Here is a 110038-nt window from a genome sequence, read left to right as displayed (position 1 = left end):
GTGCGTTTCGGCGGCTCAAACACAAGACGCAAGTCTTTGTCGAGCATGAAGGCGACAGTTATCGAACACGGCTGACCCATTCCATCGAAGTTGCTCAGGTCGCGCGAACCATTTCAGGGGCGTTGGGCCTGAATCCTGAACTCACCGAGGCTGTAGCCCTAGCGCACGACCTGGGTCATACACCCTTTGGTCATACGGGTGAAGACGCCCTCCACGCGCTGATGGTGCCTTACGGGGGGTTTGATCACAATGCCCAGGCCATTCGGATCGTAACGAAGCTGGAGCGGCATTATGCCGGGTTTGACGGATGCAACCTGACCTGGGAATGTCTGGAGGGTATCGCCAAGCATAACGGTCCGGTTGTTGGCGATCTGCCGTGGGCGCTGGCTGAATGCAACCAGGGCTTTGATCTTGAACTTCATACCCATGCAAGTGCCGAGGCGCAGGTGGCGGCTTTGTCTGATGACATTGCTTACAACAATCACGACCTTCTGGATGGGTTGCGCGCGGGGTTGTTTGAAGATGATGATCTGCGTCACCTTCCGATCGTGGGGGGATGCTACGCGGATGTGGATGCTAAATACCCCGGTCTTGATCCGTATCGACGACGTCATGAAGCACTGCGGCGGGTATTTGGGGTCATGGTGGCAGATGTCATCACAACGTCACGAGACTTGATTGTAGCCTCGGGCGCGCAATCGGTCGAAGAGATTCGCCATCTTGGGCATCCTGTCATCCAATTCTCGACCGGGACTTGGGCGGATCTGAAACAAATCAGGGCGTTCCTGTTCACCCGGATGTATCGCGCACCCAGCGTCATGAAGGTACGGGCCAAGGTTGCAACGGTTGTCGAAGACCTGTTCCCGATCTACCTGAACGACCCGAAACAGATGCCCGCACGTTGGCACGAGGATATTGAAGCTGCGGCGGATGAGACAGCTTTGGCCCGGATCGTATCGGACTACATCGCAGGTATGACCGACCGTTTTGCCTTGCAGGATCACGCGCGGCTGACTGGCTGACTGGGCCGCAATGACACGGGTAATGGTCCATGTTTGCGACCTTTTTTGTGGGTTGATTGGTGCCTTGCGCAGGCGGGAAGCGATGATCAGAAGCCGTACGACAGACAGCCCGCAGGGTATTTGAAATCTCTGACAGTGGATATCCGGGCGAGATTGGCAGACATTGGGCGCAAACCAAGTCCAAACATTAGGCGTCCATTGACCTTGCCGTGATGCGTGGTAAACCGCCGGGCAAGCAAAAGGACATCCGAAATGAACCTGTTTTCCGAGATCCGCGGCCTTGTACTGGACGCGCTGGCGCAGATGCAGTCCGAAGGCGCGTTGCCCGAGGGGCTGAGTTTTGACAACGTGGCGGTCGAACCGCCGCGCGATGCAGCGCATGGCGACATGGCGACAAACGCGGCGATGGTGCTGGCAAAACCGGCCAGGATGAAACCGCGTGACATTGCCGAGGTATTGGCGGGGAAGCTGGCGGCAGATGACCGGATCACCAGCGCCGATGTGGCAGGTCCGGGCTTTCTCAATTTGCGGCTGGCACCGTCGGTCTGGCAAGGCGTGCTGGCGGCTGTGCTGGAGAAGGGCACCGATTATGGCCGCTCGACTATGGGCCATGGGCAAAAGGTCAACGTTGAATATGTTTCGGCCAACCCAACCGGTCCGCTGCACGTGGGTCATACACGGGGCGCGGTTTTCGGTGACGCTCTGGCAAGCCTGCTGGCCTATTCCGGCCATGACGTGACCCGTGAGTATTACATCAACGACGGCGGCGCGCAGGTGGATGTGCTGGCGCGCTCGGCTTACGAACGCTATCGCGAGGCCAATGGTCTGAGCCCGGAGATTGCCGAAGGTCTTTATCCCGGCGACTACCTGATCCCAATTGGGGAAGCGTTGAAAGAGAAATACGGCGACAGCCTGATCGACAAGCCGGAAAGTGACTGGCTGGAAGAGGTACGTGAGTTCTCGACCGACGCGATGATGGATCTGATCCGTGCTGACTTAAAAGCGCTGGGCGTTGAGATGGATGTGTTCTTCTCGGAAAAATCGCTCTATGGCACCGGTCGGATCGAGGCCGCATTGCAATCGCTGACTGACAAGGGCCTGATTTACGAAGGCGTGCTCGAGCCGCCGAAGGGCAAAAAGCCCGAAGATTGGGAGCCACGCGAACAGACGCTGTTCAAATCGACCGAACATGGCGATGATGTGGATCGCCCTGTCAAGAAATCAGATGGCAGCTGGACCTATTTTGCCCCGGATATTGCCTATCACTATGACAAAGTGTCCCGTGGTTTTGACGCGCTGATCGACGTGTTTGGCGCGGACCATGGCGGCTATGTCAAGCGGATGAAGGCGGCTGTTTCGGCACTGTCCGACGGTGAGGTGCCGCTAGATATCAAGCTGACGCAGCTGGTGAAGCTGTGGAAGAATGGCGAGCCGTTCAAGATGTCCAAGCGTGCAGGGAACTTTGTCACTCTGCGCGATGTGGTCGATCAGGTGGGCCCGGACGTGACGCGGTTTGTTATGCTGACCCGCAAGAACGACGCGCCGTTAGATTTCGATTTTGACAAAGTGCTGGAACAAAGTCGCGAGAACCCTGTATTCTACGTTCAATACGCTCATGCCCGTGTCATGAGCGTGCTGCGCCGCGCGGCCGAGGCTGGAATTGCGGTTGATGATGCGACCCTTGCATGCGCTGACCTGAGCAAAAACGATCATGCCTCGGAACTGGTTGTTGCCAAGAAGCTGGCAGAATGGCCGCGGCTGGTCGAGATTGCGGCGCGGACCAATGAACCGCACCGGGTCGCCTTTTACCTTTATGAACTTGCAGGCGACTTTCATGCGTTGTGGAACAAGGGTAATGACGAGACGCAATTGCGTTTCATCCAGGATGGCGATGTTGCCACAAGCCAGTCAAAAATCGCTTTGGCCCGGGCCGTTTCTGTTGTGATTTCAGCGGGCTTGGGTATTCTTGGCGTTACTCCGGCGCAGGAGATGCGGTAACAAATATCGCCCGAACCGCCGGTACGAGGTAGGCAAGAAATGACCCGCGGGCCTTATTTTCAGGCGTGAAACGGGCAGTGAGGCGGACATGGCGAGTTACGATTACTCGGGGCATCAAAGCCCCGGGCAGATTCATTACCCGAATCAAGCGCATTCTGAAGATGTGTATGATTTTCCCGAAGACACGCAGGAAGATGACGCGCCGCGAGGCTCGTTTGGTCTGGGCAGGGCGGTGAATATCCTGGGGGCCGTTGCATCCTTGGCGCTGGTCGCCGGTGTCGGGGTCTGGGGCTATCAACTGATCATGCGCGATGTCAGTGGCGTGCCGGTTGTCCGCGCCGCCGAAGGGCCGATGCGTGTGCAACCGGAAAATCCGGGTGGAACACCCGCCGATCATCAGGGCTTTGCCGTGAATGCCGTCGCCGCCGAAGGCAGTGCCGCGGCACCGGCTGACCGGTTGATCCTTGCGCCGCGCCCGGTGTCCCTTACGGAAGAAGACCTGCCCGCCGGAGAACTGAAGCCGACCCCTGCGCTGCATGTGGTCGAAGAACCGATCACCACGCAGGAAGCCGCGCGCCTGCGCCAGAACGCAGTAGATGCGCTGGTTGCGGAATTGGCGGGTGCGGCAACAGAAACGCGGCAAGAATTCGAAGACGGTGTGCAACTGGCATCGCTGACCGCCCTCGACGAAGAACCCGCCATTGACCCGGCAGACTTTGCTGCGGCCTTGCCAGACCCAAGTTTCGCCGAGTTGCCGGGTGTGCGCCGATCGTTGCGCCCTGTGACGCGTCCGGCACGGTCGACCCGCAGTCAGGTCGCACCCAGCGAGAATTCCGAAGACGCCATTAATGCAGCAGTGAAAGCTGCGGTTGGGGTGGATGTTGATCCGGATACACTGGCCAAGGGGACCCGGCTGGCGCAGCTTGGGGCTTATGACAGCACGCAAGTGGCACAGGCCGAGTGGGACCGTTTGAATGGTCAGTTTGGTGAGTATTTGTCGGGAAAACAGCGCGTTATTCAGAAAACCTCAAGCGGTGGGCGGACCTTCTACCGCCTGCGTGTTCTGGGGTTTGAAGATCTGAGCGACTCGCGCCAGTTCTGCGCCGCTCTGGTCGCGCAAGGCGCTGACTGTATCCCGGTGGCCGTGAGGTGAAGTTCGGAGCAGCGATCACAGATGCTGAAGGACTGCGCCTGACGCAGGAGGAAAGAGACCTGTTTCGCCATATGAACCCGTTTGGGTTCATCTTGTTCGCCCGCAATATTGAAAGCGCCGATCAGGTGCGCGCCTTGTGTGATGATTTCCGAGAGGCTGTTGGGCGCAACTGCCCCATTACCATTGATCAGGAAGGTGGGCGCGTACAGCGTTTGCGCGCACCCTTGGCCCGCGAATGGCTGCCCCCGCTGGATCATGTGACCAGAGCGGGTGATCAAGCGGAACGCGTCATGTACCTCAGGTACCGCCTGATTGCGGATGAGCTGTTTGGTCTGGGCATCGACAGCAATTGTGCCCCTATGGTCGATGTGGCGCGGCCCAAGACCCACGCGTTTCTGAAAAACCGCTGTTATGCCTTTGATCCTGAGCAGATTTCCAGGATCGGCAGGGCCGTGGCGCAGGGCCTATTGGACGGGGGCGTTCTTCCGGTACTCAAGCACATTCCCGGCCATGGCCGTGCAACTCTGGACAGTCACCATGACCTGCCGCACGTTGATTTGCCGCTGGAAGAGTTGGAATACAGCGATTTCGCGCCGTTCCGTGCCTTGAACAACCTGCCGATGGGGATGACCGCGCATCTGGTCTTTGATCAGATAGATCCCCGGCCGGCCACCATTTCCGCGGCCATGATGGGTCTGATCCGAGACAATATCGGCTTTGGCGGGCTGATTATGACCGACGATATCTCGATGAAGGCGCTCAGCGGGTCGTTGACGGACCTCACCCGCCAATCTTTGCAGGCGGGCTGCGATGTAGTCCTGCATTGCAATGGCAGTTTTTCTGAACGTGCCGCTGTAATGGAAACTGCCGGAGAAATGTCGGATGTGGCACAAGCCCGCGCAGAACGGGCGCTGGCGATGCGCAAACGCCCGCGGGAACTTGACATCCAAGCCGCCGAAGCGGAACTATCTGCCCTAATGGGCGGGCAGGTATATGAACGATAATCTTTTTAGCGAAGACCCTGTCTCGGTCGCGGATCGTCTTGCGGCCGAAGCGCTGATTGTTGATGTCGACGGGTTCGAAGGCCCGTTGGACGTTCTGCTAACCCTATCACGCACGCAAAAAGTGGACCTGCGCAAGATCTCGGTTCTTGCGCTGGCGCAGCAATATCTGGCCTTTGTTGAAAAGGCGCGTGCGCTGCGCATTGAACTGGCCGCCGATTATCTGGTCATGGCGGCGTGGCTCGCCTTTCTCAAGTCCCGTCTGTTGCTTCCGCCAGATCCGGATGACGATGGGCCATCGGGTGAAGAACTGGCCGCGCATCTGGCGTTTCAACTTGAACGCCTGCAGGCAATGCGCGACGTCGCTGCGCGGCTGATGGCCCGCGACCAACTGGGTCGTGATTTTTTCAAGCGCGGGCAGGGCGAGGACGTAACCCGCATCCGCACCGTAACCTATTCCGCCACGCTGCTGGATCTGATGCAGGGATATGCCCGTATTCGCACCCGTGACGAGTTCCGCCCCTTTGTGATGGACCGCGACTCGGTGTTCACGATGGAGCAGGCACTGGAGCGGATGCGCCCGCTGATCGGTTTTGCGGGGACGTGGACCGATATGGAAACCTATCTGCCCGATGGTTGGGATACTGACCCGGTACGCCGCAGGTCGGCGACGGCTGCGACCTTTGCGGCCTCGCTGGAACTGGTGAAAGAAGGACATATGGAGATCAAGCAGAGCGAGACATTCGCGCCGATCCATTTGCGCAAGAGGACCCAGACACGTGACTGACGCCCCAGAAGAAACCGGCACCCTGTTCGAGGCGCCACCATTGGCGGAACAGGAGCGTATGGTCGAGGCCGTTTTGTTTGCCAGCGCCGATCCGGTGACGATTGCCGACCTTGAGGCGCGGATGCCGCATGGAAGCGACGCCGCACAAGCCGTTGAGTTGCTTCAGAGACGTTACGAAGGGCGCGGCGTGCGTGTGGTGCGCGTTGGAGAGGCATGGGCGATCCGTACGGCCCCTGATCTGGGCTTTCTGATGCAAAAGGAAACGGTTGAAACTCGTAAACTCAGCCGAGCCGCGATCGAGACATTGGCCATCGTTGCCTATCACCAACCCTGCACCCGCGCCGAGATTGAGGAAATTCGCGGCGTGTCAGTCTCTCGCGGGACGATTGATCAATTGCTAGAGATGGAGTGGATCAGGCTGGGCCGTCGTCGCATGACACCGGGTCGTCCGGTGACATTTGTGGTGACGTCCGAATTTCTGGATCATTTTGGTCTGGAGAACGCCCGCGACCTGCCGGGTCTCAAAGAATTGAGGGCTGCGGGTTTGTTGGAAAACCGGCCTCCACCGGGGGCTATCCCTCTGGGCGAGGGGAGCGAGGACGAAGTGGACGAGGACCAGTCGGAACTGTTTGAGGAATAATTACCCGGACAGGTCACTACGGGTCAGGCGCCGAACCTGCGACAGGCAACGCGGGTTATCCGGCACGTGCACCGTTGCAAGAAATTCTGAGGACTAGCCGGCCGCTTTGAAGTGCTTGGACAGCTTCAGGCCTTGGCCCTGATAGTTCGATGCAATCCCGGCACCATATAGCTGCGTGGGCATTTCAGCCATTTTCTCATAGACAAGGCGCCCGACCACCTGTCCGTGCTCCAGCACGAAAGGCGCTTCGTGGCATCGCACCTCAAGCACGCCTCGCGACCCGGCCCCCCCGGCGGCTGCATGGCCAAAGCCGGGATCGAAGAATCCGGCATAATGCACCCGGAATTCACCAACCATGGCCAGATAAGGTGCCATTTCGGCGGCATACATCGGCGGGATGTGGACCGCCTCGCGGCTGACAAGGATATAGAATGCGCCGGGGTCAAGTATGATGCGGCCGTCCTTGGTGCGCACTTCCTCCCAATAGTCCTGGGGGTCGTATTCGCCAATTCGGTCCAGATCGATTACCCCGGTATGGGGCTTGGCGCGATAACCGACCAGATCGGTATCGGGCAGTTGCAGATCGACCGAAAAGCCAAGACCGTCCTGAATCACAGCAGGGCCGTCTACCAACGGCGATTCGGCGTGCAGGGCGGTCAGTTCGGCGTCAGACAAGACAGCCTGACCCTGACGGAAACGAATCTGGTTCAGACGCATACCGGGCCGGACCAGAACCGAAAACGAACGTGGACAGATCTCGGCATACAGCGGGCCCTTATAGCCCGCAGGAACGCGATCGAATTCTGTGCCACCATCGGTGATGGTACGGGTCAGAAGGTCAAGCCGCCCGGTCGAGCTTTTGGCATTGGCGACGGCGGTTACGCCACTGGGTAGGGCAAGTGATTCAATCAGGGGCACCAGATAGACGCAGCCCTTTTCCAGAACAGCGCCGTCCGAGATGTCGATGCGGTGCATTTCGAACTCGGCCAACCGATCCGTAACGGTCCGTCCTTCGCCCGCGAGGAACGAGGCGCGCACCCGGTAGGCCACTGTTCCCAAACGCAAATCAAGGCTGGCTGGCTGAATTTGCGCTGGCAGGACATCGGGGTTGGCGGCAATCTCTCCGCGCGCGATCATTGCTTCGATTTGCTGGTTCGCGCAAACACCTGTCATCTCGATCCCCTCATGTGCCAGAGCGGGATCTGGCCTTTGTGCCATAAACGTCGGTGTGATTTGGTCGGGCTAGCAGGACTCGAACCTGCGACCTTCCGTCCCCCAGACGGACGCGCTACCAGGCTGCGCCATAGCCCGACGTTGGGCCGTTCATAAAGATTTTCCCGGCAGGGGCAAGAGGAAAACACTGCCTTTTTTCCTAACCCGTCGCCTGTGTTTCAACACGATCCAGCCAGCGGCGCAGGTCTTTTGCAATTGGTGCAATCCGGCGCAGTAGTTCGTCGTCAAACTCGGCGCGCTTCCACGCCAGCGACGCGATCCCACCCATCAGGGGCGCAGTGTTCAGGTCTGGCTCTGGCTCTTGTTCTGACACAGACGCGGGAAGTGCGTCAGCCTGCACGCCTTCGTTCACCGGCTGCTCGGCCGGTTCGTCCAGATCCATAAGGATTTGTTCGGTGGCGGCAGCGGGTTTCGGTTCGATGGGCACCACTTTGCCCTGAACGGGTTCAATCAGGGCAGGGCCCGGTTCGTTTAGAGGCGGAGACAGTGCTGCGACATGTGCGACGCCTTGCTCGCGCAGGATGCGCTGCACACCTTTGATTGTGATCCCGTCCTCGTGAAGCAGTTTCTTGATGCCGCCCAGAAGACGCATGTCATTGGGGCGGTAATACCGACGCCCGCCCGCGCGTTTGACCGGTTTGACCTGAGTGAAGCGGCTTTCCCAGAAACGCAAAACATGGGCCTGAACACCAAGCCAATCCGCTACTTCACTGATCGTGCGAAACGCGTCGCGGGATTTGCTCATATCCGCGTGACCCTGGGGTTACTTGCGATTCCCGACGGCGACGCGATCTTTCATAAGATGCGACGGGCGAAAGGTCAGTACGCGGCGGGGCTGTATCGGAACCTCTTCGCCGGTTTTGGGGTTGCGTCCGACTCGCGCGGTCTTGTCGCGAACACTGAACGTACCGAAGGACGAGATTTTCACCTGCTCGCCACGCACCAGAGCGTCGGACATGTGGTTCAGAACGCTTTCGACCAGCTGCGCACTTTCGTTGCGCGAAAGCCCAACTTCGCGAAAGACGGCCTCGCTCAGATCCATTCGAGTCAGTGTATTGTCGCCCATGTCATTTCCCCTGTTGCTGTCAAAGCATATGGGTATGGCAAATTCGCTGTCAATATCAATGAATTGCAAGCAGCTGTGTAAGCTGGATTGCGCCGGTTACCAGCGCAGAACCACCGCGCCCCAGGCCAGACCGCCGCCAATTGCTTCGGTCACGATCAAGTCGCCGGGTTTGATCTGCCCGCGTTGTTTACCAACCGACAGTGCCAATGGGATGGATGCAGCCGAGGTGTTGCCGTGATCCTGAACGGTCACAACCACGTTTTCCATCGGCAGGCCCATCTTTTTGGCCGTGCCCTGAATGATGCGAATATTGGCCTGATGAGGAACAATCCAGTCGACGTCAGCACTGCTCAGCCCCGCGCGGCTCAGGGCTGTTTCAGCCGTTTTGGTAAGCTTTTCAACGGCATGTCGGAAAACTTGATTGCCCTGCATACGCAGATGCCCGGTGGATTGGGTCGAAACACCCCCATCGACATAAAGCAGGTCCTTGTAGCGCCCGTCCGAGTTCAGATCGGTTGCGAGTATGCCGCGATCCGCAGCGGTGCCTTCGCCATCCTGCGCCTCGAGTACCAAAGCGCCGGCACCATCCCCGAACAGAACACAGGTCGAGCGGTCGGTCCAGTCCATAATCCGGGAAAAGGTTTCGGCACCAATGACCAGCACGCGTTTGGCCTGACCGGACAAGATCAACGCATTTGCGTTGCTGAGAGCGAAAACGAATCCCGCGCAGACGGCCTGTACGTCGAAAGCAAACCCCTTGGTCATACCCAGCCGGGCCTGAACCATGGTCGCGGCAGAAGGAAAGGTCAGGTCCGCGGTCGAGGTCGCCACGACGATCGCGTCAATATCATCCGATGTCAGGCCCGCATCGGCCAGGGCAGCCTCGGCAGCTTTGGTGGCCAGGTCCGACGTCGTTTCGTCATCGGCAGCAAAATGGCGGCGTTCGATCCCCGACCGGGTTCTGATCCACTCATCCGTTGTGTCCAGCGTTTTCTCAAACTCGGAATTTGGAACAATACGTTCCGGCAAATAATGCCCGACACCTACTACAACTGAACGGCCTGCCATTTTTGGGGTACTGCCTTTTTTGTTATTTATCGGTCTGCGGCGCAGCTTGCGCGGCATCTTGTGCAAGCTGGGCCGTGGATGCAACCCGCGCAGCTAATTTTTCGGCAAAGCCGGACCGTGCCAGAGTAAAGGCCAGTTTGATCGCTGCCGACACTCCGGTCGCATCTGCCCCGCCATGGGATTTAATAACAGTCCCGTTCAGACCCAGAAACACGCCACCATTCACACGCCGCGGATCAATGCGCTTTTTCAGGCGCTGTAGTGACGTAATGGCCAGGACCGAAGCCAATCGCGACAACGGAGAGTATTTGAACGCCTCACGCAGAAGATCTCCGATCAGCCTGGCTGTGCCTTCGCCCGTTTTGATCGCAACATTGCCCGTAAACCCATCTGTAACAATGACATCTGCCTTGTCGCCGGGAATGTCGCTGCCTTCGACAAAGCCAACAAACTCGAAATTCGCCTGTTCGGAGTATTCCGAAATCATGGCATGCGCTTCTTTCAGTTCGGCCCGGCCCTTATGCTCTTCGGTGCCAACGTTCAGCAACCCGATCCGGGGGCGGTTCAGGGCCATGCCGTTGCGCGCATAAGACGCGCCCATCAGGGCGAATTGCAGCAAATCCTTGGCGTCGGCGCGCACATCGGCGCCCACGTCCAGCATTACATTGAACCCCTGCGGGTTGCGCGAAGGCCACAGGATCGCGATTGCGGGGCGGTTCACGCCCGGCAATTTGCGCAGACGCATCATCGAAAGGGCCATAAGGGCACCGGTGTTCCCGCAGGACACCGCGCCATGGGCTTCACCCTGACGAACCGCTTCCAGCGCGGACCACATCGAGGTCTGCTTGCCGTTGCGCACGACCTGGCTGGGCTTGTCTTCCATCGTGACAACGTCGGGGCAATCACGAAAAACGACGCGCCCTTCAAGGACACGTCGTTTGGCAACCAGCTTGCGCAATACCTGTTCGGGCCCGTGCAGCAGGAACCCGATATTCGGGTTCTTGCCAGCCGATTTTGCCAGACCTGCAACGACGACAGCGGGACCTGCGTCCCCTCCCATTGCGTCAACCGAGATGGTGATCCGTCCGGCGTGCGTGGGCTGATCGTTCATGCCTTGGCCTGCGCTCAATCAGGCTTAGGCTGCGTCTTCGTCCAGATCGATTTCGTCGGCCTGTGCGACGACTTCGCGATCGTCATAGTGGCCGCAAGAGGCACAAACGTGGTGCGGGCGTTTCAGCTCGCCGCAGTTCGGGCATTCGTTCGGGTTTGCAGCAACCAGAGCGTCGTGTGCGCGGCGGTTGTTGCGACGCGACTTGGAAACTTTGTTCTGTTGGACGGCCATGGTCTCAACCTTTGTCTGACTGGGGGCCGCAGATTCGCTGCCGACCCGGGTTTCGTAGTTCGTTTATCGTGGTTTGACGCGCGTTTAGGCGACGGGCCCCGCAATGTCCAACCCAAAATCCGATGAGCGCGCGAAAATACTGCGATTCTCGGCATGTTCAAGCGATTTTTCTGACCGCCTGCTATGACAGGAAATCTGGCACCTGTCACTCGTCTTTTTTTAGCACATCGCGCAGTCCTGCCAATCGTGCAAAGGGTTTGGCATCGTCATCCGTCATCGCCTGTTTGCCCGGTTCTGTGTAGGCAGCTTGGCCCAGTTCCGCGCCGTCTTTACGCGGATATTGTGGCAGAGCCAGAGACAGGGCCTCGACCATGACAAGGGCCGGATCAATTTCAGGCCCCAAAGGTTCAGATTCGTCATCTTCCTGGATTTCGAACTCTGGATCATCTGGGTCTGCCCAATCCGCAAGAAAAGTCCGGTGCACTGGTATGTCGATCCTTGTCGTCACCGGTTCTAGCGTCACTACGCAAGGTTGGATGACAGTTGCACCGAGTTTCCCGTTTAGAACCCAGTCCCGTTTGCCCTGCGCCCTCAGTTCTCCCGAAAAGCTGAGTTTGCGCAGCCCCAGCAGCCCAAGGTCCTGCCTGATCTGCTCGAGCGCGGTGGTTGCGGGGCGCAGATCGAACGGTGTCGGGGCGTTCTGCGGCAGGTCAGACACCCGAAATGATGTCGTCTTGCTCATTCGTGAGCCTTTCTATGTGTTGAACCGTAGCAGCGGTTTATGTAATCGGATAGAAGCCGAAGAAGGCCAAGGCAAGAGGGTGCAGATGTTGAAGGTAGTGAACCGGTTGAAACCAGCTGCGAAATCGCTTGTGTTTGTTGCCTGTCTGGCTGCGACCGGGGCTTGTACGGCTATCTTCAAGAATCACGGCTATGTGCCACCGGCCGAAGAACTGGCGGAAATCAAAGTAGGCGTAGACACGCGGGACAGTGTGCAAGAGGCTATCGGCGCGCCGGGCGCATCCGGCGTGGTTCGGGATTCGGGCTATTACTATGTCCGCTCTCGCGTGCGTCACTACGGTCCGAAACGGCCCGAGGTGGTATCCCGCGAACTGGTTGCCATCAGTTTTGATCAGCGCGGTGTCGTCAGAAACATCGAACGCTTTGGTCTTGAAGACGGGAATGTGATTGCTCTGGAGCGCCGCGTTACCGATTCCAACGTTCAGGACAAAGGCTTCCTGCGTCAGCTGCTAGGCAATATCGGCAACTTCAACCCGGCGAACATTCCGGGCGCCAACTAATTTGCGCCTAAACCTTGCGGTGGTCACAGGGCAGTCACATGTCTTGTGCTAATGGTGTCGTACCGACGCCTGAGGGTCGGCAACCGTGGAGGGCGCGACCGTGGCAACGGCAGTTTTGTTAAGCAAGGGGCGCTATCGCGCCAGACTGGCGCAGTCGCCCGAGGATATCAGAACAGCTCAGGCATTGCGGACCTTGGCTTTTGGCACAGAGCAACCGGACTGCGACGAGTTTGATGCACGCTGTAGCCATATCCTGGTCGAGGATATGCGCTCGGCAGAACGGCTGGTCTGTTGCTTTCGGATGCTGACCATGGATAGTGGCGGCGAGATCGGGCGAAGTTATTCGGCGCAGTTCTATGACCTGACCTCGCTCGAAGGCTTCAAAGGTCGGATGGTCGAAATGGGACGATTCTGTATCCATCCTGATCACAGCGACCCCGACATCCTGCGTGTCGCCTGGGGTGCAATGACGGCCTACGTTGATCGGAACAACGTCGAGATGCTGTTTGGATGTTCCTCTTTTGCCGGTACCGAAACAGAGCAGTATCTGGATGCGTTTGCGATGCTAAAACATCGCCATCTGGGCCCGAAACGTTGGTTGCCGCGCGTGAAGGCTCCGGATGTGTTTCGTTTTGCCGCGCGTTTGCGGCGCAGACCGGATTCTAAAAAGGCAATGCTGCGGATGCCGCCTTTGTTGCGGACCTATCTGATGATGGGCGGTTGGGTCAGCGATCATGCGGTGGTGGATCGCGACATGAACACGCTGCACGTTTTCACAGGGGTGGAAATCGGTGCGATCCCCCCGGCGCGCAAACGTCTGTTGCGGGCGGTGGCCGGGTAGATTGAGTATTTTTGAAAAGGTGAAGACGGGGCGTTGACGCAATGTGTCAGCCGGTTTAGCTGGCGGACATGGCGAGAATTCCTTTGTTGCAGATGTCCGGCATTTCCCTGACTTTCGGGGGTGACCCGGTGTTTTCCGAACTGGATCTGGTGGTTCAACCCGGTGATCGTGTTGCGCTGGTGGGGCGAAACGGGTCCGGAAAGTCCACGTTGATGAAAGTGATGGCCGGTCTGGTCGAGGCGGATCGGGGCGAGATTGTCGTGCCGCCCGGGAAATCCGTTGGCTATATGGAGCAAGATCCGACGATGGAAGGCTTTGCCACGTTGGGAGATTACGCATCCTGCGGGTTGGAGCCGGGAGAACTTTACAAAGTTGAACGGGCCGGTGAAGGGTTGAAGTTCGATCCTTCACGCGCGGTTGAGACCGCTTCGGGCGGAGAGCGGCGGCGGGCGGCACTGGCCAAGCTGATGGCCGAAGCACCGGATCTGATGTTGCTGGACGAGCCGACCAACCATCTGGATATCGAAGCCATCGCGTGGCTGGAACGCGAACTTGGCGCGAGCCGAGCGGCCTTTGTGCTGATCTCGCATGACCGAGCCTTTTTGAGGGCTCTGACGCGGGCAACGCTTTGGATTGACCGGGGGGCTGTTCGGCGACAGGAGCAGGGTTTTGAGGCCTTTGAGGCCTGGCGGGACAAGGTCTGGGAGGAAGAGGACCAGCAACGCCACAAGCTGAATCGCCTGATCAAATCTGAAGCGAAATGGGCGGTTGAGGGCATTAGCGCCCGACGCAAACGCAACCAAGGCCGGGTGCGGGCCTTGCAGGCGTTGAGAACTGAAAAGGCGGGGCAGATCAAACGTCAGGGTTCGGCTGCAATGGCGCTGGAGGCAGGGCCAAAATCGGGCCGCAAGGTCATTGAGGCCAAGGCGCTGGCCAAAGGATTTGGCGACAAGCAGATCGTTCGGAACTTTGATCTGCTGGTACAGCGCGGTGACCGGGTGGCCTTTGTCGGGCCGAACGGTGTTGGAAAAACAACGTTGCTGAAGATGCTGCTGGGGCAGGTGGAGCCGGACGCGGGCTCGGTATCTCAGGGGACGAACCTTGAAATCGCGGTATTCGATCAGAACCGCGCCCAACTAGACCCTGAGATGAGCCTGTGGGACAGTCTGACCGGCGATCCGGCTATGCGGGTGTCGGGCAAGGCCGATCAGGTGATGGTGGGCGGGCAGCCCAAACATGTTGTAGGGTATCTCAAGGAATTTCTATTTGACGAACGGCAGGCCCGAGCAGCCGTCAAGTCCCTGTCCGGTGGGGAAAAAGCCCGATTGCTTCTGGCCAAGCTGATGGCGAAACCCTCGAACCTATTGGTGCTGGACGAACCGACCAACGATCTGGATGTCGAGACGCTGGACCTGCTGCAAGAGCTTTTGGACGATTACGACGGCACCGTTCTGCTGGTTAGCCATGACCGGGATTTTCTGGACCGCGTGGCGACAACCACCATCGCGATGGAGGGTAACGGACAGGCGACAGTCTATGCTGGCGGTTGGTCGGATTACATCGCACAGCGCGGTGATGTGATCGAAAAAAGTGTAGAAAAAGCAAAGCTTTCAAAGCCAAAGGTCAAGCAGGAAGAAAAGCCGAAATCCGGCTTGTCCTTCTCGGAGAAGCACCGGCTGGAGAAACTGCCTGCCGAGATCGCGCGCCTAGAGGCCGAGATTGCCAAGCTGGAAGAGTTGATGTCCGATCCCGAGCTGTTCACGCGTGAGCCGGTGAAGTTCCAAAAAGCGACCGAGGCGTTGGTTGAGCGGCAGGAGAAACTCTCGGCCGCTGAAGAGGAATGGCTGACGCTCGAAGAGAAAGCTGAAAGCGTTTAGAGGGCCAGACGTCTTGCTGGATTACCTGCCACGGTTTCTCTGGCGGGGACATCTTTGGTGACGACGCTGCCTGCGCCGATTGTGGCGTAGTCGCCTATGGTTATGCCGGGCAACAGGATCGCTCCGCCGCCAATCCAAACCTGCCTGCCGATGTTGACGGGCAGGCCGACTTCCAGCCCTTGTGCCCGATCAGCAGGGTCCTTGGCATGATGCGCGCAGTAAATCTGAACATTGGGGCCGAACATCGTGTCGTCGCCAACCCGAACGGGGGCCGTGTCCAGAACAACGCATCCGGCATTGAAGAAAACCCGACTGCCCAGATGGATGTTCATTCCATAGGCGCAATGAAAAGGGGCTTCGAGAAAACAGTCCTCGCCGACATGGCCCAGCAGCGCGTGCAGTTCCGGGGCCATCGCGCCGCGTGTATCGGGCGGACAGGTGTTGTGAGCGTGAACAGCCCGTCGTGCTTGCGCGCGCAGATCGTCCAACTCAGGATCGAGACAGCAATACCACTGCCCGGACTGCATTTTCTGGCGCTCCGACATGGAGCTGTCTTACCGCATCCGCAGAGCGCCGTCGATGCGGATGACCTCGCCGTTCAGGTAGCCCATTTCAACGATGAAACCGGCCAGTCGCCCGTATTCCTTGGGGTCACCCAGGCGGGCCGGGTTCGGGACATCTGCGGCAAGTTGTTGTTGCACGTCTTCAGGAAGGCCCGCCAGCATCGGGGTCATAAAGATTCCCGGCGCAATGGTCATGACGCGAATCCCGGTTGAGGCCAGGTCGCGGGCCATCGGCAGGGTCATGCCAACCACGCCGCCTTTAGATGCTGCATATGCCGCCTGTCCCTTTTGGCCGTCGAATGCAGCAATAGATGCAGTGTTGATGATCACACCGCGCGCCCCGTCTGGTTCGGGTTCGTTCTTTGCCATCTCGGCCGCAGCCAGCCTTGAGACGTTAAATGTGCCGACAAGATTGATGTCGATCGTGCGCTGGAACGCGTCCAGCGGGTGTGGGCCATCCTTGCCGACCGTTTTGATTCCATAAGCGATACCGGCGCAGTTCACAGTCGCGGTAATCTTGCCCATCCTGTCAATACCGTGGCGCACGGCAGCTGCGACCGAGGATTCGTCTGTTACATCCGTCAGCGCAAAATACCCGCCGATTTCGGAGGCGACTTGAGCGCCACGGTCCGCGTCACGGTCTAGAATAGTAACTTGTGCGCCCTGCGCGGCAAAGTGACGGGCGGTGGCTTCGCCCAGACCGGATGCGCCACCGGTGACAAGAGCGGCTGTGGTGGACAGGTGCATCGGAACTCCTCCCTAGGATATGAACAACTGTTCAATAACTGCTTTGCAGGGGCTGTGTCCATATCTTTGAGCCCGAACGCCCAAAGGGGCGGCGCGGAATAGCCGCTGCCGGGTCAATACGCATCTTTAAGGCATCTTAATCCGCGCTTCACGAAAACGCGCCTGTTCGTGAACGAAGTAATCACAGCCATTGCGTGTTTTTTCGTCAGGAGGTTCCGATATGGTAAATAGTAAGAAACTAACACTGGGCGCTGTTCTGGCCGCGCCTGTCTTTGGGATTATGGTTGCCGGCAGTGCTGTTGCAGCGCCGGAAACCTGTAACTGGAAAACGGCTCGAAGTCTTGCCAATGCAGGCGACTATGCCGGGCTTTGCGATTGTGTTCAGGTGACCCCAAGCTTTCTGGACAGACTTCAGAAGAGACCGGATTTTGAGACAACGCTGAGCATTACCGGGGCGCAATGCCCGGGTCTGGCCGCTTTGCTGGCAGACTTGCCAACGTCAAGCCTGTCCGGTCTGGCCGAGAATCGGGGTGAAAGCCGCGGTTCAGAACCCGGCGGGGCAGGGTTTGCGAATGCAGCTGGTCCTGACGGCCCCGGTGGTGGAGGAGAACCTGACAACGGCGGCGAAGAACCCGGCGGTGGCGGTGGAGAACCCGGCGGCGGTGGCGGAGAACCCGGTGCTGGCGGTGGAGAGCCCGGCGGTGGCGATGGAGAACCCGGCGGTGGCGGTGGGGAACCCGGCGATGGCGGTGGAGAACCCGGTGCTGGCGGTGGAGAGCCCGGCGGTGGCAAAGGCAATGCCGGCGGCGGCAAAGGTGGCGATAGGGGTAACAATGGCAGCGGCAACGGCGGCGAGGGCAGCAGTCCGGGTCGCGGAAACAACGCCAATGACGACGAGGGCGAAAGCGACCGGCCCGGTCGCGGAAAGGGACGTCAGTAGTCTCGTCCACCCCAATATAGATACGGCCACCCAATCGGGTGGCCGTTTTCTGTTTTGCTTTCCAAGGTGAAAGGGGCGTCAGCCCAGTTGCACCAATGCGTGGCGTTTCTTGCCTGCACTCAGCTTGATCGGAGACGTCAATGCGCCCGCGTCGATCATCAAACCCGCATCCGTCAGCGGAGCGTCGTCCAGTTTGGCCCCGTTTTCGGCAATCAGGCGCTTGGCCTCTTTGCCGGATTTGGCCAGGCCTGACTTGACAATGATCTGCACGATGGACATGCCGTCGCCCAGTTCATCCGCGCTGAGGGTCAGGGTGGGCAGATCGTCTCCAACCCCACCTTTTTCGAACACTTCACGGGCCGTGGCCTCGGCCGTTGCCGCAGCTTGCGCCCCGTGCAGAAGGGCTGTCACCTCATTGGCGAGGCGGATTTTGGCCTCATTGATCTCGGACCCGGCAAGCGCACCAAGACGGTCACATTCATCCACGGGCAATTCGGTATAGAGCTTCAGGAACCGCCCGACATCCGCATCGGTGGTGTTGCGCCAGAACTGCCAGAATTCATAGGGCGAGCGCATCTCGGCGTTCAGCCAGACCGCGCCATCCTGCGATTTGCCCATCTTCTTGCCGTCGCTGGTGGTCAGCAGGGGTGAGGTCAGGCCGTAGATTTCGTGATCCAGCACCCGGCGAGTCAGGTCGATACCGTTGACGATGTTGCCCCACTGGTCGCTACCGCCCATTTGCAGAACACAGCCATAGCGGCGGTTCAGCTCCAGAAAGTCATAGGCTTGCAGGATCATGTAGTTGAACTCGAGAAACGACAGCGATTGCTCGCGATCCAGCCGGGATTTCACCGATTCAAAGCTGAGCATCCGGTTGACCGAGAAATGCCGCCCGATGTCGCGCAGGAAATCGAGGTAGTTCAGATCATCCAGCCATTCGGCATTGTTCAACATCAGCGCCTTGTTTTCGGCATCAGTGTCGTAATCGATATAGGCCGCGAACACTTTCTTGATGCCCGCGATGTTTTCGTCAATCTGTTCGGGTCCCAGCAGGGGGCGTTCATCCGCGCGGAACGAGGGGTCGCCCACCTTGGTGGTGCCGCCACCCATAAGGGTGATCGGCTGGTGGCCGGTCTTCTGGAACCAGCGCAGCATCATGATCTGGATCAGGCTGCCCACATGCAACGACTTGGCCGTTGCATCAAAGCCGATATAGGCCGGCTTGCACCCGCTGATCAGCGCGTCGTCAAGGCCCTGATAATCGGTGCAGTCGGCGAGGAAGCCGCGCTCGATCATCGTGGCGATGAAATCCGATTTGGGGTGGTAGGTCATATCGTGCCCTCGGGGTTTGTGTTGCGGGGCACTGTATAGGCGGCGCTGCGGATGAGGAAAAGCCACCTTTTCACTCTAAAACCGCGTGCCGTGATATGCGCGCGCAACTTGATAGCCGGGGTGTTGATCATGAAACGCGACGTCGGAAAAAAACCGACGCCCCTAATCAGAAGGCTTGCCAAGGCGGCATAACAAAAGCACCTTGACCAAGCTGCAACCCAGAGGTGAAGTCCAGAACCCCGGGCACGGCGGAAACATTGCCAGATCAGGAGGCAGGCGTGGGCCAAACCATCAAGAAATACGGAATGGTTCGGGCATTGGGCGCAATGTCCGGTACGTCGCTGGACGGGGTGGACGCTGCGGTGGTGGAAACCGACGGGCATTCCATCGCTGGATTCGGGAAAAGCGGCTATCGCGCCTATACCGATGCCGAACGCGAAATTCTGCGGGCGGCTTTGGGGCAATGGCACGGTCCACAGGTCGACGCGGCGGCCGAGATGGTGACCTTTGCCCATGCCGAAGCGCTGTCCGAGTTCGAAGATGTAGACCTGATTGGCTTTCACGGCCAGACTTTGGCGCATGAACCGCGCGGGCGCGGGACATTGCAGGTGGGCGATGGTCTTGGGTTGGCGCAGGCGCTGGGGCGCCCGGTGGTCTGGGACTTCCGAAGCGATGACGTGGCTATGGGGGGCGAGGGCGCTCCGTTAGCACCGTTTTTTCACTTTGCCTGCGCCAAGTGGTTTGGCGCGGACCGCCCCTTGTGCTTTTTGAACCTGGGTGGTGTTGGCAACCTGACCTATGTGGACCCAAGCTTTGATGGTCCCGAGGCGCCGGGGGCGCTGCTTGCCTTTGATACGGGGCCGGCGAACGCGCCGGTCGATGACCTCATGCAAGCCCGGCTGGGGCAGCCGATGGACCGGGATGGTGCGGTTGCGCGCAATGGCACCGTCGAAATGGGCGCGCTGGAGCTGTTTCTGGCTGAGCCTTTCTTCGCACGTATGCCGCCCAAGTCGCTAGACCGGAACGATTTCTCTGAGATGATCGACCTAGTGAAAGAACTGGGTGATGCTGACGCGGTGGCAACCCTAACCGGGATGTGCGCAGCGGGTGTGGTGCAGGGGATGGAACATTGTCCGCAGCCGCCGTCTTGCGTGCTGGTTACAGGCGGTGGACGGCGCAATCCGGTGTTGATGGAGATGCTGCGCGTATCCCTCGACTGCCCGGTCGAACCGGTCGAGGCGGTGGGGCTGGACGGCGACATGCTCGAGGCGCAGGCCTTTGCCTATCTGGCTGTGCGCGTGGCGCGGGGATTGCCAACCTCGTGCCCCGGAACAACCGGGGTGAAAGCGCTGGTGGGTGGCGGCATGGTCAGTTCAGTGAACGTTCAACCGGTGGGTTGAGGCTGCATACAGGTATCGGCTAACGTGTTATCGACACACAGGCTTGCCACTGCGACGGGCTGTGTCGAAGTGAAAATGCCCTTTGTGATACCGGTCAGCGTCAGGGCCAAGAACAGTTCCGAACAGGCCACAGGCTCCGCTGTGCAACTCTTGCAACACGACGCTTTGATCGGTGTCGCTCCATCCGTCCTGAACGGTGATCTGCGTTCCGTCCTGCAACACGAAGGTCGAGATATCGATGGCCCGACCCCGCGCATGTTCGGAAATGCGCGCATAGGGCTGGTTGTTCTGCGTCTTGCAGGCATAGTGGCCAACAACCCGCATACCCTTGAGCCCACCCCCCAGATCGGCAAAGGCGGGTTTGGCGACGTTTTCTATCCATGTTTTCAGCGTGACGGCTGTCTGACAGTCCATCAGCGAGAACTGGCTGAGTGCAATGTCCGAAATTTTGTAAATTCGGACCGGGTCGGCGATGCCGCAACCTTGCGCTTTTCCAGCCAAAGACGTGCGGGTTTCGCCCAAGATGGTCCAGTCACCACAGACCGCGCCGCGGTCGCGCATACGCTGACGACCCACTTCAAACTGGCGAAACTTGCAAGGGCGCAGGGCCGGGCGTTTCGAGGTCAGCACCGCAGGTTCGACAGTCCCGGCAGGTTCGATATGTTCGGTTGCGACTTCCTCCTGCAGATCGGGCAGTGCCAGTTCGGATGAAAGGCGGGATTCTGCACAGGCGGGCTCAGCGTTTGCAAGACAGGTACTTGCGAACAGAAGCAGAAGGACCAGAAAGATGCGTTTCACAATCACCCGATGCTCCGATACCTGCGGTTGCGTTGACAGAATGATAAATGGGTAACTTTCTGTAAACTCACCTTTTCAGAGCATCCCCAGATCAGCTTATCCCCGAGGGATATCAAACCCAGGTTCTGCCAGTTGGAACCCATCGAATTGAAATCCGGGAGAAACTGTACAGCTGACCAGCGTGTAATCACCGGTGCTGCGCGCGGCCTGCCAATGGCCGTTGGGAACAATCAGTTGCGGTGCGCCCCGAGACAAATCGGGCGACAGCACATGGTCAACCGCCGGACCCTTGTCTGTTGCACTCAAGGACAGGATCAGTGGCGCGCCCGCGTGGTAGAGCCAGATCTCGGTCGCGTCTACCCGGTGCCAGTGGCTGCTTTCCCCCGCTTGCAGCAGGAAGTAGATGCAGGTGCCGGTCGGGCGGCCCTTGTTCTCGGCACGCCAGGTTTCCGCGTACCAGCCGCCCTCGGGGTGAGGTTGCAGGTTCAGGCGGTCGATGATCTCTTGTGCTGTCATGTGGCCCCCGTGTGTTTGGCGCAATTATGCACGGCAAGGTGTGATCCGCTATGGTATTCGTGCGCACGGGGAATATGTATGCCGCATGACACTGACCATTCCATTCGATAACTCATATGCCCGCCTGCCGGACGCGTTTTTTGCACGACAGAATCCGGTGCCTGTACGCGCGCCCAAGTTGATCGCGTTCAATGATGATCTGGCACGGCTGTTGCAGGTCCATCCGGGCGACGTGCAAGAGATGGCGGAAGCCTTTGCAGGTAATCGCATCCCCGATGGTGCGGACCCCATCGCGCAGCTTTATTCCGGGCATCAGTTTGGCCAGTACAATCCGCAGCTTGGGGACGGACGCGCGGTGCTGTTGGGCGAAACTGTCGGAACGGATGGCGTGCGGCGGGATGTTCAGCTGAAAGGCTCGGGCCCGACGCCGTTTTCGCGTCGAGGCGACGGCAGGGCTTGGCTGGGTCCGGTTCTGCGCGAATACGTGGTATCCGAGGCGATGCACGCGCTGGGCATTCCGACAACACGCGCGCTGGCGGCGGTAGAGACGGGTGAAACCGTGTTCCGGGAGGGTCCGATGCCCGGTGCGGTGCTAACCCGGGTTGCAACCAGCCATCTACGGGTAGGCACCTTTCAGGTCTTTGCAGCGCGGGGGCAGTTGGACAATCTGCGGCGCCTGACAGACTACGCAATCGCGCGCCACTATCCCGGGGCCGAAGGGCCAATGGGTCTGTTGCGGGCTGTGCGGGATGCGCAGGCACGCCTGATCGCTCAGTGGATGAGCGTGGGTTTCATCCATGGGGTCATGAATACCGACAATTGCTCGATTACAGGTGAGACCATCGATTATGGCCCCTGTGCCTTCATGGATGTTTATCATCCCAATACGGTCTACAGCTCGATAGATCGGATGGGCCGTTATGCCTATGCCAACCAGCCAGATATAGCAGTGTGGAATCTGGCGCAGCTGGCAACCTCTCTGATTCAGCAGATGGACAACAAGGACGCCGCTGTTGAGCAGGCGACCGAGATCGTGCATGCCATGCCGGACCTGCTGCAACAGAACTGGTTGACCCGGTTCCGGGCAAAGATCGGGCTGACGACCGCTGAAGAAGGCGATCAGGCGCTGATCACCGATTTGCTAAAACGTATGGCCGAGGGGCAGGCTGATTTCACCAACACCTTCCGTGCGCTGGGCAAAGATACCGTGCGCGATCAGTTTGTCGATCCACAGGCCTTTGACAGTTGGGCAGAAGGCTGGCGTGCGCGTTTGGCGCATGAGGCGTCACCGCATGAAGTGATGACCGCGGCGAACCCGGCCTTTATCCCGCGCAATCACCGCGTCGAGCAGATGATTCGATCAGCGGTGGCGGGGGATTACCAGCCGTTCCATCGGCTGAACGCTGTGCTCGCGCGGCCTTACGACGATCAGGCAGAAGCGGCGGATCTCAAACGGCCCCCGACCGATAACGAAGTTGTGCACGCGACGTTTTGCGGTACGTGACTGTCAAACATCTCTGGAAATCCCTCGCTGCGGAACGTTTCGCTGGGAGGGGCGAACGGATTTGCCCGTTCCAGATCGGTGTCGGATGCGCTGAAACTGCTGTATCTCCGTCCTGCCGCACCTGGACGATATGAGGGGAAACCCGTCTGTTTCCGGCCACGCCACGTGCCGGGTTTTTAGGCGATATATTGTGCCGAGGCGACTTCCCCGGTTGCCGTTGTTGAGAAGTGAAACTGAAGGGTTGCGTCCGGCGACAGGCGTGGCACTTTGGGTCAAGCCCACTGGTCAGGTCTATATGCAGTCATCTTCCACCCTTCGCATCGCCAGCTATAACATTCAGAAATGCCTCGGGCTGGATCTCCGGCGCCAGCCGCAGCGCATTTTGCAGGTCATCGAACATATGCAGGCCAATATCGTTGTGTTGCAGGAGGCCGACAAACGTCTGCCGCCGCGGCCGGCGGCCCTGCCGCATTTCATGCTGGATGAAGCCGGTTGGCAGATCGTCGATCTGGGTGGTGCCGGCAGTCTGGGCTGGCATGGCAATGCAGTGATCTGGCGTGGCGAGGGCCTTTCGGTCCGGCGGACCGGACATCACGAATTACCCGGGCTTGAACCGCGCGGCGCGGTCCGTGTTGAATTTGATACCCATATCGGGCCGTTGCGGGTGATGGGAATGCATCTGGGGCTGTTGCCTGCATCGCGACGTCAGCAGATCTCGCATATCAGGCGGTTTGATAAAGAGCTGGAGCAGATGCCGACTGTCTGGGCGGGGGATTTCAACGAATGGTCCCGACAGCCTGTTCTGGATCACCTGGCACCGGAAATGCGTTTTCTGCCCCCCAAGCCGAGTTTTCCCGCCGCGCAGCCGCTGGGCGCGCTGGATCGGATCGCGCTGGGCGCGGGCGTCAGGGCCACTGCGCATGGTGTCCATGACGCGCGCCCGGCACATATCGCATCGGATCATCTGCCGGTTTGGGCTGATTTGGCGCGCGTGGCTTAAGTTCACCGGAAAAGAAGAAATCCCTGTGGCGCAAATCGCACAGACATACTAAGACAGACACCCGAGCAATTCTGAGGGGCATCATGTCGGAAACGATTATTGGACGTTGTGAAGCCAAGGGTCTGCGCATGACCGGTCAAAGAAGGATCATCGCGCAGGTATTGGAACAAAGCGACGACCATCCGGATGTCGAAGAACTGTACGCGCGTGCTTCTGCCATCGACACAGGCATCTCGATTGCGACGGTGTATCGTACGGTCAAACTGTTCGAAGAGGCCGGAATTCTGGAACGTCTGGAGTTCGGCGATGGGCGGGCCCGTTACGAGGATGCCGAGCGTGATCACCACGATCACCTGATCGACATGCAGTCGGGGGAGGTTATCGAATTTGTCGACCCCGAGATCGAAGCCCTGCAGGAAAAGATCGCCGCCAAGCTTGGGTACAAGCTGAAAGGGCACCGGCTGGAACTGTATGGCGTACCGCTCAAGCAGAAGTGATCCATCACAAATCACGAACGGCCCCAACACGTTAATTCATTGAACGTGTCGGGAATTGGCTTGCCAGATGCCGCTGGTTGCGGTTCATGTGCCCGCATACTGCACCCCAAGTACCCTTTTCCTACGGACGCGCGCATGAATAACGTAAACGGCATCCTTTTGCTGATCGGCTCGATGGCGGCCTTTTCGCTTGAGGATATGTTCATCAAGTTCCTGTCGGGCGCTGTGCCGACCGGTCAGATCATGGTGTGTCTGGGTGTGTTCTGCGGGCTTGTCTTTGCGGTGATGTCGGTGGTCACACGCAAACGCATCTTCGATCCTGTAGCATGGAAACTGCTGCCGATGCTGCGCGCAGGGACAGAAGGATTCGGTGCCGTAACCTTTGTCACCGCGTTGTCGCTGATTGATCTGTCCACTGTCGCCGCCGTGTTTCAGGCCATGCCGCTTGCCGTGACCATGGGCGCGGCCCTGTTTCTGGGAGAGCAGGTCGGCTGGCGCCGCTGGAGCGCCATTGGTGTCGGCTTTATCGGTGTTCTGATGATCATTCGCCCCGGATTGGAAGGGTTTCAGCCAGACTCGCTGTTTGTCGTCCTGACCGTGTTTGCGATTGCGGCGCGTGATCTGATAACGCGCAAGCTGGATGCTCGGGTGGCCTCATCCGTTGTGGCGATGCAGGCTTATATCGCAGTGGCGCTGGCAGGGCTGCTGTTGATGGTCATTTCCGGAACACCCTTTGTGCCGGTGCAAAGCGGCCAGGCAGGGCCGTATTTGGGGGCGATCGGTTTCGGCGTTTTGGGGTATTACGGCATCGTAACGGCCATGCGGGTTGGCGAGGCTTCGGCCATGATGCCATTCCGTTACACGCGTCTGGTGTTTTCGATCCTTGCCGGAATGCTGATGTTCGGTGAACGCCCTGACGCGCTGACAATGGCAGGGGCGAGCCTCATCATCGGATCTGGCCTGTATACCTTTATCCGCGAGCGACGTCTGGCGCGCAATCTGGTTCCGGCCTGATCCTGTTGGCGCAAACAGCAAACTGTTAGCCCTAAAGGTCGGTAAATATGCGTGTTAGCGATAACGGAACCGGTTTACTTTTGACCGGTTGCTGCTATGACGCGTGCAACCGACTGCAGCCATAGGGACAGACCTCATGAGCACCATTATTGATATCCACGCACGCGAAATTCTGGACAGCCGGGGCAACCCGACGGTCGAGGTCGACGTGATTCTGGAAGACGGCACCATGGGCCGCGCCGCCGTACCGTCCGGTGCGTCCACCGGCGCACATGAAGCCGTTGAAAAACGCGACGGCGACAAATCCCGCTATATGGGCAAAGGGGTACTGGAAGCCGTGGCCGCCGTGAATGGTGAAATCGCCGAGGAACTGGTGGGCTTTGACGCGACAGAACAAGTGGCCATCGACCAGGCGATGATCGAACTGGACGGAACCAATAACAAAGGCCGTCTGGGCGCCAACGCCATTCTGGGTGTGTCGCTGGCCACCGCAAAGGCGGCAGCCGATTTCACGACGCAGCCCCTTTATCGTTACGTCGGTGGTACCTCAGCTCGCGTGCTGCCGGTACCAATGATGAACATCATCAATGGCGGCGAACACGCCGACAACCCGATCGACATTCAGGAATTCATGATCATGCCAACCTCGGCCGCGAATATTCGCGAGGCCGTGCGAATGGGGTCCGAAGTGTTCCATACGCTGAAGAAAGAACTGTCTTCCGCGGGTCTGGCCACGGGCGTGGGCGATGAGGGCGGTTTTGCCCCCAACATCGCCAGCACCCGCGAGGCGCTGGATTTCATCCTGAAATCCATCGAAAAGGCGGGCTACAAACCCGGCGAAGAAATCCACCTGGCCTTGGATTGCGCGGCGACCGAGTATTACAAGGATGGTAAATACGTTCTGGCGGGCGAGGGGATCACCCTGACATCCGAAGAAAACGCAGCCTATCTGGCGGCTCTGGTCAATGACTATCCAATCATCTCGATCGAAGACGGCATGTCCGAGGATGATTGGGACGGCTGGGAAGCCCTGACCGACGCCATCGGCGACAAGGTGCAGCTCGTGGGCGACGACCTGTTTGTGACCAATCCGGCGCGCTTGGCCGAAGGGATCAAGCGCGGCTGCGCGAACTCGATGCTGGTTAAGGTGAACCAGATCGGATCGCTGACCGAAACCCTGCGCGCCGTCGATATGGCGCACCGTGCGCGTTATACCAACGTGATGTCGCACCGTTCGGGCGAGACCGAGGATGCCACCATTGCCGATCTGGCGGTGGCGACCAATTGCGGTCAGATCAAAACCGGCTCGCTGGCGCGGTCGGATCGGTTGGCCAAATACAACCAGTTGATCCGCATTGAGGAATCGCTGGGCGAGGTTGCGGAATACGCAGGCGCGTCGATCCTTCGCAAATAACGCGCTTGGCGCTAGGCTGGCCCCTGGTTTTAATCCGGGGGTCGCGTTGTGCTGAACATCATCGAACCGGAAACGCCGGACCAGATTGAAGCGGTTCGGCGTTTGTGTTGGGATTACAGGGATTTCTTGCTGGCACTGGATGAAAGAACCGCCCAGATTGTGCAGGCTTTCTACCCAAGCGAAAAATACGCCCGCGTGATGGACAACATCGACGCAGAACACACACCGCCGACCGGTGGGATCAAACTGGCATTGCTGCATGGGGAACCGGTCGGCTGCGGTATGTTTCACACGTACGAACCCGGTGTAGCTGAAATCAAACGTGTATTTGTAACTGACGCAGCAAGGGGGACCGGAGCAGGCCGTGCCATCATGCTTTCGCTGATCGAAATGTGCCGAGATATTGGGTTCGACTATATTCGAATGGACACCGGCAAACCCCTGGAAGCGGCGACTCGGTTATACCTGTCTTTGGGCTTTCACTTGCGCGACGCCTATTACGAAACTCCTGAAATCGCACGCGACCACCTGCTTTTTTTTGAGATGCCGCTATTTGAGAATGGCACCCTCAGGCCAGAGAAAAGTTAAATTTTTCAGGGACATGTTCGTTTGCGGTTGAGGTGTTTGATAAAAAAATGTGGCTTATCTATTCTTATGTGTGAACTTGTTACTTATCACGCCCGCACAGAATGCCGTAGTTTGTCTTCATTGCAGAAAGGAGACTACGATGTCTGTATCCAAATTCCTTCTGATAATCGTCACAGCGTCCATCACAGTATTGTCCGCCTGCGCGGGTCCGGGAACGTATCCGATAACCGGAGAAGAGGTTTCGTCGAATGACCCGGTTCAGCATATGAATCCGGCAAATATCTTCCGCGGCGAGTCGCGCTAAAGTACCTTGCTCATCAGCATATACCTGTCGCGTTGTCTAAACCCGGTACGCAGATAGAGCTTATGGGCAGATTCATTGTTTCGGTCGACTTCCAGATGAAGAGCCATCAGGCCTGCCCCGGCAAGAGCTTTGGGCAGATCCAAAAGAACCTCGGTGGCAATGCCGCGGCCCCGAACGGCGGGGCGTATATAGATTTCGTCCACGAAACCGTCCATGCCGCCAAACTCGACTGACCAGCCAAAGGTCAGGATGATATATCCCAAAGGCGCGCGCCCGGGCCCAATCAGATAGACACAGCCATGAGGGATACCATCCAGCATGGGGGCGAGGGCATTGCGTGTCTTGTCGGCGTCCTGTGTGAGCCCGGCCTCGGTATGAAAGGCGGTGACCAGCGTCATCAGGCGATCCAGATCGTCGGGACGCGCTAGGCGGAGGGCAGCGCTCATAATCTGGCCAGCCTTTCTGTCAGCAAGGTGAAAAAGCCGTCGGCGTCGATTTCCCCCATGAACAACGCATTTGGTGCGCGGTTGGTGACACCCCACCAATCCGCAACGGTCATGCCCAAGGTCAGGTCGGACCCTGTTTCAATCTCGACATTCACGCGGCGGCCCGAAAACAGCTCGGGGCGGATCAGATAGGCGGTGACGCAAGGGTCGTGCAGGGGAGCGCCCGCGCTGCCGTATTTCTCTTTGTCGAACCGTTCAAAGAAATCCGTCATCTCGGCCACGGCATGCCCAACCTTGCTGTCCAATGCGCGGAACGCGTCGTTTCGCGGGTTGGTCACCAGCGCTTTGTGCGTGACATCCAATGGCATGACAACAATCGGTATTCCGGATTTAAAAACGATATCAGCAGCTTCTGGGTCGACGTAGATGTTGAATTCAGCGGTGGGGGTGATGTTGCCGACTTCGAAATACGCCCCACCCATCAAGACGATTTCCTGCACGTGGTCGATGATATCGGGTGCCTTGCGAAACGCAGTCGCGACGTTTGTCAGCGGACCCAGTGGACAAAGGGTCACGGTCCCCGGCTCTTCGGCACGCAGGGTGTCGATGATGAAATCCACAGCGTGACCTTCGGCCAGGGGCATCTGCGGATCCGGCAGGACCGGACCATCCAGCCCGGTTTTTCCATGCACATGTTCTGCGGTGACAAGCGGGCGGTTCAGCGGTTTGTCGCAGCCCGCATAAACCGGCACATCCGTACGTCCGGCCAATTCACAAACGATTCGGGCGTTCTTGGCCGTAAGGGCGAGCGGCACGTTACCCGCGACGGCCGTAATACCCAGAACCTCGATCTCGTCCGGGCTGGCCAGCGCCAGCAGGATGGCGACGGCGTCGTCCTGTCCGGGATCGGTGTCGATGATGATCTTGCGAGGGGGCATAGGCGTCTCCGGGGGTCGTGAAGGTGGGACACTCGCAAGTGTCGGATCGCTTGTCTACCCGTTTCTGGTCGCGGCCAGTGTATCCACCGGCGGGAGTTTGCCATTCGCGCGATGCTCTTCCGTTTTAACTTCGTCCCACAGCGCATCCATCTCGGCCAGATCGCTTTGCGAGGGGGTCTTGCCCCGTTCGGCCAGCCGGGCTTCGACCTTTTCAAAGCGACGGGTGAACTTGGCATTGGTGCGACGCAGGGCGGCTTCGGGTTCGATGCCAAGATGACGACCCAGATTGACCATCACGAACAGCAGATCGCCGAATTCGTCTTCCAGCGCGTCAGCATCCATTTTGTCACGCGCCTCTTCCAGTTCGGCGGCTTCTTCGGTGATCTTGGCCAGAACATGGCTGGCGTCAGGCCAGTCGAACCCCACCCGAGCGGCACGTTTTTGGAGCTTATGCGCGCGCAGTAGTGCGGGCAGGTTTGCGGCCACACCGTCCAGCGCACCTTTCTGTTCCTTGCCCGCCCGCTCGGCGGCTTTGATGGCCTCCCAATCTTTGATTTGCTGGTTAGCCGACTTGTCGCGGGATTCATCGCCAAACACATGCGGATGGCGGCTGACCATCTTGTCTGACATGGTGCGTACGACGTCCTGAAAGGTGAAATGTCCTGCTTCTTCTGCCATTTGGGCGTGAAACACGGATTGAAACAGTAAATCCCCCAGTTCGCCCTTAAGCTCGTCAAAGGCTTCGCGTTCGATGGCGTCAGCGACCTCATAGGCCTCTTCGATCGTATAGGGGGCGATGGTCGCGAAATCCTGTTCGATATCCCACGGGCAGCCGGATTGCGGATCGCGCAGGCGGCGCATGATTTCCAGCAGCCGTTCGATACCTGCATCGCTGTCATGGATCAGAGGATTTTCAGCCATTGCGAACCCTTTCATTCCGGTGTCAGATGCATCCATTCCGCAGTCCCGATCAGGAGTCCACCCCAGATGCCCGTCGTCAACCGAATTGCCGATTTCTCTGCCGACATGACCAGATGGCGCCAGTATCTGCATACCATCCCAGAGTTGGAATTCGAATGCCATGAAACTGCGGCCTTTGTGGCGGAACGTCTGCGTGAGTTCGGGGTCGATGAGTTGCATGAGGGGCTCGCAAAGACCGGGATGGTCGCGATCATAAACGGGCGGGGCGACGGGCCGACGATTGGCCTGCGCGCCGATATGGATGCGTTGCCAATTACCGAAGAAACAGGCGTTGACTACGCCTCTCAGAACCCCGGAAAGATGCATGCCTGCGGTCATGACGGGCATACCACGATGTTACTGGGCGCGGCCCGTTATCTGGCCGAGACGCGAAATTTCAGCGGTCGCGTGGCGCTGATCTTTCAACCCGCCGAGGAAGATGGCGGTGGTGCTGGCGTGATGGTCGAAGAAGGCATCATGGACCGGTTCGACATCTCACAGGTCTACGCGCTGCACAACGCGCCGGGATTTGCCGAAGGGACATTCTATACCACGCCGGGGCCGATCATGGCGGCTGTCGATACGTTCGAAGTGCATATTCAGGGTGTCGGCGGCCACGGTGCGATGCCGCATGAAACCCGTGATCCGGTTATGGCGGCCTGTGGGATTGCGCAGGCCATTCAGACCATTGTCAGTCGCAACCACTATGCGCTGGATGATCTTGTCATTTCGGTCACGCAAATTCACACCGGCACGGTCAACAACGTGATCCCGGATACGGCCTATATCAACGGCACCGTTCGAACATTCGATCCGACCGTCCAGCAGATGGTGATGCGACGCATGGCCGAGATTGTCGAAGGGCAGGCCAAATCCTATGGGGTCGAGGCGCGTTTGGAATACAATGTCGATTACCCTGCCACCATCAATGATGCCGAAAAGGCGGGTTTTGCGACCGAAGTGGCGCGAGAAATATCCGGAGATGACCGGGTCATCGGCAATACCGGGCGCGAGATGGGGGCCGAGGATTTTTCGTACATGCTGCAAAAGCGCCCCGGTGCTTATCTGTTCCTCGGGCAGGGTGAAGGCGCGGGGCTGCATCATCCGAAATACAACTTTAACGACGAAATCGCACCGGTGGGCGCGTCGTTTTTCGCGCGGATCGTGGAAAAAGCGCAGCCGTTGAGCTGATAAAGGTTCGGGAAAGGGACTACGGAAGACATGGCACTGGAAGACGCAAGAAACCAAGTGGATGAGGCATTCACCAATCCGGACCTCAAGGGGTTGTCTTATGAAAATACGTTCGGCGGCGCGACGTCTTTTCTTCGGCGGCTTTACACCAAGAACCTGAAGGGTGTGGACATCGCCGTAACCGGCGTGCCGTTTGATCAGGCGGTTACGAACCGGCCCGGCACGCGCCTTGGCCCTAGGGCGATCCGAGAGGCCAGTGCGCTTCAGTCGCCTGATGCGCCCTATGGCTGGCCCTTTGATGCGCTGAGTGAACTGGCGATCGTGGACTATGGCGATATGGCTTATGATTATGCCAATATACCGGCCTTTCCCGACACGCTGACCGACCACATCCGGACCATTCTGACCGCTGACGTAGCGTCGGTCGCGTTGGGTGGCGACCACTATATCAGCTTTCCGATCCTCAAGGCTTATGCCGAGAAATTCGGGCCAATGTCCCTGCTGCAATTCGATGCGCATACCGACACATGGGTCGATGACGATATGTCCCGCGTGGATCACGGGACAATGTTCTACAAGGCTGTAAAGTCGGGCATTGTCGATCCGAAACGCTCGGTCCAGGTGGGTATTCGCACGACGAATGAGGATACGCTGGGCGTGAACATCATCGATGCGCGTGAGGTTTATGAATCGGGACCTGCTGCCGTGGCGCAAAAGATCAAAGACATTCTTGGTGACAGCCCCGTTTACCTCAGCTTCGACATTGACGGTCTTGACCCGGCCTTTGCCCCTGGTACGGGCACGCCGGTCTGGGGTGGGTTAAGCTCGATTCAGGCACAGATCATCCTGCGCGACATTGCCGGGATCAATATCAAGGGCGGGGACGTGGTCGAAGTATCGCCGCCCTTTGACACCTCAGGTGCGACAGCGATTGCTGGGGCCCATGTGGCGACTCAGATCATTTGCCTGTTGGGGTGGAACAAGCTGGAAAAAGCAGAAGGGTAAACCCGCATGGGTTCACGTTAACCAACAGTTAGCCATGCTTAAGGTATGTGCTGGATCAAGTGACGAACAGGGACGGGACCATTACGCGCATGACCGAATTCAACCAACCAATTAGCGGGAATGATCTGGCTCGGTTTTCCGGGCCGAACACATTCATGCGCCTGCCGCAGGCCTCCTCGCTTGAGGGGCTGGATGTGGCGGTGCTGGGGGTGCCGATGGATATTGGCACGTCGTGGCGGTCGGGCACGCGCTTTGGCCCCAAGCAGATCCGCGGCGAAAGCGCGATGATCCGGCCCTATAACATGGCCACCAGAGCGGCCCCGTTCGACAGTTTGCAGATAGCCGATATTGGGGATCTGGCGATCAACACCTTCTCGCTGGCAGACAGCCTCAGGATCATCAAGGAAAGCTATGACGCCATATTGGCGAAAGGCGTGATCCCGGTGGCCATGGGGGGCGATCATTCGATCACCCTGCCGATCCTGCGAGCCATCAAGGCAAAACACGGACCCGTGGCGCTGGTGCATGTGGACGCCCATGCCGATGTGAATGACAAGATGTTCGGTGAGCGTGAAACCCACGGTACCGTCTTCCGCCGCGCCTATGAAGAGGGGTTGATTGTTCCCGACAAGACGTTCCAGATCGGCATTCGGGGCTCGGGCTATGCCGCCTCGGACTTCACCGAAGCCAAGGACTGGGGCTTCCGCCAGTTCCCGGCCTGGGAGCTGTGGCAGCAGAACCTGACCCAAATCGGATCGCAGGTTCGCAAGATCATCGGGGACCACCCGGTTTACATCTCGTATGACATCGACAGCCTTGATCCCGCGTTTGCTCCGGGCACCGGCACGCCGGAAATCGCAGGTCTGACGACACCGCAAGCGCTGCAACTGATCCATGCCCTGCATGGGGTAAACGTGGTGGGATGTGATCTGGTCGAGGTTTCACCCCCTTATGATCCATCGGGCAACACTGCACTGACAGCGGCCAACCTGATCTACGAGATGTTGTGTATCCTGCCGGGTGTGACGTCGCGGTAAGACGCGGTGGAATGTCTTGCCGCCGGTTTTGTTCCGCTTAGGGTTCACCAAAAAGGATAGAGCGGGATGAAAAAGGTGGCTTTGGGGGCAGTGATTGCGCTTGTGGTTGGGGCGGGCGGCTATGTCCGCCTGGCACCGTCCGACCCTACGCGGTGGCACGTCGCTTTTGTTGCAACCGAAAATCAGGATTTGCCCGGTGGTGTGGTGCGCGTTGTCGAAACCGGCTCCGACGGGTTGCAGCGTCTTGACGAGATTGCCCAAGCCACGTCGCGCACCACGGTTTTGGCAGGTTCGGTCAGTGAGGGTATGATCACCTATATCACCCGCACGAAATGGATCGGCTTTCCCGACTACACCACGGTTCAGCAGGATGGTGACACCCTGCGCATTCATGGGCGCCTGCGATTTGGCCGCAAGGATTTCGGGGTTAACAGGGCGCGAGTCGATGGGTGGTTGGCGCAGTTCTAGTCGTTGCTCAAACGGTCAGGACGGGCCGTCCAGATCCAAGGGGTCGACAGGCTCACTCTGTAAATTGGACGACAAACACCCCTCCTGAACCTCACGCCACATGGGAACGTTCAGGGACATCTGGCATTGCGCCGTGAACATGCGTCCGTCGACCTGAAGGCAGATCATCTCACCCAGTTCGATGCGAGACCCGGATGTGTCAGTGCAATAGCAATCCCGCGTCTTGCCATCAGGGCCGATGTAATCCGCGAATGCAGGCGTCGTTGTCAGCAGCAGAGAAATTAAAACCCGTTTCATGGCCGCAAGCTTAGCATGACGTTGCCCTTGACCAAAGCCCCCGGATGAGAGACACCGCCGGGATGATCCCCGAAGAACGTCTTGAACAGATCACCCAGCGTTTCCAGTACCTCGAGGCAGCCATGGCCGATGGCGCGTCGGGTGGTGACATAGCGGCGCTGGCCAAAGAATATTCCGACCTCAAGCCTGTCGTCGATCAGATCATGGCCTGGCGACAGCTGGTGGGAGATCTGGCCGAGGCGCAGGCGATGCTGACTGACCCGGACATGAAAGAGCTTGCCGAGGAGGAGATCCCCGAGTTGCAGGCCCGCATCCCCAAGGCGGAAAACGCGCTCCAACTGGCATTGTTGCCAAAGGACGCGGCGGATGCCCGTCCGGCGATGCTGGAAATCCGCCCCGGCACCGGCGGGGACGAGGCCGCTTTGTTCGCAAGCGACCTGTTGCGCATGTATCAGCGTTACGCCGAGGCGCGTGGCTGGAAATTCGAGATTATCGAAGAACAGGCCTCGGATCTGGGCGGCATCAAGGAAGTGGTCGCCCATATCAAAGGCGACAATGTCTTTGCGCGCCTGAAATACGAATCCGGCGTCCATCGGGTGCAACGCGTGCCCGAAACCGAAAGCGGCGGGCGCATTCACACTTCGGCGGCGACTGTGGCGGTTCTGCCCGAGGCCAAGGATGTAGACATCCAGATCGACGCCAATGATATCCGAATCGATACGATGCGAAGCTCGGGCGCGGGCGGACAGCACGTGAACACGACCGACTCGGCAGTGCGGATCACGCATCTTCCGACGGGATTGGTGGTGACGAGTTCCGAGAAGTCCCAGCATCGCAACCGCGAGATCGCCATGCAAGTTCTGAAAACGCGCTTGTACGATCTGGAACGGCAGCGGATTGACAGCGAACGCTCGGCAGATCGCGCCAGTCAGGTGGGCTCGGGGGATCGCTCGGAACGCATTCGTACTTATAACTTCCCGCAGGGGCGCATGACCGACCATCGGATCAACCTGACGCTATATAAGCTGGATCAGGTGATGCAGGGCGATCTGGACGAGGTGATTGATGCGCTGACGGCAGACGATCAGGCCCGGCTGCTGGCCGAGATGGCACAATGACGGGTCTGCAAACAGCGGCACAGGCCATGGTAGCAGCGACAGCGCGCCTGCGTGCAGCCGGTGTGGACGATCCGGCGCGCGACGCGCGTCTGTTGCTGGCCCACGCTGCACGGATTGAAGCCAGCCGGGTGACACTGATTGCCCCGGAAGAATTGCAGCCCGAAATCGCCGAGCGTTATGACCAGCTGATCTCCTTGCGTGCCGTTCGGGTTCCGGTGTCGCATCTGTTGGGTGAGCGGGAGTTTTACGGCCGCAGGTTTCGCGTCAGCCGGGATGTCCTTGATCCGCGCCCGGAAACAGAAACCCTTATCGAAGCGGCGTTGAGCGAACCATTTGATCATGTCCTCGACCTGGGGCTGGGCTCGGGGTGTATCCTGATAACCCTTCTGTCCGAACGCAGCAGTTCCACGGGCGTGGGTGTCGATCTGAGCGAAGCCGCCTGCCTGCAAGCCAGTGCCAATGCGGTTCAGCATCAGGTAGAGGCGCGGATTGAGATTCTTCGATCAAACTGGTTTGAAGACATTAATGGTCAATTCGACCTGATTGTTTCCAACCCTCCATATATCTCAGTGTCTGAGATGGAAGAGCTGTCGCCCGAAGTGCGCGAGCATGAGCCGCGCATGGCTCTGACGGATGAGGGGGACGGGTTGGGAGCGTATCGTCGGATCGCGGCTGCGACCCCGGATTTTCTGTTGCCGGGCGGGCGAATTCTTGTCGAAATCGGTCAGACGCAGGCGGCAAAAGTATCAGCCCTGTTCGACGCTGCCGGGTTGGTGGATGTTCGGATCATCCCTGATCTGGACGGTCGCGACCGCGTTGTCGGCGCAAGAATGCCGGGTTGAGTGGCGGGTTTGCGGCAAAAAACGCCAACCCGAACAAAAAAGCTTGTGAAAACCCGAGATTCCTCTTGTCTGCGCCGTCAGGACATGTTTACTCAGGATTAGTCGGCGAGGTTGACGCTGTTGCAGCGCACCCCTGACGCCAAGCCCAAAAAGTCGACTTCCCGTCACGGCAAACGCCTTAGAGCAGTGCAAAACACGGGTTGAGCGACAGCGCATTGATAAGGCTGACGTAAGTAAGATGAGATCTTCCAAACCCCGTTCGCGGGCCAAGAATAACCGCAATCGTCCTTCTGGCGGCAACGTGGTAAACCGGGTTTTTGACAGCTCGGGTCCCGAAGGCAAGGTTCGTGGCACGCCGCAGCAGATTATTGACAAGTACAACCAGTTGGCACGTGACGCTCAGCTGTCGAATGACCGCGTGGCGGCAGAAAACTTCCAGCAACACGCAGAACATTATCTGCGGATGCTGAGCGAGGCGCAGCGCGAAATGGATGCGCGCCGTGAAGAGCAGGAGCGCCAGAACCGCGAACGCCAGGCTGAGCGCGATCGTGAACGTGCCGAACGTCAGGAACGCGAAGCGACCCGTCAGGCTGATCCGGCCGAAGCACCGCAGCCTGATTTGATGGACCTGTCTCAGCAAGTTTCAGAGCCCGATAGCGGCTTGGTAGAAACACCGGAAAACAAAGAAACCCCGGTAGCTGAGGCACCGGAAGAGGCACCGCTCAAAGAAAAACCCGCGCGTAAACCGCGCACGCGGAAGCCCAAAGCTGCACCCGAGGCAAAAGAGGAAGCACCCGCCAACACCGGGGATGCTCCAGAGGCGGCTGAGTAAAGCTGACGCCCAATGAACCAAGCCCCGAGGTCAAACTCGGGGCTTTTTTGTTTGATCAGGTTTTCTTAACTTCGCGCGCCAAAGCGCAGAACGCTTCAAGCGGGATTTGTTCGGCACGGTCCGTGGGCTTGATACCAGCAGCCAGCAGACGGTCTTCGATATCCGGGGCAATGCCTTTGAGTGAGGCGCGCAGCATCTTGCGGCGTTGGTTGAAGGCGGCGGCCACGATACGTGACAGGGTGGCGGCATCGGCGGGAAAGCGTGGTTCGGGCAGGGCGGTCAGGTGGACCACGGCGCTTGAAACCTTGGGCGGCGGGGTGAAGGCCCCGGGGGGAAGCGACATGGCGATACGTGCCTCTGCCCGCCATTGAGCGAGGATGGCAAGGCGTCCATAAGCTTTGCTGCCAGGTTGGGCGACGATACGCTCGGCCACTTCGCGTTGGAACATCAGCGTCAGGCTCTGCCAGAATGGGGGCCATTCGGGCGGTGTCAGCCAACGCACCAGCAGCTCGGTGCCGACATTGTAGGGCAGGTTGGCTGCGACGCGGATTGGCGGTGACAGGTATTCAAGCGGGTTTATTTCCAGGGCGTCGCCGTTGATCACCTCAAGCCGACCCGGATACGCAGCCGCGATGTCGTTCAGGGCGGCAATGCACCGGGTGTCTTTTTCAACGGCCACGACCTTGCGCGCGCCTTCGGACAGCAGGCCCCGCGTCAACCCACCGGGACCGGGGCCGATTTCAAGCACATCGCATTCTGACAAATCGCCAGCCTGTCGGGCGATCTTAGCGGTCAGGTTCAGATCCAGCAGAAAGTTCTGCCCCAGCGATTTGCGCGCTGAAAGCTGGTGGGTTGCGATGACCTCGCGCAGAGGGGGAAGCGTGTCTATAGCGCTCATGATCGGAATACCTTGGCGCCTGTGAAAGGGGCTGCGCCCGAGATTTTTGTGCCTCCGGCGGGGATATTTTCAGCCAGGTGAAGGATCAAGAGCTTTTTACCATGCGCCGGGCAAGTTTCAGGGCTTCGATCAGGCTGGAGGGGGTGGCGATGCCTTTTCCCGCGATGTCCAGTGCTGTTCCGTGGTCGGGTGAGGTGCGGATGAAAGGCAAGCCAAGGGTGACATTCACGCCCCGGTCGAAATCCAGCGTCTTGATCGGGATCAGAGCCTGATCATGATACATGGCGATGGCGGCGTCATAGCGGGTGCGGGCAGCGGCGTGAAACAGAGTATCCGCAGGATGGGGGCCGGTGATGGTTGCGCCCTCTGGGTTCAGATCAGCCAGCATCGGAGCAATCCAGTCGAGTTCCTCTGTGCCCATCTTGCCGCCTTCACCTGCATGTGGGTTCAGACCTGCAACTGCGATGCGGGGATGTGTGAGCCCGAACTGATCACGCAAACCGCGTACAGTGATTTCAATCGTCTCGCGCAGAAGATCAGGGGTAAGTGCCGCGGGAACCTGTGACAATGGAATGTGAATTGTCGCGGGAACGACGCGCAACCTCTCGCTGGCCAGCATCATGACAACCCGACGGGTTCCGGAAAGGGCTGCCAGAAACTCGGTATGGCCAGGAAAGGTGAAGCCTGCGCCGTCGATCAGGGCTTTCTTGTTGATCGGTGCAGTGCAAAGCGCTGCGGCCTCACCTGTCTGTACCAGTTCGGCGCCGGTTTCGATGGCATCAACCACCGACGGCGCGTTGGCCGGGTTTGGCTGGCCGAATACGTTAGGGGCGGGAAAGTCCATCTGAAGAACGGGCAGGGCCCGATCACAGATTTCAGCGACCTGACTGGGATGTTCGATTTTGGCAACCGGAGTGCCTGCGGGCAGGTGGCTGGCGTCCCCGATATAGAAAAACGGGCAGGCATCGCGCAGTTCAGCCCACGCCTTGGCCGCGATTTCCGGGCCGATACCGGCCGGTTCGCCGCAGCTGAGCGCGACGGTGCGTGTCATTCCTGAGTAATGACAGCGTCAGCCCGCAGCTGTTCCACCAGACTGGCCGCAAAGGCCTGAAGACGTTGCTGCGCCAGCGCATTGGCGACATCGCCCCGAGAGGTGTCTTCGCCCAGATCCCGCGTGCGGTTGCACAGCATCAGGAACACAAGCGTCTGACCATTGTTGCGAGTCAGATTCGCCGATGCTTCGTTCCGGTCCAGCTTGGCCAATTCTACGGCAATATCACCGGGCACCTCGGAAGGCGCGGCTTCGACCCGGTCCAGAACTTCGGCGGGCTGATCCTTGGCAATGCCATAGAGATCATCACAAGTGTCGATTTCTTCTTTCAGCTTCGCGGCCCGCGAAAGGGTTTCGGCGCTGCGCCCGCCTGGCAGGTAATAGGCGGCATAATCCAACTTTGAAATGCGCGGAGCGCCGGTTGCGACTTCGCGCAAGCCACGCATCTGAAACAGGGCAACAGCGTTCGGCAAGGTGATCGGGTCGGTAATCTCACCGGTCTGAAGCCCCAGGATGACAGGTTGAAGCGCCGGGGGCAGGTTCGAGATATTCAACCAGTCCAGACGTCCACCCTGACCCCGTGTTGCGGCTGCGGAATACTGAGCCGCGGCGGCAGAAAAAGCGTCTTGCCCTTCCAGCCGCGAGATTTCTTCGGCCAACAGCTCGGTCTGGGCAACCGTTTGCGGGTTTACCGGGATGATGATTTCGGACAGCAGGACCTGCAATCCGCCACCGCCCGTCTGGCCCAGAGCGCGATCGATCTCATCCTCGGTCGGGCGGGCCTGCGACAGATAGCGCGAACTGATATAGTCGCGCCATGCCAGTTGATCGGCGACATAATCCCGGACCGTTTCCGGGTCGACGCCCGCGTCGCCGAGAAGTTTTAGGAATTGTTCTGATGACAATTGTCCGCGCGAGGCGAATTCGTCGATGCCCAGTTGAACGGCCTCGGGCGTCGCTTGCACGCCGGCATCACGCATGACCTGCCTGCGCAGTTTTTCATCAATCAAGGCATCCCTGACGTCAGCTTCGCTACCACCGGGCAGGCCCAGAACATTCAGGAATTGCAAGCGCTGTTCAAGCTCATACCAGGTGACAATGTCCTGATTGACGCGGATCGCGGGTGAGAACAGGCTTTGCGCGCCGCCCTGAAGAGGCGCGATCGCAAAAACTGCGGCAACTAGTGCCCGTGTGACCGGCTTAAGCCAACCGGAACGGAGAAACCTGGAGAAACCTGATATCAACTGCATGTTCTCTTGTATGTCTTGCCACCGCCTTCAAGGGCGTACCCTGTCAGAGAAAGGGTAAAGCCGAATTCTGTCGAAGGCTCAATAGTGGATGTTGAAGTAAAGCGCCGACTTACGGACATGTTAACCTGAACACATTCGTTCTGGTAGGTCACGCCCAGACCCAGCCGGATCGGTTCCGACTCGGCCAGATCGTAGCGCGCCAGGGCATTTGTCAGCCAGTTCTGATCGACCTGGTAACGCCCGAGCAGCAGAATTTCCGAGATTTCTTCGGTGATGTTTTCCGCCGGGTCCGGTTCCTGCCAGATGTAGCTGCCAGACAGGCCGGCATATTCGGATGCCCAAGCGCCGCGCAGCTCGGCTTTGACAAAGCTGAAATCACCGTCGATCAAACCGCGCCCGGCAAGTGACCAGCCATTGGCCGTGCTGATCTGCCCGGCCACCAGCAAATCCGACGATGTGCCCTGCAACCCAGATGTCAGCGTGAAATTCCGATCGGCGTCAGCACGAAACACCTGACCCACGGTCGCCTGGGCCTGCCAGCCACCCGCGCCGTACCGGGCCCAGTTCAGGCCAACCACGCCGGTGGCGCTGTTCTCGCGCTGATCTTCAGCCGGGAAACGCGACAGGGACAGAAGGTTGCCCTGATCGAATTCCTGAAAGGTACTTTCATCATTCGGTACATCGGTGTCCGACACATGTGTCCATCCAAACTGTGCGATCGGTTCGAGGAACTGAACTGCCCCCGACTCCTCGCGCCGTGTCATTGGATAACGGAGTGTCAAAGCCGCACGCGGTGTAGATCGGGTCACGTTGTCTGGATAGTTGCTGTCGTGGCGGACGTTGAAAGTGTCAACCGACGCCCCCAGCGTCGTATCGACCCGCAGCCCCGACGCGAACGTCCAGCTGCGCAACCATTCGGCGTCGAAGGTGGCCCGTGCAATATCCCGGCCAACAACATCTGTGTTGCTGGTACGTTCGTGCGCGTGGCCGATGAAAGCCAGCCGAACCTCGCCACCCAGTGTGTTGGGAAAATAGCGTTTTTCATAGTTGAGATCGAAGACGCGGGACGGGATCTCGTCCTGATTTTCGCTGTCCCGCAGTGTTTTGTAATAGATCAGGCTGGTTTTGAACGCGCTGTCGCGCTTGATCCTCTCCAGCGCGATTTCACTGCGCAAACGGTCCAGATCCGGCAAGCCGTAGTCGGCCAGGTAGGCATCGTCGGATGTGGTTTCCAGATTGAAGGTCAGACGAAAATCGTTCTTCAGATTGAACCAGCCGGTGGCAAAAAGGTAGCCGCGATCCTGATCGGGTTGCACATCATCCCGTGTATAAGCGCCTTCCACCTGAATGCGTCCGTTCACGAAAGCCTGACGATAGCGGTATCCCAGCGTTGTCGTCTTGGCTGAGACGTAAGGAGTAAGTGTCAGGTCCTTGTGATCGCCAAGTTTAAAGAAATAAGGGACCTGAACTCCAGTGCCCAATTGCGACGTGCTGCGGATCGAAGGAACCAGAAATCCGGTTGCCCTCTCTAGCGTTGGGTCGGGCAAGCGCAGATAGGGAAAGTAGAATACCGGATAATCCAGCACCCGAAGTTGTGCGCCTTCGAAATATAGTTGCCGTTCCAGTTGATCATGCGTGACTTTGCGCGCCCTGATCTGCCACAGAGGCGGCCTGCCGTCGGTGCAGACATGACAAGATGTGGCCGAAACCTTACTGAATTGCGTATAGCGGCCTGCGGTCCGTTTCGCCTGAACCGAAGCGATCTGTACCTGCTGTTCGAAAACCATGCGTGCGCCGATCAGCAGTCCGTTCTGAATTCCGCTGTCCAGTTGCCCTGAATCCGCCAGTAGCGTGGTCTGACCACCCTGATCGATACGAATGGGGCCTTCCAGTACCAGCTCGCCGGTCTCGCGGTCATAAGTGATGCGATGAGCGGACAATTTGATGTCGCCCTGAAAAGCTTCGACATTGCCTTCTGCCACAAGTTTGCGTTCAGGCGTGATGAAAACCTTGTCGGCCACCAGCAAGGCGGGCTCTTGCTGCGCTTGTGTGCCCTGTGGCTGTGGTTGACCTTGAGAGGTCTGTGCTGCAAGTTTCGCCGGGACGGACAAAGCGAGCGCACTGGTAAGCAACACATGAATAATATGCCGCATCAGCCGTCCTCCGCATGCAGAAGCAGACCAAGAGACAACAGAATTGCGGCAAAGGGCGGTGCCCAGGCAGCGATATAGATGGGCAATTGTCCGTTTTCCCCGAGGATTTGCGCAAAATTGCGCACGAAATAGATGGCAAATCCAAGCAGGACGGCTGTCAGGACGGCGATCCCTGTGCCGCCGAACCGAACGTGGCGCATGGTGAACGCGGCCCCGATCAGAACCATCGAGATCAGAAACAAAGGCCGGGCAAGCTGAACTTGCAGCCAGACCTCATATTGTTTGGTCGAAAATCCCGCCTCGCGCAGGTCGCTGATCAACTGGGGCAGGTCATAAACCGAAACCGAATCCTGTTGTCCCAAAGTGTCCATGATCCGCTGTCGGGTCAGCGAGGTCGGCAGTTCCAGACGCTCGTGTACAACTGAATTGGATTCGGGGTTTTGCCCATCCTGCATGGCCCAGGTTTTTGCCTGATACAGAACCCAGTTCCCATCTTCCAACTCGGCCCGGTTTGCAACGATCTGCTGGGTCGGTTTGCCATCCCGCCCAAAGGTGATGACGGTTACACCGTCCAGCCGCAGCTTGTCTTGGTTCGACGTTGACCGGGCGTGGATAACGGCCTGTCCGTTTTCGGCGGACTGGCGCAGCCACAGGCCCTCGCTGCTGATCGAAAGGGCCGAACTGCCGTTGTTTCGGTATGAATCCGACAGGCGGCGGAACTCTTCGGATGTGGCCGCTGCGATGGGGTTCAACAATGCAACGGCCAGCGCGCCAATGATTAGCGACAACAGGACAGGGGCGACCAAAGCGCGGATGCCCGAGCGGCCAGTTGCACGGGTCACCACAAGTTCTGATGTGCGTGCCAGCCCGACGAACAAGGCGATGGTGGACAGGATAACCAGCAGAGGCAGCATTTCGCTGATGGCGGCTGGTGTATTCAGGAGCGTAAGGTGCAGCAACTGGGCAAATGACAGGTCGAAATCGTCAAAGCGGCGAATCTGTTCGATCAGATCGATGAGAATCATCAAGGTCAGGAAAATACCTCCGATGACCATGAAGCTTTGCAGGAACCGGCGAGCGAAATAACGGTCCAGGATCATAGGCACGACCCCGCAGTGCCTGTAGTGCGAGGCTTCGGGCCGATATCGCGCCTGCGCAATGCTGTGCGCGATGGCGTATGCCTGCCCTCTCGTACCACGTCTTTCTCCCCCGAGCCTGCCGGTCATTTTTTCGGGACCTTAATGCAATTGAAAGGCAGGGAAAACTGCTATCTGGTCAACGCGTGCCCTGCGGGCTAGGTCTTGGGGAACAGAATTCGAGGAGTGTACAATGAGCAGTCTGATACCGATCCGTTTTCAGGAGTTTGACCTGGAGGCTATGGCGCAGGCCGGAGGGCGCGTCGCCATCATCATTCCGGATGACGGTAAGATGGGCCCGGCAGCCCGCAAGGCGAACCGTCTGACAAAGGGCGGGTTGGCGCGGCTTGTTGAAAGCGAGAGTTTCAGAAAGTCCAAGACAGGTGATGTCATCTCGATGGCATGGCCCGCCGGAATGGCGGCAGAGGCGCTGGATGTTCTGGTTCTGCCACGTCGCCCCGAGGCCGCCGAAGCCCGCAAGGCAGGTGCGGCGCTGGCTAAGCTGGCAGGCGGCAAGGACATGCTGGTGATGGTGGGCAATCAGGCGCGGGCCGAGGATCTGGCACTGGGGATTGTTCTGCGCAGCTATGAATTCGACGCGCATAAAACCAAGGAAAGCCAGAAGGCTGGTACAGTGACAATCAGCCACGCAAAGCCTGCAGAGATCGAGGCAGATTTTGCACCTCTCTATGCAATTGCTGATGGCGTTCGGATGACGCGCGATCTGACCAATGAACCGGCAAATGTTTTGACCACTACCGAATTCGCGGACCGTCTGGTTGAGATGCAGGAGCTGGGTCTTGAGGTCGAAGTGCTGGACGAAGACAAGCTGGCCGAGTTGGGAATGCGCACATTGCTAAGCGTCGGGCAGGGCTCGGACAGCCCTTCGAAAGTGGTGGTGATGCAGTGGAATGGCGGGGCCAAGGACGACGCGCCTCTGGCTTTGGTCGGAAAAGGCGTAGTGTTCGACACGGGTGGTATCTCGCTCAAACCAGCTGCTGGCATGGAAGAGATGACCATGGACATGGGCGGAGCCGGAGTTGTTGCGGGCGCCATGCGCGCGCTGGCCAAGCGCAAGGCAAAAGCCAATGTCGTGGGGCTGGTTGGTCTGGTCGAAAATATGCCCTCGGGTAACGCCACCCGTCCGGGTGATGTGGTCAGGTCTATGAAAGGTGATACGGTCGAGATTATCAACACTGACGCCGAGGGCCGCCTGGTTCTGTGTGACGTGATGTGGTACGCGCAGGAACGGTTCAAGCCGGTCGGCATGATCGACTTGGCAACTTTGACCGGTGCGATCATTATCGGGTTGGGCCATGAGAATGCTGGTGTCTTTTCGAACAATGACACATTCTGCGATGCCTTTCTGAAATCAGCCAAGGCCGAGGATGAAGGCGCCTGGCGGATGCCATTGGGCGATGCCTATGACAAATTGCTGAAATCGCGCATTGCCGACATGAAAAACGTGGGCGGTCGTCCCGCGGGTTCAGTCACCGCCGCGCAATTCCTGCAGCGTTTCGTGAAAGAGGAAACGCCGTGGATTCACCTGGATATTGCGGGGGTCGCCTCGGTTGCCGACGAGACATCTTATGCGCCCAAAGGCGCCACCGGCTGGGGCGTACGCGCACTGAGCCGGTTTGTGCAGGACAATTTCGAGTAGGCATATGGGCGCTGTCTATTTCTACCACCTGACCCGCCAGCCGCTGGAGCACACCTTGCCTGCGCTGCTGGACAAGGCGCGGCAAGCCGGGTGGCGGATAGCCGTGCGGGGTACTGACCCTGCACGGATGGACTGGCTGGATGAAAAACTGTGGCTGGGACCCGAGGACAGGTTCCTGCCCCATGGACGCGCAGGCGGTCCGTATGACGCGGACCAGCCGATCCTGCTGACCACCAGCACCGTGGCGGGAAATGGCGCGACCTGTATCATGGCTGTGGATGGCGCGGTGGTCGAGGCGGAAGAAGTCGCCGCGCTGGAACGGGTTTGTATCCTGTTCGATGGCAATGACGACATGGCTGTACAACACGCGCGCGGGCAGTGGAAAGCGCTGACGGATGCCGGATGTTCCGCACAATACTGGTCGGAGGAGTCCGGGCGGTGGGAAAAAAAGGCCGAAGCCTGACCGGCCCGCAATTTTCAGGAGATACGACGATGCAGAAGAAGCCTTTGGGCCGTACCGGAATTATGGTGAGTGATCTGTGCCTTGGCACGATGACATTTGGCTCTCAAACATCTGAAAGGGATGCGCACCGGCAGATGGATATGGCGCTGGATGCGGGGATCAACTTTGTCGACGCGGCCGAAATGTACCCGGTGAACCCTGTCGCGAAGGAAACGATCGGGCGCACCGAAGAGATTTTGGGAAACTGGAATGCCGCCAATCCTACCCGCCGGGGCGATTATGTTCTGGCGACCAAGCATTCCGGCGCGGGGCTGTCCTTTGTCCGTGATGGTGCGCCGATCACCGCCCGCACCATACCCGAAGCGATTGAGGGGTCTTTGCGACGATTGCAGACCGGGTACATCGACCTCTATCAATTCCACTGGCCCAATCGGGGCAGCTATATGTTTCGGCAGAATTGGGATTATGCGCCGTCTGGCGAAAACACAAACGAAGTGCTGAGCAACATGCAGGAGTGCCTTGAAGCACTGCAGGCTCAGGTGGACAAGGGCAATATCCGTGCCTTTGGCCTGTCGAATGAAAGCGCTTGGGGAACCGCGCAATGGCTGCGGTTGGCCGAACAGATGGGGGCGCCGCGTGTGGCATCTGTGCAGAACGAATATTCATTGCTGTGCCGCCATTTCGACACCGACCTGGGTGAGTTGAGTGTGCATGAAAATGTTGGGCTGATGGCGTTTTCCCCTTTGGCAGCAGGATTTTTGACCGGAAAGTACCAAAACGACTGCGTGCCCGACGGATCGCGTATGTCATTTGTGCCAGAGATGGGCGGCCGGAAATCCGGTCGTGTTTTCGAGGCGGTTGCAGCTTATCTGGACATCGCCGCGCGGCACGGTCTGGATCCGGTGCATATGGCGTTGGCGTGGTGCCGGACGCGCCCTTTCATGATGTCGGCAATCTTCGGGGCCACGACCGTCGCGCAGCTGGATCATATTCTGGCGGGCGTGGATCTTGAGTTATCCAAGGACGTGTTGGCCGAGATCGGCAGGGCGCATCGGGCGCACCCGATGCCGTTTTAGGTGCTCTGCCCCCGTCGCCTTTGGCGACGCCCCCGGGATATTTTTGGCCAGATGAAGGGGGATCCGGTCAGTGATGGGTGGGATGCGCGCGTTCGTGTCTCAGGTCGCGGGCCGATTGACCGTGGGCGGTGCGGAAAGCGCGGGCAAAGCTGGATTGTGAGGCGAAGCCGGTGGCGAGTGCCACATCCATCAATGGCATGTCGGTGTCGGTGACCAGACGGCGGGCCTCGGCCAGGCGCAGTTGCAGATAGTGGTCCTGCGGCGTGGTGTTCAGGCGGAGGCGGAACTGTTGTTGCAGCGTCCGTGGGCTGGTGCCCAGGCGGTCTGCGATAAAGGCCAGCGGCAGGGGATCATCCAGTGACGCCTGCATCATCGAGTTGGCCTTGGCCGTCAGCGCTGTGTGGCGATGTGGCGCGCCTGTGCGGCTTTGCGGTTTTCCGGGGTCCGGAGCGCCATCGTAAAGGAACAGGCCTGCAACGCGCGCGGCGAAACTTGCGCCGTGACGGGCGGCGATGATGTGCAGCATCATTTCTACAGCCGGAATTGCGCCACCCGAAGTCAGGCGGTTGCCGGAAACGGTGAAGCGATCGGTGCGCACATCAACTTCGGGAAACCGAGTGGCAAAATTTTCGAGGTCTTCCCAATGGGTTGTTGCCAGATGGCCATCCAGTAGCCCGGCTTCGGCCAGGAGCCACGGGCCGCCATCAATGCCTGCCATCGTTGCGCCTGTGCCCGCGATGCGCCGCAGACCAGCCAGCAGGCTGGGGGTGGCGTGCCGGGCCAGTTGGAAACCGGCGACCACGATCATCAGGTCGCAGGATTGCAACCGGGCCAGTGGGACACCGGGCACTTGCAACGCACTGGTAAGCATCGCGGGTTCTGGCGTCGCGGTCACATAGTCCCAGTCAAAGGCCGGGCGGTCCGCCAGACGGTTCGCGGCCCGCATCGGGTCCACCGCAGAGGCAAAGCTGAGCGTGTTGCATTCGTCCAGTACAAGCACCGCGGTTTTCAGGGCGCGGTGTTCCGGTTGCAGAATATTTTTTGCGGATTTCATCAAGTTTGATTCGCATATTGCCAAGTGGGTTTCCCAAAGCTGCGCCAGAGTCGGGTCAGAACGCAAATCGGAATCCGGGGAAAAGCCTGGGGAAAACCCAAGGCAGAACCGGGTATAACTTGGGGAAAACATCATGCCTCTGGAAATGAACCGCGAAGTCTTCATTACCTGTGCCGTAACCGGCTCGGGCGGGACGCAGGACCGCAGCCCGCATGTGCCGCGGTCACCGCGGCAGATCGCCGACAGCGCGATTGCCGCCGCCAAGGCCGGGGCGGCAGTGGTTCACTGCCACGTGCGTGACCCTGAGACCGGCGTGCCAAGCCGCCGGCTGGATCTGTATCGCGAGGTAACGGACCGCATCCGCGACGCTGATGTGGACGTCGTATTGAATCTGACGGCCGGGATGGGCGGCGATATCGTGTTCGGCGGTGTTGAAAACCCGTTTCCAGTGGCCGCGGGCACGGACATGGTCGGAGCATCGGAACGCGTGGCGCATATTGCAGAATGTTTGCCCGAAATTTGCACCCTGGACTGCGGCACAATGAACTTTGCTGAGGCAGATTATGTTATGACGAATACGCCCGGGGCATTGCGCGCCATGGGCAAGATGATGACCGATCTGGGTGTCAAGCCCGAGATCGAAGCCTTTGACACTGGCCACCTGTGGTTTGCAAAGCAACTGGTGAAGGAAGGGATTCTGGCACCAAACGCTTTGGTCCAGCTGTGCATGGGGGTACCGTGGGGTGCGCCGGATGATCTGAATACCTTTATGGCGATGGTAAACAACGTGCCGGATGACTGGACCTTCAGCGCGTTTTCACTGGGACGGAACGAGATGCCGTTTGTCGCGGCTTCGGTTCTCGCGGGCGGCAATGTGCGCGTGGGGCTTGAGGACAACCTTTGGCTGGACAAGGGCGTAATGGCCGAGAACTGGCAACTGGTGGAACGTGCGGGATCCATCATCGAGAATATGGGCGCGCGCGTGATCGGCCCTGACGAAGTCCGTGCGAAGCTGGGGCTGACCAAGCAGGCACCTGTTGCAAAATAATGGACACGCGGGTTTTGGGGGCCAGCCCCCAAGCCCCCGGAATATTTCTAAAAAGATGAAACATGCGCAGCCAGTAGGTGGGAAATCATGAAAACGGCAGCAATTATTGGGGGCGGAGTTATCGGTGGTGGATGGGCCGCGCGGTTCCTGCTCAATGGCTGGGATGTGCGGGTGTTTGACCCTGACCCCGAGGCGGAACGCAAGATTGGCGAGGTGCTGGACAACGCAAGACGGTCCTTGCCGGGGCTGAGTGACGTTCCGTTGCCAGCCGAGGGTGTGCTGAGCTTTCACAGCGACATGGCCGAAGCGGTTAAGGGTGCGCGTTGGATACAGGAGAGTGTGCCGGAACGTCTGGATTTGAAACTGAAGGTTTACAAAGGCTTGCAGGAGGCTTGCGATCCGGGCGCGGTCATCGGATCCTCGACCAGTGGGTTCAAGCCGTCCGAACTTCAGGACGGAGCGCTGCGCCCCGAGCAGATCGTGGTGACGCACCCCTTCAACCCGGTTTACCTGCTACCTTTGATCGAGCTTGTACCAACGGACAAGAACCCGCCCGAGATGATCAAACAGGCCCAGGACCTGTTGAAATCGCTTGGGTTCTTCCCGTTGCATGTCCGAAAAGAGATCGATGCGCATATCGCCGACCGGTTCCTGGAAGCTGTCTGGCGCGAGGCGCTTTGGCTGGTCAAGGATGGCATCGCGACAACCGAAGAAATTGACGAGGCCATCCGTATGGGTTTCGGCATCCGCTGGGCGCAGATGGGTCTGTTCGAAACCTACCGCGTGGCCGGGGGCGAGGCGGGGATGCGGCATTTCATGGCGCAGTTCGGGCCTGCCTTGAAATGGCCTTGGACCAAGTTGATGGATGTTCCCGAGTTCACTGACGAACTGGTCGATTTGATCGCCAATCAATCTGACGCACAATCCGGGATGCATTCGATCCGAGAGCTGGAGCGCATTCGCGATAACAACCTTGTCGGTATGATGCGGGCCCTCAAGGCGCAGAATTACGGCGCGGGTGCGGTGCTGAACCAACATGATGCACGGTTGAAACCCGGAGCGCTGCCGACGCTGGATCAAGCGGACCTGAGCCAGCCCATCCTGACCCTGTCGCGGGCTGTTCCTCTGGACTGGACGGATTACAACGGCCACATGAACGAAGCGAAATATCTGGAAGCCTTTGCCGCCGCCACCGATCGGTTCATGGAAATCATTGGATGCGATGCGGATTACATCGCCTCGGGTGGCAGCTATTTCACGGCGGAGAACCATATCCGTTATGTGGATGAAGCTCATGCTGGTGCCAAAATCGACGTGCGCACGCAGATGCTGTTGGGGCAGGGGAAGAAGCTGCACGTGTTCCACAGCATGTACGAGGGCGACAAGCTGCTGGCCACGGGCGAAAGTTTTCTGCTGCATGTCAGTCTGGAAACCCGTCGCCCCAGCCCGCCATCTGCTGAAATTGAGGTAGCTATGACGCGGGTTGCCGAGGCTCAGGCCGGGTTGCCTTACCCCGAAGGCGCAGGCGCGGCGATCAGGAAGCCTTCATGACGCGCCGGGTTCTGGTGACGGCTGGCGCGTCAGGCGTCGGCCGGGCCATGGCCGAGGCGTTTGACGCTGTTGGCTATGACGTCCGGGTCACGGATATCGATCAGGCGGCGTTGGATTCTTTGCCCGAACATTGGACCAGGCACCGAGCGGATGTTGCGGACGAGGCTGACATGCGCGCGGTATTTAACGCCATCAGGTCGACGGGCGGGTTGGATGTGCTCTGCGCCAATGCCGGTATTGCCGGCCCGACAAATGCTATTGAGGAAATTGATCTGGACGCGTGGCGTGCTTGTGTCGCGGTCAATCTGGACGGTGCTTTTCTGGCGGCAAAATATGCAGCGCCGCTGATGAAATCGGCGCGGGCGGGCAGTATAATTCTGACCTCGTCGACAGCCGGGCAGTATGGCTACCCGTTCCGTGCGCCCTATGCGTCGGCAAAATGGGCCGTCATTGGGTTGATGAAGACGCTGGCCATGGAGTTGGGGCCCTATGGCATTCGTGCCAATGCCATTTGTCCGGGCGCAGTTGAAGGCCCTCGGATGGAAGGCGTCCTGACCCGTGAAGCCGCAGCCAAGGGCATGACCCGTGACGAGGTCTATCAGGGCTATGCCTCTGGCACCTCAATGGGGCGCTTCGTCGAAGCGCAGGATGTCGCCAATATGGCAGTATTCCTTGCCTCGGATGCGGCACGTCTGGTTTCAGGTCAGGTGATCGCGGTGGATGGTCACACGGTCAACCCGGACCCGAAACTGTAACTCAGCCTTGGTTTGGACCACGGATCTGGCGGATGGTCCGACGGACCGCTTGCCAGTCCTGGGCCTCTTGGCGATTCCCGGCAGCTTCGCAGTCGCGCATTTTTTTCGCGGCTTCGGCCTCGGCTTGGTCTCCATGGGCGGCAAAAAGTGCACGTGCGTATTGAGCGGTTTGAATTGCGTCCATTCCTATGCTCCTCCGTCTGTGTTCGGAATGCCTTATGGTTCGCGCCATAGTAAAATAGCACAGGTTGAGCGCTGCTGCATCACCCGTCGCGGGAAACCGCCGTTCTGAGGCAACGCAGGTGGTTTGGAAAATCCCGGGCGGCCACTTCGGCCTCACGTACCAGCGTGTCGAAATGGCGTGAGAATGTCTCGATCCGATCCCGGTCGCGGAAGGCCATATAGTGACTTCCTGCGTAGAATACACAGAGTAGCGGGCCGAAAATCGTTACCGGTGCCGAATAAAGCCGTTTTTTATCAAACAGATAGATGCGCATCCGCGGATAGAGCTGTTCGCACAGCGCCAACAGGTGATCGATCTGTTCCAGCCGAACCTCTGGGCTGAGACCTTGATAATACCCGGTGCCGTTTGCAAAGCTTTCGAATTCGAATAACGGCATGGCGATCTCATAGTCCGACTGGGCGCTGCGCATCCAAGTCAGACGATCCGCCGACGCGCCGATGGCTTGATCAGCGGTCCGGCCCAGATGCGGGGCGTATTCCCATTCCAGTATCGCACGCGTCTTGAGCATGTCGGGCAAGGTGGCCGGGACATAGCGGATTTTGTACCCGGCGGCCTCCTGATGCCACTCGAAGATACGTTCATCGACAAGGGCGCGGGGGGCCTCGGTAAGGGTCAGCGAGCTTGCCAGAAGCTCGGCCGCGCTTTCCGGCCTGTCGGAAAGGCTCAGCAACCAGTCGGCCGATACACCAAGCGCCGCTGCGCATCCGCCAACAACATGTGCGTTGGGCAACCGAGCGCCATGATCTGTCAGCAATTGGGAAACGGTCGAGCGGTCAACGCCAATATAGCGCGCAAGGGCACTTTGGCTGACATGGCGCTCTTCCATCGCGCGGGCTAGGCGGAGACGAAACTGGGAGGCGCGGTCGCGTTTGTCGATATTTTCCTGCATGTCGTGATTTTTATCACAGTTGTTGAATTTTGTTAATCATATTCAGAATTTCCAATACTGGGGTCCGGATGTAACGCTTTTGAGTAAGAAAAAGGAACGGGGTTCGGAATGGAAACGCGGCGAAGATCAGTCGTGAAAGCAATCGTTTGGAATGCGATGGGGTTGGCTATCATGACAATGGTGGGCTTGTTGGCAACAGGCTCGGCCGCTGTAGGAGGGGCGCTGGCGCTGGTGAACACGGCCATCGGCCTGACGATGTACGTGATTTACGAAAGAATCTGGGCGAACATTTCGTGGGGACGAAATGGCTGATCCCACTGCACCCAAATCACCCGAATGGGGCACGTTATTCCTGATTGTCTTGTGTTATGCGGCATGGCTTGCCGGTTTGTTTTGGTTGGCGCTTGCATCCTTGTGGTTGGCAGTCCCGGCTCTGGGTGTCGTTGCGGCTCTGCATTCGTCGCTGACGCATGAAGCCCTGCATGGGCACCCCTTTCGTGCCAAATGGCTGAACGAGACGTTGATGGCACTGCCGTTGACATTGGCCATTCCGTATAGCCGCTTTCGGGACCTGCATCTGGCGCATCATCAGGATGCCACCCTGACGGACCCTTATGACGACCCGGAATCGAATTATCTGGATCCGCATATCTGGTCGGGATTGCCGCGGCTGGCGAAGATGATCCTGAGCCTGAACAACACGCTGTTGGGGCGGATGGTGCTGGGTCCTGCTCTTGGTCAGGTTCTGTTTATGCGGGACGAATGGCGTGGATTTATGCGCGGGGACAGGGCGATCCTGCTAGGATGGGCTTTGCATTTGCCCGGTGCGGCGGCAGTGCTGTGGGTGGTTGCGCAATCGGCCATGCCGGTCTGGGCCTATCTGATCGCAGCCTATCTGGGGTTGTCGCTTTTGAAGATCCGAACGTTTCTTGAACATCGTGCACATGAAAAATCCCGCGCCCGCACGGTAATCATCGAAGATCGCGGACCTTTGGCTTTTCTGTTTCTAAACAATAATCTGCACGTCGTTCATCATATGAATCCGGCCGCTCCTTGGTATCGCCTGCCATCGTTGTACCGGGACGGAAAGGACAGGTACTTGGCTTGCAATGAGGCTTATGTTTACCGGTCCTATGCACAGATCTTCCGGCAGTATTTCGTTCGCGCAAAAGACCCTGTGCCACATCCTCTCTGGCCAAAGCCTTGATTTAACGACACAACGGGTGGCATGAGTCTCTGGATTCCTGTCACCATAGCCGCCGCCAGTTTTCAGACTGTGCGTTTCATGCTGCAAAAGTCCCTGGCCAGCGTGAAGCTGTCTGCTGCAGGTGCAACTTTTGCGCGGTTTGCCTATTCTATGCCGTTGGCCGTTATCGGGCTATGTGTTGCGTTGCAGATAACTGGGGCGAGCATGCCTCGGCTCAGCAGTTTGTTCTGGCTTTACGCGGTCATCGGCGGGACAGCGCAAATCCTTGCTACGATCTGCGTGGTAGCGCTGTTCAAACAACGCAATTTCGCCGTTGGGATTACCTTCAAGAAAACCGAAGTGATCCAGACCGCGATTGTTGGCTTTTTGATCCTGGGGGACAGTGTATCGCGCGGCGCATTGTTTGCGATCCTGTTGGGGTTGATGGCTGTGCTTTTGTTGTCAAAAACACCCGGAGGGGACGGACCCTGGTGGCGCCATCTGACCAATCGGGCTTCGCAATTGGGGCTTGGATCAGGTGTTTTGTTTGCGTTTTCCGCCGTCAGCTATCGTGGGGCTTCACTGCAACTGGGCGATATCGATGCGTGGTTCCGGGCGCTGGTAACACTGGCAGCGGTGGTGACATTCCAGTTTACCAGCATGGGGATATGGCTGCTGTGGCGCGACCGCGCAGAACTGCGTGCAGTCTGGCAGACGCGGAATACCGGAGTGTTCGTCGGCCTGACCAGCCTCGGTGGCTCGTTTTGCTGGTTCTGGGCCTTCACCTTGCAGAATGCGGCTTACGTCAAAGCTCTGGGGCAGGTAGAGCTGATCTTTAGCCTCATGGCTTCGATCCTATTCTTCCGAGAAACGATCACCCGGCGCGAGATCGCCGGGATGATGTTGCTTGGGTTCTCGATTTTAGCGCTTGTGCTGACAATCTAGCTGGCGCGACGTTCGTCAAAGCTAAGCGCGATGAAGCTGGGCAGGTGATCTCCCATGCCCACGACGGTCTGGCCGGTGCCTTCCTTGCGCCCACGACTGTGCCCCTTCGGCTCACGATATTTTTTACCTTCTTTCATGCTTTCGGGGGCCTTGGCCTTCTTCTCGGGCTTCGGCTGTTCGGGCTTGGGCTCTTCCTGAACCGGGTTGTCTATGCGCGGGATGTCTTTCTGGATCAGCTTTTCGATCGCAACCAGTGCTTTTTCGTCGCGTCCCGAGCAGATTGTGATGGCCTTGCCTTCGCGCCCGGCGCGACCGGTGCGGCCAATGCGGTGCACATAATCCTCGGGGTGGCTGGGGACGTCGAAGTTGAACACATGGCTGACAGCCGGAACATCCAGACCGCGTGCCGCCACGTCTGAGGCGACCAGCAGGCGCAAGGACCCGTCACGGAATCCATCCAATGTTTTCATCCGCTGCGACTGGTCCAGATCGCCATGGATGGCGGCGGCGTCGTAACCGTATTTCTTCAGCGACTTGGCGCAGATATCCACATCTGTCTTGCGGTTGCAGAAGATGATCGCGTTGGTGCATTTGTCACCTTCGGCATCGATCAGCGCGCGCAGAAGGCCGCGCTTGTTGCTGGCCTCGCGGTCACGGCGCCCACCTTTGAACATGACGACGCTCTGTTCGATGGTTTCGGATGCGGTGGCCTGGCGGGCCACTTCGATCCGGGCAGGGGCCGACAGGAACGTATCGGTGATCCGCTCGATCTCGGATGCCATTGTCGCTGAGAAGAACAAGGTCTGCCGGGTGAATGGTGTCAGTGAGAAGATGCGCTCGATATCGGGGATGAACCCCATATCCAGCATCCGGTCCGCCTCATCCACCACCATGATCTGAACACCGGTCAGCAACAGTTTGCCGCGCTCGAAATGATCCAGTAGACGGCCCGGCGTGGCGATCAGAACGTCGACGCCCCGGTCGATCAGGGCATCCTGTTCCTTGAAGCTGACGCCGCCGATCAACAGTGCTTTGGTCAGTTTCAGGTGCTTGGTGTAGGTGTCGAAGTTTTCCGCTACCTGCGCTGCCAGCTCACGCGTGGGGCATAAAACCAACGAACGTGGCATACGTGCACGTGCGCGACCGCGGGCCAACAGTGTGATCATCGGCAGAACAAAGCTGGCGGTTTTGCCAGTACCAGTCTGGGCAATGCCCAAAACATCGCGCCCTTCCAATGCGGGTGGAATCGCACCTGCCTGGATCGGAGTTGGGGTTTCGTATCCGGCTTCCTCAATGGCTTTGAGGACCTTCGGGTTCAGGTTCAGTTCGTTAAATTTTGTCATGTAAGTCCGGTTTAATGCGGACACTTGACCTGGCCCGCGCGTATAAGATGTGCCGGGCCCGGATGGCCATGCCCGTGATGCGGCATATCGGCTTGGACGCGGACATAACAAATACGTGGGTCGGGGTCAAATGAAGACCGCAGCATCTTGGTTTGATTGAAACAGGTTCGAGTTTTGCGCAACAATTCAGCAGCTTCCGGGAAAGTGTTTCGCCAGTTTCCCGTCCAGATTCAATGCGCGGTGGCGGATCAGCCCATTCTGCTCCAGCCGGGCGCGGACTTCTGGGTCAGCGCCGCTCATCTCGTTGAAGAACGCGCGCAGCCCATCCTCGCCGTGTTCGCATTCAATCCAGCTGAGCAATTCATTCTTGTTCAGCCCCCCCATCTCGCGCGGGGCATTCGGGGCCATACCAGCCTGATACGAGCCGCGATCCATGCGGAACGGATAATGTGCAATCCAGTGATCCCAGTCCGGCGCGTGGCGGTGGCATAGATCGACCTGAGCAAGCTCGTATTTGCACGGTAGCAATTTCCCGTTCTGAAACAGGTTGTGGATACGAAAACTCAGACGTTTCAATCCCGTGCGCACAAACAACTTGCCCTGTACATGGCTTAGGAACCCGCCAAGGACGAAAGCCCCATAGTTGGGATAAAGCATCTCAATCAACTCTGTACGGGCCGGGCTTTGTGGCACATGAGCCTTGTACAGGTCTTCGCCGCCTGCCAGCGCCTCGATTGGGCGGACACGGGCGGCGTGAACCTTGTCCGGAATATCGCGCAACACATCCGAGATTGGGGTCGGCGACCACAGAAACTCGTCAACATCGATATGGACCAGCCAATCCAGGTGCGTGTCGCGATAGGCGTATGTTGCGTTGACCGATTGGCGAACCTGGTGCTTTTCCGGTCGCGTGCGTTTTAGCTTTTGCCAATAGGCGTCATCGCAAACCTGTACGCAAACACCGGGATGTGTCTTCAGCGCCTCGAACGTGCGCTGGTTCGGCTCATCCAGATAGATATAGATGGTCTCGGCGCCCAGATCGAGGTGATGGGCCACGAACCGAAGGACATCTTCGGTCGGGCCCCTGACCATCGACACGACACCCCATGTGGTCATGTGCGCTGCGCGCGCACTTCGCGCATGCGTTTCAGGCGCCGAAAGATACCGCCGGGATCTCTGTTGAGCTCGGTCATCAAGTGATCGACCAACGGCGCGATGGTGGTATCGCTTAGGGCCTTGGTCCAGACCGGAGCAATCAGATTGACATCCAGTCCGCCACTTCCAAGGGAAAACCCTTTCATCTGATAGGGCAGCGGGACACTTTTCAAACTCTGGTGTTGAAACGGTGTTTCCGGGGTCAGCCCCGAAAAGCGCCTTTCGAACTCATATAGCTTCATCATGCCGAACAACATGCGCAAAGCGTGACCAACCTCGCGCTGAGTTGCAGTTTGACCGTGGTCCGCAAAGGTCTGAACCGACGAGACCAGCCATCGCAAATCAAGCGTGGACAGAAGGTGGTCCGACTGTTCGTCCCAAAGGCGACAAAACAGAAGCGGGGCGTGACGCGGGAAGGAGCGCTTTCGCAAGTTCGAGATCAGCTGGGCATTCAGGAAAGCAAGTTCCGAATTTCCGACAAATTCCCGCGCAATCAGAGCGCGCTTTCGATCCCAGCTTGTATTAGGCTTTGGTGGGGGCACTGTCGCACTTTCGGGCAATGTGCGACCGGCCAGTTCAATAAGGTCAATGTCAAGGTCAGGCAACGAGGTGGTGACGAACTGAAACGGGCTGCGCCGGTTTTCATACCTGTCCAGCATGTCGGGCAGACCGCCGGGGAAAGTCAGTTCATCCTTGCTCATGCGCCCAGAATTGCACAGGCAGACTCGGCTGTGCAATCAGTCAGTTGGATCACACCATCATCTCTTTGGTGGCGGTCAGGTTCAGGGCGGGATAGTCGCGAACCACCCGGTCGATGTCCCATTGCAGCCGGGTCAGATAGACAATGTCGCCGTCATGGTCGTGCGCGATGTGCTGCTTGTTTGCATTCACAAACTTTTCGACCTCAGCCTTGTCACCGCTGACCCAGCGGGCCGACGTGAACTGAGACGCCTCGAAACGCACTGGCAGGCCGTATTCCATCTCGATCCGGCTGGCGAGCACCTCGAATTGCAGCGCGCCGACGACACCCACGATAAAGCCTGAGCCAATTGAAGGTTTGAACACCTTTGCCGCGCCTTCTTCGGCAAACTGCATCAGGGCCTTTTCCAGATGCTTGGCCTTCATCGGATCACCCGCACGGACGCCTTGCAGCAGTTCCGGCGCGAAAGAGGGGATGCCGGTGACGCGCAGCGCCTCACCCTCGGTCAGCGTGTCACCGATGCGCAGCTGGCCGTGGTTGGGAATGCCGATGATATCTCCGGCCCAGGCCTCTTCAGCCAGTTCCCGGTCAGATGCCAGAAACAGCACCGGGTTTGAAATCGCCATCGGTTTCTTCGACCGCACATGGGTCAGTTTCATGCCGCGTTTGAAATGGCCTGATGCCATGCGGACAAATGCCACCCGGTCGCGATGCTTGGGGTCCATATTGGCCTGCACCTTGAAAACAAAGCCCGCGACCTTCTTTTCATCCGGAGAAATCTGGCGGGGTTCGGCTGATTGCACCTGCGGCTGTGGTCCATAAGCGCCGATGCCTTCCATCAGTTCCTTGACGCCGAACGAGTTGATGGCCGAGCCGAACCAGATCGGGGTCATATGCCCTTCAAGCACCGCCTGCGGGTTCAGCGCGGGCAGCAACTCGCGCGCCATCTCAACCTCTTCCAGCAGCTTTTCCAGCAGGTGTGCAGGAACATGTTCCGACAGTTTCGGGTCATCAAGCCCGTTAATTTCGATGCTCTCGGCCACCTTGTTGCGGTCGGCGCGGTCCATCAGCTCCAGCCGGTCACGCAGCATGTCGTAACAGCCGATAAAATCGCGACCCACGCCAATCGGCCACGCGGCGGGGGTGACGTCGATGGCCAGCATCTCTTGAATTTCGTCGATGATCTCGAACGTATCGCGGCTTTCTCGGTCCATCTTGTTGCAAAAGGTCAGAATCGGCAGATCGCGCAGGCGGCAGACCTCGAACAATTTTTGCGTCTGGCTTTCGACACCCTTCGCGCCGTCGATCACCATCACGGCCGCATCCACGGCCGTCAGTGTGCGGTAGGTATCTTCCGAGAAATCGCTGTGGCCGGGCGTGTCCACCAGATTGAACCGGAAATTCCCGTAATCGAAGGACATTGCCGAGGCCGAGACCGAGATGCCGCGATCCTTCTCCATCTGCATGAAGTCCGAGCGTGTCCGCCGTGCCTCGCCCTTGGCGCGCACCTGACCAGCCATCTGAATGGCTCCCCCGTAAAGCAGGAACTTTTCCGTCAGCGTCGTCTTGCCCGCATCCGGGTGCGAGATGATGGCGAATGTCCGGCGACGGGCAATCTCGGGCGGCAGGGTAGGTTGGTTCGAGGTATCAAGCATGACCGCGCGTATAGGCGGGGAATCCTGCCGAAGCAAGACAAAGGGGCTGGTTCGAATCATAGGCTTGTGGCAATAAGAACATATAGTGAACAAATTGTGGAGAAGACCAATGGATTTGAAAGAGATTGCCAACGAGTTGGTGGCCGGCTGCCGCGAGGACCGCGCCAAGGAAAATCTTGAGAAATTGTATGCGTCAGACGCAGTTTCTGTTGAAGCGGTCGATTACTCAGGCATGGGGCGCGAAATACAGGGGCGTGATGCGATCCGAGGCAAACATGAATGGTGGGAAGGCGCCCACGAGGTTTCGGGCGCTTCGGTCAGCGATCCGTTTGTACACGGCGAAGACCGTTTTGCGGTGATTTTCGAAGTGCAGGGCAAGGTAAAGGAAACCGGCGAAGCCTTCGATATGCGTGAAGTGGGTGTCTATCACGTCGCAGATGGCAAGATCGTGCGGGAAGAGTTCTTCTACTGATCCCAAGCCATTTCTGGTCTTCCCTGTCTGGCCGATGCTAGACATGCGGCAATGACTGACAGGGAGGATCCGATGGATCTTGGTATAAAAGGAAAGCGCGCGCTGGTCTGTGCCAGCAGCAAAGGGCTGGGTTTGGGCTGTGCCGAGGCTTTGGCTGAGGCTGGCGTAAATCTTGTGATGAATGCGCGTGGTTCGGACGCTTTGAAGAGCGAGGCGGCACGCCTCAGGTCAGAGCATGGCGTCGAGGTACAAACAGTCGCTTGTGACGTGACGACTGCGGAAGGGCAGGCGAAGGTGATCGAAGTGGCGCAGGGCGTTGATATTCTTGTGACAAATGCCGGTGGACCGCCGCCGGGGTTATGGTCGGATTGGGAGCGTGATGATTTCATCAAGGCGCTGGATGCCAATATGTTGACCCCCATTGCGTTCATGAAAGCGCTGCTTCCCGGAATGATGGACAAAGGTTGGGGGCGGGTGGTGAACGTCACCTCACAATCCGTGCGCGCGCCAATTGCGGTGCTGGGGCTTTCGAATGCAGCCCGCACGGGTTTGACCGGATATGTCGCAGGAACTTCACGCCAGGTTGCACCGCATGGTGTGACCATCAACAACCTGCTGCCCGGAATTCACGCAACGGATCGTGCGGATGCACTGGACAGCGGCGTGGCTTCCCAGCAAGGCATCTCGATCGAAGACGCACGCGCAAACCGTTCGGCAACCATTCCCGCGCGACGCTATGGAACACGGCAGGAATTCGGAGCAGCCTGCGCGTTCCTGTGCTCTCATCATGCGGGGTTCATCGTTGGTCAGAACATTCTGCTGGATGGTGGCGCAACCAACTTGACGATGTGACCATGGCACAAGGGTTTTCGTTGAAAGATCAGATGTTCAACGCTGAGAAAGTAAATTATCTCAGTGGTTTGTTTTCCGATTCTCATGCAGAATTTGATGCCCCGGCATTCCGATTTGCGGTCATGTCGCGATTGCTGGATCTAGAGCTGAAGGATCGGATCATCTGGATCGCCACATGCCTGCAACAGGCGGTACCCGGTGATTTGCCTGCTGTTGCCCCGACGATCCTGCGTGCCTTGCCTGCACCTTTGGACCCAACGAAGACTGATGACGACTTTGGCGATTTCATCTTTGCGCCGGTCGGTGAGTGGGTGGCGACCATAGGACTTGAGCATACCGATTTGGCATTGGACATGATGGAGGAACTGACACAGAGGTTTTCCATGGAATGGGCAATCCGACCGTTCCTAAATCACGACCCGGACCGGGTATTGCGGCGGATGCAGGACTGGTGCTCTCATGACAGTTACCATGTGCGCAGATTGGTCAGCGAAGGCACGCGCCCCCGATTGCCATGGGGGCAGGCGGTTGTATTGGGTTTGCAGGACCCGCTGCCGTTGCTGGACAATTTGCACATAGATGCGACGCGATATGTCACCCGGTCCGTATCCAATCACCTGAATGACATCACCAAGAAAGACCCGGATCTGGTATTGGATCGTCTGAAGGCGTGGCGCAACCAGGGTCATCAGACTCAGGACGAACTGGACTGGATGACGTCACACACCCTGCGCGGGCTTGTGAAAGCGGGGCATCCCGAAGCAATGAAGATGTTAGGCTATGACCCGGACGCGGACATCGAGGTCGCGGTCAACCTTAATTCGGAAGCTCAGATTGGTGACGCTCTGGCCTTTTCCGTCGCTTTGAAAGGGGTCGGAGAGCTGCCAGTTCTGGTTGACTATATCATTCATTTTCAAAGACCTGGCGGGAAAATCTCAGCCAAGGTGCACAAGTTGAAGCAGGCGGCTTTGAAGAACGGGAAACTGACGCTGGAAAAACGCCACAAGTTGAAGGGTGATGCCACAACGTTCAAGTTGGTTCCCGGCGCGCACCGACTGGAGGTTCAGGTAAATGGCAAAATTCGTGCAGGCGTGGACTTCGACCTGCTTGGGTAAAACCGCGCGGGACCGCTCACGCTTTCGTCAAAAACGCCTTCCCCTGATTGCGAACCCCCGGCGGCTGCATTAGCTCGTACATGACCATTTGCGAGGGAAAAGCGCGATGAAACATGAATCGGTGCAGAACTATTATGGTGAAGTCCTGCAAAGCAGTGCTGACTTGCAGACCAATGCGTGCTGCACGCCTGACGACATGCCCGACCATGTCAAAAAGATCCTTTCAAAGATTCATGACGACGTTCTGACTCGCTACTATGGCTGCGGTCTGATTGCCCCACTTGACCTTGAAGGCATGTCGATCCTGGATCTGGGGTGTGGGGCCGGGCGGGATGTATATGCCTTGTCCGTCATGGTCGGTAAGACGGGCCGGGTAGTGGGTGTCGACATGACGCCCGAACAACTGGACGTCGCCCGCGCGCATCAGGATTATCACGCCGAGGCATTTGGATATGCCCGCAGCAATGTGGAATTCCATCACGGCTATATAGAAAAACTGGATGAGCTTGATCTGGAACCCGGATCGTTCGATATCATCGTCTCGAACTGTGTCATCAACCTGGCCACGGATAAGAATGCGGTTCTGCGCGGCGCACATAGGTTGTTGAAAGAGGGCGGCGAGATGTATTTCTCGGATGTCTATGCAGACCGCCGTATTCCGCAGGCGATGGCCGAAGACGAAGTTCTTTATGGCGAGTGCCTGTCCGGCGCGCTTTATTGGAATGATTTCCTGTCAATGGCTCGAACGGCCGGTTTCGGCGACCCGCGCCGCGTGACACATCGTCCGCTGACGATCGAAAATCCCGTACTGGAAGAGCGTGTTGCGCCGTTGAAGTTCCTGTCCGCGACATACCGTCTGTTCAAACTACCTGCATTGGAACCGGCTTGTGAAGATTATGGGCAAGCCGTGATCTATAAGGGAACCGTGCCAAACGCACCGCATGAATTTGGTCTGGATGACCACCACGTTATAGAAGCCGGCAAGGTGTTTCCGGTTTGCGGCAATACCTGGATGATGCTGAAAGAAACGCGATTTGCCCGTCATTTTGACTTTATCGGCGATTTTTCGACCCATTATGGTATTTTCGAAGGCTGTGGTGGCGAAAGCCCGTTTGAAGCCATGGGTGCATCTGTCGCTTCTGGCGGGTGTTGCTGATCCCTTGCACCTGAGGGGCGGGGTTGCTATCCCCGCTCAAGCCCGATGGATTTGATCGGGAAAGGTAACGGGGTCCATCGGTGACAGGTAACGCAATTCCACCGCGTCTGGAAATTCGCAACATTATCCGTCGGTTTGAAGGCCGGGTTGTTGTGGATGATGTTTCACTGACCGTTCAGGCAGGCAAGGTGACCTGTCTGCTGGGGCCGTCGGGCTGCGGGAAATCCACTACGTTGCGCATGATCGCCGGGGTCGAAATGCAGGACTCGGGTGAGATTTATGTTGATGGCAAGCTGATCTGCGACACCGTCTTCCGGGTGCCTCCGGAACGGCGCGAGATCGGTCTGATGTTTCAGGACTTTGCGCTGTTCCCGCATCTGAGTGTGGCTAAAAATGTGGCCTTTGGTCTGAAGGGCAGTAAGGACGAAAAACGCGCCCGGGTCGAGGAGTTGTTGCAGAAGGTCGACCTGATGCGATTCATCGATGGTTTTCCGCATCAACTATCGGGTGGCGAGCAACAACGCGTGGCGTTGGCGCGTGCCCTGGCGCCGCGCCCGCGCATCATGCTGATGGACGAGCCCTTTTCGGGCCTCGATAACCGTTTACGTGATGGTATCCGTGACGAAACGCTGGCCATTCTCAAGGAAGAAGATGCCGCTGTACTGCTGGTCACGCACGAGCCGGAAGAAGCGATGCGCATGGCCGACGAGATCGCCCTGATGCGGCGTGGCAAGATCGTGCAACAGGGCGCGCCCTATAACGTCTATACGCGTCCCGCGGATAAGGCGGCGGTGGCATTTTTCAGTGATGTCAACGTTTTGCGGGCGCAAGTGAATGGCGCATTGGCGGATACGCCCTTTGGTCAGTTCCTGGCACCGGGCATTCCGAATGGTACGGATGTCGAGATCGTCTTTCGCCCTCAGCACATCAAGCTGGACTTTGACCGCAACGGCAAGGGGCCATTGCCGACACCAACAGACGGTGTTGCGGCCCGTGGTGTCGTCGAACGCGCGCGATTTCTGGGAAATGAAAGCCTGGTAGAGTTTCGCATGGACTATGATGGCTCGACCCTCAGGGCTACGGTTCCAAACGTGTTTGTGCCCAGTCCGGGCCGGGTGATGTGGCTGACCATCCGCCGCGACAAGTGCTTCGTTTTCCCCGAAACAAGGCGCTGATCCATCGATTTCCACCCGAGTGGTGCGCGAAAACCTCAGATTGCGGGGCCGCGTCGCTTGCCGCAACGCAGGCCCGGGTCTATCAAGAGCCAAACGCGGGGGTAAATCGGGCACATGCGAATTCTTCTGACCAATGACGACGGGATCAATGCCCCGGGCTTGATCACGCTTGAGGCGATTGCAGCTGAACTGGCCGGACCGGATGGAGAGGTCTGGGTGGTCGCACCCGCGTTTGAACAGTCCGGGGTCGGACATTGCATCAGCTATACCCACCCGATGATGGTCGCCAAGCTGGGCGAGCGGCGCTTTGCAGCCGAAGGTTCACCTGCGGATTGTGTTTTGGCAGGGCTTCACGACGTTATGTTGGATACCCCTCCCGATCTGGTTCTATCGGGCGTGAACAGGGGCAATAACTCGGCTGAAAACACGTTGTATTCCGGTACGATCGGCGGCGCGATGGAAGCGGCATTGCAGGGCGTCCCAGCGATTGCCCTGTCGCAATATTTTGGCCCCCGCAACCTGGGCCTTGACGACCCGTTTGAGGCAGCCGCCCGGTATGGTGCAGATCTGGTGCGCCGGATTCTGGACGCAACTCCGGCAGAACAAGATGATTACCGGCTGTTCTACAACGTGAATTTCCCACCGGTTCCGGCAGACGATGTTCTGGGCACGCGGATTGCGGCGCAGGGGTTTCGGCGCGACACGCGTTTTTCGGTCGAACCGCACAGTTCGCCTTCGGGGCGACGGTTCCTGTGGATCAAGGGTGGCTATCAACACAATCCGACCGCACCCGGAACGGATGCGGCCGTCAATCTGGAAGGCTATATCTCGGTCACGCCGATGCGCGCTGACCTGACTGCGCATGACATGCTGGAGGCATTGAAGGCGGTCGAATGAGCGGACTGGACCCTGAAACCGTAATGCAATTCCTGTTTGCCCTGCGCAAACGGGGGGTCACGGATGCGCGCGTGCTGGCTGCGATGGAGCAGGTGGACCGCGGTCGCTTTGTCACCGGCCTGTTCGCAGGGCGCGCTTACGAGGACATGCCGTTGCCGATTTCCTGCGGTCAGACGATCAGTCAACCGTCGGTCGTAGGTCTGATGACGCAGGCCCTGAACGTTGGACCACGGGACACGGTGCTCGAGATTGGGACAGGTTCAGGTTATCAAGCGGCGATCCTGTCCAAACTGGCCCGCCGGGTCTATACAGTGGAACGCCACAGGCGGTTGGTGAGCGAAACAAGCAAGCTGTTTGCCGATCTGGGCCTGACGAATATCACTTCTATGTTGTCTGACGGGTCATTTGGCCTGCCGGAACAAGCCCCTTTTGACCGGATCATTGTCACAGCCGCAGCCGAGGATCCTCCGGGCCCGCTCTTGGCGCAGCTGAAAATCGGGGGTATTATGGTTCTACCCGTGGGCCAGTCGGACGCGGTGCAGCAGTTGATCAAAGTGACGCGCACCGAAAATGGTCTGGACTATGACGAATTAACGTCGGTCCGTTTCGTTCCCCTTCTGGAGGGGCTTGGAAAGGATGAGGCGTAATAGGCTTAAAGAATTGGTCGCCGGAACTCCGGGCAACAGGGGCAGGCGTTGAGGACAGAATTATGAGAGCAGTATCCAAATCAGCAATGCGCCGCTGTGCGACCGGGGTGGCCGCTCTGGCCATTTTGGCCGGGTGCGAGGGACCTCTGGATTATGACCTTCGTGGGCAGATCGGTGGATTTTCGACCACCAATGCAGCGCAATCCGCGACGGCATCCCGCCCGACACCGGACAGCCGGGGCGTCATTACCTATCCGAATTATCAGGTGGTCGTGGCGCGCCGCGGCGATACGGTGCGGGACGTGGCCGCGCGGGTTGGCCTGCCCGAGGGCGAGCTTTCGCGCTTCAACGGCCTTCAGACAACGGACACGCTGAGAGAGGGTGAGGTTCTTGCCCTGCCACGCACTGTCGGTGCTGGAAGCAGCGTGGACATCGCGTCGGTCGCCGGGTCTGCAATTGACCAAGTGCCGGCGTCGGGTTCGGTTCAGACCACAACCCTGGAACCCGCGAAACCGGCATCAACGCCTGCGCCGATTTCAACTGGGCCGGAGCCGGTCAGGCACAAGGTCAAGCGGGGTGAGACGGCCTATACAATCTCGCGCCTCTACCAGGTGCCGGTTGAATCTCTGGCGGAATGGAACGGGTTGGGATCAGATTTTACCGTGCGTGAGGGTCAATACTTGTTGATTCCGGTCAAGAACCAGCCCGCGCCCCGGCAAAATGCGGCTAGTGCCGCGCCCGTTCCCGCCACGGAGGTGACGGAACCGGGACAGGGATCACCGACGCCGACGCCACCCAGCGCCACGCAGCCCTTGCCGGACGAGAAAGTTGAGCCGTTGGCCGAGGCCCCCGACGTGACCGCCGAAGCGCCAACCAATACGCGCACATCCGCGCTGTCTCTGCCGGTTGGCGGAACTATCATTCGCGGTTATGACAAGGGCAAGAATGAGGGCATCGACATCGCTGCCGCTCCGGGTACGTCGGTCACAGCTGCCGAAGCCGGTACGGTCGCGGCGATCACCGCGGACGCGGATCAGGTGCCGATCATTGTGGTCAAGCACAACAACGATCTTCTGACTGTCTATGCAAATGTCGACAAGATCACTGTCAAGAAAGGCGATAAGGTACGCCGTGGCCAGAAGCTGGCGCAATTGCGGGGCGGCGACGATGCCTATGTGCATTTCGAAGTCCGCAAAGGGTTCGAGTCCGTGGACCCGGAACCCTATCTGAAGTGAGGCTGGATGGCCCGTACCGGGCCTGCCTTCGGCGAGAGTATTTCTGAAAAGATGAAGCCTGTCAGGCGTACGGGTCATAGTCGCTCAGGCGTTTTCCGGGTTCGTCGGCGAAGATTTCCGGAAGGGGTGAAACTGCTTCGATCAGGTCGATGCGAAAGACACGAAATCCATTGCGCAGCTCGCACCAGGCGGTAAGGGTCCAGACCCGCCCCCAGTATTCCATATGGAGCGGGCGGATGGTGCGTTCGGTCAAAACGCCGTCAATGCGGCGATAGGACAGGTGAAGTTTCTGACGTGATTTGATGGCTGCACGGATCGGGGCCATATGGGCAAGGCCCCTTGCGGCATCGGCAAATGGGTAGACCGCGAATTTCCAGCTGTCCGCCTCGGCCAGGACCTGCGTTGGTAGAACAGCGTCGATCTTGTCGGCAAGCGATTGTGCGGCAGCCTTCAGGTCAGTATCCGCGGCCTCGGCCACGATGGCCATGCCAAGATTCAGCGCCTCAAGCTCGGCTGTGGTCAGGTTCAACGGGGGCAGGGTGATCTGCTCGCGCACCATGTAGCCGACACCGCGCTCGCCCTCGACCGGAACGCCCGAGGCAACAAGCGTATCCATGTCGCGATAGATGGTGCGAACCGACACCTCAAGCCGGTCCGCAATGTCCTGCGCGCGGTGCAGTTTTCCGTCGCGCAGGATCTGGATGATACCGAACAGGCGGTCAGTGCGGCGCATGACACGCCGTTCTGACCGCGTTTAGGCAGTCATGTTCCATAGTACTTTCTCGTGTCGCATCTGGATGCTATCCGGATTGATGACCGCCATCATGCCTGCTGCACATTCCTGTTGAGGAAACTGTGCGGCTGCGTCCTGTGCCGCCTTCAAATCGGTCCAGACAACATAATCGGTCCAGCGACCATCTTCGCCCTGGCTAAGCTGCCGATGGGCAAATCCCGGCGCGCTGCGCACAAAGGCCTCAGAGGCCTGACTGAGTTTCACGAACTCTTCCGGCGTGGTGCCATTGGCCAGGGTGAAGGTGACGATTTCAGCAACGTGGGTCATTTAATTCTCCATTGACCTTGTTTCGATGCCAAATCCCTAACGGATAGCAACTGACATAAACCTGTCAGTTGAGAATTGCGACCCCTTAGATTTCACGCGATTGATACAATTTTCGCCGGCAAATCGGAACAGATCCCTTTTGAGACCAGCGATCGAGGCGTAAAGACTGAGTCAGATCATGTTCCCGGCGCGCAAACGTGCCGACGAAAAAGGAGAAAAGACATGCTCAACAATATCGGCCTTCCTGGCCTGCTGCTTATCGCCGTTGTGGTTCTGGTTCTGTTTGGACGCGGCAAGATCAGTTCGCTCATGGGTGAAGTCGGCAAAGGTATCACTGCGTTCAAGAAGGGTGTGAAGGACGGTTCGGAAGAGCTGGAAAAGGACGCTTCTGAACTGGCCAAGGACGTCACACCTGAAGCCGAGAAAGACAAGGCGTAAGCGCAGATGTTTGATCTGGGCTGGACCGAGCTTCTGGTAATCGGCATCGTTGCCCTGATCGTTGTGGGGCCAAAGGACCTGCCGGTGCTGTTCCGCAATGTCGGGCGTTTTGTCGGCAAGGCGCGCGGAATGGCGCGCGAGTTCAGCAGCGCCATGAACGAAGCCGCCGATCAGGCAGGGGTGAATGAGATCAAGAAAGGTCTCAACGCTGCCGTGAACCCTGTGGGATCGGCCATGGACGGTGTCAAGCAAGCCGCGCAGGAGATGGCGAAAAGCATCGATCCCACAAAGTTCGATCCTGACAGCGAAACAGGTAAACTGGCGGCCGAGCGGGCCGAGCAGGCCAAAAAAGTTCAGGCGTCAGCCGCCCGTGCGACCGCCGAGCGCAAAGCCAAAGAAGCAGCCGATGCGCTGGCCAAGGCAGAAGAGGCCGAAGCCGCGCTGAACACTGAAAGCAAGACATGAGCAAAACCGACGAGATTGACGATTCTTCGGCCCCGTTGATCGAACATCTGGCCGAACTGCGCACACGGCTGATCCACAGCGTTGTGGCGTTTCTGATCGGTATGATCATCTGTTTTTCAGTGGCGACGCCGATCTTCAATTTCCTGACCAATCCCCTGTGTGACGTTCTGGCCGAGCGCGGGCAGGATTGTGGCCTGATCTTCATCTCGCCACAGGAAGGGTTTTTTGTTGCAATCAAGGTATCCCTCTTGGGCGGGTTCATTCTGGCATTTCCCTATATCGGGATGCAGATGTGGCGCTTTGTGGCACCGGGCCTCTACAAGTCCGAGAAAAACGCGTTCCTGCCATTCATGCTTGCTTCGCCCTTTATGTTCCTCCTGGGCGCAAGCTTTGCCTTCTACGTTGTCACGCCTCTGGCCTATGACTTTTTCCTCGGGTTCCAGCAATTCGGGGCTGAGGGTGAAGCCGTGGCCGATGGGGTCAGCGCGGCACCGCTGAGTGTGGTGTTTCAGGGCTCAGCCCAGGAATATCTGAACCTGACGATCAAGTTCATCGTGGCCTTTGGATTATGTTTCCAACTGCCGGTTCTCCTGACTCTTATGGGGAAGGCAGGACTGGTCAGTGCCGAGGGGCTGGGCGCTGTTCGGAAATATGCGGTGGTCGGCATTCTGGTTCTGGCCGCAGTTGTCACACCACCGGATGTCATTACGCAGATCATTCTGTTTGTGGTGGTGTACGGTCTGTACGAGATTTCGATCTTCCTGGTCGCGCGAGTTGAAAAGAAACGCGAGGATCAGTTACGCGCTGACGGTTACTACGATGATGAAGCGGAAGCGGATGATGACCTGATGCAGGAGTTCGAAGACGACAAGTAAGTCTGCCGACGAAACCAAAAGGGCGCGCCATCCAATGGCGCGCCTTTTTCATTGGAAACTCTTGTTGTGCCAATTGGAACGTGCTTTGAACCCCTCAAGACAAAACCGGAGGCCCACATGGATGACCAAGCCCTGAACCGTATCGCCGAGGCGTTGGAACGCATGGCACCGGCTCCTTTGGTGGCGCCTGATTTTGCCGTTGCTCCAGCATTTGTGTGGCACGTCGAACCGGAACGACTGGAACCTGTTACGCAAGTCAACCGGGTCGATCTGGATCTTCTGGTCGGCATCAATCGCTCTCGCGACACGTTGATGGACAATACGCGCCGGTTTGCAGCAGGGTACAAGGCAAATAATGCGCTGCTCTGGGGGGCGCGGGGGATGGGAAAGTCGAGCCTTGTAAAGGCCGTGCACGGCTCACTGAGCGCTGATTACGCCGATCTAAAGCTGGTCGAATTGCAGCGCGAGGATATGGGAACGGTCGCACGGTTGCTGAACCATCTGCGCGCAGCACCCTACAGGTTCATACTGTTTTGCGATGACCTGTCGTTCAGCCACGATGACCAGCATTATAAATCTCTCAAGGCTGTTCTGGATGGCGGCATTGAAGGCAGGCCGGAAAATGTGGTCTTCTACGCCACTTCGAACCGCCGCCATCTGATGCCGCGGGATATGATCGAAAACGAACGGTCCAGCGCCATCAATCCTTCCGAGGCGGTCGAAGAAAAAGTCTCGCTGTCGGATCGCTTCGGCCTGTGGCTTGGGTTCCATCCCTGCGATCAGGACGAGTATCTGGCGATGATCGACCGCTATTGCGCCGCCTATGGCGTTTCCGTTGATGCACAGACCCTGCGCGCCGAGGCAATTGAGTGGCAAGCCACGCGCGGGTCGCGCTCTGGCCGTGTCGCCTGGCAATTCTTCGTCGATCTGGCCGGGCGCAACGGCGTGCATATCGCCTGATCCCGGCTTCACCTGGCTGCAAATATCCCCGCCAGAGGCATGGCCCGCCAGGGCCATTTCCTAAAGCAGTGCCAGAATCCGCGCAGCTTCATCCTTGGTGCTGTTCAGAACGCTCCGGTCTTCCCCGGGATGAAACCGCGCGCGGACGGCCGTGGGCATCGGCGCGGGTTCGATAACCGAAACCCGCGGACCGGTGCGTTCAGTCTCGACGGCCCAGCTGCGGGCCAGAGCCATCTGCGCGGCCTTGGTGGCACCGTAGATGCCATAAAACTTCTCGCCAGCCTTCGGATCGTCAAAAAACACCGCATGGCCACTCTCGCCCAGAAGGGGTGAGACATAGGGAATCAGAACCGAGGTCGCGTTTGCATTTGTGTTGATCGCCTTGGCCCATTCCTTGGGGTCAACAAAATGCACCGGCGTCAGTGCTGATGTGTGGATGGCTGTGTGCATCCACAGGTCGACCTTACCCCAACGGTCATGGATGCCACGACACAGGGTCGCCATGGCGTTTGGATCGGTGATGTCCATGGGGGCCAGAGTGGCTGACCCGCCCTTCGCCTTGATACGGTCGTCCAGCTCTTCCAGCCCGCCGGTGGTCCGGGCGACGGCGACGATATGGTATTCAGGTGCCAACGCTTCGGCCAGCGCAGCGCCCAACCCGCGAGAGGCCCCGGTGATAAGGGCGATTTTTGTCTGATCGGTCATGGCTGCGGTTTGAACCCCTGCGCGAGGGGCGTCAAGTCGCGATTAGCTGCCGGGAATGGCGATCCGCTTGGTCTGGCCGCTTTGTCGCAGCATGATTCCCTGTTCATCAATTGCAACTACCATGCCCGAGGCGACACGGCTTCCGGGTTCAACCTCTTTCACGCGGCCCGATGACAGGCGTACCAAGGCGTGCAGATCGGTTTTGGGCCCGAACACTCCCAGGACAGAAACGGAGTTCTTGTTTAACGCGCCCTGCTGCGTGGCCGCGCTTTTGACATTGGTGTTTGACATGGTCCGTGGCCCGGCGTGAGTTCCGAACCCCTTATTTGTGTGAGTGGTTGCCGCCCGATAACAAAACGATCAGGTAAGCAAAAGACCCTCACAGACACAACGCTTCACGACGTAGCGACCCTTTTGTTAGCCCTTGTGATCGTGCAAGATTCACCGCCGGGTTGTGGCAGATTTCCACTCATCGGCGGAACAGTTTAGATGCGAGCCATACTTAACAGGGCTGTCCTATCTGTATGTCGAACGGTTTGATTCGTTGTTTGAGCAGAATCCAGGCGTGCCATAAATGGGTGGGGTCTTTCAGCCTGAGGAGAGTTTGGCCGCATTCCAGGACCCGCCCTGAACCTGCATATCCGCGCGTTTCTGGCTGACACGGCTGCTGTTTTCCAGACTGTCCAGGTAATCCGCGCTGACACTGCCGGTAATGTAATTGCCGTCAAAGCAGGAACAATCAAATCCTTGGATTTCCGGGTTGCCTTCCTGGGCGGCCCAGATCAGGTCCTCCAAATGCTGATAGAACAGCGCATCGGCGCCCAGCTCTTCACGGATCTCTTCGATCTCTTTGCCATTTGCGATCAGCTCGGCCTTGGTCGGCATGTCGATGCCATACACATTAGGGTATTTGACCGGCGGCGAGGCGCTGGCCACATAAACCTTCTTTGCTCCGGCGTCGCGGCACATCTGAACGATCTTTTTGATGGTGTTGCCCCGCACGATGGAATCGTCGATCAACAGAACGCTGTGGCCTTCGAATTCCAGCGGAACGGCATTCAGTTTGCGGCGTACGGATTTCTGTCGCTCGGCCTGACCCGGCATGATGAAGGTACGCCCGACATAGCGGTTCTTCACCAACCCCTCGCGATAGGGGATGCCGGTGATTTTAGCCGCTTCCAGCGCCACGGGGCGGGCGCTGTCGGGTACGGGAATGATCCGGTCGATTTCCAGGCCCGAGTCCTGAATTTGTTTCGCCAGCGTCTGTCCCATGCGCATCTGGGTTTTATAAACCGAGACTCCGTCCAGCAGTGAATCCGGACGTGCCAGATACACATACTCGAAGATACAGGGCGTCAGCTTGCCTTCGACCGCCTGAAACTCGTGCATGTTGCCTTTCAGGTCGATCAGGATGGCCTCGCCCGGGCGCAGATCGCGCAGCTTCTCAAAACTGTTGATGCCAAAGGCCACGTCTTCCGAAGCAAAGGCATAATCGTCCCCCTGACCGTCGACATTGCGCTTTGCGACCGACAGGGGCCGAATGCCATATGGGTCGCGGAACGCCAGCATGCCAACACCAGCCACCAGACAGATTACCGAGTAGGCACCTTGAACCCGCTCCATCGTCATCTTCACACCGGCAAAGATGTTTCGGATCGGATCCGAATTGCCGTTCACCTTGATGGCGTCAGCCACTTTGTCGGCCAGCACGTTCAGCAGGATTTCCGAATCCGATGTGGTGCGCAGGTGGCGACTATATTTCCCGGTCACTTTCTCGCGCTGTTCCGCTGTGTTGGTGATGTTGCCGTTGTGAACAAGATAGATACCGTAAGGCGCGTTCACGAAGAAAGGTTGCGCTTCGGCCGCGCTGAGTGATCCGGCCGTGGGATAACGAACATGACCCATGCCGATATGACCCAGAAGGGTTTCAGCATCCTGGGCGTTGAACACGTCCTTGACCAAACCATTGGCTTTCTTTTCCCGGAAGAATTCGCCGTTGTAGGTCACGATCCCCGAGGCATCCTGACCCCGGTGCTGCAACATCAGCAACCCGTCATAGATCTCAGCAAAGACATCATGTGTCCGGCTTGCGATTCCTAAAATCCCACACATTCAAGGGGCTCCAACTTCTATGACGATATCATTCGAGGATTAACCGCAGTTCGGCACCGGACTTTCTGCATCTTCAGCGCGGAAATGTTCGCTACACAGGAACAAGACGCCGTTAGGGCGACCATCACTGCGATCAGCGCGCAATCATACAGAAAGTACAAGATCGGTGGCTCCGATTCCGTGGCGGGTTGGCCCCCACATAATGCCTATTGGCGTGGCTGTCATCAAAGGATCACAATAGCCAAATGCCGCAGGCCAAGTTTGCGCATGTCGATGTAGAAAAACGAAGATGGTGACATGCGCAAACATATGTGCTGTCATGCATTTGATTGCATACATAACTGCTAAAGCTCAGCACCTCGGGGGGACCTGAATGTGGCAACATAAACCTCCTCACAAGAACCAGGAACGTATCAGGCAGCGGTGCCATCGGTGCAGGGGATTGGGGCGCGCGTCGTGCCAGATCTGTAACGGAGCAGGCGAGGTCGCCAAAAGCAGAGATATCTTTGGAAAACCGGTTTTCAGTCGATGTGACGGATGCTTTGGCTTGAAAACAATCCGCTGCACCGTGTGCGGTGGAGAGGGGTTTGTCTGATCTGCAACAAAAAAGCCCGGCAGCGCCGGGCTTTCATGAATTGGTGAACTGCCTATCAGCCGTTGGAAGGCGCAGTTGTTGCCGGTTCAGCGTTTCCTGCCGTGCAACTGGCGACCAGCTGTTCATACTGAGTCGTAACCCAGCCCAAAGCCGCTTCGGGGTTTTGTTCCTCAATCTGGCCGCTGAACTGTTCAAACACCTTGGCCGACCGGCTTTCATCAACAATTGTGTAAGACTGGCCGGTCATGACGGTGTCGTAAACGAAGAATGCAATCGCAACCAGAAGGATGCCACGAGCGATGCCGAAGAACAGCCCCAAAGCCTGATCCAGGCCGCCAAGGGCCGAACGCTGAACCAGCGATGAAAACAGCGGTGTGAAGATACTGACCACGATCAGCGCCACCGCAAAGACCGCTGCAAACCCGGTGATCACAGACAATTCACAACTGTCACGCAAGAAATCTCCGACGACCGGGATTTCCTTGACCAGAGGTACAGCCTGCGGGGCGAAGATGAACGCCAGAACGGCCGCCGCAACCCAACCCGCGATGGCCAGAACTTCGCGCATGAAACCACGCGAGTAGGCCAGCAAGCCTGACAGCACGATGATCAGGGCAACTACCCCGTCGATTATTGTAAAACCTTCCATGGCCCTCGCCTGTTCTTTTTCTGCCCCTCAAGGCGCGACTTTAACCTGCTCCGAAGGTTTCGCCAACAAACCCCACCAAATCAGAGGGTCGGGTGAGTGTCAGACCTGCCACAGTACCGGTTTTGCCACCTGCCGGAGCTATTGCCGCTGTGAAACCAAGTTTTTGTGCTTCTTTCAACCTGTTTTCTGTCTGCGGAGCCGGTCTAAGTGCCCCTGACAGCGAGATTTCCCCGAAAACGACGGTGTCTGCGGGCAGGGCTGTGTCTTCGCGTGCGCTCAGCAATGCAGCAGCCACGGCCAGATCGGCGGCGGGTTCACTGACTTTCAACCCACCGGCCACGTTCAGATAGACGTCGAGACCCGCAAAAGGAATGCCGCAACGCGCTTCAAGAACGGCAAGGATCATCGCCAACCGCCCGCTGTCCCATCCCACCACTGTCCGGCGCGGCTGTGAATGGGGGGACGGGGCGACAAGGGCCTGCAATTCGACCAGAACGGGCCGTGTGCCCTCAATCCCGGCAAAGACGGCAGAGCCTGGGCTGGGCGTACCGCGTTCCGACAGGAACAAGGCCGAGGGGTTGGTGACCTGCGCGAGCCCTTTGCCCGTCATCTCGAACACGCCAATTTCGTCGGCGGGACCAAAGCGGTTCTTGACCGCCCGCAAAATACGAAACTGATGGCCGCGCTCGCCCTCGAAATACAGAACCGTATCGACCATGTGTTCGACAACACGGGGGCCCGCAATCTGGCCATCCTTGGTCACGTGTCCGACCATGATGATCGACACGCCGTGCCGTTTCGCAAAGGCGGTCAACTCATGAGCAGCCGCCCGGACTTGCGACACGGACCCCGGCGCGCTGTCGACATTGTCGGCCCACATGGTCTGGATCGAGTCGATGATCGCCAGACCGGGTTTTTCGGCTTCAAGCGTGGTGAGAATGTCGCGTAGGTTGGTTTCGGCTGCAAGTTGCACCGGCGCGTTCTCCAGCCCAAGGCGGCGCGCCCGCATGCGAACCTGAGCACTGGCTTCTTCGCCCGAGATATAGATCGTCTTGACGCCGGCACGGGCAAATCGGGCAGCAGCTTGCAGCAACAGGGTGGATTTACCGATGCCGGGGTCGCCGCCCACCAACAGGGCAGATGCAGGAACAAGCCCGCCACCAAGCACCCGGTCCAGTTCTTCCACTCCGCAGAGCGTGCGGGGCGGCGGGGTTTCCTCGGTCGACAGGTCGGTGAGCGTCATCGACCGCCCGCGTTTCGAGCCCAGCGATTTCTTGGCTGGGCCTGCCGACAGCGGTACGTCCTGTATGATTGAGTTCCACTCGCCGCACCCGTCGCAGCGACCCGACCAGCGGGAATGGGATGCGCCGCAGGCGGAGCAGGAGAAGGTTGGTTTTGCCATGACGCCTTGGTGCCCGAGGACGGGCGGTTCTTCAAGCCCTTGCAGGGCTTTCCTCGTCGTCAGCGGTACACCGTACTCTATCTCCGGGCGATGGTTTTGTTGTGGCGTTCAGTGAGAATGCCCAAAGCGATGGAGGCAAGGATGCAGGCGGTGAAAAGGTAAAGACCCCATGCGGTCTCAACAGTGGCGTAAGAGATGCCTTTGGCCAGCGTGATGTATAGCGCGATCAGGAATATGTCGGCCATCGCCAGCTTGCCGAGGATGTTGAGCGCAGGCTGCACACGGGCATCCAGCAGGTTCCATTGGATCAGCGCCGTGCCGATGGTTTTGATGTAGGGGGCGAAAAGGGCGAAGATGGTGACGATCAGCGCAAGGAAGACGTCAGATTTCCACAGGGACTGGAGGCCGGTGATGACGCTGATTTCGCTGAGGCCAAAGATCGGCAGAAACCCTGCGCGCATCAGCGGGGCGAACCACGCGATGGGGTAGAAAACCAAAAGTGACAGGGTTGCGAAACGCAATATCATGGCGGCCAACGCTATTATGTTTGACCGCCTGACATTACGGTGTTGGATCGTGGGTTCAAGGATGCTTGTTCAGTAGTTTATCTTGCGCGCTTCATACGAGCCATCAGATTGGTTTTGAGAATGAACTGATGGAACAAGGCGGCCAGGAAATGCAAGACAATCAGAACGAGCATTAGCGTTTTCAGGATCTCATGCACTTCGGCGGACGCTGCTATCCCACCAAACCAGGCCAGGGCACCTGAGGCGGGCACCAATACCATCAACGCATAGAGTGAGAAGTGCGTGGCATGCGCGGCGAGCTTCATCGCGGCTGTTTCTTTATCCGGAAGCGGTGGCGCGCCGCGGGTCAGGCGCAATGCAATCCGCCAAATCGCGAGTGCAAGGACAAGCAACCCTCCGAGCACATGGAGAGCAACTGGTGCTTGAATAGAGATAGGCAATCCGCGTTCGAATTGATCCCAGGCATCAGACATCGGCTCGTGAAAGAGAAACTGAATTGCGATCAGAACGAAAATGACCCAGTGAAGGGCGATTTGCGCGCGAGAATACGAAGTGGGCATGGGGAAGCTCCGACAAACTATAACGTTGCTCTGGTTTAACGCGAAACTGTCAGATTTCCGTCGATGGTTTTTTTTGATTTATTTGTCCAGCATCACTGCCATCACCGCACCGCCTCAATCGGCCCCTCGGCACTCCCGCTGATAAACTGTTCCACATAAGGATCACCCGAGGCATCCATTTGACCGACTGGTCCAGTCCACTGAATGACGCCTCCGTGCAGCATCGCCACGTTGTCGGCAATGGCGCGGACGGAACTCATGTCGTGGGTGATGGTCATCGCGGTGGCGCCCATCTCTGTCACGATTTCGCGGATCAGGTCGTTGATGACGCCGGACATAATCGGGTCGAGGCCCGTGGTGGGTTCGTCAAAAAAGATGATCTCGGGCTCGGCGGCGATGGCGCGGGCAAGGCCCACGCGTTTTTGCATCCCGCCTGACAGTTCCGCTGGAAAGCGGTCCGCCACGTCGGATTTCAGGCCCACGCGGCGCAGTTTTTCGATGGCGATCTCGCGCGCTTCTTCGGTGGGGCGTTTCAGGGATCCACGCAGCAGGCGGAAGGCGACGTTCTGCCAGACAGTCAGCGAGTCGAACAGCGCACCGCCCTGAAACAGCATGCCAAACCGCGCCAGAAACGCGTCGCGGTCGCCTTTGGACGCGTCTTTGCCGTCGACATAGATCATGCCGTTGTCGGGTTTGATCAGACCCAGGATACATTTCAGGGCAACAGATTTCCCGGTGCCCGAGCCGCCGATGATGACCATCGAGGTTCCTTTGGGAATCTCAAGATTCATTCCACGCAATACGTGGTTGTCACCAAAGGCTTTTTCTACGTTCTCCATCCGGATCATAGTGAGAAAAACACCCCTGTGAGAACAAAGTTTGCGGCGAGGATCAACACGGCTGCGGCCTCGACCGACCCTTTGGTTGCGCGACCGACACCCTGTGCGCCGCGGCCCGAGTTCATGCCGTAATAGCAACCCATGATAGCCGCGATCACGCCAAAGGCCGCGCCTTTGACCAGAGACGATACAATGTCGCGCATCTCAAGGAAATCGACGGTGTTTTTCAGATACGCCGCCGGGTTGAAGCCCAGGTTCTGCGTGGCGACAGTGTACCCGCCCGCAATCCCGATAACGTCACCTACGGCGACCAGCGCAGGCACGGTGATCAGCGCGGCCAGCACACGCGGAGAAGTAAGGTATTTCATCGGATGAGTGGAGAGCGTGACCAGAGCGTCAATCTGTTCGGTCACTTTCATCGTGGCGATCTCGGCCGCGATGGACGAGGTCACGCGCGCGGCGATCATCAGGCCGACCAGCACCGGGCCAAGTTCTCGCACCATGCCGATGGCGACAATCTGGGGCACGACGGCTTCGGCGTTGAACCGCGCACCGCCCGCATAGATTTGCAAGGCCAGCGCGCCGCCGGTGAAAATGGCGGTCAGGCCGACGACGGGCAGGGACAACCAGCCGATATTCAGCAGGGCCATCCCGAATTCACGCGGATAGAAAGGCGGGCGCAAGATGTGCGACACTGCATCAAGCGCGAACAGGGCCACCCGGCCAAAAGCCGCAAGCAGGCCCAGCACGGTACGGCCCAGCCCCCCCAGCGCGCTGATTGGGTTCATTCCACGTAGCCCCGCGAATAGCGATTGCCCATTGATGTCAGGATTTCATAGCCAATTGTACCAGCGGCCTCGGCCAGATCATCAACGGTTTGGTGACCGTTGAGAATGCGCAGACGCTCCGGGTCTTTCGGCAGGTCTGTGACGTCCACGGTGATCAGATCCATCGAGATACGTCCAACAACCGGGCAGGGTTGGTCGCCCGCAAATGTGTCGATGCCGCCGCCAATAGCGCGATGCAGGCCATCTGCATAGCCGGCAGCAACGGTGGCGATCCGGGACGGCCGGCGCGCCACCCAGGTGTTTCCATAACCCACGGTCTCGCCCACGGCCAACTTGCGCACCTGAATGACAGGAAGGTCGACGGTTACAACGGGTTTTGCACCGGCAAAGGGCATGCCGCCGTAAAGGCCGATGCCCGGGCGGCAGAAATCAAAATGAAACTCAGGCCCCAAAAGCATCCCGCCCGTCGCTGCCAGAGAGCGCGGCGCGGCGACCCCATCAGTCATGTCGCGGAAGGTTTTCAGTTGTTGCTGGTTCATCGGGTGGTCCGGCTCGTCCGAGCAGGCCAGATGAGACATGATGAGCGCCGGGTTCAAGGCTTCGGCTTTGGAGCGCAACTCTGCCCAGTCGGCAGGTTCAAGACCAAGCCGGTTCATGCCGCTGTCCAGTTGGATACCAAACGGGTGGTCGGGCAGGGCTTCTGTGTGGCGTTGAAACTGTTCCGGCGAGTTGATCAGCGGTATCAGGTCGTTGCCGCGCAGCAGGTCGGCATCGCCTTCCATATGTCCCGAAAAAACGAAAATCACCGGGCCGGGGCCAACTGCCTCGCGAACGGTTGCGCCTTCTTCTGCGGCGGCCACGAAAAACTTGCGAACACCTTCTTCTACCAACGTGTCGCTGACAGGTCCTGCGCCCAACCCATAGGCATCTGCCTTGACCACGGCTCCGGTTTCGACCCCGGTTTTCGCGTCGAGTGCCCGCCAGTTTCTGGCGAGGGCCTGAAGATTGATCGTCAAACGTGCAGTACTCATGGGACTGTTCATGACATTGCGCCGTCCAAGGTCAAGAGGGAAAGGGCTTTTTCCGCGACAGATTGCGCCCACCTAGTGACAGATACGGCGGAAAACACCCAAAAAAGCAGACATTTTGGCGACTTGCTGCTGTGTTAAGCCGTTTTCGGGATTGTCTTCACATAGGTGTTAAAGTGATGTTGAGAACAAGATCGTCCCATCGCTGCAATAAGCGGTGCTGCGGCATATACCGAGGAAATCATGGATTTTTATACCGAACAAACGCCAGATCCGTCCGACACAGCCCGGTTTTTCGCAGAAGTATTTTCGGCGTCGGAAGGCCCGGACGAGGGGGCGGTTATCGAAGCTTTCGTGCAAGAGTTGATCGATACCACCCCACCGCAGGATCTGGTGGTGTGCACCGCGCGACGCGATCAGGTGCTGCTTGGCTGTGCCATTTTTTCCAGAATGCTGTTTCCACAGGACACGCGCCGGGTTTTTATCCTGTCGCCAATGGCTGTCAGAACAGACAAGCAAAAAGCCGGGATTGGGCAGGCTTTGATCGCGTATGGTCTGGATTGCCTGCGGACAACAGGCGTGAACGTGGCGCTCACCTACGGTGATCCCGCTTACTATCGAAAAACAGGTTTTGAACGGATTTCTGAGGCCACTGCACAACCGCCGCTGAAGCTGAGCCATCCGCATGGCTGGCTGGGGCAGTCGCTGGATGGTCAAGCGCTTGCGCCACTTAGCGGCCCGTCGCTATGCGTGTCTGCGTTGAACAATCCGACGCTTTGGTGAGTGCGGAGTTCAATCTGTCAGAAAACAGGCGGGCGGACCCATTCTCGGTTCGAGCGCTAGATCCTGAATGGCGCGAAAGGTTCAGAGAACCTTTTTTGCTTTGCCAGCAATCAAATGAAGGTCAGGAAAACCCAGGCAAGGCTGTCCTTTCGCGATCAATAACCTTCGATTTCACCACCCTGCTGCCAGGGTTTGACAAGATTGCCGAACCGGGTGAATTGCGCCTCGAATGACAACTCGACCGTGCCGATTGGACCGTGGCGCTGTTTGCCAACGATAATCTCGGCCTTGCCATGAAGCCGTTCCATGGCCTGCTTCCATTCTTCCATCTTCTCAAGCTCGTGATCGCCGGGTTTTTCACGTTCCTTGTAGTATTCTTCGCGGAACACGAACATCACGACATCGGCGTCCTGTTCGATCGAGCCTGATTCACGCAGGTCAGACAGCTGTGGACGTTTGTCGTCGCGGTTTTCGACTTGGCGGGAAAGCTGCGACAGGGCAATCACCGGAATGTTCAGTTCTTTGGCGATTGCTTTCATGCCCATCGAAATCTCGGCAATCTCGTTAACCCGATTGTCGGACATGCCGCGGCACAGTTGCAGATAGTCGATCACCAGCAGGTCCAGCCCATGCGTACGTTTCAACCGGCGCGCGCGGGCGGCAAGCTGAGAAATCGGAAGGGCGGGCGTGTCGTCGATAAAAAGCGGGCAGGCTTCAAGTTCTTTGGCCGCATCCACGAAACGGCGGAATTCGGCCTCGGTCATGTCGCCCTGACGGATTTTGTGGCTGGAGATTTCGGACGCCTCAGCCAGAACGCGCCCGGCCAGCTGTTCGGCGCTCATCTCAAGTGAGAAAAAGCCGACGACCCCGCCGTCAATTGCGCCTTCGGAACCATCCGGTTTCAGACCGCGTTTGTACGCTTTAGCCACGTTGAAGGCCACGTTGGTCGCCAACGAGGTTTTCCCCATCGACGGACGACCCGCGAGAATGATCAGGTCCGAGGGGTGAAGACCACCCAGTTGTTTGTCGAGATCGACCAGACCGGTCGAGATCCCAGCCATGCCGCCACCGCGCTGGTAGGCTTCGTTGGTAACATTGACGGCTTCTGTGACCGCCTTGAGGAAGGACTGGAACCCCTGTTCGGTCTGGCCCTGCTCGGAAAGCTGATAAAGCTGTTGCTCGGCCTCGACGATTTGTTCTTTCGGTTCGCTGGCTACATCAACCCGCGCGGCCTTGTCGGAGATGTCGCGGCCCAAGCGGATCAACTCGCGCCGGATGGCGAGGTCATAGATCATCTGGGCGTAATCATGTACCGCAAAGGCACTGATCGACGCGCCGGCCAGTTTGACAAGATAGGCGGGTCCGCCCAGTTCCTTCAGGCCCTCATCCTCGGCCATGAAGGATTTCAACGTCACAGGCGAGGCCAGCGTGTTCTTTGCAATGCGTGCAGCGGCGACCTCATAAATGCGGGCATGAACCGGGTCATAGAAATGCTCGGACCCAATGATCGAAGCGACCCGGTCGTAAAGGTCGTTGTTCGTCAGAATGGCACCCAGAAGCTGCTGTTCAGCCTCAATGGAATGCGGCATGGTTTCAGCGTTCTGGATCTTTGCCGCTGCCTGCTCGATACTGCTGATCTCGTTCATTGCTATTCTCTTGCCCCTTGGACAGAGGCCATAACGCAGCGCCCTGAGTCGGCGCAAATTGTATGTTTTCTGGGGATAGCCTGTGCATATCTTCCCACCCCATCATATTGCAGGATGGGGCAGGGCCCCGTCAACATGTTGTGGATGGAGCGTTGGGCTTTCTCGTAATGTTTCTGAATGAGAAACGGTTTGCGTTACGTCAGCCTTTGTTCGCGTCCTGCCAGCCACGCGGGTCGTTTAAAAACGCCTCGACCCCGTCAAGTGTTTCCTGATCAAAGGCTTTTTGCGCCTTAGCCTCGGCCAGAACATCCCACCACGTGCAAAGGTGATGCAGCTTCACACCATGGTCGCCCAGCGTCTTCTCGGTTTCGGGGAAGATACCGTAGTAAAAGATCACAGCCGTATGCCCGCAGGTGGCACCGGTCTCGCGGATTGCATCGACGAAGGACAGTTTCGAACCACCATCGGTGGTCAGGTCCTCGACCAGCAACACGCGTTCGCCTTCGCTCATTGCGCCTTCAATACGCGCGTTGCGCCCATAACCTTTGGGCTTCTTGCGCACATAGGTCATCGGCAGCGCCATACGTTCGGCCACCATCGCGGCAAAGGGGATGCCCGCAGTTTCGCCGCCCGCTATGTTGTCAAAGGCTTCAAAACCCGCGTCCCGCATTACCGTGACGGTCAGAAAATCCATCAGCGTGGAACGAATGCGCGGGTAGGAGATCAGCTTGCGGCAATCGATATAGGTCGGGCTGGGAAGGCCACTTGCCAGCGTGAACGGCTCGCGCGCGTTGAAGTGGACAGCCTTGATCTCCAGCAGCATCCGGGCCGTCAGGCGAGCGATTTCAGTGCTATCGGGAAAAGAACTGGGGATCATGGCAGGACCTCGGCGATGAAATGATGTTTCGGGCTGATAGCCCGACCCTTGGCCCGGAGTCGAGAGCTGTTGGAACAAAAGAAAAGCGGACCCCCCTAAGGTCCGCTGTTTCCCGGGCATTCAGCTATGCGAACACCATTGTTGCTGCGTTACCCTTGCCCGAACATGTTGACCCACCGGATCAGCATTGGCGCCAGACAAATCAGCAATAGGACAGGCATCATGCATATGGCCATCACGGCAGACATCTGCACAGGCAGACGGTTTGCCTTCTCCTGGGCGCGAAGCTCTCGGTCAAGCCGCATGTCAGTGGCGAACCGGCGTAATGACGCGGATATGCTGGTTCCGTACTGGTTGGATTGCAAAAAGGCGTTCGCGAACGAATTCATCTCGTCGATACCGACCCGGTTCGCCATATCCAGAAAGGCGGCCTGACGTTCTTTGCCTGCCTGCAACTCCAGTTGAAGAACCGAAAACTCCTGCGAGATTTCCGGAGCTGCTTTGGCCATTTCATGCGAGACCCGGATCATCGCCGCGTCAAAGCCCAGCCCGGCCTCGATGGCGACTTGCAACAGGTCGAGCGCGTTTGGCAGGCTGTGTTCGATGGCCCGGCGGCGTTTCTTTATTCGACGTCGCAACCACAGTGCCGGGCCATAAAAGCCCAAGACCATCAGTGCCGTCACGACCTGCATTGTGTTAACCCACGTAACACCCTGCAAAAGGTCGGCGATCCCTAACTGAACTTGCGTTTCGATTGGCAAAGCCATGGTTGCTACGAACGCGGCAGGCAACACAAACCCCAGGACGACCCGAAAGGTATAATATGTGCGAATGGCGTGCTTTTGCCGAATTCCGGCTTGTTTCAAAAGCTTGCCGATCTTGGAGCGTTCGCGTTTTGACGACGGGACAAAGGCCTTCAGCAACCCGTGCGGGTCGCTGTTGTCACCCTGGATAAGGTCAAAATCCTGCCCATGCCCTTGTGATACCGTCCCAACGCGCATGCGGCGTGCTGCCGTGTTTTCACTGGCCGTAAATCCGGAAAGGCCCATGACGACAAAAAAAACACTAAGGGCGATTCCGACCAACAGGATCAACTGCGGTGTGACGCGCGGATCGTTTAGTATGTCCTGAAGAATATCCATATCCCAATTCCCTTTAGAATCTGAATTTAACCAGTCGCTTCAGGATGAAACCCTGGGCAACTGTCAGGCCAATGATCACCTGGGCGAAATACGGAAACAGCGGATCGCTGCGTACGTCGCCGTAAAATGTTGGCGAGGAGACCTCGATCGAAAGATAAATGATGACCGGCAAAATCGTGAGGATAAGGCTGCTCAGGCGACCTTCGGCAGAGATTGCCTTGATCTTCTTTTGCATCGTGTGCCGGTCCCGGATGGTCTGGGACAGAATGCTTAGAACGCGAGACAGGTTGCCGCCGGTTCCATGCTGAATGCCGATACTTACGGCAAGGTATTTTGCATCCTCCGTTCCGACCCGTTGCGCAAAGTCGTGAAAGGCGGTCGCGACGTCATCACCATAGTTGATCTGGTCTTTGATGATGCCAAACTCTGACCCGATCGGATCCGGTAGATCAGCGGCAACGTTTCCAACCGTCACCGCGACGGGGTGGCCCACTTTCAGCCCCCGGGCCATCAGGTCTAACGCGTCAGGCAGTTGTTTCGTCAGTTTCTTCGCGCGGGCGTCTTTCACGGCGACCAGCAGGATGATCGGGCTGATGAGGCCGAAAACTGCGCTCAGAATGACCGCCAGTTCCAGGGCAAGGAACCGGGAGGCCCCGAAAAAGATCATCAAAACCAGAAGGGAGACGGCGAGAACCACCCAAATCGGGTTGACCGCCACACCAGCTTGCACAAGCAGACGGCGAAACCGCGTAATCAGCCCGGCTTTTTCACCAGCAGCCAGCATCGCCGGATCGCGGAGCAGTTGCAACACCTGATCCGTCGAAGCCCCGTTCTGGATCAGTTTCATACGGCGGTTTCTGGCCTCGCCATGCGTTTCCTTGCGCGCCAGAAGCTGGTGAACGCCTTCGTAGGCGAGCAGAATTCCCAGAAAAATCGAAATATAGATCAGGATGTTCAGTGTATTGGGCTGAAAGTCAATCATGATGCCGTTGCCCCGTGAATAAACATGTTGGTGTCCACATCAACACCAGCCGCTACCAGCTGGTCGAAGCATTTTGGCCGTATTCCGGTTGGCAGGAATTCTCCCAGAACGTCGCCATTCTCAGACTTGCCACGGCGTTTGAAGACAAAGATGTCCTGCATCGTGATCGTGTCGTCTTCCATGCCCGTGATTTCGGAAATACTGACGACCCTGCGTGTCCCGTCGCTCAGACGGCTGAGTTGCAGGACGATCTGAATGGCCGAGGCGATTTGAGACCGGATGGTTCTGACGGGCAAATCCGCCCCCAGCATCGTCACCATCTGTTCGACCCGGCTGAGTGCATCGCGGGCCGAGTTCGCATGTACGGTCGTCATGGAGCCGTCATGTCCTGTATTCATGGCCTGAAGCATGTCAAAGCATTCGGCACCACGGACTTCGCCGACAATAATGCGGTCAGGCCGCATCCTGAGTGCGTTGCGCACCAGATCCCGCTGTGTAATCACCCCTTGACCTTCCGAGTTGGGGGGACGGGTTTCCAAGCGAACGACATGGCTTTGCTGTAACTGAAGTTCGGCCGCATCTTCGATTGTCACGATACGCTGCTTGCCGTCGATAAAGGATGAAACGGCGTTCAGCATTGTTGTCTTGCCGGAACCGGTACCGCCCGAAATCAGAATGTTCAGCCTGGCTTCGACCAGCGCAGCCAGTAGCTTGGCTGCCTGTTCGTTCATACTGTCCCGCTGGACCAGCTTGTCGATGGTCAGGGGATTGCGCGAGAATTTGCGGATCGACAACGCCGGTCCATCAACTGAACACGGGCGAATAATCGCGTTGACCCGGCTTCCGTCTTCCAGACGCGCATCGACCCATGGCTGGGATTCATCGATACGACGGCCGACCCGGCTGACGATTTTGTCAATGATCCGAAGCAGATGGCGTTCGTCGCGAAAGCGCACGGACGATTGCTCGAGCAGGCCAAAGCGTTCCACGTAGACCTGATCATAAGAGTTGACGAGAATGTCGTTGATGGTCGGGTCTTCCAGAAGAGGTTCCAGAGGGCCCAGACCCATCACTTCGTGAATGAGTTCATCAACAAGGGCTGTAAATGCCTCGGACCGTAAATGAAGGCGTTCGGCCTCGATCAGCCCGGTAACCAGCGCAGCGATCTGACGTTTCAGTTCGGATCGTTCGACCTTGTCGATCACGGACAGGTTCAGACGGTCGAGAAGCTCGCTGTGCAGGCGACTTTTAAGCTCCAGATGCGCTTGCAGGTCAACGTCCACCGGTTCTGGTGTTGCCTTGGATTTTGGTACCTCGATTGGCCGTTCCAGAACCAACACATTCGACTTGGACGCGGCCCGGCGTGATTTGTACTCGTTAAACACGGCGATCTCCCATTATACAGTTTTTTGTGCGGCTGGCCGGGTGCCTTCGGACATGGACGCAGCCAGTTTCGTCAGGGCCTTGCCAAGGTCCGAATGCGGCTTCATGTCTACAATCGGTCGTCCCAGATCGACCGCGTTTCGCGCAATCTTGGGATTGTCCGGCAGCCAGTGCTTCAGTTTCGTTTCCAGCACCTTTTCAGCCTCGCGAACATGTGCAGGTTTGATCAACGTCTTCCGCTCGCGGTTCACGACAACCTCGACCGGCAGGGCCATGTTCGCCTCGCGATAGAAATCGATCAGGCGCCGGGTCTGGCGAACGCATGGAACCGTGGTGTCAGTTACCAGCGCCAGTTGGTTCGCGCGTTTGAAAATGGGTTCGACCCATTCCACAACGGCACAGGGCAGGTCGATGACAACATAATCGTACCGGCGCTGAAGCAGGTCGAGCATCCCTTCGATCAAGCCCGGTCGTATGGACTGAAGCGGAACCAACGGCGCGGGCGCGCACAACACATCAATACCGAGCGCGTGGTTCTGAAGGATCGACGTCAGGAAATGATCATCCGGCTCTTCCTGATTTTCGATGAGTTGGAGGCATCCCCCGTTATCTTCAAGATCGAGAAACACGTTCGCGTTTCCGAATTGCAGATCAAAATCCAGAAGCGCGACGCGGTTTTTCGCCTTTTTCCTCAGGAATGATCCTTTCCCGCCCACCAGCGAGCAGGCAAGGTTTACCGCGACCGTTGACGCTCCGATTCCACCGCGGGATTTTGCAACCGGAATGACGGTGCCAAGGGCAGAGGGACCATTTTGAATGAATCCCTGCGGAAGTGATCGGGAGGAGATCTTTTCTGCTACCGCAGCTTTCAGCCCATCCTCATCAATGGAAAGGGGTAGAACTTCGTCGATGCCGATTTTCCGCAACTCGCGGGCGACCGAGATCGAAACGTCATTCTGCGTCAGCGCGACAAATAAGGTGTCATCTTGCCGATGGGTCAGGAGGTCTTTGACGGCCAGAACCTCGCCCGCGTCGCAGGGGTCGATTTCGAAAATAACCAGGTCATGCTTGAATGCCAGATTGCGCGCCGTACCGTTCAACGCTTTGAACGAACCCGCATTCTCGGAGATTTCGTTGTTTTGACCGGCGGGAAAGGCATTGGCGACCACCTGAGCGACGGTTTCGCTTTCAGATACAAGCATGACGGAATGTGAATTGAGACTAGAAACGTTCTTAACCATTAACCTGACTCTCCTGATGCTAGGTCTTCGGCAGGCAGCGAAACGCTGAAATTGGAAAACCCGGCTGTTGAAGGAATTGTGCTGCTGGTCGCGCCTGCGGCGTTTGCAAGCGCGGCCAGCGGCGACACGAACTGAAAATCATTCAGGTTCAGCTCAACCGTGACCATGGGTGTGTAAGGGCCACCCAGGAAGCCCAGATTAGAATTGAAATCATAGGAAAACTGCAAGGCGTCAATCGTCGTGCCGGGGGGCAGCAACGGGTTGATGCGCCCCCAGATTTCAGATGCTGTGGTGTTGGTGGCGTCACCCACACAAGGTGGCGTTACCGGGTCGGCACATACGCCAGCCGACGCACTGCATGGGGTGCCAAAGCGAGGGGACAACGCGGATGTTCCCCGCGTGTGGGTTTGTGGCACACCCGGACACGCCGCAGGGCGCACCACAGCGATGCGCGCCGCCAGCTGTGCCGCCTTCTGCGCGTTCACTCCGCTGTATGATAGCCGACCAAAGTCCAGCAATGCCAGGAACAGGAAGGAAAACAGGGACACCACCACGGCAAATTCAACAAGAACCCCACCATTTTGGTCGCGCAGCACCTTGTCCGCGACCTGGCGCCAGGTGGCGCGATTATTCCGCAACCATGTCATTGGCCAAATATCCGCGATGTGTCAGCGACGTCGGTGGTTATCGATGACGCACCGCTGCCGAAAAGCTTCAGAATGCCCCCTAGCGGAAACTGAACGGTGATATTGGCGCTTACCTGACCGACAGGCGCCGGGTTCATACGATACGTACCGGACACGCAGGTCAGGCTGGGCGCTACCGAGTTGACGGTTATGCTGGGCGGAAACAGGCTGTTGCCGTGAATGTCACGCTCGACAATCCCTTTCAGAGTTGTGCTGAGCCCCGCGACTGTTCCGCCAGACGAACAGATATCCGAGGGCGTGACGCGCGACATGTATCGGCTGGCATCCCGGACCCCGGCAATGACCGACTGGTACGACCACATAAGGCGTGCGGATTCCAGGGTTACTGCCAACAGCAGCAGCATAATCGGCATGACAAGGCCAAACTCGACAAGGATCGCACCATCTTCGTTTTTGGCGAAGCGTTTGAAAGGGGATTTGAGGCGAATACACATGAACACTCTGCCCCTATCGATACAACTGTACGACGTCGCGAAAGATGCCGCCGAACCCGTTGCCGCCGCTGCCAACACCGGTCACATCGGGGAAACCGACGACCTCTCCGTGGATGTCGAAACTGGGGGGCGAGCCGCCGTCATCACCCACCGGTTCAGTCAGGAACACGGCAACAAATTTTGTGACTGGAACTCCGGTAGTCGAACCGGAAACCGGGTTTTGCGCGCAATCAACACCAGCAGCCGTAACAACGCGCCGCGCCGGGTCTTCGGACATCTGGCTGGAACACATCGGGCGTCCGGTTTCAGCAAGCGAAGGGTCCAGAATGGAGTTTGCGTTCGGCGGCGCGTGAGGGTTTGTATTTCCGTAGGCTATTTCCCTCAAATACATTCCGTACCGCGTCCCGGCGAAAACGGTATCCGACCCGGACAGCGCGGGCAGATGCGAGTCGCTGCCTATGCCGTCGGCAATCCCATCTGCCAGATCGTGGTTTCGATTAAGGTATCCGGTTCGATCCCAGTTGCCGTCGCCGAAACGGTTGTTTCCGCCGCATGTGCCCGCAGTCATGCACAGGTCGCGCCCCAGACCAGTTGTATCAGGGGTCGTCTGTTCATTTCCCTGAATGCAAGCGCCGCCACCGTTGCTTTCAATCCCCTTGATCACATTTGGTGCGGGCGCGAAATCGATGTTGTTTTTCTCACCGTTGAGAACCGAGCGGTAGATGTCAAAGCGGACGTTGAATGCAGCATTGGTAATGCCGTTTTTCTGGCCGGGTTCGGTGTTCAGACCATTGGTCAGAACACATTGGGTGATCTGGCTTTGCGCCGCGATCAGACAGGCCAGTTTATTGCCCCCTTCGTCGGCACACACACCCGAGCTGTCTTGGAAATTCGCCAGATCAATAAAGCCGAAGTTACCCGGTCCCCAGGCCGTTCCGTTGCCGCCGCTGCGCAACAGGATCTGGTCGCCCACAGTCAAAGTGGATTCCCAATTCGGGGGCAGGCAGAACATCAGGGGTGAGATATCGCACGCCGCTTTCGAGTATCCGGCCACTGCCTCGGCTGAAACGCTGGCAGCAGAAAACCCAGCCCCACCAAGCATTTTGTCCAGCGCCGAAGCCAGGCTCATCGTCAGGGATTTGGGTGTCAACACGACTTGCGCGAACCTGGCCTTCCGTGGATCAGTTGTAATATCTGCGCCAAGCGGGGTCAGATCCGATGCCGGAAGCGCCGAGTGAAACAGGAGGGTATAATCCGACGATCCTGAAAGCGTGGTTGCCCCGTTCGCGAATGTCTGGCTGTCGCTGACAAGGTTTGCTGCAGCATTTGTGGCGCGCGTAATCGCGTCTGGTTGGCCGTCCAACTCTCCCGCTGCGGCCAAAGCCACGTTGTCGGCAAATGACTGCAGCTCTGCATGTGTCGAATTCAACCGGCCAACGTCCAGCGTGATCGCAAAGAACCCGAGGAATGCGACCAAAGCTGTGCCCCACAGGATCGCGACGGTGCCGTTCTCCTCTTGGGCGAATGCGGATATGATTGCATGTGCTCGCATGGCTGAACTTATTGGCCAGGTGTCTGACTGACTGTGATTGGGCGAATGCGGGGTTTGACGCGCGGCATCGCGGACGCCGGCGCAAGGTGCGCATCTTTTGGGGTATCAGGTTGCAACTCGGCGGCTGGCGCGGCTTCTGTTTCCTGTTCCGCTTCTTCCTGTTGCCGCTGGATGGTCACAACCTCGGTCTCGGTTCCCCGGCGCAGCTTTACAGTGGGTTGAATATCAACCTTTTCTGCCGGTCCTTCCTCCTGCAAAAGATCGCGCAGGCGAACCATCTCCATGGGCTCATCCTCGACGCTGTCCAGGGTGCGCAGTGTAAGGCTCAGGGTTCCGGCCTTTTGAGCCAGGGCGAGACGTTGACCTTGCTGCGGGGTCACTTCCACCGTGATCGTGCGGGCGACCTCAGGCTGATCGCTTAGTTCTTCCGACTGCTGGTCCACGCCAATGACGCGAATATTCTGCAAGATGGTGACCGCTCGCAGGTCCTGCTTGGCACCTTGGGTCAAAACGATATCAACGTGATCGCCGGGGGTAACAAAACCGCCCACTGCCGTTACAGCATCGACCTCGATTGCCATGGCGCGTGTGTTTTCCCCCAACTTTTGAACAAGTGTGACTTTTTCACCAAAGTTCGAAACCTTGGAAAGAAGCATTACTTCGCCTGGATAGAACCGGCCCTTGGCGCGCCGCAGCTGACGGCGATTGTTTGGAACAAGTACATCAATGTCCGTGAAAACTCCGGCCGGGAGCGCCTCGCGCGGCCAGGGGTGAATTGTGACGTCGTGCGCTTCGATCGTTTGACCAAAAGCAATTTCTGATCGGGCCACATAGATCTCAACCAGATCGGCATCTGGCGAGACACCGGCAGTGCTTGTCTTAAACTGAATGTGATCTTTCGCCAGGTAAACGGAACCGGACGCTATCGCAATTCCAAACAGTGTAGAAATGATTGGCCTGATACGCATCACTCTCTCCAACAATTACGTTCTGAAATATGGAACTTCGGTCGTCTTGCTTTCGCGAAATTCCTGGCGGTGAACTCTGCGCCGCAACAGTGGCACGGCGGCGCAGAGTTCAGTATTTTGGTAAGTGTGTTTGGGTCAGCAGGTCGCGCTACCCAGAGCAGCGCATGCACCAGTCACGTTTGTGTTGGTGGTGGTGCCCAGGTACGTGAACGCGCCAACTGCAATCGACGCCACGACCAAAAGAGCCAGGCCATATTCGACAATTGCTGCACCGCTTTCATTCTTAACAAACTTCTTCATGAATTTAGTCATTATTTCCCCCAAATAGGTTAGACGTTTTCAGCGCTCTGTATTTCTGAGCGCAAGCCAGGCGAAAATGCATTAGCTCGGGAATCAGAATAGAATCGCAGGAGATGCGTGACCTCCTTCAAAGGTAATTGAAATACACCTTCTGGTTGAATAAATTGAAAAAAACCACCCTTTTGGACGAATACTTTTAACCCTGCATTAACAACGTATTAACGTATGGCGAATCGCCCTTTTCGGAAACAATGAATTGAGTCGGGTCGCAATTGTGAGCAGGATGGTTGTTGATTTTTACTGAACGGTCAGGCAATCGCGGATTGGTCCCGTGCCGATTGTTGGTGATATACCTCATAAAAACACATTAAAAACAAATAGATAAAGTTATGTAGTAGTATTTGTTTGAAAACTTTCCGCGCAGACAAGCCAGATAATTCCGGTTGCTGTGGCTGCGTAAGGGGCGCAAGTTTGTTGTTGTAATCCGAACCTGTTTGTTTGGTCGGTCTGTTTGGTTGAATGGTTAATTGTTATGAGTGTGAGTTTTTTAAAGAGCGCTCAGGCGAGGGAGAGTCTGGACTTTGTAGTGGAGTGGACTCAGGCCCTATGCGGTAATGGCTCCTTGTCTCGATCCGTAAATTGTTTAATGCGCCTGGTAAATGCTGATGCGGTTCTAATTGTCAGAACGCAGAAAAAAGGTTGGAAGGCAAAGCATATTGCGCGCTGTTGTGTCCAGCTGGGAAAAATCTGGCCTTCGCAGCCGCAAACGCAGGCCGAGCTGGTTATTGGGGATTGTATATCAACTGCAAGAGCGGGTTCAGTCTGGAAACTATCAGACCTGGTGTTTTCCGACGCATCACCAATGTCCCATTATCGGCCTCAAAAGCCTGAAGGGCTGGTGGAGGTTATCCTGATTCCGCTGGACGTAGCCGGGGCGCAGGTCGATTACATCGAATTTCATTACAGTATTCGCCCGCAGACCTTCGAACTTGATCTGATAAGTGCGCTGGCTCCAACACTTTCGTCTGGCTGGAGTAAACGCTTACCCGGAACGGTTGCTGCCAATTCCGAAGTTCTTCGGGGTCACCGGTCCAGATACGACAGCAACAATCGCTTCGTTCCAATCCTTGATCCAAATAACCCAGCCGAACTCAGCAGATGCGAGTTTCGGGTATGTGCGATGATGAAAGAGGGAATGACAGTGAAGACAATCTCGGAGACTTTGTCCATTGGCCCGACGACGGTTCGTTCGCACTTAAGTTCCATATTTTCCAAGACAGGGGCAACGAGCCAGATCGAGCTTTTGCATCTATTGAACCGAAGCGTTGATGCTGACAGGGATTTTGCTCAGATTGCGGGTTAGCGAACCGAATGGATTGCTACCAGGACGGTCTGAAGACCTTTCCTTGATCTTTTTTGGATCTATCCGCCGTCATGGTCTCGCCTTTTGTCGTGCCACGCCGGTCGAATAACTGCTGAACTGTGTCGTAATTTCGTCGGCTGTTTTGTAAGTTTCTTTTTTTCGGCCGCAATTTTGCCCTCTATTGCGGTGTAGGGAATCTGACTCGTTCGCTTTGACGATCTGCCACTTTCGTGCGGGGAAACAACCCTACGGAGTAGGGGGAGTTCGCCTGATTTTTCTGTTCGTCCCACTTGATCGCAGATACAATAGAAGGAATTATTCTTTTTTGTTAACGGCTTAGTCTTTGTTCATGATTTCGCGACAACATTAACATAATGTGAACAATGTATTCTCTGAGTGTTCAACTGGTTCGGGGCATACTAATCGCACAGGCCGGGCAAACCACGTCCGGTTGAATGGAAGGGGAACAGCATGATCAAGACTGCTATTGAGGTTGCGCCGTATGCATGTGCGACAATGCAACCCCATAATCCCGTCATGAATGGCGAAGTTTCAAGCAATACAAATTCGAGCAGCAGTCGCTTCCCTCCTATCGAAAATGCACTGACAGAAATCGTAAATAACAAGCGACTTGAAGAGGCGAACCGGGACTTCTGAAGATCAGAACGTCCGATAGATTTCCAGATCAACATGATCAGGGAACGATAAAGCCCGCTCCGAATTGGAGCGGGCTATATTTTTTCTCAGTAACCTTTGCCAACTTGCGTAGGGCATGCGCGCAATACAACCTGGCGGTCAGGATCTTTACGAGAAAGTCGGGCCAGCCAAACGGCTGGTAATCACTTAGCTGGCCCGGTCTTTTGCCCACTTCATAAGAATGAAGGCAAAAGCTGTTAGCTATCCAGTCCGAGCATTGCCTTTACAGCAGCCTCGACCTCGTCGGTGACGGGTTTGTTCGCAGCGTCTTCCAATGTCGCGCGCTCATCGAGTGACTGCTGCTCAACGGCGTCAGTCAGGTCTTCGACGTCTTGCACGGCTTCCTCATATTCCAAGGCTGCCTGTTTTTCGGCATTCAGGCTGTCAGTGGTATCTTTGGAAGCCTGCAGATCATCGTTTGCGTCCTGAAGAGCGTCCTCGATATCAGGATCGGTGCCTCCCGCGTCTGCCAGCTGCTGTTCGAGATCATCGACGATGTCCTGCTTTTCCTGAACATCGGCCAGCGCTTCCTCAAGGTCGTCATTGATTTCGGCGCTGGAGCGATCCGGCGGGGTCATATCATCCAGAAGGTCTTGTTTTTCGGCAAGTTCAGCTCGGATGCTGTCGCCAGCCAGAACCGTATCGCGATAGGTTGCAATGCGACCGACGCGCGAATTCGGTGCAGCGTTCTGAAGGGCCTTCTCACTTGCGTTGGCTGCGTTCAGTGCACCCAGTTCTGAAGGGTGGACACCCAGTGCAGCAGCCAGTTTATTCCCCTTCTTATGGGAATCGGTCAGGTCCGTTTCCTCGACCTGAACCTTGGATTTTGTCGCGTGCGCGGCCGGTGCGGTCTTGGTCTGAGTTTTCTTGGACTTCTTACCGGTAAACAGCTCTTTCAAAGAGAACGATTTTCCCTTCGAGGATTTTGACTTCGAACCCTTTGCGCCAGAGGTTGTGCGCCCCGACTTACCGGCGGATTTTGAACCACCACTTTTGGTCGCCCCATTACCACCGCCGTTGCCTTTGCCATTTCCGGCGTTGTCGCTGTTTCCATTACCGCCGCCGTTTCCTTTACCGCCACCATTGCCTCCACCGTTGCCATTGCCGTCTTTGGCGTAGGCCACATCTGGAAGGGCAACTGCCGCCACGATAGCAGTGGAGCCCAACATTGCGATTGCGAGAGCGGAGGCCTTCAGCACGCCGGTCAAATTGGTTTTCATAGCGATCCTCGTAGGTCGAACGCGAGTTTCATTTGGGCCGGCAGAGTATTTCGCGGTCAGCACACACGAAAAACCGCTAGCCGGAATCAATATCTGACAGGTGCTATCTAAACCGATCATCATTGAACCCACGCCAAACTGGTCGTTCATCGCCAGTTCATGTTGAAATCGGTAGATTGTTAAGGTGGTTGCGCAGTAAAGAGTGCCGAAGATGAAGAAGCTCTTGACCATCTTGTTTCTTGTTGCCGTTCTCCAGCCCGGAGAAGGCGATGCAGCCGTTCGTGAGCTGAAGCAGGCGGAGCTGCGCAAAGCGACAACCACTGGCAACGCTATCCGTCTTCAGGACGTCATCAAAGGCGTCGAGCAGGTCTTTGGCGGAACGCCCATTGATGCGCGTGCTTTTCAGGCCGACAAAGTTTACTACCGCGTGCTGGTCAAAAAACCGAACGGGAAGATTGTTAGTGTTATTGTTAACGCAAAAACCGGCGTCGTCGTTTCCAACAGGTCCACGATCGGCAAACAAATCTCAGAAGCGGCGAAATCTGCGCCCGGAAACTCGGCCAATGCGAAATCTCAAGGCAAGTCTTCTGCCAACGCAAACGGGGGTCAAAGCGGCAACCGTGGGAACAGCGGTGGCGGTCACGGCAATTCTGGCGGCAATGGTGGAGGCAATTCCGGAGGTAACGGTGGTGGCAATTCCGGAGGCAACGGTGGTGGCAATTCCGGAGGCAACGGTGGTAGCAACTCTGGTGGAAATGGCGGCGGCAATTCTGGCGGAAACGGTGGTGGTAAAAAGTAATGGTTAAACTACCATACGCACGCCTATAATTCCTAAGTATGAGAGTCTTACTGGCAGAAGACGAACCGCACCTTTGCGAGCAGATCAAGAAACTGTTGAACGCTGAAGGTCGGGTCGTAGACATTGTGAACAGCGGCCTGGAAGCTTTGCATCTGGGCGCAACAGAACCTTATGACATGATCATCCTCGATATTGGATTGCCGGAACGTGATGGCATTTCAGTTCTACGGGAATGGCGCAGTGCGGGTATCAAGACACCTGTGCTGATCCTCACGGCCCGCGATGGCTGGAGCGAAAGGGTCGACGGGTTGGACGCAGGCGCGGACGACTACATGACCAAGCCGTTCCATATGCCCGAACTGGCAGCGCGGGTCCGTGCCATCCTGCGGCGGCAGAGCGGCCAGTTGAATCCCGTCGTTGAAATGGGAAATGTTGTGCTGGATACCCGCAACGGGCGTGTGACGGCGGATGGCGTGCCCATCGACCTGACCGCCCAGGAGCTGGCTGTTCTCACGTATCTGGCCCATAATATTGGGCGTATGATCTCAAGGACCGAACTGTCAGAGCATATCTACGAATACGATGGAGACAGGGACTCGAACACCATCGCCGTCTTCATAACCCGTCTGCGCAAAAAACTTGGCCCTGATCTGATCACAACGATTAGGGGCCGCGGATATATGATCGACTCTGCCTGATGTTATCCCTGCGTCAACGGGCTCTACTGGGGGGGATCGCGTCGGGTGCCCTTTCAGTGGGTGTCGGTACGCTGGCCGTGTTCTCGTTCATTAATGCTCGCGTTTCAGACAGGTTTGATACCGCACTACTTGATCGTCACACGCAACTGGTCGTTGGGTTGAGCGTTACGACCCATGATCCGGATGCGCTGCGGGATCTGATGTTCGATCCAGCCTATGGCACACCGTATTCCGGCAGATACTGGCAAGTCAGCAACAGCGAAGGCGAGATCTTTACGTCGGCTTCCCTGTTCGACGAAGTCATTGCCGAACCCCCCGGTAACCCTGATGTAACGACGCTTTGGAACACGCCCGGTCCGGAAAGCGAAGCTTTACGAGGAGCCTTTCAGAAAATTACTTATGAGGATGGTACGGTCTGGGGGGTAAGCGTTGCCGAAAGTCAGGCCCAGCTTGTCGCGGAACGTCGCGCTGCACAACAAAACCTGCTTCCGGTTTTTGCGCTGGTCGGTCTGATCGGTGTCGTTGGATCGCTACTTCTGACGTCAATCATCCTGACGCCACTCAAAAAGCTGCGGTCGGATGTGGCGCACCGTTGGGATCGGGACGAAGACCTTAGACCAGGCGATTATCCAGAAGAGGTGTCTCCTCTGGTCGAGGATTTGAACCAGCTCTTGCGCCGAAATCGGGAAATCGTATCAGGATCACGTCGTCAGGCGGCAGATTTGGCTCATGCCCTGAAAACACCTACTGCGATCATGCGCAATGAACTGGTGCTGTTGTCCGAAGCGGGAGGTTCTACGGATATCGCTGTGGAAGCTCTCGACCGCATTGACGCGCAACTGGGCCGGTCTTTGGCCAGAATGCGGGCGCTGAACACTGCAGATTTGACCCATTCTCGTAATGATCTGTCTCATTCGATTGATCGACTGGCGCGGCTGTTCACGACCATGGCCGAGCGCGATGGAAAGTCATTGAAAATTGAGCGCGACCCGGGTCTTTGGGTGCGTATGGACGCGCAGGATATCGAAGAAGTTTTGGGCAACCTGCTGGATAACGCAGTCAAATGGTGCAAACACAAGGTCCGTTTGACGGCTAAGAGGACCCAGAACGGGATCGAAGTTGTGATTGACGATGATGGCCCGGGAATTCCTCAGGACGCTCACCGCGAGGCGCTACGTTCTGGGGGAAGGCTGGATACTTCTGTCTCGGGCAGCGGCCTTGGGCTGGCTATAGCGGTTGATCTGCTGAAGGCTTATGACTGCCGGATTGAACTGGGGGCATCCGGTTTTCTAGGCGGTTTGGAGTGCCGGATCGTTATACCAAAAGGAACCAACGCGCATTCTGCGTCAGGCTGATTTTTTGCCCTGAAGGTTCAGGGTGGATTGGGTGTGTCGTAAGTGGACAAGACGCGAAAACAAGAAAAGCGGACCCATGACAGGTCCGCTTTTGCCCTTGCGGGCGACAGGCAGCCAAGGTGGGCTTAGCTGCTCATGTCGTAGGCCCGTTCACCATGTACCGAGAGGTCGAGGCCATTTGTCTCGGTCTCGGCGTTTACGCGAAGTGGTGTGATCTGTGCAACCAGTTTGACCAACACAAACGTGACAACCGCCGTGAAGGCACCCACGATAACCAGCCCACCCAACTGGGCAGTCCATGTGCCAAGGCCAAACAGGGCGATCATGATGGTGCCGAAGATGCCTCCGACGCCATGTACCGCGAACACGTCCAGCGTGTCGTCGATATTCAGCTTGTTGCGCACCAGACTGACGGCTTCCTGACACAGAATGCCCGCAACAGCACCGATGATGAGGGCCTGAACCGGACCTACAAAACCCGAAGCGGGCGTGATCGAGGCCAGACCTGCAATTGTTCCGGTAACAAGACCCACCATCGAGGCTTTGCCAAATCGGATGCGTTCCCAAAGCGCCCATGTCAACGAGGCAGTTGCGGCGGACAGGTGGGTAACGGTCATCGCCATCGCAGCACCTCCGTCCGCGGCCAGTTGCGAGCCGCCATTAAAGCCGAACCAGCCGACCCACAGCATCGCGGCGCCCACCATGACATAGCCGGGATTATGCGGCGGGGTCGTGCGGTTGCGGCGCGGGCCAAGGATGACGGCGATGATCAGGGCTGCCAGACCAGCGGTTTCGTGCACCACGATACCACCTGCGAAATCACGCACGCCAATGTCACCCAAAATACCACCATCGGCCAGCATTCCACCGCCCCAGATCCAGTGAACCACTGGCGCATAGCACAGCAGCATCCACAGCGCCGAGAAGGTCAGTACAAAGCCAAAGCCTACCCGTTCGACATATGCACCCACGATCAGGGCCGGGGTAATGATGGCAAAGGTCATCTGAAAGGCAAAGAAAAGGATTTCAGGTAGAGTGCCAGCAAGGCTGTCCACATCAACACCGTTGAGGAAAGCCTTGCCCAAACCACCCCAAAGCCCACTTTCACCGGGCCCAAAGGCGATGGAGTACCCGGCCACCAGCCACAGAATGCTCATCAAACAGGCAATGGCAAAGCAATGCATAAAAACGCTGAGCACGTTTCGGGCACGAACGAGCCCGCCATAAAACAAGGCCAGCCCCGGCAATGTCATGAAAAGGACCAGTGCTGTAGCAACTATGATCCAGGCTGTATCGGCTCCATTCATGGGCCGCTCTCCTTTTCCCTGCATGGTTTCCCGGGCAGGTCATCTGACAACGCTCCGGGATCGAGTGAGTGTATGTGCAGAGCCTTGAAGCGGAGGGCAGGTGAGGAAAAAAGAGGCAACACCCGAATTGAGCGCCTGTTTTGTCGCCTTTTGTTCAAGTGATGACAGTTTTGGCGGCTATGGGCAGATAATGCCCAAAAATCGTGCGCGTTATGAAAGGCCAGTCAGAAGCAACGCCAGCGCATGATCCCGCGCGGCGCGGCGCACCGCATCCCGCCCTTGCGCGCCAAACTCAATCGTTTCGGTTCGGGTTTCCTGGCCTTCTCTGGCCAGTCCGAAACAAACGCGCCCTTCGGGTTTGAATTCAGACCCGCCCGGCCCGGCAATGCCGGTAATCGCGACGGCAAGCTGCGCTTGTGAGTTGCGCAATGCGCCTTCGGCCATTTCGCGAGCGACCTGCTCGGACACAGCACCGAAAGCCTCCAGAGTTTCTGCCAGAACACCCAGCATGTCCTGTTTGGCCCTGTTGGTATAGGTAACAAATCCCCGATCCACGACGGCCGAACTACCGGGTACATCCGTCAGGGCCGCAGCGACCATACCGCCGGTGCAGCTTTCCGCTGTGGCGATCACAACGCCCTGCGCCTTGGCGCGGTTCAGCAGGTCGGGCACGTTCATAGGCCCAGAACCCCGTGCGCGATGCCTGCCAGAACCATCACGCCAATGGCTGCGAATATACCCGCAATTACGTCGTCCAGCATCACTCCCATGGTATCGCCACGACGATCTGCCCAACCGACGGGGCCGGGTTTGGTGATGTCGAACAGGCGAAACAGGGCGAACCCGGCAACCCAACCGGGCCAGAGGGCGGAAATGTCGATCCCATGCGCCCAGGACGGATATGAGATCGCCCAGAGTGCAATGAACTGGCCCGCAACTTCATCTATGACGATTTCCGACGGGTCGTGATCGTCCTGGCCGTCGGTCATCACGCGCGTGGCCCACAAGCCGCCTGCGAACACCACGAGCGTTGCGATTGCCAGCAATGGGAATCCGCCCAGCGTGTGCAGGACCCAAGCCATCGGCAGCGCGGCCAGCGAACCCCAGGTGCCGGGGGCAGGGCGTATATATCCGACGCCGCCAACGGTGCCAATCAACTGCGCCGCGTTCATGATTTCACCAGACAGGCCGTCGCAAGCGATGCGATGCCTTCACTGCGGCCGGTGAAGCCCAGACGCTCGGACGTGGTGGCCTTGACTGAGATCTGATCGACGCACAAGCCCATGATTTTGGACATTTCTTCTCGCATGGCAGCGGCGTGAGGGCCAATCTTCGGATATTCACAGACCAGCGTGCAATCCACGTTCGAGATGCGATATCCCATCTGTCCGGCCAATTCGACCGCGTGACGCAGAAAGATCTTGCTGGCGGCACCTTTCCATTGTGGATCCGAGGGCGGGAAGTGCTGCCCGATATCGCCTTGCGCCAATGCGCCATAAATCGCGTCGGTTACAGCATGCATCCCGACATCTGCATCCGAGTGCCCCTGCAACCCGCGATCATGGGGAACCTTTACACCGCAAAGGACAACATGATCCCCGTCGCCAAATCGGTGCACGTCATAGCCGTTGCCAAGTCTTACATCCATATCCATTCCCATGATACGTTCCGCCCGGGCAAAATCCTCGGGGCGGGTGATCTTCAGGTTGTCCGCATCGCCCGGTACGATGCAGACATCTACCCCCGCAGCGCGTGCAACCTCAACATCATCAGCAGCACCGCCCGGATGCGCCGCATGGGCGGCGGTGATGGTGTCATAGTGAAAGCCTTGCGGTGTTTGCGCCGCAAACAGGTTGCTGCGGTCTTGTGTGCCAGTCACGGCCCCGCCTTGTCCTATCCACAAGGCGTCAGTCACCGCCAGTCCGGGGGCGGCGGCCTGATGTGCATCCAATGCGTTCAAGACGTCCTGAATGGTGCGCAACGAAACGCAGGGTCTGGCAACGTCATGAATCAGGACGCGCTTCACGTCGAGGTGCGCCAGGGCCTTCAAACCGTTGCGCACAGAACCCGTGCGATCTGTGCCGCCCGAGGCGAGGATCAGATCGGTATCACGAAACTCCTCCCAGACCTGAGTGTCTTCGTCGGATAAGACCAGAACGATATGGGCGACCTGTCCGCGGAACCGATCGATTGTCCAGTCTGCCACGCGGCGTCCTGCAAGGCTGCGCCACTGTTTTGGGACATCGCCCCCTGCGCGTAGGCCGCGGCCTGCGGCGACTATGATGGCAGCTGTGGTCATGCCGCGCGCCCTCCATTTTGTTGCGTTTGTTTAGGCGGCGGTGATTGCAGAGGCAATCACCTATGGTCATGTGATTAAAAAATAGGCAGTTGATGGTTCTACAGGCTTGTTGCGCGTCGTTTTGTTGTTCATATGCGTAGAATTCGATATCAGAACTGCAGTTGCCCAAGGATTAAGCACGTTGACTTTGCGCTTCGCTGACAAACTCGTAACACCGCCGGTTTTGCTGGCCCCGATGGCCGGAATCACCGATCGCCCATTTCGGGATCTAGTTATGCGCTTCGGCGCCGGCATGGTCGTCAGTGAAATGGTCGCCAGTCAGGAAATGGTGCAGGCCAAACCCGGAGTGCGGGAGCGCGCCGAATTGTCTGCCGATGTGGAAAATACAGCTGTGCAACTGGCAGGGCGCGAGGCGCACTGGATGGCCGAGGCGGCGCGTCAGGTTGCTGATCGTGGGGCGCGGGTGATCGACATCAACATGGGGTGTCCCGCCAAGAAGGTTACAAATGGGTATTCCGGCTCGGCCCTGCTGAAAACACCAGACCATGCGCTGACGCTGATCGAGGCCGTAGTCAGTGCAGTTGACGTTCCGGTGACATTGAAAACCCGTCTGGGGTGGGATGACACCCTGCTGAATGCCCCTGAGGTCGCGCGCCGTGCACAAGACGCAGGCGTTCAGATGGTTACGATCCACGGACGCACGCGATGCCAGTTCTACAAGGGGCGCGCTGACTGGAGCGCGATCCGGGCCGTGAAACAAGCCGTGTCGATTCCGGTCATAGCGAACGGAGATATCACGGATACTGCCGCCGCGCGAACGTCGCTGACTCAGTCTGGTGCAGATGGGGTCATGGTCGGGCGTGGCGCGCAGGGTAAACCGTGGCTTTTGGCGCAGATCAGTCACGACCTCTACGGGGCGGATGCGCCGGATATTCCGGTCGGGAATGTCCTGATCGACATGGTGCGCGCGCATTATCAGGCGATGCTGGGATTTTACGGTGCCGATCTGGGCCTGCGTGTCGCCCGCAAGCATCTGGGATGGTACATGGATCAGGCCGCAACCCCTGCGCCGCTGCGCCGGGCAGTTTTGACGTCGCGAAGCACGGATGAAGTCCTGCGTCTGCTTGGGGACGCACTTGCCGATACGGGCGAGGTGGCGGCATGAATTCTAACGCCAACATCTGGAACTCATTGCCGGTTCCGGCCTTCATAATCGATGAAGAAGATCGCATCGCAGATGTGAATTCGGCGGGCGAGGGGTTTTTGAATGCCTCGCGCCGGTCGGTAATCGGGCATCCGGTATGGGACCAGATCGCCGTTGACGCACCGCTGGAGGAAGCATTCCTGCGCGCCCGTTCTCAAGGCACGCCACTGTTCGTAAACGATGTGGATGCTGGTTCGGGGAACCGTGCGCCGTTGCAATGTGCGTTGCAGATCGCGCCCCTGGTTGGGCATCCGGGGTCGATGATCATGATTATATCACCTCGTGAACTGGCGGGCCGGATGACCTTGGGCAACACGGTCAAGTCAGCGGCGCAGTCGGCGATTGGCATGGCCGAGATGCTGGCGCACGAAATTAAGAACCCACTGGCCGGGATTACCGGTGCAGCGCAACTGCTGAGCATGAATATTTCGCCACAGGATCTTGAACTTACAGACCTTATTGTGGCCGAAAGCCGAAGGATCGTGAAGCTTCTGGAACAGGTCGAGCAATTCGGCAACTTGCAGAAACCGGACCTCAGGCCGGTCAATATCCACGATGTACTGGACCGTGCAAGGCGGTCTGCGCTGCTGGGATTTGGCGCGGATATGACAATCATCGAGGATTACGATCCGTCATTGCCGCTGGCCTATGGCGATCCGGACCAGTTTCTTCAGGTGGTTCTGAACCTGCTGAAAAACGCATCCGAGGCCGCAGGGCCTCAGGGCGGAACAATCCGTCTGCGCACGTATTTCGAACATTCCTTCCGGCTGCGCAGAAGTGATGGGTCGGGTCACTCGCTGCCGTTGCAGATCGAGATCATCGATGACGGTCCAGGGCTGCCCGAGGATATCCGCGGTGACATTTTTGACCCGTTTGTGTCGGGCAAGGAAAACGGCACCGGTCTCGGGCTGGCGCTGGTCAGCAAGATCGTTTCCGACCATGACGGCTGGATTTCCGCCGATTCCGTGCCTGGCCGCACCGTTTTCAAACTGTCGCTGCGCCGCGCGCCGCGAGATGCAACAGAACACAAGAAGGAGAGCACCTGATGGATGGCACCGTACTGGTTGCGGATGACGACCGCACAATCCGCACCGTTCTGACTCAGGCGCTGACGCGGGCCGGATGCAAGGTGCACGCAACGTCCTCGCTGACGACCCTGATGCGTTGGGTCGGCGAAGGTAAAGGCGACGTGGTGATCTCGGACGTTGTCATGCCTGATGGCAATGGTCTGGAGATGCTGCCGAAGATCGCAAAGGATCGCCCTGGATTGCCGGTTATCGTGATTTCCGCACAAAACACGATCATGACCGCGATTCAGGCGGCTGAGGCAGACGCATATGACTATCTGCCCAAACCGTTTGACCTGCCGGATTTGATGAAACGCACGGCGCGGGCACTGGATCAGAAGCAGCGCTCACAGCCAGAACCCAAACAGGCAGGCGGTGAGCGTCCGGATGAGTTGCCTCTGGTCGGCCGCACGCCAGTCATGCAGGCCTTGTATCGGTTGGTCGCACGCGTGATGAACACCGACCTGCCGGTAATGATCTCGGGTGAAAGCGGAACGGGTAAATCGCTGATTGCCCGGGCAATTCACGACTTTTCGGATCGGCGTACATTACCCTTTGTCACAGTCACCGCAGCCGACCTAAGCGATCTGGAGGGCCCGGCCCGCGTGATGGCGCGGGTGCGTGGAGGTACGCTGCTGATAGATGAAATCGCGGATATCGGCGATGAAATTCAAGCCCGCGTTGTGCGTATGATGGATACGCCCGGCGATCATGCTCCGCGATTCATGGCAACCAGCCAGACAAACTTGACCGATGGGATGGAAAACGGCCGTATCCGTCAGGACCTTTATTATCGTTTGTGCGGGGCGACGATCCACGTGCCCTCGTTGCGCGAAAGGGTCGACGATATTCCGCTGCTGGCCGAACATTTTCTGGCCCGGGAAGAGAAGGAAAATGGCAACAAGCGGTGGCTCAGCTCTGATGCGGTGGAACTGGTGCGGCGCTATTCATGGCCGGGGAATGTGCGACAACTGGAAAACGCCGTTCGCCGTTTGGGGCTGACCAGCCGGGCAGATGAGATTTCAAAGGCCGAGGTGGAAATGGTGTTGGGCAGCCAGCCCGAAGCAGCACCGGTTCTGAGCGGTGGCGAACGTGAAAAGCTTTCAACTTCGGTCGAGCGTCATCTGCGACGGTATTTCGATCTGCACGGCAACATTTTGCCGCCACCGGGCCTTTATCAGCGGATTTTGCGTGAGGTTGAGGCTCCGCTAATCGAAATCGCACTGGATGCAACTGGTGGGAATCAGGCAAAATGTGCTGATTTACTGGGGATTAACCGAAATACGCTGCGAAAAAAGATTACTGACCTCGATATTCAGGTGACACGGCGTCGCAAACTGATGTAATATCGCCACACAAACCGTGGCATCCTGGCACCTGTCAGGAAAAGATCACGATATATGGCGGTAAGCCGCACAAGCGGCACATCAGGATGAGGGCAGACGGTGGCAACCCGAGCACAGAGCGGGATGATCCTATCGATTGGTCGATGGCGTAAATCACGGAAACTGCGCAATTTCGGCACCTTTGGGCTGGTCCTCTTGGGGCCAGTTCTGGCGCTTGCCACATATCTTGTCATTGGTCCCTTTGATCTTGGTGCGACCGCGCCGACATTGCGGCTGATTCTGCTAGCCGATCTAGTCTATGTTCTGGTCGTTGCGGCATTGGTGCTCAGTCAGTTGGGTAGCCTGATTGCGGCCAGGCGGGCCAAGTCCGCGGGCTCGCGCCTGCATTTGCGCCTGATCGGGGCGTTTACGCTGCTCGCGCTGGTTCCGACCGTTACGGTCGCCATTTTTGCCGGCCTTACCGTGAATATCGGTCTGGAAGGCTGGTTTTCGGATCGCGTACGGCAGGTTGTCGGGTCCTCCCTGACGGCGGCAGAGGCTTATGAGCAGGAACATCGCAGTGGTCTGACGCAGGACGCAACCGTTCTGGCGCGGTTCCTGAACAACGCACGTTCGGTGGAGTTTTACATTTCTGATGCCGAACTCCGCGAGGTTCTGGCGCAGGGGCAGGCCCGGATTCAGCGCGGGTTGCGCGAGGCCTATGTCATCGACGGCACGGGCGAAATCCGGTCGCGCGGGGATCGGTCCTATCTGTTCAACTATGAGGCGCCAACAGCCGAGCAAATGACGGAAGCGGCAGAAAAGGGGCTGCTGATCATTGCTGACTGGCCAAACAGTGAATTCCGCGCGCTGGTCCCGCTTACCGCCTATCTGGACCGTTACCTGTATGTCAGCCGCGAAGTGGACGGGCAGTTGTTGACGCTGCTGGATGACACCAAGGAAACGGCGCAGTTCTATCAGCAGCTGGAAAGTGAACGGGGCAGGGTGTTGTTCGAATTCGGCCTGCTCTATCTCGGCTTTGCGCTGATCCTGATCCTGGCTGCGATGTCACTGGGTATGTGGTTTGCCGAACGGCTGTCGCGCCCGGTCGGACGATTGACCACGGCAGCACAGCGGGTCGGTGCCGGAGACTTGAGCGTTCAGGTCATCGAAGAGGCCAGCGACGACGAGATCGCGATGTTGGGCCGATATTTCAACCAGATGACCCGACAATTAAAAGGACAGCGGGACACGCTGCTGGAAAACACCCAGCAAATCGAAAGAAGGCGTCGCCTGTTTGATTCCGTGCTCAGTTCGGTCACATCCGGTGTTGTCGGCGTGGACCCGGATGGATGCGTTACCTTCGTCAACCGTTCTGCCGAGCGATTGCTGGACTGGTCACGAGGTGAAGAACACCTGGCTATCGGCATTGCAGTTCCCGAGTTTCTGCCCTTGTTTGAAAGCCTCAAGGACAGCGGGCAGGAGGCTGTTCAGGGTGAGGTTAAGGTCACACGCAAGGGGCGGCTGGAAAACCTGCTGGTTCGCATGGCCATCCGTCGCGGAGAGGATGGCGGGCTGGAAGGCTATGTGGTTGCCTTTGACGATGTAACCGATCTGGTCAGCGCACAGCGAATGGCGGCGTGGGGGGACGTGGCCCGCCGCATTGCACATGAAATCAAGAACCCATTGACGCCGATCCAGCTCAGCGCAGAGCGCATCAAGCGCAAGTTCGCCCGCAAACTGGATGAGGAAGACAGCGGCAGCCTTGAGTCGATGACCGGCGTCATCGTGCGGCAGACTAACGACCTGCGGCGTATCGTGGATGAGTTTTCCAAGTTCGCACGGATGCCCGAACCCGTTCGACGAGAGGAAGACTTGGTTGAACTGGTGCGCGAAGCCGTTCTTTTGCAGCAGGCGGGACAGCCGGACGTACAGATTGACGCCGATCTGCCGCAGCAGCCGATCATGGCGGATGTAGATGCGACCATGCTCAACCAGGCATTGACCAACCTGATTAAGAACGCTGGGGAAGCTATTGTTACCTTGCAAGAAAAGGGCGCCCCGAGCAACCTGGTGCCACAGATCAAGGTGGCGGTTTCAAGCGACAGTGCGGGTACGGTCATTACCATTGCAGACAATGGAATCGGTCTGCCGGAGGACCGGGCGCGTTTGTTTGAACCTTATGTTACGACACGCGACGAAGGGACCGGGCTGGGCCTTCCGATCGTCAAGAAAATAATAGAAGAGCATGGCGGCGCGCTGACCCTTGAGGACGCGCCCGTATTTAACGGGCAGGACCATTTTGGCGCAATGGCTGTGATCCGTTTGCCTGGGGCAGGTATGTCCCCAACCGTTGCGCCGCAGAAGCAGGCAATTAGAACCAACAAACTGAAAGCAGGCCAAAGATGAGCGACATTCTGATCGTAGATGACGAGCGCGATATTCGCGAGCTGGTGTCCGACATTCTGGAGGACGAAGGCTATTCAACCCGGCTGGCAGCCAACTCGGACGAGTGCATGGCGTCGATCAATTCCGAACCGCCGGGGCTGTTGATCCTGGATATCTGGCTGAAGGACAGCCGTATGGACGGGATTGATATCCTCAAGTCGGTAAAACGCGATAACCCGGATGTGCCGGTGGTGATTATTTCGGGCCACGGCAACATCGAAATCGCTGTTGCTGCTATCAAACAGGGTGCTTACGACTTTATCGAGAAGCCCTTTAACATTGACCAGTTGATGGTGGTGATCCGCCGCGCGATGGAGACGTCTCGTCTACGGCGCGAGAACGCGTCGCTGAAGCGGAAAGAGGTCAACAACTCCGACATGATCGGCAAATCCGCGTCGTTCCGGGCGATGCAGGGGCAGTTGGACAAGGTTACCAAGTCAAACGGTCGCGTCATGCTGCGCGGGCCTGCGGGTTCTGGAAAGGAAATTGCCGCGCGCTATATCCATGCCCACTCCAACCGCGCAAACGCTCCCTTCGTGACCGTCAACTGTGCCGGGATTGAGCCTGAGCGTGTGGAAGAAGTTCTGTTTGGCCGGGAATCGGCCGAACGTGGTGTGGAATCCGGATTGCTGGAAGAAGCCCACGGCGGTGTGGTCTATTTTGATGAAGTGTCCGACATGCCTTTGGGCACACAGTCCAAAATCCTGCGTGTGCTGGTGGATCAGCAATTCCAGCGCGTGGGTGGCTCGGACAAAGTGCGCGTGGATCTTCGGGTGATCTCATCAACCAACAAGGATCTTGATGATGAAATCGCCGCCGAGCGGTTCCGGGAAGAGCTGTATCACCGTCTGAATGTGGTTCCGATCACCGTTCCATCACTCGAGGACCGGCGCGAGGATATTCCGGTTCTGGCCCAGCATTTCATCGAAATGTGCAACGAAACCCAAGGGTTGCCTATGCGGGAGCTGTCGGACGAGGCGGTCGCTTTGCTTCAGACAATGACGTGGCCGGGTAACGTGCGCCAGCTGAAAAACTTGATCGAACGTGTTTTGATTCTGGGTGACGGCACCGGCCCAATTGAGGCGCGCGAGCTGCCAAGCGAAGAAGACAAGGCCGAAGAGTCGGGCCGCGTTGTCTTGTCGGGGGCGCTGGCCACTTTGCCGCTGCGCGAGGCCCGCGAAGCGTTTGAGCGAGAGTATCTGCTGACCCAGATCAACCGCTTTGGCGGCAATATCAGCCGCACCGCCAGCTTTGTCGGGATGGAACGCAGTGCGCTGCATCGCAAGCTAAAGTCGCTGGGTGTTGTGACCTCAAACAAATCCGGTGCGCGGGTCGCGCAAATCGACGAGCCCGAACCGGCAGAATGAGTCTGGGGTCATAGTTCACGGGCAGATGGATGTGTAGAAGGGATGGCGAGAACGGTGAACTCTGATCTGTCTGGCCGGTTCGTCGAAGGCTACCCGGCTTTTGGCAGGCGTTTAAAGCGACTTCGACGGTCGATCGGATTGAAACAAGCCGCGCTGGCAGAGGTTCTGGAGGTCGATCAGACCACGGTTTCCAGATGGGAGAACGGGATTCAGCTTCCGACACCTGATCTGCAACACTCGGTGTTTGCTGCGCTGGCTCCTTTCAGGGCGGATGACAACGCGTTAAGACGGCTTGTCGTGAACTCGGCCGACTGCATCCATCTGGTTGAGGAGGCCAGCCATATGTGCCTGGCCTATTCCCGCCGGCGGGCGCGGGACTGGAAAACCACCCAACGGGCACTGCTTGGCGTGTCCCTCTGGCAATTTGCAACGGAAGAGATCCGGCAGGCTGAGGCCGAGCTACAGGACGAGGGATGGTGGGATTTGCAAGCGCCCAACCCCAAGTCGTTTGTAACCTCCGAAGCGCGGCACGACCGTATCCGGATCAGCGCCGGACAGATCACCTGGGAACGGTTGTACCTGTCGGATGGAACGCCGGTTAGGCTGGTCAGTGGGGCACGGTCGGGACGCGCATAATTTATGCGTATTCCTGTGCGGTCGGGTGCAGTAGAACCGACCTATGCCCCATCCATTACGCATCTTGTTACAGGTTTTGTTGCTTTGGCTTGCCGGGCTAGGTGCGGCGACCCAATTCGCCAAGATAGCGGTTCCTTTTGTTCAGGTCGCGGCTCTCTATCCTGCGCACGCGGATAAGATTGGCTGGCTTTTGTCAGTCATCAGCCTGATTGGCGCGATTCTTGGTGCATTGTCCGGCGCGATAGCGGGGCGGGTGGGGCCTGTCCGGTTGCTGATGTTTGGCTTGATCCTTGGCGGGGCGGTGTCCCTGTTTCAGGCCAGTATCCCCGGTTTAGGCCTGATGCTGGTCAGTCGCGTTGTCGAAGGGGTCTCTCATCTGGCCATCGTTGTCGCCG

The 110038-nt window shown here is 57.9% G+C and carries 115 protein-coding genes and 1 tRNA gene (2 of these 116 cut by a window edge); 59 read left to right on the top strand and 57 right to left on the bottom strand.

Annotated elements, in window-relative coordinates; translation table 11 throughout:
* The 6 genes from ACR0BF_RS06270 to scpB form a co-directional block, all read left to right on the top strand.
* Positions 1–1022: the 3' portion of a deoxyguanosinetriphosphate triphosphohydrolase gene (locus ACR0BF_RS06270; RefSeq protein ID WP_480473259.1), read on the top strand. 118 nt of this gene lie to the left of the window's left edge; only the last 1022 of its 1140 coding nucleotides appear in the window; the start codon falls outside the window, past its left edge; it ends in the stop codon at positions 1020–1022.
* Between the two features lie 252 nt (positions 1023–1274).
* Complete coding sequence (gene argS, locus ACR0BF_RS06265) at positions 1275–3020, top strand: arginine--tRNA ligase (protein WP_480603330.1); 1746 nt, start codon at positions 1275–1277, stop codon at positions 3018–3020.
* A gap of 88 nt (positions 3021–3108) precedes the next feature.
* Complete coding sequence (locus ACR0BF_RS06260) at positions 3109–4173, top strand: SPOR domain-containing protein (RefSeq protein WP_480624495.1); 1065 nt, start codon at positions 3109–3111, stop codon at positions 4171–4173.
* The gene (gene nagZ, locus ACR0BF_RS06255) at positions 4170–5177 is read left to right on the top strand and encodes a beta-N-acetylhexosaminidase (RefSeq protein WP_480624494.1); all 1008 of its coding nucleotides are present in this window, start codon (positions 4170–4172) and stop codon (positions 5175–5177) included. Before ACR0BF_RS06260 ends, nagZ begins: the two co-directional genes overlap by 4 nt.
* Positions 5167–5961 carry a segregation and condensation protein A gene (locus ACR0BF_RS06250; RefSeq protein ID WP_480517368.1) on the top strand — a complete coding sequence of 265 codons (795 nt, stop codon included), beginning with the start codon at positions 5167–5169 and terminating at the stop codon, positions 5959–5961. Before nagZ ends, ACR0BF_RS06250 begins: the two co-directional genes overlap by 11 nt.
* A complete protein-coding gene (scpB, locus tag ACR0BF_RS06245; RefSeq protein WP_480624493.1) occupies positions 5954–6601 on the top strand; it encodes an SMC-Scp complex subunit ScpB in 648 nt (215 codons plus the stop codon). The genes ACR0BF_RS06250 and scpB overlap by 8 nt, the downstream gene beginning before the upstream one ends.
* 93 nt (positions 6602–6694) lie before the next feature.
* Here the strand turns inward: scpB and ACR0BF_RS06240 are convergent, their stop codons facing one another.
* The 8 genes from ACR0BF_RS06240 to ACR0BF_RS06205 form a co-directional block, all read right to left on the bottom strand.
* The gene (locus tag ACR0BF_RS06240; RefSeq protein ID WP_480624492.1) at positions 6695–7774 is read right to left on the bottom strand and encodes a 2'-deoxycytidine 5'-triphosphate deaminase; all 1080 of its coding nucleotides are present in this window, start codon (positions 7772–7774) and stop codon (positions 6695–6697) included.
* Positions 7775–7835: 61 nt separating this feature from the next.
* Positions 7836–7912, bottom strand: a tRNA-Pro gene (locus ACR0BF_RS06235).
* A 61-nt stretch (positions 7913–7973) separates the two neighbouring features.
* Entirely contained in the window at positions 7974–8579 is a 606-nt protein-coding gene (locus tag ACR0BF_RS06230) for a MerR family transcriptional regulator (protein WP_480624491.1), read from the bottom strand.
* An 18-nt stretch (positions 8580–8597) separates the two neighbouring features.
* On the bottom strand, positions 8598–8900 hold the full coding sequence (gene ihfA, locus ACR0BF_RS06225) for an integration host factor subunit alpha (RefSeq protein WP_209503673.1): 303 nt from the start codon (positions 8898–8900) through the stop codon (positions 8598–8600).
* A gap of 96 nt (positions 8901–8996) precedes the next feature.
* Positions 8997–9968 carry a beta-ketoacyl-ACP synthase III gene (locus tag ACR0BF_RS06220; protein WP_480473245.1) on the bottom strand — a complete coding sequence of 324 codons (972 nt, stop codon included), beginning with the start codon at positions 9966–9968 and terminating at the stop codon, positions 8997–8999.
* A gap of 22 nt (positions 9969–9990) precedes the next feature.
* A complete protein-coding gene (plsX, locus tag ACR0BF_RS06215; protein WP_480621924.1) occupies positions 9991–11079 on the bottom strand; it encodes a phosphate acyltransferase PlsX in 1089 nt (362 codons plus the stop codon).
* A gap of 24 nt (positions 11080–11103) precedes the next feature.
* Positions 11104–11310: a 50S ribosomal protein L32 gene (rpmF, locus tag ACR0BF_RS06210; protein WP_008756996.1), complete on the bottom strand. Its 207-nt coding sequence runs from the start codon at positions 11308–11310 to the stop codon at positions 11104–11106.
* Positions 11311–11515: 205 nt separating this feature from the next.
* Positions 11516–12052, bottom strand: coding sequence for a YceD family protein (locus ACR0BF_RS06205; RefSeq protein ID WP_480473241.1), 537 nt, complete (start codon positions 12050–12052; stop codon positions 11516–11518).
* Between the two features lie 85 nt (positions 12053–12137).
* On the opposite strand from ACR0BF_RS06205, the gene ACR0BF_RS06200 reads away from it, so the two are divergent.
* From ACR0BF_RS06200 to ACR0BF_RS06190, 3 genes are all read left to right on the top strand, one after another.
* Positions 12138–12611: an outer membrane protein assembly factor BamE gene (locus ACR0BF_RS06200; protein WP_480493020.1), complete on the top strand. Its 474-nt coding sequence runs from the start codon at positions 12138–12140 to the stop codon at positions 12609–12611.
* A gap of 100 nt (positions 12612–12711) precedes the next feature.
* Positions 12712–13452: a GNAT family N-acetyltransferase gene (locus ACR0BF_RS06195; RefSeq protein WP_480473237.1), complete on the top strand. Its 741-nt coding sequence runs from the start codon at positions 12712–12714 to the stop codon at positions 13450–13452.
* 68 nt (positions 13453–13520) lie between these two features.
* Positions 13521–15329, top strand: coding sequence for an ABC-F family ATP-binding cassette domain-containing protein (locus ACR0BF_RS06190; protein WP_480517360.1), 1809 nt, complete (start codon positions 13521–13523; stop codon positions 15327–15329).
* Here ACR0BF_RS06190 and ACR0BF_RS06185 read toward each other — a convergent pair.
* Positions 15326–15874, bottom strand: coding sequence for a sugar O-acetyltransferase (locus tag ACR0BF_RS06185; protein WP_480553729.1), 549 nt, complete (start codon positions 15872–15874; stop codon positions 15326–15328). The two genes, ACR0BF_RS06190 and ACR0BF_RS06185, sit on opposite strands and share 4 nt — an antisense overlap.
* A 9-nt stretch (positions 15875–15883) precedes the next feature.
* Complete coding sequence (locus ACR0BF_RS06180; protein WP_480553728.1) at positions 15884–16639, bottom strand: 3-hydroxyacyl-CoA dehydrogenase; 756 nt, start codon at positions 16637–16639, stop codon at positions 15884–15886.
* A gap of 220 nt (positions 16640–16859) precedes the next feature.
* On the opposite strand from ACR0BF_RS06180, the gene ACR0BF_RS06175 reads away from it, so the two are divergent.
* Positions 16860–17579 (top strand): hypothetical protein, encoded by a 720-nt coding sequence (locus tag ACR0BF_RS06175; RefSeq protein WP_480624490.1) that lies wholly within the window; start codon positions 16860–16862, stop codon positions 17577–17579.
* Between the two features lie 78 nt (positions 17580–17657).
* Here the strand turns inward: ACR0BF_RS06175 and tyrS are convergent, their stop codons facing one another.
* A complete protein-coding gene (gene tyrS, locus ACR0BF_RS06170) occupies positions 17658–18911 on the bottom strand; it encodes a tyrosine--tRNA ligase (RefSeq protein WP_480473227.1) in 1254 nt (417 codons plus the stop codon).
* A 305-nt stretch (positions 18912–19216) separates the two neighbouring features.
* Between tyrS and ACR0BF_RS06165 the strand changes: the two genes are divergently transcribed.
* Positions 19217–20311 (top strand): anhydro-N-acetylmuramic acid kinase, encoded by a 1095-nt coding sequence (locus ACR0BF_RS06165; protein WP_480517764.1) that lies wholly within the window; start codon positions 19217–19219, stop codon positions 20309–20311.
* Between the two features lie 27 nt (positions 20312–20338).
* On the opposite strand, the gene ACR0BF_RS06160 is transcribed toward ACR0BF_RS06165, so the two are convergent.
* Together ACR0BF_RS06160 and ACR0BF_RS06155 are read right to left on the bottom strand one after the other, a co-directional pair.
* Positions 20339–21115 (bottom strand): extensin-like domain-containing protein, encoded by a 777-nt coding sequence (locus tag ACR0BF_RS06160; RefSeq protein WP_480624489.1) that lies wholly within the window; start codon positions 21113–21115, stop codon positions 20339–20341.
* Between the two features lie 90 nt (positions 21116–21205).
* Complete coding sequence (locus ACR0BF_RS06155) at positions 21206–21625, bottom strand: cupin domain-containing protein (RefSeq protein ID WP_267367608.1); 420 nt, start codon at positions 21623–21625, stop codon at positions 21206–21208.
* A gap of 85 nt (positions 21626–21710) precedes the next feature.
* On the opposite strand from ACR0BF_RS06155, the gene ACR0BF_RS06150 reads away from it, so the two are divergent.
* The 7 genes from ACR0BF_RS06150 (at position 21711) to ACR0BF_RS06120 (ending at position 27946) form a co-directional block, all read left to right on the top strand.
* The gene (locus ACR0BF_RS06150) at positions 21711–23129 is read left to right on the top strand and encodes a protein adenylyltransferase SelO (RefSeq protein WP_480624488.1); all 1419 of its coding nucleotides are present in this window, start codon (positions 21711–21713) and stop codon (positions 23127–23129) included.
* Between the two features lie 295 nt (positions 23130–23424).
* A complete protein-coding gene (locus ACR0BF_RS06145) occupies positions 23425–24129 on the top strand; it encodes an endonuclease/exonuclease/phosphatase family protein (RefSeq protein WP_480517762.1) in 705 nt (234 codons plus the stop codon).
* A gap of 83 nt (positions 24130–24212) precedes the next feature.
* Positions 24213–24626 (top strand): Fur family transcriptional regulator, encoded by a 414-nt coding sequence (locus tag ACR0BF_RS06140; protein ID WP_480473221.1) that lies wholly within the window; start codon positions 24213–24215, stop codon positions 24624–24626.
* A gap of 135 nt (positions 24627–24761) precedes the next feature.
* A complete protein-coding gene (locus ACR0BF_RS06135; RefSeq protein WP_480624487.1) occupies positions 24762–25640 on the top strand; it encodes a DMT family transporter in 879 nt (292 codons plus the stop codon).
* Between the two features lie 136 nt (positions 25641–25776).
* Positions 25777–27054: a phosphopyruvate hydratase gene (gene eno, locus ACR0BF_RS06130; protein ID WP_480621916.1), complete on the top strand. Its 1278-nt coding sequence runs from the start codon at positions 25777–25779 to the stop codon at positions 27052–27054.
* Between the two features lie 48 nt (positions 27055–27102).
* Positions 27103–27642, top strand: a complete 540-nt coding sequence (locus ACR0BF_RS06125) for a GNAT family N-acetyltransferase (RefSeq protein WP_480603358.1) — start codon at positions 27103–27105, stop codon at positions 27640–27642.
* A 139-nt stretch (positions 27643–27781) separates the two neighbouring features.
* Positions 27782–27946 carry a hypothetical protein gene (locus ACR0BF_RS06120; RefSeq protein ID WP_480517341.1) on the top strand — a complete coding sequence of 55 codons (165 nt, stop codon included), beginning with the start codon at positions 27782–27784 and terminating at the stop codon, positions 27944–27946.
* On the opposite strand, the gene ACR0BF_RS06115 is transcribed toward ACR0BF_RS06120, so the two are convergent.
* From ACR0BF_RS06115 to mazG, 3 genes are read right to left on the bottom strand one after another with little or no spacing between them, the layout of a single operon-like run.
* Positions 27943–28392, bottom strand: a complete 450-nt coding sequence (locus ACR0BF_RS06115; protein WP_480517339.1) for a GNAT family N-acetyltransferase — start codon at positions 28390–28392, stop codon at positions 27943–27945. The genes ACR0BF_RS06120 and ACR0BF_RS06115 overlap by 4 nt on opposite strands.
* A complete protein-coding gene (locus ACR0BF_RS06110; RefSeq protein WP_480553724.1) occupies positions 28389–29330 on the bottom strand; it encodes a nucleoside hydrolase in 942 nt (313 codons plus the stop codon). The genes ACR0BF_RS06115 and ACR0BF_RS06110 overlap by 4 nt, the downstream gene beginning before the upstream one ends.
* A gap of 54 nt (positions 29331–29384) precedes the next feature.
* Positions 29385–30251 carry a nucleoside triphosphate pyrophosphohydrolase gene (gene mazG / locus ACR0BF_RS06105; RefSeq protein WP_480476767.1) on the bottom strand — a complete coding sequence of 289 codons (867 nt, stop codon included), beginning with the start codon at positions 30249–30251 and terminating at the stop codon, positions 29385–29387.
* 66 nt (positions 30252–30317) lie between these two features.
* Here mazG and ACR0BF_RS06100 point away from each other — a divergent pair, with 66 nt between their 5' ends.
* The 4 genes from ACR0BF_RS06100 (at position 30318) to ACR0BF_RS06085 (ending at position 33991) form a co-directional block, all read left to right on the top strand.
* A complete protein-coding gene (locus tag ACR0BF_RS06100) occupies positions 30318–31481 on the top strand; it encodes a M20 aminoacylase family protein (RefSeq protein ID WP_480624486.1) in 1164 nt (387 codons plus the stop codon).
* A 30-nt stretch (positions 31482–31511) separates the two neighbouring features.
* Positions 31512–32486 carry an agmatinase gene (gene speB, locus ACR0BF_RS06095; protein ID WP_480473205.1) on the top strand — a complete coding sequence of 325 codons (975 nt, stop codon included), beginning with the start codon at positions 31512–31514 and terminating at the stop codon, positions 32484–32486.
* A gap of 89 nt (positions 32487–32575) precedes the next feature.
* On the top strand, positions 32576–33523 hold the full coding sequence (speB, locus tag ACR0BF_RS06090) for an agmatinase (RefSeq protein ID WP_480624485.1): 948 nt from the start codon (positions 32576–32578) through the stop codon (positions 33521–33523).
* A gap of 66 nt (positions 33524–33589) precedes the next feature.
* Positions 33590–33991, top strand: a complete 402-nt coding sequence (locus tag ACR0BF_RS06085) for a DUF1499 domain-containing protein (protein ID WP_480517331.1) — start codon at positions 33590–33592, stop codon at positions 33989–33991.
* A gap of 15 nt (positions 33992–34006) precedes the next feature.
* On the opposite strand, the gene ACR0BF_RS06080 is transcribed toward ACR0BF_RS06085, so the two are convergent.
* Positions 34007–34288 carry a hypothetical protein gene (locus tag ACR0BF_RS06080; RefSeq protein WP_480624484.1) on the bottom strand — a complete coding sequence of 94 codons (282 nt, stop codon included), beginning with the start codon at positions 34286–34288 and terminating at the stop codon, positions 34007–34009.
* A 62-nt stretch (positions 34289–34350) separates the two neighbouring features.
* Here ACR0BF_RS06080 and prfA point away from each other — a divergent pair, with 62 nt between their 5' ends.
* The 3 genes from prfA to ACR0BF_RS06065 all read left to right on the top strand — a co-directional run bounded on the left by prfA (position 34351) and on the right by ACR0BF_RS06065 (position 37080).
* Positions 34351–35406 (top strand): peptide chain release factor 1, encoded by a 1056-nt coding sequence (gene prfA / locus ACR0BF_RS06075; RefSeq protein ID WP_480624532.1) that lies wholly within the window; start codon positions 34351–34353, stop codon positions 35404–35406.
* Entirely contained in the window at positions 35403–36248 is an 846-nt protein-coding gene (gene prmC, locus ACR0BF_RS06070) for a peptide chain release factor N(5)-glutamine methyltransferase (RefSeq protein WP_480624483.1), read from the top strand. The genes prfA and prmC overlap by 4 nt, the downstream gene beginning before the upstream one ends.
* A 238-nt stretch (positions 36249–36486) precedes the next feature.
* Positions 36487–37080: a DUF4167 domain-containing protein gene (locus ACR0BF_RS06065; RefSeq protein ID WP_480473192.1), complete on the top strand. Its 594-nt coding sequence runs from the start codon at positions 36487–36489 to the stop codon at positions 37078–37080.
* Between the two features lie 55 nt (positions 37081–37135).
* On the opposite strand, the gene rsmA is transcribed toward ACR0BF_RS06065, so the two are convergent.
* From rsmA to lptG, 5 genes are all read right to left on the bottom strand, one after another.
* Positions 37136–37978 (bottom strand): 16S rRNA (adenine(1518)-N(6)/adenine(1519)-N(6))-dimethyltransferase RsmA, encoded by an 843-nt coding sequence (gene rsmA / locus ACR0BF_RS06060; RefSeq protein WP_480473190.1) that lies wholly within the window; start codon positions 37976–37978, stop codon positions 37136–37138.
* Between the two features lie 85 nt (positions 37979–38063).
* Positions 38064–39029: a 4-hydroxythreonine-4-phosphate dehydrogenase PdxA gene (gene pdxA / locus ACR0BF_RS06055; RefSeq protein ID WP_480624482.1), complete on the bottom strand. Its 966-nt coding sequence runs from the start codon at positions 39027–39029 to the stop codon at positions 38064–38066.
* Positions 39026–40279 carry a peptidylprolyl isomerase gene (locus ACR0BF_RS06050; RefSeq protein ID WP_480624481.1) on the bottom strand — a complete coding sequence of 418 codons (1254 nt, stop codon included), beginning with the start codon at positions 40277–40279 and terminating at the stop codon, positions 39026–39028. Before ACR0BF_RS06050 ends, pdxA begins: the two co-directional genes overlap by 4 nt.
* Complete coding sequence (locus tag ACR0BF_RS06045) at positions 40270–42432, bottom strand: LPS-assembly protein LptD (RefSeq protein ID WP_480624480.1); 2163 nt, start codon at positions 42430–42432, stop codon at positions 40270–40272. The genes ACR0BF_RS06050 and ACR0BF_RS06045 overlap by 10 nt, the downstream gene beginning before the upstream one ends.
* Positions 42432–43532, bottom strand: a complete 1101-nt coding sequence (gene lptG, locus ACR0BF_RS06040) for an LPS export ABC transporter permease LptG (protein ID WP_480624479.1) — start codon at positions 43530–43532, stop codon at positions 42432–42434. Before lptG ends, ACR0BF_RS06045 begins: the two co-directional genes overlap by 1 nt.
* Positions 43533–43761: 229 nt before the next feature.
* On the opposite strand from lptG, the gene ACR0BF_RS06035 reads away from it, so the two are divergent.
* The 3 genes from ACR0BF_RS06035 to ACR0BF_RS06025 are packed head-to-tail and all read left to right on the top strand — an operon-like array spanning position 43762 to position 46767.
* Positions 43762–45228: a leucyl aminopeptidase gene (locus ACR0BF_RS06035; protein ID WP_480517317.1), complete on the top strand. Its 1467-nt coding sequence runs from the start codon at positions 43762–43764 to the stop codon at positions 45226–45228.
* Between the two features lie 4 nt (positions 45229–45232).
* Positions 45233–45691 (top strand): DNA polymerase III subunit chi, encoded by a 459-nt coding sequence (locus ACR0BF_RS06030; protein WP_480624478.1) that lies wholly within the window; start codon positions 45233–45235, stop codon positions 45689–45691.
* Between the two features lie 29 nt (positions 45692–45720).
* Positions 45721–46767: an aldo/keto reductase gene (locus tag ACR0BF_RS06025; protein ID WP_480624477.1), complete on the top strand. Its 1047-nt coding sequence runs from the start codon at positions 45721–45723 to the stop codon at positions 46765–46767.
* Between the two features lie 67 nt (positions 46768–46834).
* On the opposite strand, the gene ACR0BF_RS06020 is transcribed toward ACR0BF_RS06025, so the two are convergent.
* On the bottom strand, positions 46835–47821 hold the full coding sequence (locus ACR0BF_RS06020) for a GlxA family transcriptional regulator (RefSeq protein WP_480624476.1): 987 nt from the start codon (positions 47819–47821) through the stop codon (positions 46835–46837).
* 133 nt (positions 47822–47954) lie between these two features.
* Here ACR0BF_RS06020 and bcoG point away from each other — a divergent pair, with 133 nt between their 5' ends.
* The 3 genes from bcoG to ACR0BF_RS06005 all read left to right on the top strand — a co-directional run bounded on the left by bcoG (position 47955) and on the right by ACR0BF_RS06005 (position 51175).
* On the top strand, positions 47955–48869 hold the full coding sequence (gene bcoG, locus ACR0BF_RS06015) for a 3-dehydrocarnitine:acetyl-CoA trimethylamine transferase BcoG (RefSeq protein ID WP_480517312.1): 915 nt from the start codon (positions 47955–47957) through the stop codon (positions 48867–48869).
* Positions 48870–48953: 84 nt separating this feature from the next.
* Positions 48954–50420 carry a carnitine 3-dehydrogenase gene (locus ACR0BF_RS06010; RefSeq protein ID WP_480624531.1) on the top strand — a complete coding sequence of 489 codons (1467 nt, stop codon included), beginning with the start codon at positions 48954–48956 and terminating at the stop codon, positions 50418–50420.
* On the top strand, positions 50417–51175 hold the full coding sequence (locus tag ACR0BF_RS06005; protein WP_480624475.1) for an SDR family oxidoreductase: 759 nt from the start codon (positions 50417–50419) through the stop codon (positions 51173–51175). The genes ACR0BF_RS06010 and ACR0BF_RS06005 overlap by 4 nt, the downstream gene beginning before the upstream one ends.
* A 1-nt stretch (position 51176) precedes the next feature.
* Here the strand turns inward: ACR0BF_RS06005 and ACR0BF_RS06000 are convergent, their stop codons facing one another.
* Both ACR0BF_RS06000 and ACR0BF_RS05995 read right to left on the bottom strand, forming a co-directional pair.
* Positions 51177–51359 carry a hypothetical protein gene (locus ACR0BF_RS06000; RefSeq protein WP_480493037.1) on the bottom strand — a complete coding sequence of 61 codons (183 nt, stop codon included), beginning with the start codon at positions 51357–51359 and terminating at the stop codon, positions 51177–51179.
* 79 nt (positions 51360–51438) lie between these two features.
* Positions 51439–52308 carry a helix-turn-helix domain-containing protein gene (locus ACR0BF_RS05995; RefSeq protein ID WP_480624474.1) on the bottom strand — a complete coding sequence of 290 codons (870 nt, stop codon included), beginning with the start codon at positions 52306–52308 and terminating at the stop codon, positions 51439–51441.
* A 108-nt stretch (positions 52309–52416) separates the two neighbouring features.
* On the opposite strand from ACR0BF_RS05995, the gene ACR0BF_RS05990 reads away from it, so the two are divergent.
* From ACR0BF_RS05990 to ACR0BF_RS05980, 3 genes are read left to right on the top strand one after another with little or no spacing between them, the layout of a single operon-like run.
* A complete protein-coding gene (locus ACR0BF_RS05990; protein WP_267366130.1) occupies positions 52417–52620 on the top strand; it encodes a DUF2061 domain-containing protein in 204 nt (67 codons plus the stop codon).
* A complete protein-coding gene (locus tag ACR0BF_RS05985; RefSeq protein ID WP_480473164.1) occupies positions 52613–53515 on the top strand; it encodes a fatty acid desaturase in 903 nt (300 codons plus the stop codon). The genes ACR0BF_RS05990 and ACR0BF_RS05985 overlap by 8 nt, the downstream gene beginning before the upstream one ends.
* Before the next feature lie 21 nt (positions 53516–53536).
* Complete coding sequence (locus ACR0BF_RS05980; RefSeq protein WP_480473162.1) at positions 53537–54439, top strand: EamA family transporter; 903 nt, start codon at positions 53537–53539, stop codon at positions 54437–54439.
* Here the strand turns inward: ACR0BF_RS05980 and ACR0BF_RS05975 are convergent.
* The 4 genes from ACR0BF_RS05975 to ACR0BF_RS05960 all read right to left on the bottom strand — a co-directional run bounded on the left by ACR0BF_RS05975 (position 54436) and on the right by ACR0BF_RS05960 (position 59292).
* Positions 54436–55782 (bottom strand): DEAD/DEAH box helicase, encoded by a 1347-nt coding sequence (locus ACR0BF_RS05975; RefSeq protein WP_480553711.1) that lies wholly within the window; start codon positions 55780–55782, stop codon positions 54436–54438. The two genes, ACR0BF_RS05980 and ACR0BF_RS05975, sit on opposite strands and share 4 nt — an antisense overlap.
* Before the next feature lie 186 nt (positions 55783–55968).
* Entirely contained in the window at positions 55969–56898 is a 930-nt protein-coding gene (locus ACR0BF_RS05970; protein ID WP_480624473.1) for a glycosyltransferase family 2 protein, read from the bottom strand.
* Positions 56895–57638 (bottom strand): hypothetical protein, encoded by a 744-nt coding sequence (locus ACR0BF_RS05965; RefSeq protein ID WP_480624472.1) that lies wholly within the window; start codon positions 57636–57638, stop codon positions 56895–56897. The genes ACR0BF_RS05970 and ACR0BF_RS05965 overlap by 4 nt, the downstream gene beginning before the upstream one ends.
* Positions 57639–57687: 49 nt before the next feature.
* On the bottom strand, positions 57688–59292 hold the full coding sequence (locus tag ACR0BF_RS05960) for a peptide chain release factor 3 (protein ID WP_480517299.1): 1605 nt from the start codon (positions 59290–59292) through the stop codon (positions 57688–57690).
* A gap of 109 nt (positions 59293–59401) precedes the next feature.
* Here ACR0BF_RS05960 and ACR0BF_RS05955 point away from each other — a divergent pair, with 109 nt between their 5' ends.
* The 8 genes from ACR0BF_RS05955 (at position 59402) to ACR0BF_RS05920 (ending at position 66841) form a co-directional block, all read left to right on the top strand.
* Positions 59402–59764 (top strand): nuclear transport factor 2 family protein, encoded by a 363-nt coding sequence (locus ACR0BF_RS05955; RefSeq protein WP_267366520.1) that lies wholly within the window; start codon positions 59402–59404, stop codon positions 59762–59764.
* Between the two features lie 72 nt (positions 59765–59836).
* Positions 59837–60616: an SDR family oxidoreductase gene (locus ACR0BF_RS05950; RefSeq protein WP_480624530.1), complete on the top strand. Its 780-nt coding sequence runs from the start codon at positions 59837–59839 to the stop codon at positions 60614–60616.
* Positions 60617–60618: 2 nt separating this feature from the next.
* Positions 60619–61731 carry a hypothetical protein gene (locus tag ACR0BF_RS05945; RefSeq protein ID WP_480624471.1) on the top strand — a complete coding sequence of 371 codons (1113 nt, stop codon included), beginning with the start codon at positions 60619–60621 and terminating at the stop codon, positions 61729–61731.
* 106 nt (positions 61732–61837) lie between these two features.
* Positions 61838–62887 (top strand): methyltransferase domain-containing protein, encoded by a 1050-nt coding sequence (locus ACR0BF_RS05940; protein WP_480624470.1) that lies wholly within the window; start codon positions 61838–61840, stop codon positions 62885–62887.
* 107 nt (positions 62888–62994) lie between these two features.
* On the top strand, positions 62995–64062 hold the full coding sequence (locus ACR0BF_RS05935; protein WP_480624529.1) for an ABC transporter ATP-binding protein: 1068 nt from the start codon (positions 62995–62997) through the stop codon (positions 64060–64062).
* A 114-nt stretch (positions 64063–64176) separates the two neighbouring features.
* Positions 64177–64959, top strand: coding sequence for a 5'/3'-nucleotidase SurE (gene surE, locus ACR0BF_RS05930; RefSeq protein WP_480473150.1), 783 nt, complete (start codon positions 64177–64179; stop codon positions 64957–64959).
* Positions 64956–65606, top strand: a complete 651-nt coding sequence (locus ACR0BF_RS05925; RefSeq protein WP_480517287.1) for a protein-L-isoaspartate(D-aspartate) O-methyltransferase — start codon at positions 64956–64958, stop codon at positions 65604–65606. The genes surE and ACR0BF_RS05925 overlap by 4 nt, the downstream gene beginning before the upstream one ends.
* Positions 65607–65668: 62 nt before the next feature.
* Positions 65669–66841, top strand: a complete 1173-nt coding sequence (locus ACR0BF_RS05920; RefSeq protein ID WP_480553707.1) for a peptidoglycan DD-metalloendopeptidase family protein — start codon at positions 65669–65671, stop codon at positions 66839–66841.
* A gap of 61 nt (positions 66842–66902) precedes the next feature.
* Here ACR0BF_RS05920 and ACR0BF_RS05915 read toward each other — a convergent pair whose 3' ends face one another.
* Positions 66903–67574: a helix-turn-helix transcriptional regulator gene (locus tag ACR0BF_RS05915; protein WP_480473144.1), complete on the bottom strand. Its 672-nt coding sequence runs from the start codon at positions 67572–67574 to the stop codon at positions 66903–66905.
* Positions 67575–67595: 21 nt separating this feature from the next.
* A complete protein-coding gene (locus tag ACR0BF_RS05910) occupies positions 67596–67901 on the bottom strand; it encodes a hypothetical protein (protein WP_209503726.1) in 306 nt (101 codons plus the stop codon).
* Between the two features lie 222 nt (positions 67902–68123).
* Between ACR0BF_RS05910 and ACR0BF_RS05905 the strand changes: the two genes are divergently transcribed.
* From ACR0BF_RS05905 to ACR0BF_RS05890, 4 genes are all read left to right on the top strand, one after another.
* Positions 68124–68339, top strand: a complete 216-nt coding sequence (locus ACR0BF_RS05905) for a twin-arginine translocase TatA/TatE family subunit (protein WP_480473142.1) — start codon at positions 68124–68126, stop codon at positions 68337–68339.
* A gap of 6 nt (positions 68340–68345) precedes the next feature.
* A complete protein-coding gene (tatB, locus tag ACR0BF_RS05900; protein ID WP_267364187.1) occupies positions 68346–68804 on the top strand; it encodes a Sec-independent protein translocase protein TatB in 459 nt (152 codons plus the stop codon).
* Positions 68801–69679 carry a twin-arginine translocase subunit TatC gene (gene tatC / locus ACR0BF_RS05895; RefSeq protein ID WP_480473140.1) on the top strand — a complete coding sequence of 293 codons (879 nt, stop codon included), beginning with the start codon at positions 68801–68803 and terminating at the stop codon, positions 69677–69679. Before tatB ends, tatC begins: the two co-directional genes overlap by 4 nt.
* A gap of 117 nt (positions 69680–69796) precedes the next feature.
* Entirely contained in the window at positions 69797–70639 is an 843-nt protein-coding gene (locus tag ACR0BF_RS05890) for an ATP-binding protein (RefSeq protein WP_480553704.1), read from the top strand.
* A 60-nt stretch (positions 70640–70699) separates the two neighbouring features.
* On the opposite strand, the gene ACR0BF_RS05885 is transcribed toward ACR0BF_RS05890, so the two are convergent.
* The 10 genes from ACR0BF_RS05885 to alr all read right to left on the bottom strand — a co-directional run bounded on the left by ACR0BF_RS05885 (position 70700) and on the right by alr (position 79847).
* On the bottom strand, positions 70700–71344 hold the full coding sequence (locus ACR0BF_RS05885) for an SDR family NAD(P)-dependent oxidoreductase (protein ID WP_480624469.1): 645 nt from the start codon (positions 71342–71344) through the stop codon (positions 70700–70702).
* 42 nt (positions 71345–71386) lie between these two features.
* A complete protein-coding gene (locus ACR0BF_RS05880; RefSeq protein ID WP_480473134.1) occupies positions 71387–71635 on the bottom strand; it encodes a hypothetical protein in 249 nt (82 codons plus the stop codon).
* Positions 71636–71932: 297 nt separating this feature from the next.
* On the bottom strand, positions 71933–73456 hold the full coding sequence (gene purF, locus ACR0BF_RS05875) for an amidophosphoribosyltransferase (protein ID WP_480624468.1): 1524 nt from the start codon (positions 73454–73456) through the stop codon (positions 71933–71935).
* A gap of 650 nt (positions 73457–74106) precedes the next feature.
* Entirely contained in the window at positions 74107–74700 is a 594-nt protein-coding gene (locus ACR0BF_RS05870; protein WP_267364181.1) for a CvpA family protein, read from the bottom strand.
* 40 nt (positions 74701–74740) lie between these two features.
* A complete protein-coding gene (gene radA / locus ACR0BF_RS05865) occupies positions 74741–76102 on the bottom strand; it encodes a DNA repair protein RadA (RefSeq protein WP_480473130.1) in 1362 nt (453 codons plus the stop codon).
* Between the two features lie 77 nt (positions 76103–76179).
* Positions 76180–76629 (bottom strand): paraquat-inducible protein A, encoded by a 450-nt coding sequence (locus ACR0BF_RS05860; RefSeq protein ID WP_480473128.1) that lies wholly within the window; start codon positions 76627–76629, stop codon positions 76180–76182.
* 77 nt (positions 76630–76706) lie between these two features.
* Positions 76707–77189: a cytochrome b gene (locus tag ACR0BF_RS05855; RefSeq protein WP_480473126.1), complete on the bottom strand. Its 483-nt coding sequence runs from the start codon at positions 77187–77189 to the stop codon at positions 76707–76709.
* A 101-nt stretch (positions 77190–77290) separates the two neighbouring features.
* Positions 77291–78037 carry an ABC transporter ATP-binding protein gene (locus ACR0BF_RS05850; RefSeq protein ID WP_480473124.1) on the bottom strand — a complete coding sequence of 249 codons (747 nt, stop codon included), beginning with the start codon at positions 78035–78037 and terminating at the stop codon, positions 77291–77293.
* Positions 78034–78816 (bottom strand): MlaE family ABC transporter permease, encoded by a 783-nt coding sequence (locus tag ACR0BF_RS05845; RefSeq protein WP_480473122.1) that lies wholly within the window; start codon positions 78814–78816, stop codon positions 78034–78036. Before ACR0BF_RS05845 ends, ACR0BF_RS05850 begins: the two co-directional genes overlap by 4 nt.
* A complete protein-coding gene (alr, locus tag ACR0BF_RS05840) occupies positions 78813–79847 on the bottom strand; it encodes an alanine racemase (protein WP_480621887.1) in 1035 nt (344 codons plus the stop codon). Before alr ends, ACR0BF_RS05845 begins: the two co-directional genes overlap by 4 nt.
* Positions 79848–80087: 240 nt before the next feature.
* Between alr and ACR0BF_RS05835 the strand changes: the two genes are divergently transcribed.
* Positions 80088–80627, top strand: a complete 540-nt coding sequence (locus ACR0BF_RS05835; protein ID WP_480624467.1) for a GNAT family N-acetyltransferase — start codon at positions 80088–80090, stop codon at positions 80625–80627.
* Between the two features lie 155 nt (positions 80628–80782).
* Here the strand turns inward: ACR0BF_RS05835 and ACR0BF_RS05830 are convergent, their stop codons facing one another.
* From ACR0BF_RS05830 to ACR0BF_RS05780, 11 genes are all read right to left on the bottom strand, one after another.
* Complete coding sequence (locus tag ACR0BF_RS05830; protein WP_480473116.1) at positions 80783–82273, bottom strand: replicative DNA helicase; 1491 nt, start codon at positions 82271–82273, stop codon at positions 80783–80785.
* Between the two features lie 199 nt (positions 82274–82472).
* Positions 82473–83150 carry an orotate phosphoribosyltransferase gene (locus ACR0BF_RS05825; protein ID WP_480621885.1) on the bottom strand — a complete coding sequence of 226 codons (678 nt, stop codon included), beginning with the start codon at positions 83148–83150 and terminating at the stop codon, positions 82473–82475.
* A gap of 149 nt (positions 83151–83299) precedes the next feature.
* On the bottom strand, positions 83300–84292 hold the full coding sequence (locus ACR0BF_RS05820; RefSeq protein WP_480603426.1) for a type II secretion system F family protein: 993 nt from the start codon (positions 84290–84292) through the stop codon (positions 83300–83302).
* Between the two features lie 13 nt (positions 84293–84305).
* Complete coding sequence (locus ACR0BF_RS05815; RefSeq protein ID WP_480603428.1) at positions 84306–85274, bottom strand: type II secretion system F family protein; 969 nt, start codon at positions 85272–85274, stop codon at positions 84306–84308.
* On the bottom strand, positions 85271–86659 hold the full coding sequence (locus tag ACR0BF_RS05810) for a TadA family conjugal transfer-associated ATPase (protein WP_480473108.1): 1389 nt from the start codon (positions 86657–86659) through the stop codon (positions 85271–85273). Before ACR0BF_RS05810 ends, ACR0BF_RS05815 begins: the two co-directional genes overlap by 4 nt.
* A gap of 12 nt (positions 86660–86671) precedes the next feature.
* Positions 86672–87898 carry a CpaE/TadZ family protein gene (locus ACR0BF_RS05805; protein ID WP_480624466.1) on the bottom strand — a complete coding sequence of 409 codons (1227 nt, stop codon included), beginning with the start codon at positions 87896–87898 and terminating at the stop codon, positions 86672–86674.
* Positions 87898–88545, bottom strand: coding sequence for a TadE/TadG family type IV pilus assembly protein (locus ACR0BF_RS05800; RefSeq protein WP_480493050.1), 648 nt, complete (start codon positions 88543–88545; stop codon positions 87898–87900). The genes ACR0BF_RS05805 and ACR0BF_RS05800 overlap by 1 nt, the downstream gene beginning before the upstream one ends.
* A complete protein-coding gene (locus tag ACR0BF_RS05795; protein ID WP_480624465.1) occupies positions 88542–89039 on the bottom strand; it encodes a TadE/TadG family type IV pilus assembly protein in 498 nt (165 codons plus the stop codon). Before ACR0BF_RS05795 ends, ACR0BF_RS05800 begins: the two co-directional genes overlap by 4 nt.
* A 13-nt stretch (positions 89040–89052) precedes the next feature.
* Positions 89053–90591: a pilus assembly protein TadG-related protein gene (locus ACR0BF_RS05790; protein WP_480493051.1), complete on the bottom strand. Its 1539-nt coding sequence runs from the start codon at positions 90589–90591 to the stop codon at positions 89053–89055.
* Between the two features lie 8 nt (positions 90592–90599).
* A complete protein-coding gene (gene cpaB, locus ACR0BF_RS05785) occupies positions 90600–91559 on the bottom strand; it encodes a Flp pilus assembly protein CpaB (protein WP_480624464.1) in 960 nt (319 codons plus the stop codon).
* Between the two features lie 135 nt (positions 91560–91694).
* Complete coding sequence (locus ACR0BF_RS05780; RefSeq protein WP_480493053.1) at positions 91695–91859, bottom strand: hypothetical protein; 165 nt, start codon at positions 91857–91859, stop codon at positions 91695–91697.
* 646 nt (positions 91860–92505) lie between these two features.
* Here ACR0BF_RS05780 and ACR0BF_RS05775 point away from each other — a divergent pair.
* A complete protein-coding gene (locus ACR0BF_RS05775; protein ID WP_480624463.1) occupies positions 92506–93222 on the top strand; it encodes a helix-turn-helix transcriptional regulator in 717 nt (238 codons plus the stop codon).
* 471 nt (positions 93223–93693) lie between these two features.
* Positions 93694–93879 (top strand): hypothetical protein, encoded by a 186-nt coding sequence (locus ACR0BF_RS05770; protein ID WP_480473092.1) that lies wholly within the window; start codon positions 93694–93696, stop codon positions 93877–93879.
* Positions 93880–94115: 236 nt separating this feature from the next.
* On the opposite strand, the gene ACR0BF_RS05765 is transcribed toward ACR0BF_RS05770, so the two are convergent.
* Positions 94116–95369 carry a hypothetical protein gene (locus ACR0BF_RS05765; protein ID WP_480624462.1) on the bottom strand — a complete coding sequence of 418 codons (1254 nt, stop codon included), beginning with the start codon at positions 95367–95369 and terminating at the stop codon, positions 94116–94118.
* On the opposite strand from ACR0BF_RS05765, the gene ACR0BF_RS05760 reads away from it, so the two are divergent.
* From ACR0BF_RS05760 to ACR0BF_RS05750, 3 genes are read left to right on the top strand one after another with little or no spacing between them, the layout of a single operon-like run.
* Positions 95350–95937: a PepSY domain-containing protein gene (locus ACR0BF_RS05760; RefSeq protein WP_480624461.1), complete on the top strand. Its 588-nt coding sequence runs from the start codon at positions 95350–95352 to the stop codon at positions 95935–95937. The genes ACR0BF_RS05765 and ACR0BF_RS05760 overlap by 20 nt on opposite strands.
* Positions 95938–95975: 38 nt before the next feature.
* Complete coding sequence (locus tag ACR0BF_RS05755) at positions 95976–96635, top strand: response regulator transcription factor (protein WP_480473086.1); 660 nt, start codon at positions 95976–95978, stop codon at positions 96633–96635.
* On the top strand, positions 96635–97990 hold the full coding sequence (locus ACR0BF_RS05750) for an ATP-binding protein (protein ID WP_480603443.1): 1356 nt from the start codon (positions 96635–96637) through the stop codon (positions 97988–97990). Before ACR0BF_RS05755 ends, ACR0BF_RS05750 begins: the two co-directional genes overlap by 1 nt.
* A gap of 125 nt (positions 97991–98115) precedes the next feature.
* Here the strand turns inward: ACR0BF_RS05750 and ACR0BF_RS05745 are convergent, their stop codons facing one another.
* From ACR0BF_RS05745 to ACR0BF_RS05730, 4 genes are all read right to left on the bottom strand, one after another.
* Entirely contained in the window at positions 98116–99297 is a 1182-nt protein-coding gene (locus tag ACR0BF_RS05745; protein ID WP_480473082.1) for an ammonium transporter, read from the bottom strand.
* 210 nt (positions 99298–99507) lie between these two features.
* The gene (locus ACR0BF_RS05740; protein WP_480493057.1) at positions 99508–99975 is read right to left on the bottom strand and encodes a CinA family protein; all 468 of its coding nucleotides are present in this window, start codon (positions 99973–99975) and stop codon (positions 99508–99510) included.
* Positions 99972–100469, bottom strand: coding sequence for a phosphatidylglycerophosphatase A family protein (locus ACR0BF_RS05735; protein ID WP_480493058.1), 498 nt, complete (start codon positions 100467–100469; stop codon positions 99972–99974). The genes ACR0BF_RS05740 and ACR0BF_RS05735 overlap by 4 nt, the downstream gene beginning before the upstream one ends.
* Complete coding sequence (locus ACR0BF_RS05730; RefSeq protein WP_480624460.1) at positions 100466–101596, bottom strand: bifunctional 2-C-methyl-D-erythritol 4-phosphate cytidylyltransferase/2-C-methyl-D-erythritol 2,4-cyclodiphosphate synthase; 1131 nt, start codon at positions 101594–101596, stop codon at positions 100466–100468. The genes ACR0BF_RS05735 and ACR0BF_RS05730 overlap by 4 nt, the downstream gene beginning before the upstream one ends.
* A 181-nt stretch (positions 101597–101777) precedes the next feature.
* Here ACR0BF_RS05730 and dusB point away from each other — a divergent pair, with 181 nt between their 5' ends.
* From dusB to ACR0BF_RS05695, 7 genes are all read left to right on the top strand, one after another.
* Positions 101778–102761, top strand: coding sequence for a tRNA dihydrouridine synthase DusB (gene dusB / locus ACR0BF_RS05725; RefSeq protein ID WP_480624459.1), 984 nt, complete (start codon positions 101778–101780; stop codon positions 102759–102761).
* Entirely contained in the window at positions 102758–103846 is a 1089-nt protein-coding gene (locus ACR0BF_RS05720; protein ID WP_480473074.1) for a two-component system sensor histidine kinase NtrB, read from the top strand. Before dusB ends, ACR0BF_RS05720 begins: the two co-directional genes overlap by 4 nt.
* Positions 103846–105213 (top strand): response regulator, encoded by a 1368-nt coding sequence (locus ACR0BF_RS05715; protein ID WP_480517239.1) that lies wholly within the window; start codon positions 103846–103848, stop codon positions 105211–105213. The genes ACR0BF_RS05720 and ACR0BF_RS05715 overlap by 1 nt, the downstream gene beginning before the upstream one ends.
* Positions 105214–105336: 123 nt before the next feature.
* Positions 105337–107601: a sensor histidine kinase NtrY-like gene (locus tag ACR0BF_RS05710; RefSeq protein ID WP_480624458.1), complete on the top strand. Its 2265-nt coding sequence runs from the start codon at positions 105337–105339 to the stop codon at positions 107599–107601.
* Positions 107598–109007 carry a nitrogen assimilation response regulator NtrX gene (ntrX, locus tag ACR0BF_RS05705; RefSeq protein ID WP_480473070.1) on the top strand — a complete coding sequence of 470 codons (1410 nt, stop codon included), beginning with the start codon at positions 107598–107600 and terminating at the stop codon, positions 109005–109007. Before ACR0BF_RS05710 ends, ntrX begins: the two co-directional genes overlap by 4 nt.
* A 54-nt stretch (positions 109008–109061) precedes the next feature.
* Positions 109062–109643 (top strand): helix-turn-helix transcriptional regulator, encoded by a 582-nt coding sequence (locus ACR0BF_RS05700; RefSeq protein WP_480624457.1) that lies wholly within the window; start codon positions 109062–109064, stop codon positions 109641–109643.
* A gap of 43 nt (positions 109644–109686) precedes the next feature.
* On the top strand, positions 109687–110038 hold the 5' end (the start) of the coding sequence (locus tag ACR0BF_RS05695; RefSeq protein ID WP_480624456.1) for an MFS transporter. It continues 830 nt past the right edge of the window; only the first 352 of its 1182 coding nucleotides appear in the window; its start codon is at positions 109687–109689; its stop codon lies off the right edge, out of view.

Source organism: Ruegeria sp. AG7 (genome assembly GCF_056541545.1).
Note: the sequence above shows the minus strand (reverse complement) of the source record. Positions and strands in the feature narration are given on the sequence as shown.

Excerpts from the sequence above, each read along its gene's own strand:
- argS (WP_480603330.1), top strand. The coding sequence starts at position 1,275 with ATGAACCTGTTTTCCGAGATCCGCGGCCTTGTACTGGACGCGCTGGCG.
- ACR0BF_RS06260 (WP_480624495.1), top strand. The coding sequence starts at position 3,109 with ATGGCGAGTTACGATTACTCGGGGCATCAAAGCCCCGGGCAGATTCAT.
- ACR0BF_RS06250 (WP_480517368.1), top strand. The coding sequence starts at position 5,167 with ATGAACGATAATCTTTTTAGCGAAGACCCTGTCTCGGTCGCGGATCGT.
- ACR0BF_RS06240 (WP_480624492.1), bottom strand. The coding sequence starts at position 7,774 with ATGACAGGTGTTTGCGCGAACCAGCAAATCGAAGCAATGATCGCGCGC.
- ACR0BF_RS06230 (WP_480624491.1), bottom strand. The coding sequence starts at position 8,579 with ATGAGCAAATCCCGCGACGCGTTTCGCACGATCAGTGAAGTAGCGGAT.
- ihfA (WP_209503673.1), bottom strand. The coding sequence starts at position 8,900 with ATGGGCGACAATACACTGACTCGAATGGATCTGAGCGAGGCCGTCTTT.
- ACR0BF_RS06220 (WP_480473245.1), bottom strand. The coding sequence starts at position 9,968 with ATGGCAGGCCGTTCAGTTGTAGTAGGTGTCGGGCATTATTTGCCGGAA.
- plsX (WP_480621924.1), bottom strand. The coding sequence starts at position 11,079 with ATGAACGATCAGCCCACGCACGCCGGACGGATCACCATCTCGGTTGAC.
- rpmF (WP_008756996.1), bottom strand. The coding sequence starts at position 11,310 with ATGGCCGTCCAACAGAACAAAGTTTCCAAGTCGCGTCGCAACAACCGC.
- ACR0BF_RS06205 (WP_480473241.1), bottom strand. The coding sequence starts at position 12,052 with ATGAGCAAGACGACATCATTTCGGGTGTCTGACCTGCCGCAGAACGCC.
- ACR0BF_RS06200 (WP_480493020.1), top strand. The coding sequence starts at position 12,138 with ATGTTGAAGGTAGTGAACCGGTTGAAACCAGCTGCGAAATCGCTTGTG.
- ACR0BF_RS06190 (WP_480517360.1), top strand. The coding sequence starts at position 13,521 with ATGGCGAGAATTCCTTTGTTGCAGATGTCCGGCATTTCCCTGACTTTC.
- ACR0BF_RS06185 (WP_480553729.1), bottom strand. The coding sequence starts at position 15,874 with ATGTCGGAGCGCCAGAAAATGCAGTCCGGGCAGTGGTATTGCTGTCTC.
- ACR0BF_RS06180 (WP_480553728.1), bottom strand. The coding sequence starts at position 16,639 with ATGCACCTGTCCACCACAGCCGCTCTTGTCACCGGTGGCGCATCCGGT.
- ACR0BF_RS06175 (WP_480624490.1), top strand. The coding sequence starts at position 16,860 with ATGGTAAATAGTAAGAAACTAACACTGGGCGCTGTTCTGGCCGCGCCT.
- tyrS (WP_480473227.1), bottom strand. The coding sequence starts at position 18,911 with ATGACCTACCACCCCAAATCGGATTTCATCGCCACGATGATCGAGCGC.
- ACR0BF_RS06165 (WP_480517764.1), top strand. The coding sequence starts at position 19,217 with ATGGTTCGGGCATTGGGCGCAATGTCCGGTACGTCGCTGGACGGGGTG.
- ACR0BF_RS06155 (WP_267367608.1), bottom strand. The coding sequence starts at position 21,625 with ATGACAGCACAAGAGATCATCGACCGCCTGAACCTGCAACCTCACCCC.
- ACR0BF_RS06150 (WP_480624488.1), top strand. The coding sequence starts at position 21,711 with ATGACACTGACCATTCCATTCGATAACTCATATGCCCGCCTGCCGGAC.
- ACR0BF_RS06145 (WP_480517762.1), top strand. The coding sequence starts at position 23,425 with ATGCAGTCATCTTCCACCCTTCGCATCGCCAGCTATAACATTCAGAAA.
- ACR0BF_RS06140 (WP_480473221.1), top strand. The coding sequence starts at position 24,213 with ATGTCGGAAACGATTATTGGACGTTGTGAAGCCAAGGGTCTGCGCATG.
- ACR0BF_RS06135 (WP_480624487.1), top strand. The coding sequence starts at position 24,762 with ATGAATAACGTAAACGGCATCCTTTTGCTGATCGGCTCGATGGCGGCC.
- eno (WP_480621916.1), top strand. The coding sequence starts at position 25,777 with ATGAGCACCATTATTGATATCCACGCACGCGAAATTCTGGACAGCCGG.
- ACR0BF_RS06120 (WP_480517341.1), top strand. The coding sequence starts at position 27,782 with ATGTCTGTATCCAAATTCCTTCTGATAATCGTCACAGCGTCCATCACA.
- ACR0BF_RS06115 (WP_480517339.1), bottom strand. The coding sequence starts at position 28,392 with ATGAGCGCTGCCCTCCGCCTAGCGCGTCCCGACGATCTGGATCGCCTG.
- ACR0BF_RS06110 (WP_480553724.1), bottom strand. The coding sequence starts at position 29,330 with ATGCCCCCTCGCAAGATCATCATCGACACCGATCCCGGACAGGACGAC.
- mazG (WP_480476767.1), bottom strand. The coding sequence starts at position 30,251 with ATGGCTGAAAATCCTCTGATCCATGACAGCGATGCAGGTATCGAACGG.
- ACR0BF_RS06100 (WP_480624486.1), top strand. The coding sequence starts at position 30,318 with ATGCCCGTCGTCAACCGAATTGCCGATTTCTCTGCCGACATGACCAGA.
- speB (WP_480473205.1), top strand. The coding sequence starts at position 31,512 with ATGGCACTGGAAGACGCAAGAAACCAAGTGGATGAGGCATTCACCAAT.
- speB (WP_480624485.1), top strand. The coding sequence starts at position 32,576 with ATGACCGAATTCAACCAACCAATTAGCGGGAATGATCTGGCTCGGTTT.
- ACR0BF_RS06085 (WP_480517331.1), top strand. The coding sequence starts at position 33,590 with ATGAAAAAGGTGGCTTTGGGGGCAGTGATTGCGCTTGTGGTTGGGGCG.
- ACR0BF_RS06080 (WP_480624484.1), bottom strand. The coding sequence starts at position 34,288 with ATGAAACGGGTTTTAATTTCTCTGCTGCTGACAACGACGCCTGCATTC.
- prfA (WP_480624532.1), top strand. The coding sequence starts at position 34,351 with ATGATCCCCGAAGAACGTCTTGAACAGATCACCCAGCGTTTCCAGTAC.
- prmC (WP_480624483.1), top strand. The coding sequence starts at position 35,403 with ATGACGGGTCTGCAAACAGCGGCACAGGCCATGGTAGCAGCGACAGCG.
- ACR0BF_RS06065 (WP_480473192.1), top strand. The coding sequence starts at position 36,487 with ATGAGATCTTCCAAACCCCGTTCGCGGGCCAAGAATAACCGCAATCGT.
- rsmA (WP_480473190.1), bottom strand. The coding sequence starts at position 37,978 with ATGAGCGCTATAGACACGCTTCCCCCTCTGCGCGAGGTCATCGCAACC.
- pdxA (WP_480624482.1), bottom strand. The coding sequence starts at position 39,029 with ATGACACGCACCGTCGCGCTCAGCTGCGGCGAACCGGCCGGTATCGGC.
- ACR0BF_RS06050 (WP_480624481.1), bottom strand. The coding sequence starts at position 40,279 with ATGCAGTTGATATCAGGTTTCTCCAGGTTTCTCCGTTCCGGTTGGCTT.
- ACR0BF_RS06045 (WP_480624480.1), bottom strand. The coding sequence starts at position 42,432 with ATGCGGCATATTATTCATGTGTTGCTTACCAGTGCGCTCGCTTTGTCC.
- lptG (WP_480624479.1), bottom strand. The coding sequence starts at position 43,532 with ATGATCCTGGACCGTTATTTCGCTCGCCGGTTCCTGCAAAGCTTCATG.
- ACR0BF_RS06035 (WP_480517317.1), top strand. The coding sequence starts at position 43,762 with ATGAGCAGTCTGATACCGATCCGTTTTCAGGAGTTTGACCTGGAGGCT.
- ACR0BF_RS06030 (WP_480624478.1), top strand. The coding sequence starts at position 45,233 with ATGGGCGCTGTCTATTTCTACCACCTGACCCGCCAGCCGCTGGAGCAC.
- ACR0BF_RS06025 (WP_480624477.1), top strand. The coding sequence starts at position 45,721 with ATGCAGAAGAAGCCTTTGGGCCGTACCGGAATTATGGTGAGTGATCTG.
- ACR0BF_RS06020 (WP_480624476.1), bottom strand. The coding sequence starts at position 47,821 with ATGAAATCCGCAAAAAATATTCTGCAACCGGAACACCGCGCCCTGAAA.
- bcoG (WP_480517312.1), top strand. The coding sequence starts at position 47,955 with ATGCCTCTGGAAATGAACCGCGAAGTCTTCATTACCTGTGCCGTAACC.
- ACR0BF_RS06005 (WP_480624475.1), top strand. The coding sequence starts at position 50,417 with ATGACGCGCCGGGTTCTGGTGACGGCTGGCGCGTCAGGCGTCGGCCGG.
- ACR0BF_RS06000 (WP_480493037.1), bottom strand. The coding sequence starts at position 51,359 with ATGGACGCAATTCAAACCGCTCAATACGCACGTGCACTTTTTGCCGCC.
- ACR0BF_RS05995 (WP_480624474.1), bottom strand. The coding sequence starts at position 52,308 with ATGCAGGAAAATATCGACAAACGCGACCGCGCCTCCCAGTTTCGTCTC.
- ACR0BF_RS05990 (WP_267366130.1), top strand. The coding sequence starts at position 52,417 with ATGGAAACGCGGCGAAGATCAGTCGTGAAAGCAATCGTTTGGAATGCG.
- ACR0BF_RS05985 (WP_480473164.1), top strand. The coding sequence starts at position 52,613 with ATGGCTGATCCCACTGCACCCAAATCACCCGAATGGGGCACGTTATTC.
- ACR0BF_RS05980 (WP_480473162.1), top strand. The coding sequence starts at position 53,537 with ATGAGTCTCTGGATTCCTGTCACCATAGCCGCCGCCAGTTTTCAGACT.
- ACR0BF_RS05975 (WP_480553711.1), bottom strand. The coding sequence starts at position 55,782 with ATGACAAAATTTAACGAACTGAACCTGAACCCGAAGGTCCTCAAAGCC.
- ACR0BF_RS05970 (WP_480624473.1), bottom strand. The coding sequence starts at position 56,898 with ATGACCACATGGGGTGTCGTGTCGATGGTCAGGGGCCCGACCGAAGAT.
- ACR0BF_RS05965 (WP_480624472.1), bottom strand. The coding sequence starts at position 57,638 with ATGAGCAAGGATGAACTGACTTTCCCCGGCGGTCTGCCCGACATGCTG.
- ACR0BF_RS05960 (WP_480517299.1), bottom strand. The coding sequence starts at position 59,292 with ATGCTTGATACCTCGAACCAACCTACCCTGCCGCCCGAGATTGCCCGT.
- ACR0BF_RS05955 (WP_267366520.1), top strand. The coding sequence starts at position 59,402 with ATGGATTTGAAAGAGATTGCCAACGAGTTGGTGGCCGGCTGCCGCGAG.
- ACR0BF_RS05950 (WP_480624530.1), top strand. The coding sequence starts at position 59,837 with ATGGATCTTGGTATAAAAGGAAAGCGCGCGCTGGTCTGTGCCAGCAGC.
- ACR0BF_RS05945 (WP_480624471.1), top strand. The coding sequence starts at position 60,619 with ATGGCACAAGGGTTTTCGTTGAAAGATCAGATGTTCAACGCTGAGAAA.
- ACR0BF_RS05940 (WP_480624470.1), top strand. The coding sequence starts at position 61,838 with ATGAAACATGAATCGGTGCAGAACTATTATGGTGAAGTCCTGCAAAGC.
- surE (WP_480473150.1), top strand. The coding sequence starts at position 64,177 with ATGCGAATTCTTCTGACCAATGACGACGGGATCAATGCCCCGGGCTTG.
- ACR0BF_RS05925 (WP_480517287.1), top strand. The coding sequence starts at position 64,956 with ATGAGCGGACTGGACCCTGAAACCGTAATGCAATTCCTGTTTGCCCTG.
- ACR0BF_RS05920 (WP_480553707.1), top strand. The coding sequence starts at position 65,669 with ATGAGAGCAGTATCCAAATCAGCAATGCGCCGCTGTGCGACCGGGGTG.
- ACR0BF_RS05915 (WP_480473144.1), bottom strand. The coding sequence starts at position 67,574 with ATGCGCCGCACTGACCGCCTGTTCGGTATCATCCAGATCCTGCGCGAC.
- ACR0BF_RS05910 (WP_209503726.1), bottom strand. The coding sequence starts at position 67,901 with ATGACCCACGTTGCTGAAATCGTCACCTTCACCCTGGCCAATGGCACC.
- ACR0BF_RS05905 (WP_480473142.1), top strand. The coding sequence starts at position 68,124 with ATGCTCAACAATATCGGCCTTCCTGGCCTGCTGCTTATCGCCGTTGTG.
- tatB (WP_267364187.1), top strand. The coding sequence starts at position 68,346 with ATGTTTGATCTGGGCTGGACCGAGCTTCTGGTAATCGGCATCGTTGCC.
- tatC (WP_480473140.1), top strand. The coding sequence starts at position 68,801 with ATGAGCAAAACCGACGAGATTGACGATTCTTCGGCCCCGTTGATCGAA.
- ACR0BF_RS05890 (WP_480553704.1), top strand. The coding sequence starts at position 69,797 with ATGGATGACCAAGCCCTGAACCGTATCGCCGAGGCGTTGGAACGCATG.
- ACR0BF_RS05885 (WP_480624469.1), bottom strand. The coding sequence starts at position 71,344 with ATGACCGATCAGACAAAAATCGCCCTTATCACCGGGGCCTCTCGCGGG.
- ACR0BF_RS05880 (WP_480473134.1), bottom strand. The coding sequence starts at position 71,635 with ATGTCAAACACCAATGTCAAAAGCGCGGCCACGCAGCAGGGCGCGTTA.
- purF (WP_480624468.1), bottom strand. The coding sequence starts at position 73,456 with ATGTGTGGGATTTTAGGAATCGCAAGCCGGACACATGATGTCTTTGCT.
- ACR0BF_RS05870 (WP_267364181.1), bottom strand. The coding sequence starts at position 74,700 with ATGGAAGGTTTTACAATAATCGACGGGGTAGTTGCCCTGATCATCGTG.
- radA (WP_480473130.1), bottom strand. The coding sequence starts at position 76,102 with ATGGCAAAACCAACCTTCTCCTGCTCCGCCTGCGGCGCATCCCATTCC.
- ACR0BF_RS05860 (WP_480473128.1), bottom strand. The coding sequence starts at position 76,629 with ATGATATTGCGTTTCGCAACCCTGTCACTTTTGGTTTTCTACCCCATC.
- ACR0BF_RS05855 (WP_480473126.1), bottom strand. The coding sequence starts at position 77,189 with ATGCCCACTTCGTATTCTCGCGCGCAAATCGCCCTTCACTGGGTCATT.
- ACR0BF_RS05850 (WP_480473124.1), bottom strand. The coding sequence starts at position 78,037 with ATGATCCGGATGGAGAACGTAGAAAAAGCCTTTGGTGACAACCACGTA.
- ACR0BF_RS05845 (WP_480473122.1), bottom strand. The coding sequence starts at position 78,816 with ATGAACCCAATCAGCGCGCTGGGGGGGCTGGGCCGTACCGTGCTGGGC.
- alr (WP_480621887.1), bottom strand. The coding sequence starts at position 79,847 with ATGAGTACTGCACGTTTGACGATCAATCTTCAGGCCCTCGCCAGAAAC.
- ACR0BF_RS05835 (WP_480624467.1), top strand. The coding sequence starts at position 80,088 with ATGGATTTTTATACCGAACAAACGCCAGATCCGTCCGACACAGCCCGG.
- ACR0BF_RS05830 (WP_480473116.1), bottom strand. The coding sequence starts at position 82,273 with ATGAACGAGATCAGCAGTATCGAGCAGGCAGCGGCAAAGATCCAGAAC.
- ACR0BF_RS05825 (WP_480621885.1), bottom strand. The coding sequence starts at position 83,150 with ATGATCCCCAGTTCTTTTCCCGATAGCACTGAAATCGCTCGCCTGACG.
- ACR0BF_RS05820 (WP_480603426.1), bottom strand. The coding sequence starts at position 84,292 with ATGGATATTCTTCAGGACATACTAAACGATCCGCGCGTCACACCGCAG.
- ACR0BF_RS05815 (WP_480603428.1), bottom strand. The coding sequence starts at position 85,274 with ATGATTGACTTTCAGCCCAATACACTGAACATCCTGATCTATATTTCG.
- ACR0BF_RS05805 (WP_480624466.1), bottom strand. The coding sequence starts at position 87,898 with ATGGTTAAGAACGTTTCTAGTCTCAATTCACATTCCGTCATGCTTGTA.
- ACR0BF_RS05800 (WP_480493050.1), bottom strand. The coding sequence starts at position 88,545 with ATGACATGGTTGCGGAATAATCGCGCCACCTGGCGCCAGGTCGCGGAC.
- ACR0BF_RS05795 (WP_480624465.1), bottom strand. The coding sequence starts at position 89,039 with ATGTGTATTCGCCTCAAATCCCCTTTCAAACGCTTCGCCAAAAACGAA.
- ACR0BF_RS05790 (WP_480493051.1), bottom strand. The coding sequence starts at position 90,591 with ATGCGAGCACATGCAATCATATCCGCATTCGCCCAAGAGGAGAACGGC.
- cpaB (WP_480624464.1), bottom strand. The coding sequence starts at position 91,559 with ATGCGTATCAGGCCAATCATTTCTACACTGTTTGGAATTGCGATAGCG.
- ACR0BF_RS05780 (WP_480493053.1), bottom strand. The coding sequence starts at position 91,859 with ATGAAGAAGTTTGTTAAGAATGAAAGCGGTGCAGCAATTGTCGAATAT.
- ACR0BF_RS05775 (WP_480624463.1), top strand. The coding sequence starts at position 92,506 with ATGCGCCTGGTAAATGCTGATGCGGTTCTAATTGTCAGAACGCAGAAA.
- ACR0BF_RS05770 (WP_480473092.1), top strand. The coding sequence starts at position 93,694 with ATGATCAAGACTGCTATTGAGGTTGCGCCGTATGCATGTGCGACAATG.
- ACR0BF_RS05760 (WP_480624461.1), top strand. The coding sequence starts at position 95,350 with ATGAAGAAGCTCTTGACCATCTTGTTTCTTGTTGCCGTTCTCCAGCCC.
- ACR0BF_RS05765 (WP_480624462.1), bottom strand. The coding sequence starts at position 95,369 with ATGGTCAAGAGCTTCTTCATCTTCGGCACTCTTTACTGCGCAACCACC.
- ACR0BF_RS05755 (WP_480473086.1), top strand. The coding sequence starts at position 95,976 with ATGAGAGTCTTACTGGCAGAAGACGAACCGCACCTTTGCGAGCAGATC.
- ACR0BF_RS05750 (WP_480603443.1), top strand. The coding sequence starts at position 96,635 with ATGTTATCCCTGCGTCAACGGGCTCTACTGGGGGGGATCGCGTCGGGT.
- ACR0BF_RS05745 (WP_480473082.1), bottom strand. The coding sequence starts at position 99,297 with ATGAATGGAGCCGATACAGCCTGGATCATAGTTGCTACAGCACTGGTC.
- ACR0BF_RS05740 (WP_480493057.1), bottom strand. The coding sequence starts at position 99,975 with ATGAACGTGCCCGACCTGCTGAACCGCGCCAAGGCGCAGGGCGTTGTG.
- ACR0BF_RS05735 (WP_480493058.1), bottom strand. The coding sequence starts at position 100,469 with ATGAACGCGGCGCAGTTGATTGGCACCGTTGGCGGCGTCGGATATATA.
- ACR0BF_RS05730 (WP_480624460.1), bottom strand. The coding sequence starts at position 101,596 with ATGACCACAGCTGCCATCATAGTCGCCGCAGGCCGCGGCCTACGCGCA.
- ACR0BF_RS05720 (WP_480473074.1), top strand. The coding sequence starts at position 102,758 with ATGAATTCTAACGCCAACATCTGGAACTCATTGCCGGTTCCGGCCTTC.
- ACR0BF_RS05715 (WP_480517239.1), top strand. The coding sequence starts at position 103,846 with ATGGATGGCACCGTACTGGTTGCGGATGACGACCGCACAATCCGCACC.
- ACR0BF_RS05710 (WP_480624458.1), top strand. The coding sequence starts at position 105,337 with ATGATCCTATCGATTGGTCGATGGCGTAAATCACGGAAACTGCGCAAT.
- ntrX (WP_480473070.1), top strand. The coding sequence starts at position 107,598 with ATGAGCGACATTCTGATCGTAGATGACGAGCGCGATATTCGCGAGCTG.